This window comes from Nocardia higoensis (genome assembly GCF_015477835.1).
Classification (GTDB): domain Bacteria; phylum Actinomycetota; class Actinomycetes; order Mycobacteriales; family Mycobacteriaceae; genus Nocardia; species Nocardia higoensis_A.
This window is the reverse complement of sequence record NZ_JADLQN010000003.1, coordinates 230,158-344,524: the sequence shown is the minus strand read 5'-3', so window position 1 is coordinate 344,524 and position 114,367 is coordinate 230,158. Positions and strand designations below refer to the sequence as shown.

The 114,367-nt window shown below is 69.2% G+C and carries 97 protein-coding genes and 3 pseudogenes (2 of these 100 running past the window's edge); 38 read left to right on the top strand and 62 right to left on the bottom strand.

The window, feature by feature from the left end:
• Positions 1-546, top strand: partial view of a C40 family peptidase gene (locus IU449_RS19435; RefSeq protein WP_067863513.1) — the 3' portion only. The gene continues 33 nt to the left of window position 1, outside the view; the window shows 546 of its 579 coding nt (coding positions 34-579); its start codon lies off the left edge, out of view; the stop codon is at positions 544-546.
• 23 nt (positions 547-569) lie between these two features.
• Positions 570-965 (top strand): RNA-binding S4 domain-containing protein, encoded by a 396-nt coding sequence (locus IU449_RS19430; protein ID WP_195003526.1) that lies wholly within the window; start codon positions 570-572, stop codon positions 963-965.
• A 28-nt stretch (positions 966-993) separates the two neighbouring features.
• Here the strand turns inward: IU449_RS19430 and IU449_RS19425 are convergent, their stop codons facing one another.
• The 3 genes and pseudogenes from IU449_RS19425 to IU449_RS29875 all read right to left on the bottom strand — a co-directional run.
• Complete coding sequence (locus IU449_RS19425; RefSeq protein ID WP_324188330.1) at positions 994-4,755, bottom strand: KR domain-containing protein; 3,762 nt, start codon at positions 4,753-4,755, stop codon at positions 994-996.
• A 1,004-nt stretch (positions 4,756-5,759) separates the two neighbouring features.
• Positions 5,760-5,996, bottom strand: a complete 237-nt coding sequence (locus IU449_RS29880) for a pentapeptide repeat-containing protein (RefSeq protein ID WP_416382198.1) — start codon at positions 5,994-5,996, stop codon at positions 5,760-5,762.
• Between the two features lie 154 nt (positions 5,997-6,150).
• Positions 6,151-6,465 (bottom strand): annotated as a pseudogene (locus IU449_RS29875) (beta-ketoacyl synthase N-terminal-like domain-containing protein); the annotation flags it as partial.
• A 408-nt stretch (positions 6,466-6,873) separates the two neighbouring features.
• On the opposite strand from IU449_RS29875, the gene IU449_RS19420 reads away from it, so the two are divergent.
• Complete coding sequence (locus IU449_RS19420; RefSeq protein WP_195003524.1) at positions 6,874-7,839, top strand: MBL fold metallo-hydrolase; 966 nt, start codon at positions 6,874-6,876, stop codon at positions 7,837-7,839.
• A gap of 381 nt (positions 7,840-8,220) precedes the next feature.
• Here IU449_RS19420 and IU449_RS19415 read toward each other — a convergent pair whose 3' ends face one another.
• Positions 8,221-9,195, bottom strand: a complete 975-nt coding sequence (locus IU449_RS19415; protein ID WP_195003523.1) for an NAD(P)H-dependent flavin oxidoreductase — start codon at positions 9,193-9,195, stop codon at positions 8,221-8,223.
• A 341-nt stretch (positions 9,196-9,536) separates the two neighbouring features.
• Here IU449_RS19415 and fadD5 point away from each other — a divergent pair, with 341 nt between their 5' ends.
• Positions 9,537-11,108 (top strand): fatty-acid--CoA ligase FadD5, encoded by a 1,572-nt coding sequence (gene fadD5 / locus IU449_RS19410; RefSeq protein WP_195003522.1) that lies wholly within the window; start codon positions 9,537-9,539, stop codon positions 11,106-11,108.
• Between the two features lie 55 nt (positions 11,109-11,163).
• Here fadD5 and IU449_RS19405 read toward each other — a convergent pair whose 3' ends face one another.
• On the bottom strand, positions 11,164-11,910 hold the full coding sequence (locus IU449_RS19405) for a TetR/AcrR family transcriptional regulator (protein ID WP_195003521.1): 747 nt from the start codon (positions 11,908-11,910) through the stop codon (positions 11,164-11,166).
• 183 nt (positions 11,911-12,093) lie between these two features.
• Here IU449_RS19405 and IU449_RS19400 point away from each other — a divergent pair, with 183 nt between their 5' ends.
• Entirely contained in the window at positions 12,094-13,035 is a 942-nt protein-coding gene (locus tag IU449_RS19400) for a class I SAM-dependent methyltransferase (RefSeq protein WP_195003520.1), read from the top strand.
• Between the two features lie 147 nt (positions 13,036-13,182).
• On the opposite strand, the gene IU449_RS19395 is transcribed toward IU449_RS19400, so the two are convergent.
• On the bottom strand, positions 13,183-15,555 hold the full coding sequence (locus tag IU449_RS19395) for a lysylphosphatidylglycerol synthase transmembrane domain-containing protein (RefSeq protein ID WP_195003519.1): 2,373 nt from the start codon (positions 15,553-15,555) through the stop codon (positions 13,183-13,185).
• A 629-nt stretch (positions 15,556-16,184) separates the two neighbouring features.
• On the opposite strand from IU449_RS19395, the gene IU449_RS19390 reads away from it, so the two are divergent.
• On the top strand, positions 16,185-16,790 hold the full coding sequence (locus IU449_RS19390; RefSeq protein WP_195003518.1) for a GDSL-type esterase/lipase family protein: 606 nt from the start codon (positions 16,185-16,187) through the stop codon (positions 16,788-16,790).
• 127 nt (positions 16,791-16,917) lie between these two features.
• Positions 16,918-17,919: a DUF5996 family protein gene (locus IU449_RS19385; RefSeq protein ID WP_195003517.1), complete on the top strand. Its 1,002-nt coding sequence runs from the start codon at positions 16,918-16,920 to the stop codon at positions 17,917-17,919.
• Between the two features lie 6 nt (positions 17,920-17,925).
• Here the strand turns inward: IU449_RS19385 and IU449_RS19380 are convergent, their stop codons facing one another.
• The 3 genes from IU449_RS19380 to IU449_RS19370 all read right to left on the bottom strand — a co-directional run bounded on the left by IU449_RS19380 (position 17,926) and on the right by IU449_RS19370 (position 22,074).
• Positions 17,926-19,044 carry an NAD(P)H-dependent flavin oxidoreductase gene (locus IU449_RS19380; protein WP_195003516.1) on the bottom strand — a complete coding sequence of 373 codons (1,119 nt, stop codon included), beginning with the start codon at positions 19,042-19,044 and terminating at the stop codon, positions 17,926-17,928.
• A gap of 268 nt (positions 19,045-19,312) precedes the next feature.
• Positions 19,313-19,936 carry a class I SAM-dependent methyltransferase gene (locus IU449_RS19375; RefSeq protein ID WP_195003515.1) on the bottom strand — a complete coding sequence of 208 codons (624 nt, stop codon included), beginning with the start codon at positions 19,934-19,936 and terminating at the stop codon, positions 19,313-19,315.
• Positions 19,937-20,250: 314 nt separating this feature from the next.
• Positions 20,251-22,074 (bottom strand): cutinase family protein, encoded by a 1,824-nt coding sequence (locus tag IU449_RS19370; RefSeq protein WP_195003514.1) that lies wholly within the window; start codon positions 22,072-22,074, stop codon positions 20,251-20,253.
• Between the two features lie 418 nt (positions 22,075-22,492).
• Between IU449_RS19370 and IU449_RS19365 the strand changes: the two genes are divergently transcribed.
• A complete protein-coding gene (locus IU449_RS19365; protein WP_195003513.1) occupies positions 22,493-25,249 on the top strand; it encodes an HAD-IC family P-type ATPase in 2,757 nt (918 codons plus the stop codon).
• A gap of 3 nt (positions 25,250-25,252) precedes the next feature.
• Here the strand turns inward: IU449_RS19365 and puuE are convergent, their stop codons facing one another.
• The 3 genes from puuE to IU449_RS19350 form a co-directional block, all read right to left on the bottom strand.
• Positions 25,253-26,188: an allantoinase PuuE gene (gene puuE, locus IU449_RS19360; RefSeq protein WP_228805193.1), complete on the bottom strand. Its 936-nt coding sequence runs from the start codon at positions 26,186-26,188 to the stop codon at positions 25,253-25,255.
• Complete coding sequence (gene alc, locus IU449_RS19355; RefSeq protein WP_195003511.1) at positions 26,185-27,213, bottom strand: allantoicase; 1,029 nt, start codon at positions 27,211-27,213, stop codon at positions 26,185-26,187. The genes puuE and alc overlap by 4 nt, the downstream gene beginning before the upstream one ends.
• A gap of 83 nt (positions 27,214-27,296) precedes the next feature.
• The gene (locus IU449_RS19350; protein WP_195003510.1) at positions 27,297-28,229 is read right to left on the bottom strand and encodes a helix-turn-helix transcriptional regulator; all 933 of its coding nucleotides are present in this window, start codon (positions 28,227-28,229) and stop codon (positions 27,297-27,299) included.
• Between the two features lie 132 nt (positions 28,230-28,361).
• Between IU449_RS19350 and IU449_RS19345 the strand changes: the two genes are divergently transcribed.
• Positions 28,362-29,054, top strand: a complete 693-nt coding sequence (locus IU449_RS19345) for an NAD(P)H oxidoreductase (protein ID WP_324188329.1) — start codon at positions 28,362-28,364, stop codon at positions 29,052-29,054.
• 108 nt (positions 29,055-29,162) lie between these two features.
• Positions 29,163-30,152, top strand: coding sequence for an NYN domain-containing protein (locus IU449_RS19340; RefSeq protein WP_195003508.1), 990 nt, complete (start codon positions 29,163-29,165; stop codon positions 30,150-30,152).
• Positions 30,153-30,232: 80 nt separating this feature from the next.
• On the opposite strand, the gene IU449_RS19335 is transcribed toward IU449_RS19340, so the two are convergent.
• From IU449_RS19335 to IU449_RS19295, 9 genes are all read right to left on the bottom strand, one after another.
• The gene (locus tag IU449_RS19335; RefSeq protein ID WP_324188328.1) at positions 30,233-30,700 is read right to left on the bottom strand and encodes a DinB family protein; all 468 of its coding nucleotides are present in this window, start codon (positions 30,698-30,700) and stop codon (positions 30,233-30,235) included.
• 125 nt (positions 30,701-30,825) lie between these two features.
• Positions 30,826-31,239, bottom strand: a complete 414-nt coding sequence (locus IU449_RS19330) for an arsenate reductase ArsC (protein ID WP_195003506.1) — start codon at positions 31,237-31,239, stop codon at positions 30,826-30,828.
• A 14-nt stretch (positions 31,240-31,253) separates the two neighbouring features.
• Positions 31,254-31,925, bottom strand: a complete 672-nt coding sequence (locus tag IU449_RS19325) for an arsenate reductase ArsC (protein WP_195003505.1) — start codon at positions 31,923-31,925, stop codon at positions 31,254-31,256.
• 39 nt (positions 31,926-31,964) lie between these two features.
• Entirely contained in the window at positions 31,965-32,387 is a 423-nt protein-coding gene (locus IU449_RS19320; protein WP_195003504.1) for a low molecular weight phosphatase family protein, read from the bottom strand.
• Entirely contained in the window at positions 32,384-33,502 is a 1,119-nt protein-coding gene (arsB, locus tag IU449_RS19315) for an ACR3 family arsenite efflux transporter (RefSeq protein WP_324188327.1), read from the bottom strand. The genes IU449_RS19320 and arsB overlap by 4 nt, the downstream gene beginning before the upstream one ends.
• Complete coding sequence (locus IU449_RS19310) at positions 33,499-33,873, bottom strand: ArsR/SmtB family transcription factor (protein WP_195003503.1); 375 nt, start codon at positions 33,871-33,873, stop codon at positions 33,499-33,501. Before IU449_RS19310 ends, arsB begins: the two co-directional genes overlap by 4 nt.
• A gap of 198 nt (positions 33,874-34,071) precedes the next feature.
• On the bottom strand, positions 34,072-34,602 hold the full coding sequence (locus tag IU449_RS19305) for a hypothetical protein (protein ID WP_195003502.1): 531 nt from the start codon (positions 34,600-34,602) through the stop codon (positions 34,072-34,074).
• A 54-nt stretch (positions 34,603-34,656) separates the two neighbouring features.
• Complete coding sequence (locus IU449_RS19300; protein ID WP_228805191.1) at positions 34,657-35,130, bottom strand: hypothetical protein; 474 nt, start codon at positions 35,128-35,130, stop codon at positions 34,657-34,659.
• 23 nt (positions 35,131-35,153) lie between these two features.
• Positions 35,154-36,413 carry a hypothetical protein gene (locus tag IU449_RS19295; RefSeq protein ID WP_195003501.1) on the bottom strand — a complete coding sequence of 420 codons (1,260 nt, stop codon included), beginning with the start codon at positions 36,411-36,413 and terminating at the stop codon, positions 35,154-35,156.
• Positions 36,414-36,966: 553 nt separating this feature from the next.
• Between IU449_RS19295 and IU449_RS19290 the strand changes: the two genes are divergently transcribed.
• Positions 36,967-37,596 (top strand): DUF3558 domain-containing protein, encoded by a 630-nt coding sequence (locus IU449_RS19290; protein WP_195003500.1) that lies wholly within the window; start codon positions 36,967-36,969, stop codon positions 37,594-37,596.
• Between the two features lie 479 nt (positions 37,597-38,075).
• Here IU449_RS19290 and IU449_RS19285 read toward each other — a convergent pair.
• A pseudogene (locus tag IU449_RS19285) lies at positions 38,076-39,017 on the bottom strand (LAGLIDADG family homing endonuclease); the annotation flags it as partial.
• On the opposite strand from IU449_RS19285, the pseudogene IU449_RS19280 reads away from it, so the two are divergent.
• Positions 39,017-39,235 (top strand): annotated as a pseudogene (locus IU449_RS19280) (arsenical pump-driving ATPase); the annotation flags it as partial. The pseudogenes IU449_RS19285 and IU449_RS19280 sit on opposite strands and share 1 nt — an antisense overlap.
• A gap of 40 nt (positions 39,236-39,275) precedes the next feature.
• On the opposite strand, the gene IU449_RS19275 reads toward IU449_RS19280, so the two are convergent.
• On the bottom strand, positions 39,276-40,091 hold the full coding sequence (locus IU449_RS19275; RefSeq protein ID WP_195003499.1) for a helix-turn-helix domain-containing GNAT family N-acetyltransferase: 816 nt from the start codon (positions 40,089-40,091) through the stop codon (positions 39,276-39,278).
• Between the two features lie 117 nt (positions 40,092-40,208).
• Between IU449_RS19275 and IU449_RS19270 the strand changes: the two genes are divergently transcribed.
• From IU449_RS19270 to IU449_RS19260, 3 genes are read left to right on the top strand one after another with little or no spacing between them, the layout of a single operon-like run.
• Positions 40,209-41,618 carry an FAD-dependent oxidoreductase gene (locus tag IU449_RS19270; RefSeq protein ID WP_195003498.1) on the top strand — a complete coding sequence of 470 codons (1,410 nt, stop codon included), beginning with the start codon at positions 40,209-40,211 and terminating at the stop codon, positions 41,616-41,618.
• On the top strand, positions 41,615-42,865 hold the full coding sequence (locus IU449_RS19265; protein WP_324188326.1) for an MFS transporter: 1,251 nt from the start codon (positions 41,615-41,617) through the stop codon (positions 42,863-42,865). Before IU449_RS19270 ends, IU449_RS19265 begins: the two co-directional genes overlap by 4 nt.
• Positions 42,862-43,929 carry a flavin-containing monooxygenase gene (locus IU449_RS19260; RefSeq protein ID WP_195003497.1) on the top strand — a complete coding sequence of 356 codons (1,068 nt, stop codon included), beginning with the start codon at positions 42,862-42,864 and terminating at the stop codon, positions 43,927-43,929. Before IU449_RS19265 ends, IU449_RS19260 begins: the two co-directional genes overlap by 4 nt.
• A 27-nt stretch (positions 43,930-43,956) precedes the next feature.
• On the opposite strand, the gene IU449_RS19255 is transcribed toward IU449_RS19260, so the two are convergent.
• From IU449_RS19255 to rpsF, 7 genes are all read right to left on the bottom strand, one after another.
• The gene (locus IU449_RS19255) at positions 43,957-44,916 is read right to left on the bottom strand and encodes an RNA polymerase sigma-70 factor (RefSeq protein WP_195003496.1); all 960 of its coding nucleotides are present in this window, start codon (positions 44,914-44,916) and stop codon (positions 43,957-43,959) included.
• Positions 44,917-44,942: 26 nt separating this feature from the next.
• Positions 44,943-46,133, bottom strand: coding sequence for an NAD(P)/FAD-dependent oxidoreductase (locus tag IU449_RS19250; protein WP_195003495.1), 1,191 nt, complete (start codon positions 46,131-46,133; stop codon positions 44,943-44,945).
• A gap of 292 nt (positions 46,134-46,425) precedes the next feature.
• Positions 46,426-49,023: a replicative DNA helicase gene (gene dnaB, locus IU449_RS19245; protein ID WP_324188325.1), complete on the bottom strand. Its 2,598-nt coding sequence runs from the start codon at positions 49,021-49,023 to the stop codon at positions 46,426-46,428.
• A 623-nt stretch (positions 49,024-49,646) separates the two neighbouring features.
• On the bottom strand, positions 49,647-50,102 hold the full coding sequence (rplI, locus tag IU449_RS19240; RefSeq protein ID WP_195003494.1) for a 50S ribosomal protein L9: 456 nt from the start codon (positions 50,100-50,102) through the stop codon (positions 49,647-49,649).
• Between the two features lie 17 nt (positions 50,103-50,119).
• Positions 50,120-50,371, bottom strand: coding sequence for a 30S ribosomal protein S18 (gene rpsR, locus IU449_RS19235; RefSeq protein WP_067852649.1), 252 nt, complete (start codon positions 50,369-50,371; stop codon positions 50,120-50,122).
• Between the two features lie 67 nt (positions 50,372-50,438).
• On the bottom strand, positions 50,439-50,975 hold the full coding sequence (locus IU449_RS19230) for a single-stranded DNA-binding protein (RefSeq protein WP_195003493.1): 537 nt from the start codon (positions 50,973-50,975) through the stop codon (positions 50,439-50,441).
• Positions 50,976-51,078: 103 nt separating this feature from the next.
• Complete coding sequence (gene rpsF / locus IU449_RS19225; RefSeq protein ID WP_040799956.1) at positions 51,079-51,366, bottom strand: 30S ribosomal protein S6; 288 nt, start codon at positions 51,364-51,366, stop codon at positions 51,079-51,081.
• Between the two features lie 220 nt (positions 51,367-51,586).
• Here rpsF and IU449_RS19220 point away from each other — a divergent pair, with 220 nt between their 5' ends.
• Both IU449_RS19220 and IU449_RS29520 read left to right on the top strand, forming a co-directional pair.
• Positions 51,587-52,981, top strand: coding sequence for a glycosyltransferase 87 family protein (locus tag IU449_RS19220; RefSeq protein ID WP_195003492.1), 1,395 nt, complete (start codon positions 51,587-51,589; stop codon positions 52,979-52,981).
• 59 nt (positions 52,982-53,040) lie between these two features.
• Positions 53,041-54,003: a DUF389 domain-containing protein gene (locus tag IU449_RS29520; protein WP_195003491.1), complete on the top strand. Its 963-nt coding sequence runs from the start codon at positions 53,041-53,043 to the stop codon at positions 54,001-54,003.
• A gap of 90 nt (positions 54,004-54,093) precedes the next feature.
• Here IU449_RS29520 and IU449_RS19210 read toward each other — a convergent pair whose 3' ends face one another.
• Both IU449_RS19210 and IU449_RS19205 read right to left on the bottom strand, forming a co-directional pair.
• Complete coding sequence (locus IU449_RS19210; RefSeq protein WP_195003752.1) at positions 54,094-55,215, bottom strand: DUF475 domain-containing protein; 1,122 nt, start codon at positions 55,213-55,215, stop codon at positions 54,094-54,096.
• 181 nt (positions 55,216-55,396) lie between these two features.
• Entirely contained in the window at positions 55,397-55,972 is a 576-nt protein-coding gene (locus IU449_RS19205; protein ID WP_195003490.1) for a TerD family protein, read from the bottom strand.
• A 144-nt stretch (positions 55,973-56,116) separates the two neighbouring features.
• Between IU449_RS19205 and IU449_RS19200 the strand changes: the two genes are divergently transcribed.
• The 4 genes from IU449_RS19200 to IU449_RS19185 all read left to right on the top strand — a co-directional run bounded on the left by IU449_RS19200 (position 56,117) and on the right by IU449_RS19185 (position 62,219).
• On the top strand, positions 56,117-57,331 hold the full coding sequence (locus IU449_RS19200; RefSeq protein WP_324188324.1) for a hypothetical protein: 1,215 nt from the start codon (positions 56,117-56,119) through the stop codon (positions 57,329-57,331).
• 60 nt (positions 57,332-57,391) lie between these two features.
• Positions 57,392-58,603 (top strand): HpcH/HpaI aldolase/citrate lyase family protein, encoded by a 1,212-nt coding sequence (locus IU449_RS19195; protein WP_195003489.1) that lies wholly within the window; start codon positions 57,392-57,394, stop codon positions 58,601-58,603.
• The gene (locus IU449_RS19190) at positions 58,600-61,356 is read left to right on the top strand and encodes a phosphoribosyltransferase (RefSeq protein ID WP_195003488.1); all 2,757 of its coding nucleotides are present in this window, start codon (positions 58,600-58,602) and stop codon (positions 61,354-61,356) included. The genes IU449_RS19195 and IU449_RS19190 overlap by 4 nt, the downstream gene beginning before the upstream one ends.
• A gap of 65 nt (positions 61,357-61,421) precedes the next feature.
• On the top strand, positions 61,422-62,219 hold the full coding sequence (locus IU449_RS19185) for an HAD family hydrolase (RefSeq protein ID WP_195003750.1): 798 nt from the start codon (positions 61,422-61,424) through the stop codon (positions 62,217-62,219).
• Positions 62,220-62,275: 56 nt separating this feature from the next.
• Here IU449_RS19185 and IU449_RS19180 read toward each other — a convergent pair whose 3' ends face one another.
• The 3 genes from IU449_RS19180 to IU449_RS19170 are packed head-to-tail and all read right to left on the bottom strand — an operon-like array spanning position 62,276 to position 64,386.
• Positions 62,276-63,037: an AIM24 family protein gene (locus tag IU449_RS19180; protein ID WP_195003487.1), complete on the bottom strand. Its 762-nt coding sequence runs from the start codon at positions 63,035-63,037 to the stop codon at positions 62,276-62,278.
• Positions 63,038-63,056: 19 nt separating this feature from the next.
• Complete coding sequence (locus IU449_RS19175) at positions 63,057-63,752, bottom strand: AIM24 family protein (protein WP_195003486.1); 696 nt, start codon at positions 63,750-63,752, stop codon at positions 63,057-63,059.
• 10 nt (positions 63,753-63,762) lie between these two features.
• Positions 63,763-64,386: an AIM24 family protein gene (locus tag IU449_RS19170; RefSeq protein WP_195003749.1), complete on the bottom strand. Its 624-nt coding sequence runs from the start codon at positions 64,384-64,386 to the stop codon at positions 63,763-63,765.
• A gap of 207 nt (positions 64,387-64,593) precedes the next feature.
• On the opposite strand from IU449_RS19170, the gene IU449_RS19165 reads away from it, so the two are divergent.
• The gene (locus IU449_RS19165; RefSeq protein ID WP_195003485.1) at positions 64,594-65,883 is read left to right on the top strand and encodes a TerD family protein; all 1,290 of its coding nucleotides are present in this window, start codon (positions 64,594-64,596) and stop codon (positions 65,881-65,883) included.
• Positions 65,884-65,914: 31 nt separating this feature from the next.
• On the top strand, positions 65,915-67,447 hold the full coding sequence (locus IU449_RS19160) for a TerD family protein (protein WP_195003484.1): 1,533 nt from the start codon (positions 65,915-65,917) through the stop codon (positions 67,445-67,447).
• An 86-nt stretch (positions 67,448-67,533) separates the two neighbouring features.
• Here IU449_RS19160 and IU449_RS19155 read toward each other — a convergent pair whose 3' ends face one another.
• The 3 genes from IU449_RS19155 to IU449_RS19145 all read right to left on the bottom strand — a co-directional run bounded on the left by IU449_RS19155 (position 67,534) and on the right by IU449_RS19145 (position 72,790).
• Positions 67,534-69,171 carry a glycosyltransferase family 87 protein gene (locus IU449_RS19155; RefSeq protein WP_228805311.1) on the bottom strand — a complete coding sequence of 546 codons (1,638 nt, stop codon included), beginning with the start codon at positions 69,169-69,171 and terminating at the stop codon, positions 67,534-67,536.
• Between the two features lie 174 nt (positions 69,172-69,345).
• Positions 69,346-72,027 (bottom strand): transglycosylase domain-containing protein, encoded by a 2,682-nt coding sequence (locus tag IU449_RS19150; protein ID WP_228805187.1) that lies wholly within the window; start codon positions 72,025-72,027, stop codon positions 69,346-69,348.
• 343 nt (positions 72,028-72,370) lie between these two features.
• Complete coding sequence (locus IU449_RS19145) at positions 72,371-72,790, bottom strand: DUF5318 domain-containing protein (RefSeq protein WP_195003482.1); 420 nt, start codon at positions 72,788-72,790, stop codon at positions 72,371-72,373.
• Between the two features lie 181 nt (positions 72,791-72,971).
• Between IU449_RS19145 and IU449_RS19140 the strand changes: the two genes are divergently transcribed.
• Together IU449_RS19140 and IU449_RS19135 are read left to right on the top strand one after the other, a co-directional pair.
• The gene (locus tag IU449_RS19140) at positions 72,972-73,529 is read left to right on the top strand and encodes a PadR family transcriptional regulator (protein WP_195003481.1); all 558 of its coding nucleotides are present in this window, start codon (positions 72,972-72,974) and stop codon (positions 73,527-73,529) included.
• Positions 73,522-74,619, top strand: a complete 1,098-nt coding sequence (locus IU449_RS19135; protein ID WP_195003480.1) for an inositol-3-phosphate synthase — start codon at positions 73,522-73,524, stop codon at positions 74,617-74,619. Before IU449_RS19140 ends, IU449_RS19135 begins: the two co-directional genes overlap by 8 nt.
• Before the next feature lie 213 nt (positions 74,620-74,832).
• Here the strand turns inward: IU449_RS19135 and IU449_RS19130 are convergent, their stop codons facing one another.
• The 6 genes from IU449_RS19130 to IU449_RS19105 form a co-directional block, all read right to left on the bottom strand.
• On the bottom strand, positions 74,833-75,258 hold the full coding sequence (locus IU449_RS19130; RefSeq protein ID WP_195003479.1) for a GyrI-like domain-containing protein: 426 nt from the start codon (positions 75,256-75,258) through the stop codon (positions 74,833-74,835).
• Between the two features lie 9 nt (positions 75,259-75,267).
• The gene (locus tag IU449_RS19125) at positions 75,268-75,726 is read right to left on the bottom strand and encodes a GyrI-like domain-containing protein (protein WP_195003478.1); all 459 of its coding nucleotides are present in this window, start codon (positions 75,724-75,726) and stop codon (positions 75,268-75,270) included.
• A 205-nt stretch (positions 75,727-75,931) separates the two neighbouring features.
• The gene (locus IU449_RS19120) at positions 75,932-78,334 is read right to left on the bottom strand and encodes a transglycosylase domain-containing protein (protein WP_195003477.1); all 2,403 of its coding nucleotides are present in this window, start codon (positions 78,332-78,334) and stop codon (positions 75,932-75,934) included.
• Between the two features lie 82 nt (positions 78,335-78,416).
• A complete protein-coding gene (locus tag IU449_RS19115) occupies positions 78,417-79,322 on the bottom strand; it encodes a carbohydrate ABC transporter permease (RefSeq protein ID WP_416382191.1) in 906 nt (301 codons plus the stop codon).
• Complete coding sequence (locus IU449_RS19110; protein ID WP_228805298.1) at positions 79,322-80,269, bottom strand: carbohydrate ABC transporter permease; 948 nt, start codon at positions 80,267-80,269, stop codon at positions 79,322-79,324. Before IU449_RS19110 ends, IU449_RS19115 begins: the two co-directional genes overlap by 1 nt.
• A 125-nt stretch (positions 80,270-80,394) precedes the next feature.
• On the bottom strand, positions 80,395-81,696 hold the full coding sequence (locus IU449_RS19105; protein ID WP_195003475.1) for an ABC transporter substrate-binding protein: 1,302 nt from the start codon (positions 81,694-81,696) through the stop codon (positions 80,395-80,397).
• A 203-nt stretch (positions 81,697-81,899) separates the two neighbouring features.
• Between IU449_RS19105 and IU449_RS19100 the strand changes: the two genes are divergently transcribed.
• Positions 81,900-82,772, top strand: coding sequence for a DUF2786 domain-containing protein (locus tag IU449_RS19100; protein WP_228805185.1), 873 nt, complete (start codon positions 81,900-81,902; stop codon positions 82,770-82,772).
• A 66-nt stretch (positions 82,773-82,838) separates the two neighbouring features.
• Positions 82,839-83,369 (top strand): TIGR04338 family metallohydrolase, encoded by a 531-nt coding sequence (locus IU449_RS19095; protein WP_195003474.1) that lies wholly within the window; start codon positions 82,839-82,841, stop codon positions 83,367-83,369.
• Between the two features lie 27 nt (positions 83,370-83,396).
• Here the strand turns inward: IU449_RS19095 and IU449_RS19090 are convergent, their stop codons facing one another.
• Complete coding sequence (locus IU449_RS19090) at positions 83,397-84,425, bottom strand: hypothetical protein (RefSeq protein WP_195003473.1); 1,029 nt, start codon at positions 84,423-84,425, stop codon at positions 83,397-83,399.
• A 101-nt stretch (positions 84,426-84,526) separates the two neighbouring features.
• Between IU449_RS19090 and IU449_RS19085 the strand changes: the two genes are divergently transcribed.
• The gene (locus tag IU449_RS19085; RefSeq protein WP_195003472.1) at positions 84,527-85,165 is read left to right on the top strand and encodes a TetR/AcrR family transcriptional regulator; all 639 of its coding nucleotides are present in this window, start codon (positions 84,527-84,529) and stop codon (positions 85,163-85,165) included.
• A gap of 53 nt (positions 85,166-85,218) precedes the next feature.
• On the opposite strand, the gene IU449_RS19080 is transcribed toward IU449_RS19085, so the two are convergent.
• Positions 85,219-86,190 (bottom strand): o-succinylbenzoate synthase, encoded by a 972-nt coding sequence (locus IU449_RS19080; protein ID WP_195003471.1) that lies wholly within the window; start codon positions 86,188-86,190, stop codon positions 85,219-85,221.
• 92 nt (positions 86,191-86,282) lie between these two features.
• Between IU449_RS19080 and IU449_RS19075 the strand changes: the two genes are divergently transcribed.
• Positions 86,283-87,347: a magnesium and cobalt transport protein CorA gene (locus tag IU449_RS19075; RefSeq protein ID WP_195003470.1), complete on the top strand. Its 1,065-nt coding sequence runs from the start codon at positions 86,283-86,285 to the stop codon at positions 87,345-87,347.
• 208 nt (positions 87,348-87,555) lie between these two features.
• Here IU449_RS19075 and IU449_RS19070 read toward each other — a convergent pair whose 3' ends face one another.
• Entirely contained in the window at positions 87,556-88,725 is a 1,170-nt protein-coding gene (locus tag IU449_RS19070) for a thiolase family protein (RefSeq protein ID WP_195003469.1), read from the bottom strand.
• A 101-nt stretch (positions 88,726-88,826) separates the two neighbouring features.
• Here IU449_RS19070 and IU449_RS19065 point away from each other — a divergent pair, with 101 nt between their 5' ends.
• Positions 88,827-89,336 (top strand): winged helix-turn-helix transcriptional regulator, encoded by a 510-nt coding sequence (locus IU449_RS19065; protein WP_195003468.1) that lies wholly within the window; start codon positions 88,827-88,829, stop codon positions 89,334-89,336.
• 922 nt (positions 89,337-90,258) lie between these two features.
• On the opposite strand, the gene IU449_RS19060 is transcribed toward IU449_RS19065, so the two are convergent.
• The 3 genes from IU449_RS19060 to IU449_RS19050 form a co-directional block, all read right to left on the bottom strand.
• Complete coding sequence (locus IU449_RS19060) at positions 90,259-91,329, bottom strand: ABC transporter ATP-binding protein (protein ID WP_195003467.1); 1,071 nt, start codon at positions 91,327-91,329, stop codon at positions 90,259-90,261.
• A gap of 152 nt (positions 91,330-91,481) precedes the next feature.
• A complete protein-coding gene (locus tag IU449_RS19055) occupies positions 91,482-92,333 on the bottom strand; it encodes an alpha/beta fold hydrolase (protein WP_195003466.1) in 852 nt (283 codons plus the stop codon).
• A 48-nt stretch (positions 92,334-92,381) separates the two neighbouring features.
• Positions 92,382-92,834 (bottom strand): hypothetical protein, encoded by a 453-nt coding sequence (locus IU449_RS19050; protein WP_195003465.1) that lies wholly within the window; start codon positions 92,832-92,834, stop codon positions 92,382-92,384.
• 93 nt (positions 92,835-92,927) lie between these two features.
• On the opposite strand from IU449_RS19050, the gene IU449_RS19045 reads away from it, so the two are divergent.
• A complete protein-coding gene (locus IU449_RS19045) occupies positions 92,928-93,722 on the top strand; it encodes an LLM class F420-dependent oxidoreductase (RefSeq protein WP_195003464.1) in 795 nt (264 codons plus the stop codon).
• 99 nt (positions 93,723-93,821) lie between these two features.
• On the opposite strand, the gene IU449_RS19040 is transcribed toward IU449_RS19045, so the two are convergent.
• Entirely contained in the window at positions 93,822-94,214 is a 393-nt protein-coding gene (locus IU449_RS19040) for a MerR family transcriptional regulator (protein WP_324188323.1), read from the bottom strand.
• A gap of 25 nt (positions 94,215-94,239) precedes the next feature.
• On the opposite strand from IU449_RS19040, the gene IU449_RS19035 reads away from it, so the two are divergent.
• Positions 94,240-95,043, top strand: coding sequence for an aminotransferase class IV family protein (locus tag IU449_RS19035; RefSeq protein WP_195003463.1), 804 nt, complete (start codon positions 94,240-94,242; stop codon positions 95,041-95,043).
• 31 nt (positions 95,044-95,074) lie between these two features.
• On the opposite strand, the gene IU449_RS19030 is transcribed toward IU449_RS19035, so the two are convergent.
• The 4 genes from IU449_RS19030 to IU449_RS29135 all read right to left on the bottom strand — a co-directional run bounded on the left by IU449_RS19030 (position 95,075) and on the right by IU449_RS29135 (position 100,814).
• Positions 95,075-96,331 carry a CHAT domain-containing protein gene (locus IU449_RS19030; protein WP_195003462.1) on the bottom strand — a complete coding sequence of 419 codons (1,257 nt, stop codon included), beginning with the start codon at positions 96,329-96,331 and terminating at the stop codon, positions 95,075-95,077.
• Positions 96,328-97,851, bottom strand: coding sequence for a tetratricopeptide repeat protein (locus IU449_RS19025; RefSeq protein ID WP_195003461.1), 1,524 nt, complete (start codon positions 97,849-97,851; stop codon positions 96,328-96,330). The genes IU449_RS19030 and IU449_RS19025 overlap by 4 nt, the downstream gene beginning before the upstream one ends.
• Before the next feature lie 243 nt (positions 97,852-98,094).
• On the bottom strand, positions 98,095-99,192 hold the full coding sequence (locus IU449_RS19020) for a hypothetical protein (RefSeq protein ID WP_195003460.1): 1,098 nt from the start codon (positions 99,190-99,192) through the stop codon (positions 98,095-98,097).
• Positions 99,192-100,814 (bottom strand): hypothetical protein, encoded by a 1,623-nt coding sequence (locus IU449_RS29135; RefSeq protein WP_228805182.1) that lies wholly within the window; start codon positions 100,812-100,814, stop codon positions 99,192-99,194. Before IU449_RS29135 ends, IU449_RS19020 begins: the two co-directional genes overlap by 1 nt.
• A gap of 172 nt (positions 100,815-100,986) precedes the next feature.
• On the opposite strand from IU449_RS29135, the gene IU449_RS19010 reads away from it, so the two are divergent.
• From IU449_RS19010 to IU449_RS19000, 3 genes are all read left to right on the top strand, one after another.
• Positions 100,987-101,520, top strand: coding sequence for a lipoprotein LpqH (locus IU449_RS19010; RefSeq protein WP_195003459.1), 534 nt, complete (start codon positions 100,987-100,989; stop codon positions 101,518-101,520).
• Between the two features lie 107 nt (positions 101,521-101,627).
• Complete coding sequence (locus tag IU449_RS19005; RefSeq protein ID WP_195003458.1) at positions 101,628-102,449, top strand: hypothetical protein; 822 nt, start codon at positions 101,628-101,630, stop codon at positions 102,447-102,449.
• Positions 102,450-102,593: 144 nt separating this feature from the next.
• Positions 102,594-103,925, top strand: coding sequence for an MFS transporter (locus IU449_RS19000; RefSeq protein WP_195003457.1), 1,332 nt, complete (start codon positions 102,594-102,596; stop codon positions 103,923-103,925).
• 103 nt (positions 103,926-104,028) lie between these two features.
• Here the strand turns inward: IU449_RS19000 and IU449_RS18995 are convergent, their stop codons facing one another.
• Positions 104,029-105,294: an MFS transporter gene (locus tag IU449_RS18995; protein ID WP_195003456.1), complete on the bottom strand. Its 1,266-nt coding sequence runs from the start codon at positions 105,292-105,294 to the stop codon at positions 104,029-104,031.
• A 139-nt stretch (positions 105,295-105,433) separates the two neighbouring features.
• On the opposite strand from IU449_RS18995, the gene IU449_RS18990 reads away from it, so the two are divergent.
• Positions 105,434-106,102 carry an ArsR/SmtB family transcription factor gene (locus IU449_RS18990; RefSeq protein ID WP_195003744.1) on the top strand — a complete coding sequence of 223 codons (669 nt, stop codon included), beginning with the start codon at positions 105,434-105,436 and terminating at the stop codon, positions 106,100-106,102.
• An 89-nt stretch (positions 106,103-106,191) separates the two neighbouring features.
• Here IU449_RS18990 and IU449_RS18985 read toward each other — a convergent pair whose 3' ends face one another.
• Positions 106,192-107,445: an RNA polymerase sigma factor gene (locus IU449_RS18985; RefSeq protein WP_228805294.1), complete on the bottom strand. Its 1,254-nt coding sequence runs from the start codon at positions 107,443-107,445 to the stop codon at positions 106,192-106,194.
• Positions 107,418-107,837, bottom strand: a complete 420-nt coding sequence (locus IU449_RS18980) for a YciI family protein (RefSeq protein ID WP_195003454.1) — start codon at positions 107,835-107,837, stop codon at positions 107,418-107,420. Before IU449_RS18980 ends, IU449_RS18985 begins: the two co-directional genes overlap by 28 nt.
• Positions 107,838-108,087: 250 nt before the next feature.
• Between IU449_RS18980 and IU449_RS18975 the strand changes: the two genes are divergently transcribed.
• On the top strand, positions 108,088-110,142 hold the full coding sequence (locus IU449_RS18975; RefSeq protein ID WP_195003453.1) for a PhoX family protein: 2,055 nt from the start codon (positions 108,088-108,090) through the stop codon (positions 110,140-110,142).
• Positions 110,143-110,166: 24 nt separating this feature from the next.
• Here IU449_RS18975 and IU449_RS18970 read toward each other — a convergent pair whose 3' ends face one another.
• The 3 genes from IU449_RS18970 to ggh form a co-directional block, all read right to left on the bottom strand.
• Entirely contained in the window at positions 110,167-110,913 is a 747-nt protein-coding gene (locus IU449_RS18970) for a glycoside hydrolase family 25 protein (protein WP_195003452.1), read from the bottom strand.
• Between the two features lie 97 nt (positions 110,914-111,010).
• Positions 111,011-111,901: a hypothetical protein gene (locus IU449_RS18965; RefSeq protein WP_195003451.1), complete on the bottom strand. Its 891-nt coding sequence runs from the start codon at positions 111,899-111,901 to the stop codon at positions 111,011-111,013.
• Between the two features lie 7 nt (positions 111,902-111,908).
• Complete coding sequence (gene ggh, locus IU449_RS18960; RefSeq protein ID WP_195003450.1) at positions 111,909-113,246, bottom strand: glucosylglycerate hydrolase; 1,338 nt, start codon at positions 113,244-113,246, stop codon at positions 111,909-111,911.
• Positions 113,247-113,333: 87 nt separating this feature from the next.
• Between ggh and IU449_RS18955 the strand changes: the two genes are divergently transcribed.
• Positions 113,334-114,038: an SDR family oxidoreductase gene (locus IU449_RS18955; protein WP_195003449.1), complete on the top strand. Its 705-nt coding sequence runs from the start codon at positions 113,334-113,336 to the stop codon at positions 114,036-114,038.
• 166 nt (positions 114,039-114,204) lie between these two features.
• Here the strand turns inward: IU449_RS18955 and leuS are convergent, their stop codons facing one another.
• A protein-coding gene (leuS, locus tag IU449_RS18950; RefSeq protein ID WP_195003448.1) for a leucine--tRNA ligase crosses the window boundary here: on the bottom strand, positions 114,205-114,367 show its end. It continues 2,681 nt past the right edge of the window; the window shows 163 of its 2,844 coding nt (coding positions 2,682-2,844); the start codon falls outside the window, past its right edge; it ends in the stop codon at positions 114,205-114,207.

Here is a 114,367-nt window from a genome sequence, read left to right as displayed (position 1 = left end):
GCCATCCCTGCCATGGCCGCCACCATCAACATTCCTGGCCTCGGCGACTTCGACGTCCCGGTGCCGCAGGAGTTCGAGCAGCCCGTCGAGCAGCTCGAGCAGCAGCTTCAGCAGGCCCTGGCCGCGCCGGGTGCGCCGCTGGCCGCGCCGCAACTTCCCCAGTTCACGATGCCCTCGGCGCCGTTCGTCCAGCAGACGAGCATCGGTGACATCGCCCTCGACGCCGCCAAGACCAAGGTCGGCGCCATGTACTCCTGGGGCGCGGCGGGCCCGTCCAGCTTCGACTGCTCGGGTCTGGTCAAGTGGGCCTACCGGCAGGCCGGAATCGAGCTTCCCCGTACCAGCTTCGAGCAGTCGCACGTCGGCGCTCCGGTGTCGTTCGAGGAGCTGCGTCCCGGCGACATCGTCGTGACCAACGGCGGCGGCCACGTCGGCCTGTACGCGGGCGACGGCAAGCTGCTGAACGCGGTCCAGTCCGGCCAGCCGGTGTCCTACACCCCGCTGCGCCCCGACATGATCGTCACCGCCCGCCGCATCGCGGACTGATCACCGGCAGCCCACAGGTACGGATGCCGCAGCGAGAGCAGAGCGCACCGACACAGGCCAGGGTGGATTCCTGGACATGGTCGGTGCGGCTGTTCCCCACTCGCTCGGCGGCGGCCGAGGCCTGCCGTGGTGGCCACGTCCGAGTCAACGGAGCCACCGCGAAACCGGCTCAACCCGTCCGTCCCGGTGACGAGGTGCGTATCCGCGTCGGCGGCCTCGAGCGCATCGTCGTCGTGGAGCGGATCGTCACCAAACGGGTCGGCGCTCCGATCGCCGCTCAATGCCTGATCGACCGCAGTCCGCCACCGCCCTCGAAAGAACTGCTCGCCGCCATGCCGCGGCGCGATCGAGGGTCCGGTCGCCCGACCAAACGCGAACGCCGCGAGACGGATCGGTTGCTCGGTCGCGACGAGAACTGAGCCGCGTGATCAGCCGAGCCGTCCGTGCTCACGTACCCGAGCCGGTCTCGTCGCTCACCAGAAGATGCGGTGCTCCGCTGCGCAATGCCTGGGTCAGAACGTGCGCGCCATGAGCCACCTGCGCCGGGTCGCTGTCGGTGATCGCCGTTTCGCCGCCGGATCGGCGGATCTCCCAGCCCAAGGCGAGCACCCGTCTTCGACGTGCCCCGGCCGCCAGCGCGTCCACGGCCGCCGATGCCGCGGCGTAGGCAGCCTGGTTCTGCGCGCCGAGCGCACCGGCCGCCGAGGAGAACAGCAGCACGAAATCGATCGGGTCCGCCGCAGTGAGTTCGAGCAGCCAGCGCGCGGCCTGCGCCTTCGGCGCGAAGAGTCGTGCCAGGTGCTCAGGAGTCACCGTGGCGAATCCGGCCTGCTCGAAATCCTCCGCGGCGTGCACCACGCCCCGGATGGTCGAGCCGTATTCGCGGATGTCGTCCAGCGCGCTCGCCAGTTCGGCCCGGTCGGCCACGTCGCAGCGCACCACCACGAACCGGTCTTCCAGGCCGTCGAGCGGCCCGGGGACCGGGCGCGGATCGCGGGTCAGGACGACGACATCGTGGGCGCCCGCGTCGAGCAACCACCGCACCGCGACCGCGCCGCGTCGCCCCAGGCCGCCGGTCACGACGTAGGTGCCGCCCGGGTCGATCGGCGGGGCGGGCGAGGTGACGGCCGGAGCCTGCCGGAACCGGCGCACGGCCAGCCCGTCGGCGCCTACCCGCAGGTCGTCCGCCCACAACACATCGGTCCCCGACTGGTTCGGCACCGACTCGCTCTCGCTCGGCACCAGGTCGTGCGGCACTGCGGCGTTCGGCATCGTGTCGTGCGGCGTCGTCTCGTTCAGTGGCAAGTCTTGCGGCGACGTGTCGTCCGGCCGCGGCGCGATCGGTGGAGGTTCGCTCGGCGCCGATGTGCCGGACCGCGAATTCTGCGGGGAATCAGGCGTTTCGGCGTACTGTGTGTCGACCATCGGCGTCCCTGTGCGCCTGCCGGACGCGTCGATCGTCACCAGGTCGGCGAGCATTCCCAAGGCGCGCGGATCGGCATCGGCCCAGATCACCCGGACGCGCCGCCGCGACTCCAGGCGAAGCGTGCGGGTCAGTGCGGCCACGCCCCAGGCGGTCGCCGCACCACCGCTGCCGCGCAGGGCCCGACGGGGCAGCACGACGGTCAGGCCCGCCGTTCCGGCCGCGGTTGCGGCGCGGGTGAGGACCTCATGGGCGCGGGCGAGGGCGGCAGCGGGGTGGGGTTCATCGCTGTCCGGCCAGACCAGCACGATCCCGGTGGTCGGATCCCCGGCCTCGGCGGCTGCCCACACCGCCTCGTCCGCAGCGTCGGGCGCCGTCGCGACGTGTTCGGTGGGGACGGTCGAGTCCGTCGAAAGAGCCAGGCGTGTGGCAGTTTCCGAGGCGCCGACGACCAGCAGCCGCCGAAGCCGAGACGGCGGGGTACCGTGCGTGCCGGTCGTCGCGGGCAGCCAGACCTGGGTACGGAACGGCGCGATCTCGGCCTGTCCGTCCTCGGAGGCCGCATCGCGTTCGGCGAAGACGATCCGCACCCCCGACAGTGCCAGCACCGGCACCCCCTCGTCGTCGGTGCCGACGACATCGCCGGTCACGGTGTCGGGCCCGCGTTCGCGCACGGTGGCATACGCGCGCGCGATCAGCCGCTCGGCGCCCGTACCCACCCACACCGCGGAGATGGCGGGCACGCTCGGGTAGGTCCGATCCGACAGATACTCCGGGGCGGCTGCGACCAGAAGGTGCACGCATCCCTCGACGATCGAGACCACGCTCGCCGCAACGGTTTCCACAGTGCCGAAGGCGTGGCCCCCGCCGACCTCCAGTCGGCCGAGCACGCGCCGGCGCGGACCGTATTCCAGCCGGTGCCTGCGCAGCATCGTGTAGAAGTTCGCGCCGCCGAGTTCGCGCATGCGATGCCGGGCCGAGCGGCCGGTATCGACCACCCGCATCCAGTCCACGATGTCGGCGGGCGCGGGACCCGACATCGGACGCGCCGACACCACGGTCACGTCCTCGATATAGGCGCGTATGCCGGCCGGACCGTCGTCGCGGCAGTCGACGGCGCCGAGCCTGTCCGGGGCGAGCCGTTCGTGCACGACGAAATCGGTCATCATCTCGGCCGGTGCGGCCAAGCGCAACACGGCGCGCACCCAGTAGCCGGTGGGCACGAGCGCGATCGCGCCGAGCGCGTGCTCGCCGGACTCCCCGGCATCCGTGGCGGCGGCACAGTCGGTGAGGAGCGGCAGCGGTGACCGGACCGGCGTGCGCCGCCACCGCCGCCGCGGGGCGGCCCCGGTGAACGGCCCCTGAGCGGACCACTCCACGAACCGGCCGTCGGCATACAGTTCGGCGAGCGCGAGCAGCAGCGCGCTCACCTCGTCGTCGCGGTCGCCGACGGGGTGGGCCGAATCCCGGAACTCCGGATACTCCCGAAGGTCGCTGGTGAGAACCGGATGTGCCGCGAACTCGAGTACTGTCCCGGCGCCGTCCCTCGCCGCCCGTTCCAGTGCGGCCGCCAACTGTACGGCGCCGCCGACGTCCGTGGTCCAGTAGCGGGTGTCCGGCACCTCCGACGAAAACACTCGTCCTGCCTGGACGGTGGAGTAGAACGGCAGTCGAGGCGTGGCGATCCCCCATTGGGCCGGGTGGGTGAGCCCATCGTCGGTTCGGTCGGCACTGCGGGTCGCCTGTGCCCCGCCCGCGTTCGTCCGAATGCTGCCCGTGCTCGCCTGTGCGTGGCCTGCGTTCGCCTGTGGGTAGCCCGTGTTCGTCTGCGCGTCGCCCGTACATGTCCGAGGGCCACACGTACTCGGCTGTGCTGCAAGCCCATCCGGGTAGGGTGGCATCGGAATCACCGAGTCGAAGCCGGTGCGTCGGACAAGCGTGACCTGTAGGCCGCGCCGCTCCGCACGGCGCGCGATGGTCTCCATTTGGCGCAGCTCACCGCGAAGCAGGATCGAGCGCGGGCCGTGCATCGCGGCGACGGTGACCGCCGGTCGCAGCGGCTCGATCAGCCGCGCCAGCTCATCGGGACCAGCGCTCACCAGTGCGCTGACCCGCTCGTCCGGCGGCGCGGCGGCGGCAGCCCGGGCCCGCAGGACCGCAAGTCGCGCCGCATCCGCCTCGGTCAGCATTCCGGCGACCACCGCGGCGGCGACCTCCCCGAACCCGTACCCGCACACCGCGTCCGGTCGAACGCCCCAGGATTCGACAAGTCGTGCGAGCGCGACTTGATGGACGAAACCCGCCAGCAGCCCGAGTTCGCGCTCGGCGCATCCGGTCGCTGGGGGATGAAAACCGAAGCGCGGCGTCCAGATTCGCGGACCGCCCGCTGTGACCACCGCGTCGGCGATCTCGTTCAGTGCCGCCGCGAACACCGGATACCGGGCGGCGAGCGCCCGCCCCAACCTGGCCGGCCGCTCGGCGGTGCCGGTGAACAGGAACAGCACCCGGTCGCGCCGCCGCGGCGTGCGCGGACCGACGATGCCCGCACCGAGCTCGCCCTGTGCGAGCGCCCGCAACCGGTCCCGTGCGTGCGTCGCGTCCGCGGCCAGCACCGCGCCCCGCGTGGCCATCGGGATCGAGCGGGTGGTCGCGGCGGAGAGTGCGTGTAACGCCGCGGACTCGGCGGCGCGATCGCCCTCGGGCGCGGCATAGCGCAGGTAGTGGACCAGCCGCATCGCCGCGTTCCCGAACTCACCGGCGTCGCGGCCGGTCACAGTGATCAGCACAGGCAGTTCCATCGTTCGCACAGACCGCCCGACACACGCGGGCCCTACAACGAGCGGTCCGACCCGCATCGATGTGCCTGGTCGGGATGTGCCTGGTCCGGATGTGCCTGGTCCGGTTGCGTCTGGCCCCGATGCGGTTGGTCGGGATGTGCCTGGTCCGGATGTGCCTGGTCCGGTTGCGTCTGGCCCCGATGCGGTTGGTCGGGATGCGGTTGGTCCGGATGTGCCTGGTCCGGTTGCGGCTGGTCGGGATGTGCCCGGCACGGACGCGCCTGGCATGAACATGCCCGGCTCGGTCCCGGGCCGGTCCGACGTGTCATCGGTCGGCCACGTACGCGCCCCGTCGGCGAGTGCGCACACCCGCTCGATCACCGACATCACCGACCGGGTCGCGGGCATCGTCACATGTGCGGGGACCGACCCCCGCGTGGGCGGCGATACGCTGGCATGCCGGGCGTCTGTCGCGGGATGGGCGTCGCCTGGGTGCCGTTCGCCTGCCCGCAGGGGAACGCTGCCCGCGGACCGTGAGGTGCTGGCAGGCCCTGAGCAATTCGCGGTCACGGATGCGCTCGGGGGCCTCGATGCGGTTGCCGGCAGCGAGCCGCCCGCGAGTCGACCGTTCGCGCCGTATCCGGGCGCGCCGCGCTGCCGAGATGCGTCGACGGGCCCGCGTTCGTGGGCACCCGCGACATCGGACGGCCGTATGCCCTGCCCACGCGGATCCGCTGCCGCGAAGTCGATCTCGGCGTATACCCGGCTCCCGGTACGCACCGCGTCGGCGAGCCGTTGCAGGATCAGCACACCACAGCCCGCCCGCCAGCGGATGTCGCTCCTCGGCACGGCGTCGGGCCGATCGGGCAGCGGTGACGCACTTGCGGGGGACGCCGCAACGCCACCGCGCCTGGGGCGGTCTTTCGCGACCCGCCGTACCTCGGCCACCGCACCGGTGCGCGAGGAACCGCCGATTCCGCCACCGGCACCCGCTTCAGAGGCGACTTCTACTTCTACCCCGGCGATATCGGCCCCGGTGTTTCCGCCACCGGCAATGTCGCTCCCGCCAATGTCGCTCCCGCGAATGTCGCTCCCGCGAATGTCGCTCCCGCGAATGTCGCTCCCGCGAATGTCGCTCCCGCGAATGTCGCCACCTGAGATGTCGCCACCTGAGATGTCGCCTTCAGCAATGTCGCCGCCCGAGATGTCGCCCCCCGCGATGCCGAAATCGCCCCTGACGATTTCGACATCGATCCCGGCGACGATCACGAACGGTACGGACGCGTCCTCGAAGGCGCGCGAGACGGCTTCGGCCCAGTCGGGTGCGCCGTCGGAGTTCTCCGATGTCGCATCGGGGCCGTGCAGGCCGAGCACGTGCGAGATCCGCTGAGCGATATCGCCGCTCGGGCGCCCGCGTCGGTATCCCGGCGCCGCGCCGACCGCGACGACGACTGCGGCGCCCGAGCCGCGCATCCGGTATCCGATACCCGCGTCGTCGATGGCCTCGATCACCGCCTCGAGCGCCACGCGCTGTCGGGGATCGAGGACGGCGGCCTCGGCGTCGGGCAGGCCGAACCAGGCGCTGTCGAACAGCCCGATGTCGGATCCACCGGGTGAGCCGTCGATAGGGGGCGCGGCGGCCGGTGCGTACGAGGCGGCGCGGTGTGACCTCTGCCGGAACTCGTCGAGATCCGCCGCGGCGGGCAGGCGGCAGCTCATGCCGATGACGGCCACCGGGGAACGCCGGGGCGGAGTGGGGTGGATGTCGGTCATCGCATCGTGCGGACCATGGGTAGCGCGCGGACCACAGGTGGGCAACAATGACACGGCGAATGCGGTGACGCCGGGGCAGCGGTCGGCACACCAGTGCGACCGCGGCTGCAGGTATCGCCTGGCCCGCCTACCGGACTCGGCCGCATCGCGTCCTCCCTCCCCGTCGCGGGCCCGCGGGCCCGCGGACGGTTCCACCCGCGATTATGCCGTATCCGCGGACCTGTCGGCACACGTCTTTCATTGTGCCCGTTGCCATTTCGTGACACGCCGCCGCGGCGGGACCACTCAGCGTGTCGTGCCGGCGATCCCGTTCGGCGCTACCGCGAGACGCGCTCATCGCCTACCGTCGGGCGGATGCCCGATACCCAGCTCGCTCCGCGCGGCGAACGGACTCCGGTGCTGCCGACGCTGTTGCGCTGTTGCACCGCGCTGGCCGCGACACCACCCCGGCTGCTGCGACCCCGCCGCCCCGACACCGACCTGCTGGCCCGTCTCGAGGTGACCGATCCGCCGCCTGCCACCCGAGCCGTGCGGCTGACGGTGCTGGCCCAGGCGCGCACGTCGGCTCCGGAGATCCTCCTCGCCGAAGGCCATCGCAGCTTACGCAAGTATCCGATGAGCTACGCATCCTTCCTGGTCGAGCACCCCCGCGCGCGGTTCCTGATCGACCCGGCCATGTGCTCGACCCCGCACCGCCGGGTGCTGCCGGAGCTTCCGTTCCCGGTGCCGCTGCTGGTCGCGCCGGACAAGCCGGTGCGCGGCCTGGCCGACGCGCTCGAGGGACACGGCCTGACCGGCGCCGACATCGAATTCGTCGTACCGACCCACCTGCACTGGGATCATGTGGCGGGCCTGCTCGACCTGCCCGGCTCGGTGCCGGTACGCCTGCCCGCCGTCGAATACGACTGGGCGATGGCAGGTTCGCAGGCCCCGCTCGGTGTCGCGCGCGGCCCACTGCTCGGCCGGGAGTTCGACCTCTTCGAACTGGACGGCCCACCGGTGCTCGGCTTCGAACGAAGCACGGACTTGTTCGGTGACGGCTCGGTACTGTTGCTCGACCTCGCCGGGCACACACCAGGCAGCATCGGCGTGCTGCTCGCCGTCGACGACGGCACCCGGGTGCTGTTGGCGGGCGACGCGGTGTGGGGCAACCTGCAGATCCGGCTGCTCCGCGAGAAAGCGCCGATGCCCGGTGCGCTCTTCGACGCCGATCGCGACGCGGCCTTCGCCACCATCCACCGGCTGCACGCGCTGCCCGAGGGCATCGAGGTGATCGCGGCCCACGACCACGCCGCCATCGCCGCCCGCGCGCGGGTCTAGGCGCGCGCTCGGGTCTGGTTGCCGGGTCCAGTCGCTCGCGCCTGGACAGGTCGACCCGTGTCCGGTCGAGCCGTGTCCGGTCGAGCCGTGCCCGGACGAGCCGTGCCCGGACGAGCCGTGCCCGGACGAGCCGTGCCCGGACGAGCCGTGCCCGGACGGGTCGGGTCGCGACCGGACGGACGTCGGGGCTGGTGGTCGGGTCTGGCCTGGTCGGGGTGGCCGGGCTTGTTGGACGTCTTCGGGGCTGGTCGTCGTACCTGTGCTGGTCCCCCGCGCCGGGGACCGGTCCGCCCGCACTCGTCCGAGCGTGCACGCGCGGCCCGGCGAGACGACAACCGCCGCCCACGTCCAGGACGCGGGCGGCGGTGAGGCGAGTCTTCGTCAGGCGACGACGAAGTCGGCCAGACGCTGCTGGATGATGTCCTCGGCCTCGCCGACCATCCGGCTGATCAGCTCGGCGCAGGTCGGGATGTCGTGGATCAGGCCCTGGGCCAGGCCCGCCGTCCAGATGCCCGCGTCCAGATCGCCTTCCTCGAAGACCCGGCGGCCACGGGCGCCGGCGACGAGCTCGCGCACGTCCTCGAACTTGCCGCCCGCCTTCTCGATCTCGACCACCTTGCGGCTGATCTCGTTGTCGGCGACGCGCGCCGTGTTGCGCATGGTGCGGAAGATCAGCTGGGTGTCCAGCTCGCTGTTGGCGACGATCTGTTCCTTGACCTGCTGCGCGATGCCGGATTCCTGGGTGCACAGGAAGCGGGTGCCCATGTTCACGCCGTCGGCGCCGAGGGCCAGCGCGGCGACCAGACCGCGGGCGTCCGCGATGCCGCCGGAGGCGATGATCGGGATCTCCAGCGCCTGGGCAGCGGCCGGGATCAGGATCAGGCCGGGGATGTCGTCCTCGCCGGGGTGGCCCGCGCACTCGAAGCCGTCGATGCTGACGCCGTCGACGCCGATCTTCTGGGCCTTGAGGGCGTGCCGCACGCTGGTGCACTTGTGCAGCACCTTGACGCCGGCTTCCTTGTAGTACGGCAGGAAGGGCTCGGGGTTGCTGCCCGCGGTCTCGACGATCTTGATGCCGGACTCGATGATGGCCTGCACGTATTCGGCGTAGGGCGGGGGGTTGATCGAGGGCAGGATCGTGACGTTGACGCCGAACGGCTTGTCGGTCAGCTCCCTGGTGCGCTCGATCTCCTTGCGCAGCTCCTCGGGGCTGGGCTGGGTCAGAGCGGTGATGAAGCCGAGACCGCCGGCGTTCGCGACCGCGGCGACGAGTTCGGCTCGGCCGACCCACATCATGCCGCCCTGCACGATGGGGTGTTCGATGCCGAATTCCTCGGTGAACCTGGTACGCAGCATTGCGCTTCTCCTATGTCTCGCGCGGGCGTGCCAGTCCGCCCTGCCGCCACGATGGTGACACGACCGGCTATCGGCATTCAAGCGGTAAGTGAGCCGAGATTCGCATAGTCAGTCCACAAAGATGGCCTGATCGATGTCCGATTCGAGGAGAAATGGAGTTCATTTCTGCTGGTTGATGGCGTCGAATTAGTACGGTCGTGCTATCGAGACGATTAACCTCGATTCATCTCGAGACACCTTGCCGTCCCGATAAGTTAGTTGTTATTCTCGTCTCAGTTCAGCCCGTCGACGATGCCCGCCACCCGGCTGCGCAGCGGACGGTCCGAGAAGGAGTACGTGGTATGACCACTGGTGCACAGGCGCTCGAGGAGCCGATCCGCTCGCGGCGCAATCACTGGAACAACCAGCTCGCTACGCATGCGCTCATGCGGCCCGACAACGTGGCGCTGCGGTTCAAAGGTGTCGACACCACGTGGAAGCAGCTGCACGAGCGCTCGGAGAAGTTCGCCGACGCGCTGGCCCGCCGCGGCGTCGGCTTCGGTGACCGCGTGCTCATCCTGGCGCTGAACTACCCCGAGTACATCGAAGCGGTCTTCGGCATCACCGCCCTCGGCGCGATCGCGGTGCCGGTCAACTTCCGCCTCACCCCGCCCGAGGTCGCCTACATCGTCGGCGACAGCGGCGCCAAGGCGATCGTCTCCGACTCCGTGCTGCAGCCGCTGGCCGCCGCCGTGCGCGCGCAGGCCCCGGCCCTCGAGACCTTCGTTGTCATCAACGGCAAGAGCGCAGAGGGTGTGCTCGGCTACGACGACGCCATCGCCGAAGAAGGCGAGCCGCACACGCCGCTGGACATCCCCGAGGACACCCCCTCGCTGATCATGTACACCTCCGGCACCACCGGCAGCCCGAAGGGCGCGGTGCTCACCCACGAGAACATGAACGCCCAGGCGCTGACCTGCATCCGCGCCATGGAGATCGATCCCGACTCGATCGGGTTCTGCACCTCGCCGCTGTTCCACATCGCCGGCCTCGGCAGCCTCGCGCCGTACTTCATGCTCGGCGCCAAGACCGTGCTGCACCCGCTCGGCGCCTTCGACGCGACCGAGTTCCTCGACGCCGTGGAAGCCGAGCAGGCCACCACCGCGTTCTGTGTGCCGGCCCAGTGGCAGATCATCTGCGCCGATCCCACTCTGAAGGACCGCAAGCTGGCCCTGAAGATGCTGAGCTGGGGCGCCGCCCCGGCCTCGGACTCGGTGCTGCGCGCGATGGCCGAGGCCTTCCCGAACGCCCAGAACGTCGCGGTGTTCGGCCAGACCGAGATGTCGCCGATCACCTGCGTGCTCGAGGGCAAGGACGCGCTGCGCAAGCTCGGTTCGGTGGGCAAGCCGATCCCGACCATCCAGGTGCGCATCGTCGACGACGAGATGAACGACGTCGCCCCCGGCGAGGTCGGTGAGATCGTCTACCGCGGCCCGACCCTCATGCAGGGCTACTGGAACAAGCCGGAAGCCACCGCCGACGCCTTCCAGGGTGGCTGGTTCCACTCCGGCGACCTGGTCCGCACCGACGAAGAGGGCTTCATCTACGTCGTGGACCGCAAGAAGGACATGATCATCTCCGGCGGTGAGAACATCTACTGCGCCGAGGTGGAGAACGTGCTCTTCAGCCACCCGAAGGTCCGTGAGGCCGCCGTGATCGGGCGTTCGCACGACAAGTGGGGCGAGGTGCCGGTCGCGATCGTCGCGCTCAACGACCCCGAGGACGAGCTGACCCTCGAGGAACTCGAACCCTTCTTGAACGAGAACCTGGCCCGCTACAAGCACCCCAAGGATCTCGTGGTGCTCGCCGAGTTGCCCCGCAACGCCAGCGGCAAGGTCGTGAAGGTGCAGCTGCGCAAGGATTTCGCGTCCTGAGCAGTGCTCACCCGAGCGTCTGCCCTACCCGCTGATCGGTGAACTGGGACACCGATCAGCGCGCTCGGCGCGGACGAGTGGGGTCCCCTTGGTGGGCCTCACCCGTCCGCGCCGTCGCCGTTTCCGGGGGCATCGTTGTTGACAGGGTGTTGTCGTTCCCCGCGTTGCTGTCCTCCCCCGGTGAGTCGCCGTTCTCGACGGCGCTGTCGTCGGTGTGCGGCTCGTCCACCTCGGTAGCGTCCGACCCGTGCTCGCCAAGGAGACCGGTGACGGTGTCGTAGGCGGCGCGCGCCGTCAGCGTCCCGCCCGATTCGGCGATGGAGGCCAGCAATCCGGTCACACCCCAGGACAGAAATGTGATGGTGGTGTCGAATTCGTCTTCGCCGACGGCCAATCGGCCCGCCAACTGCTCGGTGAGCAACCTGCCGACCACCCCGCGCGTGGCCCGCAGCACCACCCCACCCGCCGAACGGCCCAGCAGCGCCCCATACACGTCGGGATGCTGTTCGGCCAGCACGAACAGGCGATGGATGGGCGCGAGCCGTTCGGTCTCCGGCGGTGCATCCGGATCGGGCGGCAGCGGGGCCGAAATCGCCGCGCGCACATACTCGATACTGCTGACCAGCAGCAGATCGTCCTTGTCGCGGAAGTGCGTGTAGAAGGTGGACCGGCCGATGTCGGCGCGATCGAGGATGTCGCGCACACTGATTCGCGCGTAGTCGCGCTCGAGCATCAGTTCGATCAGCGCCCGGTGCAACTGCGCTCTCGTCCGCCGGACCCGCCGGTCGACGTGTTCGGTCATTCTGGTGCTCTCCTCGGAGAAGGAACAACTGCCCGGATCCCGGTGGTGCGGTACCACTGTGCCGCTGTTCGCGGGCTCGCGCGCGCCGGACCGGCGGACAATCCACGCGCGGGTGTCCGGAAACGGACAAACCAGGGGAAACCGCGCCTGGTCTCGCCCGAGGTCGCCGCCGAACATGAACATATGTCCGGAAACAAACAACTGTCCGAAGAACTTCCCGACGACGAGATCGGCATCCTGATCACCCGTCCGCGCGCCTACCGCCGGTTGCGCGCCGTGCTGCTCCTGCGACGCACCCGCGCCCTGTACGCCGAACTCGCCGCCCGCACCGGGGCGTCGCCTGGCGCGGACGCTCTCGACATCGGTTGCGGGCCAGGTGATCTGGTCGCGGCACTGGCTGACCGGGTCGGCCCGCACGGCAGCGTCCTCGGCGTCGACGCCGCACCGCAGATGGTCGAGTACGCCGCTGCCCGCGCCCGTCCGCAGTGCCGCTTCGAGGTCGGCGCGGCCCAGGATCTGGCGGTGCCCGACGCCTCGATCGACGTCATCACCTCGACCTTCGTCATGCACCACATCCCCGCGGCCCGTCGCGCCGACGCGCTGGCGAACATGTACCGGATCCTGCGCCCCGGCGGCACCCTGCTGCTGGCCGACACCCACCCCAGCGGACCGGTCCTGCCGACCCTGATCCGCATCATGTCGCGCTCCGCGGCGCGCCGCACCGGAGAACGGGACGGTCGGCGCGAGGACGCCCGCACCACGGCGGGTATCGACGCCCGCACCGCCGCGCGCGATGACAGCCGCACTACTGCGCGCGGCGACGACCCCGCCGCGCGTGGCGACGACCCCGCCGTGCGTGGCGACGACCCCGCCGTGCGTGGCGACGACCCCGCCGTGCGTGGCGACGACCCCGCCGTGCGTGGCGACGACTCTGCCGTGCGTAGCGACGGCATTGCCATTGGTGCCGGCGACGCGGCGACAGCGCGGATCGATCCGCTTGCGGCTGTCGATATCAGGCGCTACCGGCCCGATCTGGCACGCTTGGGGTTCACCTCGATCGAGTTCGACTCGATCACCCCGTCCACCGGAATACTGACCGCCCGCAAGCCGAATCGTTCCGGGTAGCGACCGCATCGGCCACCCGTAGCGCGGCCCGGCTGAGTCATCTGCTCGCCTGCCCAGCCGACTCGCCTGCCCTGGCTGACCGACCTCACCGGGCCGGTTCCGACCTGCCCGTCCGACTCGACCGACAGGTCGGCCACCGGCGCTCGCTCAGATCATGTCGCGCTCGGTCATCCAGCGCATCAGGAACCAGCCGCAGAAGACCGGCAGCCAGCAGGTCAGCACGCGGTAGAGCAGCACGGAGGGCACCGCGATGCTCGCGGGCAGTCCGAAGGCGGCCAGACCGCCGATGAGCGCGGCCTCGACCGCGCCCACACCGCCCGGTGTCGGCGCGGCCGAGGCCAGCGTGCCGCCGATCATGGTCACGATGGTCACTGTGACGAAAGTCGTTCCCCCGCCGAAGGCTTGGACGCTGGCCCACAGCGAGCCCGCCATACCGAGGATGATCGCCGCGGAGCCCGCGAGGATGATCGCGAAGCGTTGCGGGTCGCGCGCGAGGTCGGCGAGTTCGCCGAGCACCTCCTGCAGCTGCGGACGCACCGAGGTGTTGAGCCAGCGGCGCAGTGTCGGCACGAACATGAAGGTGCCGATGATGCCCACGCCCACGCCCGCGGCCAGATAGATGATCGTCGGGTCGGGCACGAAGCGGGACAGGTCCGCCGAGGTGCCCGCCACGATACTGAACAGCACCAGCAGGCTCAGGTGCGTGATGATCTGCACCGCCTGCTGCAACGCGACCGCTGCGGTGGCGCGCACCGCGCCGAGCCCGCCCTTCTGCAGGAACCGCACGCTCAGCGCCAGACCGCCCACCCGCGCGGGTGTGGTGGTGGCGGCGAAGGTGTTGGCCACCTGCATGATGATCAGATCGCGCAGCCGGACCATCCGGGAAGCGCACGCCCACAGCGCCGATGCCGCGCCGATGTAGGTCAGCGACGACACCGTGAGCCCGAGCAGTGCCCACCACCAGTTGGCCGTGCGCAACTGGCTGAAGAAGGTCGGCACCTGGCTGATGAACGGGTAGGCCACGTAGACCAGGGCGATCAGCAGGACCAGCTGGATGACCTGGTTGCGGGAGAACCGGGTGATCTGGTCGGCCTCGATCTTGTCCTGGCCGGTCTGCTTGCGCACTTCCTCGTGCGCCTCGGCGACCCTGTCCCCCCATTTGGGGATGGCCGCGCGCAGTCCCGCGGGCATGGCGGACTTGGTGAGCCTGCGGGAGGAACTCAGGATCGCTTCCTCGCCCAGCGTCTCGATGGCGGCCCGCACCGCCGCCTCCTTGCCGTGCGTGGCCGTGGTGGTGACCAGCAGTTGGGCGATGTCGGTCTGCAATTGGGTGTCGCTGGCGCCGAATTCGGCGCTGCCGAAGCCGGTGAACAGCACGCGCCCGTCGTCGACGCGGACGTCCTGCGGGCGTAGATCGCCGTGCGCGATACGGCCTTCGTGCAGCGCGTCCACCGCCTGCCACACCTTCGCCAGCACCTCGTCGTCGGTGGTGTCGATCCCTTGCCCGGCCGCGACGGTGTGCGCGTAGAGCACCCAGCCGCGATCCAGCGCTGTCACCAGCACCACTCGGGTGCCCGCCAGTTCCAGCTGACCGGCCGCGATGGTCACCAGCGCGCGGTGTTCCACCGCGCGGTGCAGCGATCCGTGCAGCGGCGCGGTCTCGCTGCTGCGGAAGGTGAGCCACCGCCACACCATGCGTAGCGTGCCGTGACTGCGCTGGTGCTTGCCGTACATCTCGACGACGAGTTCGTGCTCGGGACCCTCGACGGTGGCGGCCAGCACCAGCGGACCGGAACCCGCCGGCCTGCGCACGATGAACCCGGTGACCCGGTAGCCCTCGCGGTCGAGCACCCGCACCGCCGCGTCCAGCGGCACCTCCAGCGCGGGCGTGCCCACCACCCAGACGATCAGCGCGCCGACCAGCCAGCCGACAGCGAGCCCGAACATCGCGCGCGCGGGCACAACGGTGCTGACCACCAGGTGCATCGGCGCGAACGCCAGCAGCAGGAACCACCACCACCGGCGCGGTCTGTTCGGCAGCCACGGGCTCGACACGGTCAGCACCGCCGCCAGCAGCGCGATCCAGCGCGGGTCGTCGAGGAATTGCGACAAGAAGGTGTCGAGCCGGTCGGGGACCTGCAGATGCCATTTCGGCGCGGAGAGCCCGTTGCCGGTGATCGACAGCAGCAGCACCGCCAGCAGGCCCGCCGCGCCGTAGCCCGCCAGCAGTTTCCATCGCCTGCCGATGATCAGTTCGATGAGGATCGCGAAGGGCAGGAAGAGGATGGCGATGCCGTAGATGAGGTAGACGAGATTGGATTGGTCGGGGGTGAGGAATCCGACGATGTCGGAGACCGAGCGTTCCAGTGCCAGCCACTCCGGCCGGGTGATGACCGATGCCGCGATCACGACCGCCAGACCCAGCGACGCGAGCATGACCCGGACGATGTCGGTCGTCCGCCGGGCCAGCGGCTGTAACAGGCTCCCGGTGACCGGGATCTCCCGCCCGTCGAGTCGCATGTCGTATCGGTACTTTCGGATCGGTTCGCGCTGGTTCTACCAGCCCCTATCGCACGCTCGGTGAGTATGCAGCAGGCGGCCGTGGCCGCCGGCACCAACACGCCGCAGCGGGCTGGTCGACACGTGGTGCCTCATCGGCCGGTCATCACACTGCCAGAACCACGTGCCGGCCGGTACGCCACCCCGTCGGCTCATCGGCCCGCCTGCCCGGCGTCCACCGGACACCCGGCCGGTCATCTCGCCCGAGTCGGGCTCGACGATCGCGCGCACCACCTGCTCGACCGGGACCCGCTCGGGGAAGCGGTCGGGGGCCACCGCGTCGGCCGCTCCCCGAAGTCGCTGTATTCGGCGGACAGGTGCCGGGTGAACCGATCCGGCGCCGCCCTCGCCGCACCGTAGCCGGGGGTGTCCCGCGATGACCGTGGAACCGGTGAGTGCGGAGACGTTCACGATATGGCGGTTGCGCGGACCAGCACGGCCTCGGCGCGCAGCCGGTCGTAGAAGGCCGTCGTGAAGCCCTCGCACGCGTAGATGTGCGGAAACGGTTCGCTGCGGCGAATCCGGCGGCGGTGTGCGAACAACGGGACGAACCATGCAGGCGCGGGACGCGCCGTGAAAGGATCGGACCCATGGTGGAGGATCTGCGTCTGTGTTTCGTCGGGGACTCCTTCGTTGCCGGGGTGGGTGACCCGCGTCGGCTGGGCTGGGCCGGACGGCTGGCCGCCGCCGCGAGCCCGCAGATCCCACTGACCGTCTACAACCTGGGCATCCGCGGCCAGACGGCCCCCGAGATCGAGGCTCGCCTGATCGCCGAATGCGCACCCCGCCTGCCCGAGTGGGTCACCGCCGGGGTGGTGCTCTCCTTCGGAGCCAACGACACCGCCTGGGCCGGCGGGGAACCTCGCGTCGCTCCCGCGGCGTCGGCGTCGGCGCTGACCAGGATGCTCGACGCGGTGGCCGCCAGGGGCTGGGCCGCGCTGATGGTCGGCCCGCCACCGGTGGCCGAGGACGCCCACAACGCACGCATCGGCGACCTCGACGCCGAGTACGCCCGGCGTTGCGCGGCGGCCGCGGTCCCGTACGTGCCGGTCCTGGCCGCGCTGTCGGCGGACGAGGTGTGGATGCGCGAAGTCCGCGAGGGTGACGGCGCGCATCCCGGTGCGGCCGGATACGAGGCGATGGCCGCGCTGGTCGCCCCGGCCTGGGAGACCTGGTTCGGCGGTCTCGCCCGCTAGCGCTGCTGCCGTGCGGCGAGCCGCACCACGCCGCGATCGGAGGACCCCCGGCCGCTCGGGTGGCGACTTCGCGATCCGAGCGGCGGGGGTGCTGGCATACCACCCGCGCCGGTCGTACCGTGGCCCTATGACCGAGTCGGCAGTACCCGAGTCACCCGCCGTCGACACCGCGGAGCTGCTGCCCGCGATCCCGCTGGAGTCCTGGCGGCCGACGAAAGAGACGCTGCACCGGTTCGCCCAGGTCGTCGGCAAGGTCGCGCTGGAAAAGGGCATTCGCCGCAATCACTGGTGGCATATGACCTTCCGCCTGACCGCCCGCGGCTGGACCACCGTCCCCCTCGGCGACCCGCGCGTCGGACCGGTGTTCACCTGCGCCTTCGATTTCTTCGACCACGTGCTGCGCATCGCCACCGACGAGGGCGTCCAAGTGGAGTTCGACCTGCCGGGCAAATCCGTCGCGGCCTTCTACACCGACGTGATGGGCGGCCTCGGCGACTTGGGCATCGACCTGGTGATGCACCAGCCGCATCCCTTCGACCTGCCCGACGCCGGGCGCTGGTTCGAGGAGGACACCGAGCACGCCGACTACGACCCGGACAAGGTGTGCCGGGCCTTCACGGTGCAGAGCCGGGTCGGCCGCATCCTCGAGGAGTTCAGCGCCGGCTTCTCGGGCAAGGTCAGCCCGGTCCACCTGTTCTGGCACACCTTCGACCTGGCCGTCCAGCGGTTCTCCGAGCGCCGCGTCGACATGCCGACCACCGTGGACCCGGTGACGCGGGAGGCATACTCCCGCGAGGTCATCAGCGCCGGATTCTGGTTCGGCGACGACAAAGTCCCCGAACCCACCTTCTACTCCTACGTCGCGCCCGAGCCCGCGGGCCTCACCGACCGTCCGCTGCGACCCGAGGGCGCCCGCTGGGTGCCCTCGGGGAGCGGACACTCGGCGTACTACGCCTACGACGCCGCCCGCGCGACCGGCGACCCGGTCGGCGCGGCCCTCGAGTTCTTCGAAACGGTCTACACCGAGGGCAGCGCACTGGCCGGGTGGGATGCCGACGCGCTGGCCTGTCCGGGCGGCATCACCGATCCGGTGCTCGAGCAGCGGATGCGCGAGCACCGGCGGTCGTGACCCGGCTCAGCTGTTCAGCTTGTTGAGCCGCTCGCACGCCTCGACGTACTGGTTGACCAGCCGTTCCATCACATCGGCGGAACGCTCGACCTTCTGCATCATCCCGACCACCTGACCGACCGGGTTGAAGTTCACGTCCTTGGCGGCCTCCGGGTACCGGTGCCCGCGCTTGACGCCGTCGAGCGCGACCATCATCTGCAGCGGCATCGGCAGCGGACTGGGGTTCTCGGGCTGCTCCCACGCCTCGGTCCACTCGTTGCGCAGCATGCGCGCCGGCTTGCCGGTCCACGCCCGCGAGCGCACGGTGTCGTGGCTGGAGGCGTCGATGAGCGTCTGCATCTGCGCGGGCGGCACATTGGCCTCCTCGACGGTCAGCCAGATCGAGCCTGTCCACGCGCCCGCCGCGCCCATCGCCATCGCCGCCGCGACCTGACGCCCGTCGCCGATGCCGCCTGCCGCCAGCACCGGCAGGTCGCCGACCGCGTCGATCACCTGCGGCCACAGCACCATCGACGACACCTCGCCGCAATGTCCGCCGCCCTCGGTGCCCTGGCAGACCACGAAGTCCAGCCCGGCTTCCTTGTGCTTGAGCGCGTGCTTGACCGAACCGCACAGCGCGCCGATCAGCCGTCCCGAGTCCTTGATCTGCTTCACGACATCTTCGGGCGGGGTCCCCAGGGCGTTGGCGACCAGCTTGGCCTTCGGATGCTTCAGGATCACCTCGACCTGCGGACCCGCGGTGGTCGCGGTCCAGCCGAGCAGCTGATTGTGGTGCTCACCCTCGGGCAGCTTCGGCACCCCGTGATCGGCGAGGATCTTCTCGGCGAAGTCGCGGTGGCCCTGCGGGACCATCTCGGCGAGCTTGGACTCGAGCTCTTCGGGGCTCAGCCCGTCGATGCCTTTGCCCTCGTACTTGGAGGGGATCACCAGGTCGACGCCGTAGACGCCGTTGACGTGCTCGTCGAGCCAGGCCAGTTCCACTTCCAGCTGTTCGGCGGTGAAGCCGACCGCGCCGAGCACGCCCAGGCCACCGGCATTGCTGACCGCGGCGGCCACATCGCGGCAATGAGTGAAGGCGAAGATGGGGAACTCGATCCCCAGCCGCTCGCAGATTTCGGTACGCATCGGGTGCTGGTCTCCCTTACCTGTCTCGCGGACCGCTCAAGCGGCCAGCGAATGCTCTAGAACGGGTTGCATAGTCGCCGTCTCGTGTTCCAGTGGAGAACGGCTCGATGACACCGGAAACGACCGATTCCCCCGCGTACCGCGAGCATCGCCTCGCCTGAGCGGCGCGGGGAGCGGCCGGTGAGTGCACCATGTAATGACAGTAACATGTTCTAGTTTTCTCGCGGGATACCCAATTTCTCTTCTCGCCGGTCCGGACGCGACGGCCTCACGCGCCGCGGACCCGCTTGCGCAGCAACAGGCTCGCCTGATCGAAACGTTCGCCCGGCCGAGGCGCCCGCACCATGTGCATCAGGACCTCGAACCCCGCCGCCCGGGCCGCTGCGCCCAACCGCTCCGGCCACCATCGGTACGCCTCGACGACCGCGTGGTCGAAGGCGACCGGATCGCCGTCGGCCTCGGTGGCCTGGAACCCCAGCAGAGCGTGCCCGCCGTCGCGGAGCACCCGGGCGAACTCCGCCAGCGCGCCCGGCACGCGCTGCGGCGGCAGATGGATCAGCGAATACCAGGCCACGAGCCCGGCGAGCGTTCCGGACGGCAGCCCGGTGCGCGTCAGCGAACCCACGTCGAAGCGCACGCCTGGATGCCCCGCGCGCGCCAGCTCGATCATGCGTGGCGAGAGGTCGATCCCGAATACGTCCAGTCCGGCCTTCGCCAGATATCCGGTGATCCGGCCTTCCCCGCAGCCCAGGTCCGCGACCGGCCCCGCGTCCAGGCACTCGGCGAACACGTCCAGCGGCGCGCGTTCGAACGGGTTGCCCTCCAACGCGCCGCGCGCGAATTCCGCGTATTCCCCGGCTATCTCGTCATAGGCGTCACGCACCGCATCCATGCCGACGATCCTGCCAGCGGGTGCGAGCCGTCGGGAGGGACAGCCGTCGGAGTACGGTCGAACACCTTCGCTCGGTCGTCTACCACCGGTTGGTCGCAGGGCACCGCGCACCGACCGGAACCGCGGCTTTCCGGGGGCGCGGAGACACGGGGCGGCGTCGGCACCGATTCGGCCGAGTGGTCCGCAACAGCTGGGATCTGTCCGGCCGCCGCGGTATCCGGATCGCGGATCAGCTGTTCCGCGCACGCCGAACGGCCCCCGCCCGCACTGCCTGAGCAGTGATGGCGGGGGCCGTCCGGTGTGCGAAGGGCTAGCTAGCGGTGCGCGCCCGGCTCCTCGGTGGGAGTGGGGACGGGCGTGGTGGTCGTGACCTGGGCGCTGTCGGCGACGGCGGGCGGCGCGACGACATCGTCGGTCGCCGGTGCCGGAGCCTGGGCGGGCTGCTCGGGCGCCGCCGGAGTCGTCTCGGCCGGCTCGGGAGCGGCCGACTCGGTGACAGCCGGTTCCTGAGGGGCCGAGTCGGGAGTGGTCGCCTCCGGCGTGGTGCTCGGTGTCTCGGGCGTGGTCCCCGGCGCCGTGGTGGTCGCGGCGATGTCCTCGGCCGTGCGGGCCGGGCTCGTCGTCGGCGCACCGCTGGTGCTGGTCGGCGCGGGCGACTTCGTGGTCGACGGCTGGGTCGTCGTGGCGGCGGCCGCCAGGTAGGCGTTGCGCTCGCGCTCGACCTCGGTGACGTTGACCTTCATCTCCTCATAGGCCACCGCCAGCTCGGCGGGCTCCGGAGCGACCTGGGTGTTCACCGGCTCACCGGCCTGCGCCTGCTTGGCCAGGTGGGTCAACCACGCCGCGGCATACTCCGCCGAGGTCAGCGGCTTGCCCGCGGAGGCGTCGGCGTCGTCCCAGTAGTCGAAGTGGTGACCGCTGTGGTTGGGGCCCAGAGTGAGGTTGTACGGGTCGCTCATGATCACCGGGATGGTGTTCTGGTTGGTCACCAGCAGACCGACGACCTCGTTGAGCAGCTTCTGCGGCAGGTAGGCCAGCGGGGACATCTCCTCGGTCTCGATCGAGTCGGCCACCGGCGCGGGCTGATGCTCGCCCGGCACGTACTCGGGGTCGGAGACCCGCAACAGCACCTCGAGGAAGGTCTCGTCACTGGCCATCCAGTTCGGCTGTGCGGCGATGTCGGAGAAAGCCGCCAGTGCGATCTGCCCGAGCACCATCGCGACGTCGCCGCCGGTGGCCGGGGTGAGTCCCTCGCGTTCGAGGGTGTCCACATTGAGCTGCCTGCCCACGTTCACGACCAGTTGCAGCAGCGAGATGTTCTCCGGCGCGGCGCAGGTCAGGTCGCCTTCGGAGCAGAAGGAGGCGATGCGGCCGTTCAGCGCGCCGAAGTCGCCGCCGGTGCCGGGCAGTGCGCCCTGGCCAGGGGTGCCCTGCGACACGTTCTGGTACTGCCTGTCGAAGCCGTCGGGATTGGCGAACGGATCCTCGGCGCCGATGAAGGGCCCCTCGCCGGCTCCGCGACCCGAATCGGCCAGGATCACCACACCAACGACGTTGTTCGGATCGACCACGTCGTAGCCGTCCGAGGATTCGTCGTTGCCGATCCCCATCGCGACCCGGCGCACCACATCGGCGCCCTCGCTGTAGCCGACGATGGCGAACCGGGTGTCCGGGCAGGCCTGCGAGATCTCCCGCATGACTTGCTGGGTATTTGCCACACCGGTGTTCACGGCCTGCTCGTAGGACTCCATATTCGCCGGGTAGGCGATGTACACCGCCCGGTACGAGTCCGGATCGACCGCCCCGTCGGGGGCGTTGACGACCGGATCGAGCCACTCGCTGTTGTGATCACCGGCCATCGCGGCGGGCAGCGGGTTGCCGTTGGCGTCGACGAGCATGAGGGTGGAGCCCTCGCGCGGGGTGTCGTTGCGCCCCGCCACCGAGATCGCCACCATGTCGTGACACTCCGTCACCGAGGCCTTGAGCTCGGTATCGACGCTGGTAGGCGGCGAGGTCAGCGCCCACGTCGCGCCGACCACGACCGCGGTGCCGACGATCAGCGGTGCGGCGGCCGTGGAGACGATCTTGTGGCGGGCGGCGAATGCCTTCTGTCGGACGAACAAGTCTCGAAGAGCCATGTCCCGTTCCCCAATCCATGTGCAAACGAGCAAGAAGGACTGGCCCCCCGACGGGCCGTCTGTCACCTAGCACGTCGGAACCGGCATCAAGATCGTTACCGCCGTGCAAACCGGATCACAGTCTCATTCGCTCGCCGTAACCGGACCGACACCGCCGCGACCCCCGAAAGCGGGTTGCCTGCCGGATCACCACGACCGATCCGGGGATCGACGACATGCCGGTCCCCCGCAGTTCTCGGAAGCGACTCCGCGCGGCGGCGGGCCGCGTGCTGCTGCGCCACGTCGTCGACGCCCCGGCCCCGGCCGACACTGATGACGACTGACGACGTGAGAGCGTTCCCCACAGGCGCTCGTGTCCCGCCGGGATGTCCTACGGTAGGGAGATCGAAGGCCCTGCCTCGCCGCCGAGAGGACAGCGATGACCGTGCAGGTCGGCTCCACGTCGCGCAACACCCACCACGACCTGACAGCACACGAGGTCGTGCTGCTGCACGAGACCGACGCGCACCGCGGCCTCACCGCCGCCGAAGCCGTGGCGCGGTCGAAGCGTTTCGGCCCCAATGTGCTGCCCACCTCGTCGGGGAGCGGTACGGCGCGGCGGATCCTGCGCCAGTTCAACAGCCCGCTCATCTACGTGCTGCTCGCGGCCGCCCTGATCACCCTGTGGCTGCGGGACTACGTCGACTCGATCGTCATCGCGGTGGTGGTTGTGGTCAACGCCGTCGTCGGGTACGTCCAGGAGTCCAGGGCGGAGGCGGCGCTGGACGCGCTGCGTTCGATGGTGCGCACGCAGGCCACGGTGATCCGCGACGGGCGCCGACGATCCCTGCCCTCCGACGACCTGGTGCCCGGCGACCTCGTCGTGCTGGAGGCGGGGGAGAAGGTTCCCGCCGACCTGCGGCTGGTACGAGTCACCGAACTGCAGGTCGACGAATCCGCGCTGACCGGCGAGTCCGTTCCCGTCGTCAAGGACGAGGTGGTGCTTCCCCAGCCGACAGTCGTGGCGGACCGCCGCAACATGGTGCACTCGGGCACCTTGGTCACCGCGGGAGCGGGGGCCGGGATCGCCGTCGCGACCGGCGACCGAACCGAACTCGGCGAAATCCACCGGCTGGTCGGTTCGGCCGATGTGCTGGCCACCCCGCTGACCGCCGAGCTGAACGCGTTCAGCCGGATACTGACGATCGCCATCCTCGTCCTCGCCGCGATCACCTTCGGCATCGGACTCGTCCGCGGACAGGACGCCGCCGAGACCTTCACCGCCGCGGTGGCACTGGCCGTCGGCGCTATTCCGGAGGGCCTGCCCGCGGTCGTCACCATCACCATGGCCATCGGCGTGACGCGGATGGCCAAGCGGCGCGCGGTGATCCGGCGACTGCCCGCCGTCGAAACACTGGGCAGCACCACCGTCATCTGCTCGGACAAGACCGGCACCCTCACCACCAACCAGATGACGGTTCGCGCATTGTGGACCCCGCAGGCGTGCTACACGGTGACCGGTGCGGGCTACGACCCCGAGGGCGCCATCCATGACGCGGAAGGCCGCATCGCCGACCTCGGCTCCGACCGCGCGCTGGAGTGGACGCTGCTGGCGGGCGTGGGCTGCAACGACGCACACCTGGACCGAGTCGACGGACGCTGGTCGATCGTCGGCGACCCCACCGAAGCCGCGATGCTGGTCGTGGCGCGCAAGGCGGGGCCGGATCTCGAGGACGTGTGCGCCACCCGTCCCCGCGTGGGCACGGTTCCGTTCAGCTCCGAGCGCCAATTCATGGCCACCCTGCACGTGGACGAGGCGACCGGCGAGCGGGTCGTGCTGGTCAAGGGCGCGGTCGAACGCGTCCTCGACCGGTGCGCGCACCTCATGGACGCCGACGGCTCACACCGTCCGCTGGATCGCGCGGCGGTCCTCCGCGCGACCGAGGAACTCGCCGCACAGGGGTTGCGAGTGCTGGCCACCGCGGTGCGCCCGATCGACGCCGAGACCGATTTCGATGTCACCGTCGTCGATGCCCTGGTGCTCACCGGCTTGCACGCCATGCTCGATCCGCCCCGTGCGGCGGCCGCCGACGCGGTGCGCGCCTGCCACGTCGCGGGCATCCAGGTGCGGATGATCACCGGCGACCACGCCGCCACCGCCGCCGCCATCGCCGAGCAGTTGGACCTGATCCGGGCACCCGACGGTGAGCTCGTCCTCACCGGCCGCGACCTGGACGCGATTCCCGAGCAGGACCTCGCGGACACGGTCGATCGGGCTCGGGTCTTCGCCCGGGTCTCGCCCGAGCAGAAACTCCGCCTCGTCGAGGCGCTGCAGACCCGCGGTCACGTCGTCGCGATGACCGGCGACGGCGTGAACGACGCACCCGCGCTGCGCAGGGCGGATATCGGCATCGCGATGGGCGAGGGCGGCACCGAGGTGGCCAAGGAAGCCTCCGACATGGTCCTCACCGACGACGACTTCGCCACCATCGAAGCCGCCGTGGAGGAAGGCCGCGGCGTCTTCGACAATCTGACCAAATACATCGTGTGGGTCCTGCCCACGAGCCTCGGCCAGGGCCTGATCATCCTGGCCGCCATCGTGTTCGGCGCGACGCTGCCGATCCTGCCCACCCAGATCCTGTGGATCAACATGACCACCGCGGTGGTCCTCGGTCTGACGCTGGCCTTCGAACCCAAGGAACCGGACACCATGACCCGCCCGCCGCGAGAGCCGGGACAGCCATTGCTCTCCAGTGCGCAGGTCCTGCGGGTCCTTCTCGTATCCGGTCTCATCCTGGCCGGCGCCTGGTGGCTGTTCGAGTGGGAGTTGGGCAATGGTGCCGGGGTGGCCGTGGCGCGGACGGCGGCAGTCAACTTCGTCGTCGCGGTGCAGGTGTTCTACCTGTTCAGCTGTCGCTCGCTGACCGTGTCACCATGGCGGATCGGCTTCTTCAGTAATAAGTGGATCATCGGTGGCGTCTCGGTCCAGGTTCTGGCCCAGCTGGCCATCACCTACATACCGGCGATGCAGACTCTGTTCCACACCGCCGCGATCGACGCCCAGACGTGGTTGCGCCTCGTCCTGCTCGCGGCGCTGGCCACGCTGATCGTCGCCGTCGACAAGTATTTGCGCACCCGATTCGGCACCACTCCGCCCGCTCGGCACAGCGGACCCGAACCCGTCGCATCGCCGTAGGTGTCAGTCGGGCTGCCCCACCACGGGATGTGTTCTGCGCCAATGGTTCGCGATGTCGATGCGCCGGGTGATCCACACCTTGTCGTGCCCTTGGACATGGTCGAGGAACCGTTCCAGCGAGGCCAGACGCGCGGGACGCCCCACGATCCGGCAGTGCAATCCGACGCTCAACATCTTCGGCGCGCCCTCGAGACCCTCGGCGTAGAGGACGTCGAAGGCGTCGCGCAGGTGCGCGAAGAACTGGTCGCCGGAGGGGAATCCGGCGGGGGAGGCGAAACGCATGTCGTTGGTGTCGAGCGTGTAGGGCACGACCAGGTGGTTGTCCGCCTCGCCGTTCGCGCCGTGCGGAACCCGCACCCAATACGGCAGGTCGTCGGCGTAGGAATCGGAGTCGTAGGCGAATCCGCCCGCCTCGACCACCAGGCGGCGGGTGTGCGGGGAATCCCGGCCGGTGTACCAGCCGAGCGGCCTGCTGCCGGTCAGCTCGGTGAGGATGTCGATCGCCTCGCGCAGGTGCGCGCGCTCGGTCTCCTCGTCGACGAGTTGGTAGGACTGCCATTTCAGTCCGTGGCAGGCGATCTCGTGACCGAGCTCCAGGAACGCGGCGGTCGCTTCCGGATGGCGTCGCAGGGCGCGCGCCACTCCGAAGACGGTGAGTGGCAGGCCACGACGCTCGAACGTCCGCAGCACCCGCCACACGCCCGCCCGCGAGCCGTACTCGTAGAGCGATTCCATCGACATGTGCCGGTTCGGGAACGCCTGCGCGGGGGTCATCTCGGACAGGAACGTCTCCGACGCCTCGTCGCCGTCGAGCACGCAGTTCTCCGCGCCCTCTTCGTAATTAAGCACGAACTGCACGGCGATGCGCGCGTCGTCGGGCCAGTGCGGATGCGGCGGACGCCTGCCGTAGCCGATCAGGTCGCGCGGGTACTCCGTCAAGCCGACTCCCATCGCCGTTCCAGTTCCGCCCACCCCGCCTCGGTCGGCGCGCCGAACAGCCGGAGGCGGGCCAGACCACCGTCCGGGTAGATGTTCAGCAGGATCTCGGTGACCGGTGCGCCCGGCGTGAGCGGGAATCGGTGCCGGGTGTCCGGCCGAAGTGCCGTGCGCGCCAGGATCGGGACGGTCGCGCCGTCCCCGCCGATCCCGACGATCTCGGCCTCGCCGGGCGCGTTGCCCAAGAAACAGGAGGTGTCGACTTCGGCGAGCGCGACGGTGCCCTCGGTCGCCAGCCGCACACGCACCCAGTCGTTGCCGCCGTCGCGGCGGCGGGCGGTCTCCCACCCTTCGCCCATGGTGCGGGCCGGGCCGGGCATGAGCAGATTCTGCGGCGCGGAATAGAAGCGGTTCGAGCAGCCGGTGACACAGGCGCCGTTCTCCAGCGCCGCCAGATCGACAGGTCCGAACCGCAACAGCGCCGGATCGGGCCGTGCCTGCCCGTGCACCCGCAGCCGGGCGACGCCGCCGTCGGGGAAGATGTCGAGCCGCACGTGGGTGAAGGTGCGCGCGTCGTCGACGCTGTAGAGATTGCGGGTGTCGCCCCGCGCGGCGGACCGCGCGACCACGGTGACCCAGTCCTCGCGGGCGGCGAGCTCCGCCGCATCCGGGTACCCGTGCACGCGCAGAGCGCTCACGGATATCTCCGGCGGGTAGTTGCCGCGGAACCACGCGGTGTCGACCACGATGCCGTGGATCACGCCGGGCGCGCCGAGCCGCACGATCGCGCTGTCGTGACCTGGGGTACGCCTGCGCCGGGTCTCCCAGCCGTCGTAGATCTGCCCCTTCCCGCCGAACGTGGCGGGTGAGTAGACCGGGTCGCCCGGCCGCACCAGGGCTTCGCGTTCGGCGAAGAACTCGTCGTTCGCCCACACCACCGCCCCGCCGAGGGTTCGGACCGCCAGGTCGGGCAAGGCGAGGAAGCCGGCGGTCTCGGGGGCGTCGGGTTCGGGAGAATTGCCGTTCAAGGGTCCTCCTGTACGGGCAGGTGGCGCAGCCGGGCGGTCCTCACATCATTCAGCGCACGCGCCGTCGGCGCGAGGCGAACTGTTCACGCGCTCAGATCGCGGGCGCGAAAATCGCTGGGGCGCATGCCCCGATGCCGTTTGAACGCCGCGCTGAAGCCGAAGGCGTCCGCGTAGCCCACGGCTTTGGCGACCTGCGCCACGGTGAGATTTCGATCGGTCAGCAGTTCCTCGGCTTCATCCATCCGGCATTCGGTGAGATAGGCCAGCGGCGTCTGCCCCATCACCTCGGTGAAGCGCCGCGCGAACAGCGCCCGCGACACCCCCGCCACGGCGGCCAGCGAGGCGACCGTCCACCCTGTGGCGAGGCGCGCGTGCATCGCGTCCAGTGCCGGACCGACCACCGGGTCGGCCGGCCCGCGATACCAGCCGGGTGCGTCGGTGTCCTGTCCTTCGAACCAGCCGCGCAGCGTGCAGACCAGCGCCCAGTCGAGCAGTCGGTCCATGAGTGCCTGCGCCCCGGCGGGCCGCGCGGCCGCGTCCGCGGCGACGGATTCCATCCAGGCGCACACCTCCACGTCGTCCGACACCACGAGGACAGGGGGCACCGCGCGCAGGAGTCGTTCGTGACGCCGGCCCGCGGCCCGGTAGGCGCCGACGAGCAGAGCGGTCTCACCGGCGAGGTCGTTTCCCCAGCGTCCCCCCTCCAGGCCGGACGCGCATTCGGCATCCGCGGTGAAGCAGGCGATCTCGTATCGCTCATGGGGCAGGTCGACCGAGCTCGGGTGATCGGCGAGCAGGAACGCATCCGGCCCGCGCACGATCGCGGTGTCGCCCATCTCGATCCGGCGCTCGACGCCACCGGGTAGCAGCAGCGTGCCCCCGCCGCGCAGCACGGTCACCATGGTCAGCGGCGCCTGGTCGGCGAATCGGATGGTCCACGGCGGCTCCAGCACCGCGTGGGTGAGTACGGCTCCTTCGGCCCGGATACCGCCCAGCAGTCTGCTCAAAGGGTCCACACCACCGAGCGTAGACGAACTCCTATCGAACGGAGACCTTCACCCATAGATCGTCCAGCGAATCGGCGGTGGAATGAGATGCGAACCGCACCATCGATCGTCCGGGACACACCGGACCACCATGGAGGAACCGTGCAGCTCAACCAGATCGAGGACACCGCGACCACCCGCACCGCGCTGGTCGTCCTCGCCCATCCCCGCCCCGACTCGCTCACCGCCCATATCGCCCGCCGAACCGCCGCCCGCCTCACCGCGGCCGGCTACCGGATCGACCTGCTCGATCTGCACGCCGAGGAATTCGACCCCCGGATGACAGTCGCCGACCTGCCGGAATGGGGTAACCGCGACAAGACCTACTCCGCGGAGGTCGAGAGCCATATGCGCCGCATCCTCGCCGCCGACATCATCGTCGCGGTGTTCCCGGTGTACTGGGTGCAGGTCCCGGCCATCCTCAAAGGCTGGATCGACCGCGTGTGGAACTACGGATTCGCCTACGGCCGCAGCAAGCCCCGGCTCGCGGGCAAGCGGGCACTGTGGCTCGGGCTGGCCGGTGCGGCGGACGATGACGGAATCGTCGAGCTCATGCGGCAATCGTTGAGCGCGCAACTCGACGACGGGCTCGCCTACTACTGCGGCCTGACCCAGTCGTCGGTGGGCCTGTTGCCCGGCGCCGAGGAGCAGCAACAGCGCCTCGACGCCGAAGGCAATCTCCTCTTCGACGACGCCCTCGGCGGAGCCGAACGCGAGGCCCACTACGCCGCGCTGGAGAACCGGGCGATGGGGTTCGTGAACGACCTCCTCGCGCCGGACCGGGTACCGGCCTGAACCGCCGGATCGATCCGCGCGGTCGGGAAACGGGGGATCGACGCCGATACCTGGACCTTCCGGTCCATCCGCCCCGTAACGGCTGACCGCCCGTGCCATAGTGGGCGCATGCGGTCGACGTGTTCGCTCTATGTAGATGCCGGGTATCTGCTCGCGTCCGCCGCCACGCGGGTCACCGGCACCTCGTTGCGCAGCGGGATCCACGTCGACTACGCCAAGCTGATCAGCGCACTGGTGGAATCCGCGCAGGCCCGGTCGGGGTTGCCGGTGTTGCGGTTGCACTGGTACGACTCGGCGCGCAACGGCGTTCCGGACGCGCAACAGGAGCGTATCGGCGAACTCTCCAAGGTCAAGCTCCGGCTCGGACGGTTCGGTGTCAACGGCGAGCAGAAGGGCGTCGACCTCCGTATCGGACTGGACCTGGTGGCCCACGCGCGCAACGGCGCCTCCGATGAGTTCTTCCTCGTCTCGGGCGACGACGACCTCACCGAAGCCGTCGAGGAGGCCCAGGTCCACGGCGTCCAGGTGGTGGTGCTCGCCGTGCCCACGGCCGCGGGCAAGTCACACGGCGTGAGCAGGCACCTGATCCGCGCTGCCGACGAACTCGACAATATCGACGGCGAGGCGGTGGACGCGGCGGTCCTGAAAGTCGATCGGCCGCCGGTGCCGGAGCCGGTGGCCGCGCCACCGCCGCCTACCCCGGCGCGCCCGCCGACCGCACCGGCTCGGCCCACCGTCCGTACTCCCCTCGATCTCGCGTCAGCCGCGCAGAGCCCGGCCCCACGTCCCCCGAAAAGCGTGCTCGCCTACAGCGTTTCGACCGGCTCGCCCGGCCGGGTGCTGACCGGGTACGACAGCGGTGGCGACGAGCAGGAGCAACTGATCGACGAGGTCGTGACGCGGGTACTGGCGTCCTTCCGCGAAAGCGCCACCGCCGCCGAGAAATTGGAGCTCCAGCGCGCGCGGCCGTCGATCCCGCGCGAGATCGACGGCGCGCTGCTGCTCGACGCCTCCGAGGCGTTGCAGAAATACGACCTGGACGAAGGCATCCGATACCGCCTGCGTGCGCGCTTCTGGGAGAAGTACGACGAGAGCTGACCGCGAATCCCTCGCTTTCGACACCGCCGGGACGAGCCTTCGACGCTCCTGTCGTGCCGGTTGCGCTGTGCGCCGGACTGTCAGCGCGGCTTGTCGGCGGCCAGGATCTGCTCGACCAGGATGTCGGCGTGGCCCGCGTGGCGGCCGAGTTCGGCGATCATGTGCAGGCAGATCCAGGCGTAGGTGACCGACCCGAGCAGACGGTGCTCGAAGACGTCGTCCATCGCCGTCGTCTTCGCGATCTCCCGCGACCGTGCGCACGCGGCCTCGAATTCGGCGATCACCTCGGCGAGGGTCTGGCTCTCGGGCACCATCCATCCACCGTCGTCGCCCCGGGCGTAGCCGTCGCAGCGGGATTCCTCGATGCCGCCGATCGTGCGCTGGAACCACACGCGTTCGGCGGCGGCGCAGTGCTTCAGCAGGGCGATCGGGGTGGTCAGGGAGGGCACGAGCCGTCGACGGCTCTGTTCGTCGGTGAGCGGTTCGACGGCCCGCACGAGCTCCGCACGGGCACGGTCGAGAGCGGCTTCCAATTCCGTACGTGTCACGTGACCCAGGGTATTCCGCTGTGCGCGAAGGGCACTCGTCTGTCGCGGGGCAAGCGACGTCGATGGGCGCCGAGCGTTCATCGACGGATCGCGAAAGTGTCGGCGGGGTCCCGGCTCGAGGAGTCTCAGGTACGGGTCGGCGCCAGCTCGGCGATCAACGCCTCCACCCGGGTCCGGATCTCGTCGCGGATCGGGCGCACCGCGTCGACGCCCTTGCCCGCGGGGTCATCGAGTTTCCAGTCGCGGTAGCTGGTGCCGGGCAGGACGGGGCAGGCGTCTCCGCAACCCATGGTGATCACCACGTCGGCGGCGTCGACCGCCTCGTAGGTCAGCTTGGTCGGCGTCCGGCCGGAGATGTCGACGCCGACCTCGGCCATCGCCTCGACCGCGGCGGGGTTGATCCGGTCGGCGGGAGCGCTGCCCGCGGAGCGAACCTCGATGGCATCGCCCGCGAGGTGGGTGAGGAAGCCGGCGGCCATCTGGGAGCGTCCGGCGTTGTGGACGCACACGAACAGCACGCTGGGTGTGGCGGTGGTCATCGTGGGGTGGCCTTTCAGACGGTGGGGATGTCGAGTTCGGCGAGCAGGGTGCGCACGCGGGTTTCGATCTCGTCGCGGATGGGACGCACGGCGTCGACGGTGAGGTCGGCGGGGTCGGGCAGGGCCCATTCCTCGTAGCGGCGGCCGGGGTAGAGGGGGCAGGCGTCGCCGCAGCCCATGGTGATGACGACGTCGGCGGCCTGCAGGATTTCCTCGGTCCACGGCTTGGGGAACTCGCCGGTGATGTCGATGCCGATCTCATCCATGGCCGCGACGACGGCGGGATTGATGTGCTCGCCGGGTTCGCTGCCGCCCGACCAGGCCACCGCGTGCTCTCCGGCGAGACGGGTGAACAGGCCCAAGGCCATCTGTGAGCGTCCGGCGTTGTGGGTGCACAGGAACAGCACCGTCGGTGTGCCGGTGCCCGCTTTACCTTCGACGCGGGCCAGGGCCTGCAGCCGCTGGCGGGCGAAGCGTTCGGCCAGCAGCGGCAGGTAGTTGACGACGGTGGCGCGGCCGGCGAACTGGTCGTAGGAGGAGTGCAGGAATCGTTCGATGGTCTCGACGCCGAAGATGCCGTCGAATTCGCGTTGCAGGCGGGTCGCGGCGGTTCTGAGGGCTACCTGCTGGTCGATGGTCAGGTCCGCACGGGGGTGGACGGCGTGCGCGACGGGACTGTCGGTCATGGAAGAACTCCATCGTGAGAAGGCGAGCGCAGGGGTGGATCAGTGCACGGGAGTGGACAATTCGGTGAGCAGAGCGGCCACGCGGGCGGCGATGTCGTCGCGGATGAGCCGCATGCGTTCGATGCCGTCGATCCCGCGGTCGGAGGGCTCGTCGGTGTCCCATACCCGCACCTGGACTCCCGGCGGCGGGTCGAGGCGAGCTTCGCGGCCCAGGACGACGATCACGTCGGCACGGGCGGCCACCGCGGGGTCGATCGGCTTCGGGTACTCGTCTGTGGTGTCGGCGCCGATTTCGCCGAGGACCTGGACCGACAGCGGGTTGAGCGCGGTGCCGGGGTCGGTGCCCGCCGAATGCACCCGCACCGAACCGGCGGCGGCTCGGCGCATCAGGGCGGCGGCCATCTGGGATTTGCCGCTGTTGCGCACGCAGACGAAAAGCACCGCAGGCGTCGTCGTGCTCACGATCGCTCGCTCCCGCCCGCATCTGCCGCCGAGGTGGCGCCCACCGGGCCGAAGCGTTTGCGCAGGGCGAGGGAGACGTAGACCAGGGCGACGAGGACAGGCACTTCGATGAGCGGTCCCACCACTCCGGCCAGCGCTTGGCCGGAGGTCGCGCCGTAGGTGGCGATGGCGACGGCGATGGCGAGTTCGAAGTTGTTGCCCGCGGCGGTGAAGGCGAGGGTGGTGGTGCGTTCGTAGCCGAGGCCGATCGCGGCGCCGAGGGCGTAGCCGCCGCCCCACATGATGGCGAAGTAGGCCAGCAGGGGCAGCGCGATGCGGACGACGTCCAGCGGGTGCGAGGTGATCTGTTCGCCTTGCAGGGCGAAGAGGATGACGATGGTGAACAGCAGCCCGTACAACGCCCACGGCCCGATCGCCGGCAGCAGGCGGGACTCGTACCAGTCGCGGCCCTTGGCCCGTTCGCCGAAGCGGCGGGTGAGGTAGCCGGCCAGCAGCGGGATTCCGAGGAAGATCAGCACCGACTTGGCGATCTGCCACGGCGAGGCTTCGATGGTCGCCTGTTCCAGGCCCAGCCAGCCGGGCAGCACCGACAGGTAGAACCAGCCGAGCACGGCGAACATCAGCACCTGGAACACCGAGTTCAGCGCCACCAGCACGGCGGCGGCCTCGCGATCGCCGCAGGCGAGGTCGTTCCAGATGATGACCATGGCGATGCAGCGGGCCAGGCCGACGATGATCAGGCCGGTGCGGTACTCGGGCAGGTCCGGCAACAACAGCCAGGCCAAGGTGAACATCAGCGCGGGGCCGACGAGCCAGTTCAGGGCCAGGGAACCGAGCAGGAGTTTGCGGTCGCCGGTGACGGTGTCGAGCCGGTCGTAGCGGACCTTCGCCAGTACCGGGTACATCATGATCAGCAGCCCGATGGCGATGGGCAGGGAGATGCCGTCGATCTCGATCGCGCTCAGGGCGTCGCCGAGGCCGGGGATGAGCCGCCCGAACAGCAGTCCGGCGAGCATGGCCGCGCCGATCCAGACCGGCAGGAACCGATCCAGGGTGGACAGTTTGCCCACCACCACCGCGGCGTCGCCGGTGGCCGTGTGGTCGGTGGTGGTCACGCGGGCACCGCCTGTTCCGCGCCGTCACCGAGCAGGATCTGCGAGATCCGGGCCATCGCCTCGGGAGCTACGCGGTAGTAGACCCAGGACGCGCGGCGTTCGCTGACCAGCAGCCCGGCCTCGCGCAGCACCTTGAGGTGGTGGGAGATGGTCGGCTGGCTGACCTCGACCCCGGCGGAGAGGTCGCACACGCACGCCTCCTGCCCGTCGCGGGAGGCGATCGAGCTCAGCAGTCGCAGTCGCACTGGATCCGACAGCGCCTTGAACACTCCGGCCAGTTCGGCGGCGGCCGCGGCCGAGAGCGGTTCACGGACCAGCGGCGCGGCCGAGCACGCCTGGATCGGGGTCACCGACAACTGTGGCTTAGGCATGCATCGATATTGACGCTCATCGAATCAGAGAGCAAGCGAACACCTGGTGAACACCGCCACTGACTGGTAGGTGAGCGGCGTGCCGATCGTGGCCGATCTCACGGCGACCATGCGTCTCGAGGCCGTCGAGCTCCGGGTCCCGCGACCGACGAGGGATGAGGGATATCGTCCTCGAACGACGTCAGGAAACGGGCGAGGTCACCAGATATCAACCCACATCGGTCTTTTGGGGATGTCGAGTAACGCCGAGTTCCGGTGAACCATCAACGGGACCGATGAGCCGACGTGCAGCCGCTCGGCCAGTGCTCGCGCTCTCTTCTCCCGAAATTGCGGAAACAAGTACCGCTTCTGCACCCGGCTTTCCTCGGCCGATTCCGGATGAGCGAACTGCACTTCGACACGTACCTGCCACAAATCGAAATCCAGTAGCCCCTGAGCGTGCTTGCACCGCAGGTCTGAGGCGATCACCGTCCCCTCCACTGCTGCTCCCACACGCCGAAGGCAATTCCGACGCAGCCGCCAGGCGCCTGCCAATACGAGCAACCACCCGGCCAGACCCAGCAAGACGCTCACGGGGATGAACAGCGCCATCGCAGCCGGCGATCCCGTCCGCCGAGCGATCGAGCTTCCCGCGTTCAGCGCACCGGCCATGAAGGCCACCGACCCGATTGCGACTCCCAGTGTCCATACCAGCGACATCGGGCCGATCATCTTTCTGGGCCGTCTCATACCGAACTCCTCGATCCGAAGAGCGCCGTGCGGAACCATGGCATAACGTGGCTCTCAGTACCAGCGCCGGTCGTCGGGATGTTCTTCGAACTCGTCCGGCCAGTCGCTCGGGCCGACCACGGTCTCGCTCGATCGAGAACGACGGGTCGGCGGCTCCGGGGGAAGCCACAAGCCCGCGGGCGGTGAAGTCGGCGTATGCGGAGATTCCGGGGTCCAGTTCCATATGAACAGTGGCGAGCTCTTCATCTCGGTGACTTCCGGTGGCACGGGATCGGCGGAGGATTCGATATCGCACCAGCGACATTCACCGTTGCCGACACGCTCGGCGTATACCTTGAGTGCCGGAGACGCAGAATCCATGCCAGCGACCATCGAGATGAATTCTTCGGTAACTTCGGTGGGCCCGTCGAAAAGTTCGTCGATATCGATACGGGCCAGTCGGGCGGTGGCGGTACGAAGATTGTCCACCGCATCCATTACCTTGCGAGCGACGATCTCTACCTCTGGATCCAGATCGGGCTCACGCATGCTTCCCCATTGCGGTCTCATCATTACGCGTTCTCCCATGGGGCGGTACCTGCGCCGACATCATACGATTGAGTGGGCCGGTTCATTGTGTCTCCATAATTGGAGATCTGTTCGAGATCTTTCGCGATGGTCGTCGCCCGGGTCGCATCATCGACCTTCTTGGTGACAGGCGCGATGGTCTCCTCGAGCTTCTGTTGCGCGGTTTCTCGCAACTGGCCGATCGGATCCTTGATGATGTCGAGCAGCGCCTGGAATGTCTCTGCCAGCTCTCTGATCTTACCGACCACATCGATGGCTGCGTTGATCAGCACACCGATGTCGTATGCCAGCTTCGCGATTCTGGCCGCTCCCAGACCGGGAAGGGCTGTAGACACAATGTTGGCAACCGACTGAAGTGCGCCTTTTATGTCATCAAAATCGACATATTTGTTAAGCATCCCCCATAGCTGTTCGAGGATGAATTTAATGCCATTTCTGATCTCGTCGGAAACCGCGCCCGCGCAATCGCTGACGATGCGTCCCACGGGACCCTCCCATTTCATTGCCGCGACCTGCTTTGTTGCCCAGTCGCTAAATGCTATGGAGGCTGCACCATCCCAATTCGGTCTTCCATCCGTGCTGCCGTCGATTCGAGTGACTCCGCTTTCGAGATTCTTTCCGCAAGCTTCCAGCCCGTTTCCGGCTGCCTTGTAGACTTCGCCAAGTCGTCGAATCTCGGACCAGTTTCCCGGGATTGGCTCCAAGCATTTCACCAACGGATCGTATTCGGATCCCGCCGCGCGAGTGATGCTCTTGATGGATTCGTTGACATTGCCGAGCACAGGAAATGTCTCGGCGATAAGACCTGCGAGCTCTTCCCTATTCGCTACCGGCGCTTCGAGTTTGAAAGACTCTGGCTTCGGATAGGTTGCCGCGCCGACGTAGGGACTAGTTGTTCCGGCTTCCTCGGTGTAGTCGTCCACTGGGAGGTTCGACTCGGTATGTGCGTTGAGAGTGGCGTAGTTCTGGTGATCCTGGTTGTGATACATCCAGGCGGCCTTGTTGAGTTCGATTCCGGTGCCACGTGTGGCATCGGCCAGGACTGCGTGCCTCTGCGACATTCGTTCGGCTGCATCATTTATGTGAATTACCAATGTGTCGATGATCGGCCCGTGAAGCCAGTCCGCCGCCTGTCCTTCTTTCGCCACGAACTGGGATACGGAAAGGGCGTCCTCCGCTATCGAGGTGACAAGGTTTCCAAGTCCGGATATCTCGCTGGGATTTGCCGCAAACGTCTCAGTCATTATTGTGATCCCCTGAAATCTGCTGTTCATCGACGTGAGAGTGAGCTCGTCGAACCCCTGCATTATCGGGAGCAGAATATACTTGTACGTATCATCCGTCAAATAGAGGAACGTGAAGATACTCGTGAGTGTTGGCGGCAGTCGCTGGTCGGCCGACCAGCGGTAAGAGTTGATCTACCAGGCAGTCTGCGTTGGCCGGAGGGGGTGATGCCGGTCGGCCCCTGGCACAGGTAACCGCTGGATCTGACGGGTGCGTCGGTCGAGCGCCCCAACGGCTCAGGCGAGCCAGCGGCTGTGATTTCAGCCGGTGAGGACTTCTGCAGGGCTCCATATCCGGGCGATGTCAGAGAACTGGCTGTGGCGGTAGGAACTTGTCCGCCGATACCCAGTTGTCGACTCCCGCTGAGTGATTGTCGTGTATTGTGCTGGTGCTGGGTTTGATATGAGAGCGGTACCGAGTCGGGGAATCGGTGTATTTTGGTGCAGGAACGAACGACTGGTGGCCGTCCGGTCCTGCCGATTGGTGCCGCAACCCCAACGATCAAGGTTTCAGATGAGAAGTAGCTTCGCCGCGGGTTTCATGCTGATGAGTGCGTCAACGCTGGTCGCATGTAGTAGTGCAACCGATCGGGACTCGGCCACGTCGGTATCGGCGATCGCATCCTCGACAGCCGTAGCAGCTACCGCCTCCGTGAAGGTGAGCGTCCAAGCCGCGCCGGCGCAGGCCGGCACCGAACAGGTCCAGTCAGATCCGTGCACGAGTGTGGGGGACGACTTGGTGACGCGCGCCGGATTTGACCCGGATACTCGCGAAAGATACTCAGCCGAAAGCGTTTCCATGCCGTTCACGAGGATTGGCTGTCAGTTCTGGCGTGCGGAACTCGTCGACGGAGAGGAGTATCCCACGGGCTTGGTGACGGTGACCTCCAGCGACTTGACACTTGACGACATCCGAAAAAACCCTGGCCACAGCATATTCAACTCGGACCCGATCGGCGGACGCGAGGCGGTGCTGTACCGAACGCCGCAGAACGACGGTACTTGCTCAGCATCAGTCGAATCGACCCTGGGGACCTTCACAGTGGGGCTGATCGTTCATCCTGGCCCGGTCGCTGTACCGCCGGCGTGTGAGGAGATTCAGCGGATTGCCGCAATCTTCACCGAGTCGCTGACTGCCGAATGATAATCGGGATCCTTGATGATGAGGGAGGGGACGAATCGTCGGCGGCTCTGTGTGTCGGTCGGTGGTTCGACTGCCTGGGCGAGGGCGGCGTAGCACCGTCGAGGGCTGCTTCCAAATCCCTGCGCGTCACGCGATTTAGCGTGGCCATCAGGGTCGGCGGAGAACGGGCGGGCGTAGGTCTTCAGGAACAGGATCACGCCACGCTGGTAGACGAACTTCGGGCGCGGAATATCACTTCTGCGACGTCAAGTCCCTCGTCCAATTCGATCAGAAAATTCGATGCCGCGCGAACCTGATGGTCGGAAACCTCGAACTCGGGTTCCTCTCCGACATTGTTGATCCGATCCGAATTCAAGTTCATCTTTCCCCTGCCAGGCGTCCACTTTTGTGACAATCCGAAGACGCATTGTCTGTTGTCGTGATCAACCAGACTCTTCGTGTACGTCACCAAATGTGCCAACTACATTAGCGCAATCCACTTATCCGCGGGCCATGTCGACAAATCGGCTCAGATGCAACTGATGGGCGACGGTGATCGTCGCGGTCGGACCGTTGCGGTGCTTGCCCAGGATCAGGTCGGCTTCACCGCCGCGCGGGTCGTCGCGTTCGAACGCGTCGGGTCGGTGCAGCAGGATGACCATGTCCGCGTCCTGCTCGAGGCTGTTGTGGACCGAAATACTCTGGGCGACAAAGTTGTGCGTACCAGGCACGGTGCCGTCGTAGACGTCCTGCTCACCGAGCGAGGTGATCTCGACGATCCTGTCCCAGAACACGTCGTTGGTCGCGAACATCTCGATGTCGGCGTCGTCGAGGATCGTGGCGACCCGGGCCAGCCGGGAGCGGCTCGGCGAACGTTTCCAGTTCGTGGAACCGCAGAACCGCGAGCCCATCGCCGCGGAGAACTCATGGTGGGTCATTCGCTTGGCGGCGAGCAGGGTACGAACCTGGTTCCCCACGTCTTTCGGCACGGTGTAGACATCGGTGTTGCGCACGAGCGGTTCGAGCTCGGCCAGGGCTGCTTCGGCGGCTACGCCGCACACTCCGCGGACCCCGATGTCCCGGAGGAAGACGGTCTGATTGTCCGCGCCGTCGACACCGAGGTGCCAGCAGTCCCGGTAGCCGGTCTTCTCCACCCGCTCGATGCGAGCGTGGATGTCCAAGCGCAGCAGTAATTGCGCCAGATCGTCGACGAGACGGCGGCTGGCGGAGGCGAAGTAGATCCGGGCCTGGCGTCCCTCGGCATCCCAGCTGACCGAGCCGTCAGCGGCCCACAGATGCCGGACGAACAGCGCGACTTGGTCGTTCGGCGGGCCGAAAACCCTGTCGGGCAAGAACTTTTCGTAAGAGCCGCCGCCGATCCTGTGGGCGAGCATCACGATCTCGGCCTCGGCCATGCGTTGGGTGTGCACGGGCTCGGGGACCGTGGGCGTGGGTGATCAACAATTCGCTCGCCGCCGCGAACCCCACCGCGCCGCTGCTCCGGCATCGGGCTGTCGCCGAAGTCGAGCAGATCGACAAAGTCCGCACCGAACTGGCCACTCGGTATGCCGTGATCCCGCTGTGCATCACCGAGCCTGTCGGCATCCAAGCTCTGGCCTCGCTGGCCGACACCCGCCTCGAGCCGTCGCCGGTGCGGTAACCGACCGGCGCATCGCCAGGCCTGGTCCACCCGACGGCGGTCAGTTGCAGGGACTGCGGCGTTCGAGGAAAACTACGTCGTGCCATGTGTCGTCGAGGTGGAGCATGCGTTCGCGTATACCGACGGTGCGGAATCCGGCGGAATGATGCAAGGCCAGCCCGGCGCGGTCGGTGGGCAGGACTCCGGTGGACACGGTGATGAATCCGGCTTCGTCGGCGGCGACGACCAGTGCCCGGATCAGGGATTTGCCGACACCGCGACCACGGCGGTCCTCGGCGACGAACACGCTGCTCTCGGCCAGCCTCTCGGCGGCCGGGCCGAAGGAGGCCGGGCTCAGGGCGGCGAATCCGGCGATACGGCCGTTTATCTCAGCGACCCATCGATGCTCCGGTAGCCGATCCTGAACCGAGACCGGCCCGCCGAGCGCGACGACGGCGGGCAGGTCGTCGTCGGTCATCGCGCGGACGGTGACGTCCTCGGGCAGGTCGCCAGGGCAGCAGGGGCGTTGCCCCAGTGCGCCCATGACGGCGTCGGCGGCGTGCGGCAGGCCGGTGCAGCAGGAGGGGTTGACGGCGACCACGGTGGAGGTGCCGTGTTTGGACACGCTCACGAATCCGACCTCGGCGAGCTTGCGCACGTGATGCGACACCGTGGGCTGCCCGACGCCGAGGGCTTCGGCGAGCTCGCCGACGGTGATGCCGCCGGGCCGGGCGGCGACCTGGTGCAGCAACCGCACCCGGGTGGGGTCGGCGAGGCACGCGAACCATCCCGCATAGGTGGTCGCCTCCTCCACCGGCAGTGCGTCCACCTGAAGGCCGGCGGTGTCGCGCACGGTGGGCATGTCCAAGGAGGTCATATCACCAGTCTAGGGACTGCCCCTCCAAATATCGATGTGCATCGATGGTTGATTTCATCGACTCGCGTCGATAGAGTCGACGGCATCAATCGATGACTGTCGATGAATGGAGTGGACATGAGCAACGACGAACTGCCCGTGGTCGTGATCGGCGCCGGGCCCGTGGGCCTGGCCGCGGCGGCCGAACTACGCGAACGTGACCGAGGGGTACTGGTTTTCGAGCGGGGCCGCACCGCGGGTGCGGCGGTGGCGCAGTGGAATCACGTGCGCCTGTTCTCCCGGTGGGGCGAGCTGATCGCCCCGTCGGCGCGGCGTCTGCTCGACGTCACGGGCTGGACCGCGCCGGACGAGGACACCTATCCGACCGGCCGGGACTGGCAGCGCATGTACCTCGCGCCGCTCGCCGCCGCGCTCGGGTCGCAGATCGTGCGCACCGGCGTCGACGTGACCGGCGTGTCGCGGCGTGGGCGCGACCGTATCGTGGACGCCGGTCGCGACAGCGCGCCGTTCACCGTGCGCCTGCGTGACGCGGACGGCCGGGAGGAGCGGGTGTTCGCCTCCGCGGTGATCGATGCCTCCGGCACCTGGGGTGCGCCCAATCCGCTCGGCGGGGACGGACTCGCCGCGCTCGGCGAAACCGCTGCGGCGGCCGCCGGTGTGGTCGGCTATCGGGTCCCCGACCTCGACGACCCGGCTGTGGCCGCCCGTCATGCCGGTCGGCACACGGTGATCGCCGGCAGCGGACATTCGGCGCTGACCGCGATCGTGGCGCTGGCCGGGCTCGCCGAGCAGGCGCCGGGCACCCGGCTGACGTGGGTACTGCGACGCGGCGAGATCGGCGCCACCTTCGGCGGCGGTGACGCCGACCAGCTGCCCGCCCGTGGTGCGCTGGGTGAGCGTGCGCGACGCGCGGTCGAAGCCGGACTTCTGGAGGTGGTGACCGGATTCCGCACCGCCGCAGTCGAACCCGCCGCCGACGGGCAGGTCGCGCTGGTCGCCGATTCGGGTGCCCGCGTCGAGGGCGTGGACGCGGTGGTGACGCTGACCGGGTTCGCCCCCGACCTGTCGTGGCTGTCCCAGATCCGCCTGGAACTGGACTCCACGTTGCAGGCGCCGGTACGGCTGGCACCGATGATCGACCCCAACGTGCACTCCTGCGGCACCGTCTACCCGCATGGCGTGGATGAACTTTCCCATCCCGAACCCGGTTTCTATTCCGCCGGAATGAAGAGCTACGGCCGAGCCCCGACCTTCCTGGCCATGACCGGCTACGAGCAGGTCCGCTCCATCGCCGCCGAAATCGCCGGTGATCATGATGCCGCTCGCCGCGTCGAACTCGCCCTGCCCGACACCGGCGTCTGCGGCGGCGCCGGAGTCTTCGACGACCCCGCCGCGGACACAGCCCCCGACACCGCTGAGGCCGCGGCGGGTGGCGGCTGCTGCGGGGCCCCCGCGGCAGCCGAGAACCCCGGACAGGCTGTGCCGGAACTGATCACGCTGACCGGGTCCGGAGCACGCCTGTCGTGACCACGACGGACAACACGCCGCCGACCGCTGCCGGGCTGGATGCGGCCGGTCGGCGGCGGGTGCTGACCGTCTTGTGCGCCACGCAGATCACCAGCTGGGGCGTCCTCTACTACGCCTTCCCCGTGCTGTCGACCTCCATCACCGCCGACACCGGATGGTCGGCGCAGGCGATTACCGCCGCGTTCTCCCTCGGACAACTCGCCGCTGCCCTCACCGGTATTCCGGTCGGGCGGATCCTGGATCGTGTCGGGCCACGGACGGTGATGACCGCGGGGTCGGCACTGGCGGCGCCGGCCGTCGCCGTGGTCGCGCTGGCGCCGAACCTGGCCGTGTTCTATCTCGGCTGGCTGCTCGCGGGCCTGGCGATGGGCGCGGTGCTCTACCCGCCCGCGTTCGCCGCATTGACCCGCTGGCACGGGGAACAACGCGTCCGCGCATTGATGATCCTCACTCTCGTCGCCGGCCTGGCCAGCACCGTCTTCGCTCCTCTGACCGCCGCGGTGGACACGCGCACCGACTGGCGCGTCACCTATCTCCTACTCGCCGCCGTGCTCGCCGCGATCACCATCCCGGCCCACTGGCTAGGACTGCGCGGGCACTGGCCCGACTCGCCACCGATGGCCGTGGGATCCGGATTCGACCGGCACGACCGAGTCGCTCGTTCTCGCTCGTTCCTGGCGCTGACCGTCGCGCTGGCGTTGGGCGCGTTCACCGCCTTCGCCGGAGTGTTCAACCTGGTACCGCTGATGCTCGAACACGACTTCACTCCCGGGCTGGCCGCACTGACCCTCGGCCTCGGCGGCGCAGGACAAGTCCTCGGCAGGCTCGGCTACCTACAGGTCACCGCCCGCACCGGCCCCGGCACCCGCCTGATCGCCGTGCTCGCCGGGACCTCGGCCGCCACCGCCCTGCTCGGGCTCGCCGACACCGTGATCGCCTTGATCGTGATCTCCATCGGTGCGGGACTCGTGCGCGGTGTCACCACTCTGGTGCAGGCCACCGCCATCACCGACCGCTGGGGCCCCGCCCACTACGGAAGCCTCAACGGTCTCCTCAACGCCCCCATCGTCATCGTCATGGCCCTGGCCCCCTGGGCCGGAACCGCCCTCACCGCTGCCACCGGCAGCTACGCGAACACCTACCTCGTCCTCGCCGCCGTCGCCGCACTCGCCGCCCTCATCGGCGCCGCTGCCACTCCCACTCTCCGCACCACACCCGAATCTGTTGCCACCGAGGGACATCGATGAGCTCGAACGTCGACGCGATCGTCGTCGGCGCCGGCCAATCCGGCCTGGCCGCCGCCCACCACCTCACCCACGCCGGCCTACGGACCACGGTGCTCGAAGCCGGACCCGAACCCGTCGGCTCCTGGCCCCACTACTACGACAGCCTCACCCTGTTCTCCCCAGCCCGATACAGTTCCCTCCCCGGACATCCGTTCCCGGGCGATCCCGACCACTATCCGCACCGTGACGAAGTCGCCGATTACCTGCGCGACTACGCCGCCCACCTGATCGCCGACATCCGTACCGAAACCCGTGTCACCACCGTGACTCACGGCAGCGCGGGATTCGCAGTGCACAGCGACACCGGCGAGATATTCGCCGCCCCACTGCTGGTCGCCGCCACCGGCGGCTTCGGCAACCCGAATCGGCCCACCCTTCCAGGACAAGACCGGTTCGACGGCACGATGATGCACGCCGCGGACTACCGCGACCCAGCCCCGTTCACAGGACACCACGTGGTCGTGGTCGGCGCGGGCAACTCCGCGGTACAGATCGCCGCCGAACTCGCCGATACCGCCGCCACCGTCACTCTCGCCGCCCGCCGACCACCGAAGCTCGTGCCCCAGAAGCCCTTCGGACGCGATATCCACTACTGGTTCACCCGCACCGGCCTCGACACCGCACCGATCGGCCGGTTCGTCGAACACCCGCCCACCACACCGGTGTTCGACACCGGCCACTACAAGGCCGCTCTCGCCGCCGGACGACCGGCCGTGCGCCCGATGTTCACCACTCTCGACGCGGAGTCCGCGCGCTGGCGCGACGGCACGGCAACCCCGGTCGACACCGTTGTCACCGCCACCGGTTATCGCCCCGACCTCGGCTGGCTCGCCGACCTCGGCGCCCTCACCACCGACGGCGCACCTCGCCACCGTGAAGGGCTGTCCACCACCCACCCTGGGCTCGGTTACCTCGGTCTGGAATGGCAACGCAGCCTGTCCTCGGCCTCGCTGCGTGGTGCAGGCCGCGACGCCGCCCGCCTCACGAGGTCACTGGCTCGCGCTGTACGCGTCTTCTCCGATTGAGTTCGAACCGGTCCAGCGTCAGCGGTGTCATCGCAGGGTGAGTGGGGTCGCGTCATCGACGTGGGTCAGTTTCTGCGGGTTGCGGACGTAGTACAGGCCGGTGATGCGCGAGTCCTCGACGTGCATCGCGATGACGCCGTCGAGCTCCCCGTTCATATGCAACGCCAGCGCCGGTCCGGCGTTGATCACGGTCGGCTCGGCGACGAGCGTGATCGCGTGCCTGGTAAGGCCGCCGACCATGAATCGGGCCACCTTGTCGGCGCCGACGATCGGCCGTGGTGTGGACTGCCTGATGCCACCGCCGTCGCTGATCGCCACGACGTCGGGGGCGAGCACGTCGAGCAGCCCTTGCAGATCCAGGGTCTCGAGCGCACGCCGGAAGGCTTCGACAGTTGCCTCGGCTTGTCGAGCGGTGACCGGATGGCGAGGGCGCCGGGCTTCGACGTGGCGGCGCGCGCGGTGGGCGATCTGGTGCACCGCGGCGGGGTTTTTGCCGACCGCGGCCGCGATCTCGCCGTAGTCGAACCCGAATGCTTCGCGCAGCACGAACACCGCCCGCTCGGTCGGGGTCAATGTCTCGAGCACCAGCATCAGCGCCATCGACACGCTTTCGGCCAGTTCGATATCAGCGGTCACATCCGGGGTGGTGTGCAGCGGCTCCGGCAGCCAGGAGCCCACGTATGTCTCTTTGCGCCGTTGCATCGAGCGCAGCCGGTTGAGCGCCTGGCGGGTGGTGATCCGGACCAGGTAGGCGCGTTGATCGCGCACCCGGCTCGCGTCGACCCGCACCCAGCGCAGCCAGGATTCCTGCAAGACGTCCTCGGCGTCGGCCGCCGATCCGAGCATTTCGTAGGCGACCGTGAACAGCAGATTGCGATGCGCGACAAAGGTATCCGTCGCCAGGTCGGTGGCTTCGTCGCCGTTGTCCGATCCGGCTGCCTCGTTGTCGGCTCGCCGTCGGCCGAGTGGTTCACCCGAGGTGTTCATGTGGTCTCCGCTGTCGGTGGCGAGTCCTACGCGACCGGCGCCGCCGTGTCGTCGTGCCGGGCGCGCAATACCCGCGGCCTGTGCTTGCCGTCCTTGGGCCAGTGGTGCGAGCCGGGCTCGCGTGCTTCGTTCACCAGGTGCGCGACGCTGGCTCGGCAGGAGAATTCCTTGAGTTTCCTGCCCGCGAACCCGCTGAAATAGAGCGGCAACGCGGTGTCGTCCTTGCGGCCGAGCTGGAAGATCCCGGCGCCCCGGCCGAAGCTGATGCACATGGCGGGGAAGGCCAGGTCGATGGGCTCGGGCTGCTCACCGGCGATCCGTTCCAGCACGGTATCGGCGGCGTGGGCGCCCAGGCATCCCGCGGCGTACGCGCTCATCCGGAACGGCAGATCCGACGGTGCCGACGCGTCGCCCGCGGCGATGATGTGCTCATCGTCGATGCTGGTCAGTGTCTCGTCGGTGAGCAGCCGCCCGGCCGCGTCGGTGCGCAACCCGCTGCGCGCGGCTAGATCCGGTACCCCGAAACCCGCGGTCCAGAGGGTGACCGCACTCGCCAGTGTCCGGCCGTCCGCGAGTTCCACGGCTTCCCCTGTCACCGCAGTGACCGACGCACCAGAGCCCTCCAGCACGCGGACCCCGAGCTCGGCGAGGTATTTGCGGGCGGTACGTCGAGCCCGCGGGTGCAGGTACGGACCGAGGACACCGCCGCAGACCAACGTGATGGCGCGACCCCGCTCCGCCAGTTCCGCCGCGGTCTCGATACCGGTCGGGCCGCCCCCCACGACGGTCACCGCGGCCGTGCCGGGCATGTCCCACAGCACCGACCGCACCCGCTGGGCGGCCTCCAGGGTGGCGATCGGATAGGCGAATTCGGCTACGCCCGGCACCTGCGGTCCCGCGCTGCCGCTCCCTACGGCGTAGATCAGATAGTCGTAGCCGAGCGGGGCGCCTTCGGCCAGAGCCACGGTGCGCCCGGCCGCGTCGATCCGCGTCGCGCTGTCGACGACGAGCCGCACGCCCTCGGCCAGGACATCGCTGTAGTCGACAACCGCGTCGTGCGTCCCGCCCACCAGCTGGTGCAAGCGCAGCCGTGGGACGAAAGCAGAGCGCGGATTGATCACGGTGACGCTTACGTCGTCGCGCTGCGTCAGACGATTGGCCGCCATCACCCCGGCATACCCGCCGCCGATCACAACGACATCGATGGTGTTGCTCATGGTGTGTGTTCCTTTCGCTCCGAGAGGCTCGAACACAAGACACCGCGACGACGAGAACCCTGACAGTATGTGACTCGGATCACTCAATGATCGGGCTGTCGGTATGCCAGCGTCTCAGCGCCGGTCCCAGCGGCGCGAACTCGGCCACTGCCGATCGCCCTGCCGGCGGCGAGATCGATCCCGAACGAGTCGACAGCGTGTCCGGTGATGTCCCCGATCATGCGTTCTCGAAACTTATCCTCGGAACTTGGCCTCGAAAGCTCCGGACGGATAGCTCGACAGCGCTCGCAAATCAACCGCGAGCCATGTCCACGAATCTGCTCAGGTGCAATTGATGGGCGACAGTAATAGTTGCTGTAGGACCGTTTCGGTGCTTTCCGAGAATTAGGTCCGCTTCACCACCGCGGGGGTCGTCACGCTCGAATGCATCGGGTCGATGTAAAAGGATGACCATATCCGCATCCTGTTCCAAACTGCCCGATTCGCGAAGGTCGGAGACCATCGGTCGTTTATCTGTCCGCTGTTCCGGACCGCGATTCAGCTGGCTGATCGCGACGACCGGAACTTCCAATTCCTTGGCGAGCAGTTTCAGATTTCGGGAGAAATCCGATACTTCCTGCTGACGTGATTCCACTTTCTTGCCGGAGGTCATCAGCTGCAAGTAGTCGACCACGACGAGCTTGAGGTCGTGACGCTGCTTGAGTCGCCGTGCTTTGGCCCGGATTTCCATCATGGTCAGGTTCGGGGAGTCGTCGACGAAAAGCGGTGCCTCGCTGATCTCGCTCATCCGGCGGGCCAATTTGGTCCAGTCGTCGTCGCTCATGCGGCCCGAGCGCATATCGCCGAGCTTGATCGCCGCTTCGGCCGAGAGCAGGCGCATGACAATTTCCGTACGGCTCATTTCCAGAGAAAATATGACGCTGGCCAAACCGTGTTTGATCGAGCAACTGCGCATGAAATCCATGCCGAGCGTCGAGTTGTGGGTAGGCACCATCGCGTGTCCAGCCAGGTACAGATGGGCGGGATTGTCGACTTCGACGCAGCGCACAGGTACGGACGCGATACGGCGGACATCGACAATATAACGCGCTCGAGAGCGCGAGGTGTTCGTGGCTGCGCGACGTTCCTTGTGGAGTGTGGCTTTTCGAAACAGTCCGAAGACCTCGTCGTCGGTCGCAAAAGTGAGGGTGTAGGCCACTGACCTTTCCGGCGATCGGCCGCGCACCCTCTTGGTGGAGATGCCGCAGCGGTAGCCGAGGCCGACCACAAGGTCGTGGACGTCATCGAACAGGTGCTTGTCGGTCACTGAGAACTGAACAGAGCCTCCGTGGGTGACTGTTCCATCGGTGTCGAGCAGACCCGCGAGCATTGCCCGCCGCTGGGCTTCGGACGCTCGCAGATACTGCATCGGAATGTGTTTGTTGTTAAGCACTCCCAGCGTACGAAGCCGCGCTTGGAGAGTGCCGACAGCATTTCGGCATACCTGGCACATCCGGAGGCCGATCGATGGGCCATCGCACAATGCACATGTCGGCGCCGCGACGGGAGTTGAGACGAAGCGAGCACGCCCACCGCAGGACCGGCCGCACGTACGCACCTCGCTGGTGAACGGGACGAACTCTCGCCCACACACCACGCAGTTGCGCGGTGCCACGGGATCCCCTGCAGGGAGCTGTAACGAGTAGCGCAGATGCGCCGAGCGGGATCGGGACGCGACGATGCCTTCGCCCTCGATTCGCGCGATGATCTCCGGATCCGCCGAGGTTATGTGGGCGGTATTCGCGGTGCCGTCGCCCAGCCACGCACCGAGCGTGTACGGCGGTATCAAGAGTTCCTGCTCTGGCAATTGCAGTGCCCGGGTATTGGTCACTGAGTGCTCGAGTCGGCGATCTGTCGTATTGCACCGAAGGGTCGCGGCGATTTCGCCCGTTGTCCTGACTTCTGCAGAGATCCGAGGAGACCTGCGCGATGCGCGTGTGTCGGTCAACCACTGGTGTTGCTCGTCCGCGACGATGACAGTGCCGTCGGAGAATTCGACTTCATAACAGGGTCGGCCGACGAGGACCTCCGTGGCTGCGACGACGCGAGTAGGTCGGCCGTCGGCATCCATGAGTTCGTCACCGATGGCGACCTCCCCCATCGTCGTCCAGCCGCTGGGAGTCGGTAGCGGCGTGTCCAGGGCCAGCGCCTTACCCACGCCGGGCCGGGCGGCAACAATGATCATCTGACCGGGGTGCAGACCATTGGTGATCTCGTCGAGGTCGGAGAAACCGGTGGGGACGCCGAGGGAGATGCCGCCGCGGGAGGCGATGGAGTCGATCTCGTCCATCGTGGGTTGGAGAAGTTCCTCGAGGGGGAGGAAGTCCTCGGTGGTGCGGCGTTCGGTGACCTCGTAGACCTCGGCTTGGGCGCGGTCGACGACCTCGGCGATGTCTTGGCCGTCGGCGCCCGCGTAGCCGTATTGCACGATGCGGGTGCCCGCTTCGACGAGGCGGCGCAGGATGGCCTTCTCCGCGACGATCTCGGCGTAGAAGCCGGCGTTGGCGGCGGTGGGGACGGTCTGGGTCAGGGTGACCAGATAGGGGGCGCCGCCGATGCGCTTGAGCTCGCCACGGCGTTCGAGGCCGGCGGCGACGGTGACGGGGTCGGCGGGCTCGCCGCGGCCGTAGAGATCGAGGATGGTGTCGTAGACGGCCTGGTGCGCGGGGCGGTAGAAGTCGCCGGGGCGCAGCACTTCCACCACGTCGGCGATGGCGTCCTTGCTGAGCAGCATGCCGCCCAGGACCGACTGTTCGGCGGCCATGTCGTGGGGTGGCTGACGGCCGAAGTCCTCGCCGGGGGGCTCGGGCGGGAAGTCGCCCCGGTGCGTGCGGTCATCGGTGGTCGTCACCTGCTCGACGTCCTCTCTCCTCGACGATCAGGCCGGTCCACGATGTCTACTCCCTGGCACCGACAGATTCGCCGTTCACACCGGTCGGCCCAGCAACCCCGGCGCACGGCGGCCGAAGACGACCACTGCACGGGTTGCATTGTGGACAATGCGTGGACACTAGCGACCGGACACGCCGTCGCCAAACACACCTGTGCATGAAGCTGTGGATAACTTGTGGACTGTTTACCCGGCAGTTGTGCACCCCCTGTGGACAACTTGGGGAAAACCCTGCGCAGGCACGCCGAAGCCGCTGATAGATGCTTGTTTCTGCATCTATACAGGTGTGGATAGATAATTTCGCGGCGTGTCGCCTCAGGTGAACAATCGGGCGTGTCAGGTAAACAGCGCGGGTGTTCGATATGAACTAGGTCACAGTGAGGGCGGTTGGTTTTCGTCGTCATCCACCGGTGATCCACAGGACATCGCGAGCGCGCGGGTATCGGAGCACTGCTTATGCGCACCGGGTATCGACCCGACCCGAAGGAATCTCGGCAAACGTCGTGCAACCGGTCCGCGGAGCAGCCGTCGTCACCCCCGCGTGTACAGCGGGGGTGACGACGGGCGAGCAGAACCGATGCCGCTCAGGAAGCGGCGTCGACCTGCAGGTTGAACTTCGCGGTCACATCGGGGTGCAGGTGCACCGCGATGGTGTGCTTGCCGGTCGCCTTGATGTGCGACTTCGGCAGCTCGATGCTGCGCTTGTCCAGCACGGGGCCGCCCGCGGTCTTGATCGCGGCGGCGACGTCGGCCTGGGTGACCGAGCCGAACAGCTTGCCGGTGCCCGCGGTCTTCACGCTCAGCGAGACCGACTCCAGGCCCTCGATGGCCTGCTTCAGCTCGTTGGCGTGATCGAGGTCGCGCACCCGGCGGGCCTCCTGCGAGCGGCGGATGCCCTCGACCTGCTTCTGAGCGCCACGGCTGGCGACGATGGCCAGACCGCGGGGCAGCAGGTAGTTGCGTCCGTAACCGTCCTTGACCTCGACGGTGTCGCCGGGGGCACCGAGGTTGTCCACGTCAGCGGTCAGAATCAACTTCATTTGCGTGCCTCCCTTGCTCAGCGAGCCGTCGACACGTAAGGCAGCAGCGCCACCTCACGCGAGTTCTTCACGGCGACGGCGACGTCGCGCTGATGCTGCACGCAGTTGCCGGTCACCCGGCGAGCGCGGATCTTGCCGCGATCACTGACGTACTTGCGCAGCAGCGCGGTGTCCTTGTAGTCGATCGAAACGGTTCCGGACTTGCTTTCCTTGCAGAAAGTGCAAGCCTTCTTCTTCAGCACCTTTTCGCGCGCGGGCGCCTTAGGCATGGTCTTCTACCTTCGTTTTCTGTCTGGCCCGCGTCGAGGCGGGCCGGTGAAGCCGTTCGAGACCAGCTCAGAACGGCGGTTCGTCATCCATGCGGCCGCCCCCGAAGGAGCCTGCCGCGGGCGCGCTGCCCCACGGGTCGTCTTCTGCCGCACCACGATTGCCACCGCCGGCGTTGGCCGGAGCCGAGGAACCGGCATAGTTGCCGCCTCCGCCGCCGAACCCACCGCCGCCGCCACCGCGGCCGGCCTTGTTGACCTTCGCGGTGGCATAGCGCAGGGAGGGACCGACTTCGTCGACCTCGAGTTCGACGACCGTGCGCTTCTCACCCTCGCGGGTTTCGTAGGAGCGCTGCTTGAGTCGTCCGCTCACGATGACGCGAGCGCCTCGGGTCAGGCTCTCGGCGACGTTCTCCGCTGCTTCACGCCAGATGTTGCAGCGCAGGAAGAGCGCTTCGCCGTCTTTCCACTCGTTGGTGTTCCGGTCGAATACGCGCGGGGTGGACGCGACGGTGAAGTTCGCAACCGCCGCTCCCGCGGGCGTGAAACGCAATTCGGGGTCGGCCGTCAGGTTACCGATGACCGTGATGACCGTGTCGCCTGCCATGTGGGTTCCTCCTGGTGAGTCGCGGACACACTCGCTGTCGCGCTAGAGCCTAGAGTCAGGCACCGACGCTCACGAGGACATGCGCGGACCCGGGGTAGCGGCCTTACTTGCCGTGGCGCAGAACCTTGGTGCGCAGCACGGTCTCGTTGAGGCCCAGCTGGCGGTCGAGCTCGCTCACGGTCGCGGGGGTCGCGGTGAGATCGATGACGGCGTAGATGCCTTCGGCCTGCTTGCGGATCTCGTAGGCGAGACGGCGGCGGCCCCAGATGTCGACCTTGTCGATCTTGCCGCCCTCGGTCTTGACGACGGAGAGCAGGTTATCCAGGGACGGACCAACGGTGCGCTCGTCCAGGCTCGGATCGAGGATGACCATCACTTCGTAATGACGCACGGACCAATCACCTCCTGTGGACTAGGAAACGGCCACGGACGGTCCGTGGCAGGAGGGTTCGTTGCGTCAGCAACCCGACAAGGCTACATGAGGGCCTGCTGAGCAGCGAAATCGGGCGGTGAGGCCGCCGCGACGGCCCCGACCGGCCGTACTCGGCGGCCCCGTCGAGCCGGACAGCCGCCGCCTACCGACCGGCCGACCGGCGCCTAGGGTGGTGATCATGGCGACCGGAACCGCCCCCAGCGCGTTGCCCGCAGGCCCTGTGCCCCGCCGGAGCGCCGTGACGGCGGTGGTGCTGCTGCTGTGCGGCGCCACCTTGACGCTGGCATATCTGAACAAGGCCCGCTGTGCCGGACCGCCGTTCTACGAGGACGGCCGCAGCGTGGCCTTCGACATCGCCAAGGACGCGCGGGTCTGCTACTCCGACATCCAGTACCTGTGGCTGGGCCGGGATATCGACAACCACGTCTTCCCCTACATCCACGGCGCCATCACCGCCGACGGCTGGCTGACCGGCGGAACTGTCGAATACCCGGTGCTCAGCGGACTCCTGATGTGGCTCGGCGCGATCGGCGCGCACGACGACGCGGCGTTCCTGCTGCACTCGGCGCTGCTGCTGGCTCCGTTCGCACTGCTGACCGCGTGGCTGCTGGCCCGGCTGGCGGGCCGGTGGGCGCTGTTGTGGGCGGCCGGGCCGCCGCTGGTGCTCTACGCCTTCCACAACTGGGAGCTGCCGGTGGTGTGCACCGCGGTGGCAGCGGTGTACGTGGTGACCGCGCTGACCCGGTACTCCCTGCGCACCAGGGGGATCATCGCGGCGGTGCTGCTCGGGCTGGGATTCTGCCTGAAGATCTATCCCGGCATCTTCGTCCTGCCGCTGGTGCTGCTGGTGCTCACCAGAGGAATCGGACGCGGCCATCGCGCGCCGGACGGCACACGACCGGACATGCGCGGTTACGACGTGCGAGGCGCGCTGCTCACCGCCGGCGCGGCGATCGCGACGGTGGTGCTGGTGAACCTGCCGTTCGCCATCGCGGGGTACGAGGGCTGGCGGGCGTCGTTCACCTTCCAGCAGCAGCGTCAGACGGATATCACCACGAATTCCATCTGGTACTGGAGTCATCACCTGGTGGTCGGGCGCTTCGCCGAGATGGAGCCGAGCTGGCACGACGGGGTCGGGCTGGCCTCACCGGTGCTGATCGCGGCCGCGTTCCTGGCCGCCGCCTATATCGGCTGGCAGCGGTACGCGGCGGGCGAGGTCTATCCGTGGGTGGCGGTGAGCGCGGCGATGCTGTGCGGATTCCTGGTCTTCCACAAGGTGCACTCGCCGCAGTACACGCTCTGGTTGATCCCGTTCTTCGTGCTGCTCGCGGTGCCGTGGCAGGTGGTGGTCGCCTACCTGTTCGCCGACATGGCGATCGGTGTCGGGGTGTTCCGGTACTTCTACCTGCTGGGCTCGGGCGAGCCGAGCGAATCGGCGGAGATGGTGGTCGAGTTCGGGGTGTGGGGCCGGGCGTCGCTGCTGGTGTGGCTGTTCTTCCTGTTCGCCTACACCTGCCCGCGCGTGGTGGGTCGACGGGCGCGATCGCGGACCGACCAGATCCACACCGCGTGATCGTGGCGGCGCGCGGGTTTCGCGCGGCGAACGCCACGATGACCGGCGACACTGGGTGAATGCTGCAGTTGAGGGTGCTTTCCCCCACCGCGTTGACCGAGGGCGTACTGGCGACGATGACCGAAGATCCGGCGGTGAGCGGATTGGCGCTGGTCCGGGGCGCTTCTCTGAAACCGCCGGGTGACCTCATCTTCGCCGAGGTGGCGCGGGAGGCGGGCAACGACATCATCGACCGGTTGCGCGGGCTGGGGGTACACCAGGAAGGCAGTATCGAGATCGATCAGGTGCGAACCTGGTTGTCGCGCAGCGGTTTCGAGGCCGAGGTGCGCACCCCGGGCAGCAGCGCCGACACGGTGGTGTGGGCGGAGGTCGCGCAGCGCTCCTATGAGGAGTCCGAGCTGAACTGGGCCTACCTGAGTTTCATGACGCTGGCGACGATCATCGCGGCGATCGCGATCGTGCTCGATTCGCAGATCTTGGTGATCGGGGCGATGGTGCTCGGCCCGGAGTTCGGTGCGATCGCCGCGCTCGGCGTCGCGCTGGTGCGCAAGCGGTACGTCCTGTTCCGGCTGGCCTTGCGCACGCTGGTGTACGGCTTCGTGGCCGCGATCGCCACGACCCTCCTGCTGGTGCTGCTGGCCAGGGCGGTCGGCTGGATCACGGTCGCCGATGTGACGGGCCCGCACCCGAACACCGAGTTCGTCTACAGCCCCGATCGGTGGTCGCTGGTGGTCGCGGTGATCGCGGCGGCGGCCGGGGCGCTGGCGCTGACCTCGGCGCGATCCGGCGCCATGGTGGGGGTCTTCATCTCGGTGACCACGGTGCCCGCCGCGGGCAATATCGCCCTCGGTGCGGCATTCGGGGCCGGCTCGGCGGTGTGGGGAAGCATGGTGCAGCTGGCGGTGAATCTGACCGGGATGGCGCTGGCGGGTTGGGCGACGTTGGCGTTGCAGCGGGCGGTGTGGTCGCGGGTGTCGGTGCGACGGGCGAAGGCGCTGCACCTGCCTTACCGGATGGTCTGAGGACCGGGTCCGCTGGAGTCGGCGACCGGAAAGACAGCGGCAGCGACCCCTCCGATCCGGAGTGATCGCTGCCGCGTGTCGGTGGGAAGGTCAGGAGACCGGCGCCACGGACTTCTCTTCCTCGGGTTCGCCCGCTCCGTCGCCGTCAGCGGCCTCACGCCGGTTGCGCAGAACGCTGCTGGTGAACGCCGCGCCGATGAAGGCGACACCGACCAGACCGGTGATGATCTCGTTGATGTGCACGCCGATCGAAACGATCAGGATGGTCGCCAGCGCGCCGATGGCCCAGTGGGCGCCGTGCTCGAGGTAGACGTACTCCGAGAGCGTGCCCTTGCGCACCAGGTACACCGTGATGGACCGGACGAACATCGCGCCGATCAGGCCCAGGCCGAGCGCGATGATGATCGGGTCGGAGGTGATGGCGAACGCGCCGATGACGCCGTCGAAGGAGAACGAGGCGTCGAGCACTTCCAGGTACAGGAACAGGAAGAAGCCGGCCTTACCGGTGGCCTTGGCCAGATCCGACGGGCCGCTGTGCTCCTCGTCGAACTCCTCGGTGTGGAACATCGAGCCCAGGCCGTCGACGGCGATGTAGACGATCATGCCGAGCAGACCGGACAGCAGCACCGTGGCGCGGACGTCCTCTTCGGCGAGGAACTCCGCGGCCAGCACCAGGCTGACACCGGCCACCACGACCGAGAGCATGTCCAGCTTGCCCGCGCGGGCCAGCGGGCGCTCCAGCCAGCTCAGCCAGGTGATCTCGCGCTCTTCGAAGATGAAGTTCAGGAACAGCAGCGCCAGGAACATGCCGCCGAAGGCCGCGATCGAGGGATGCGCCTCGGTCAGCAGGGTTTCGTAGCTGGGGCTGCCGTCCGCGAACGTGGGCGCGTCGTTCGGCGGCGGGTTCAGCGCCAGGTCGAACGCTTCGACCGGGTTCAGGCCCGCCGTCACCCACACGATCGCGAGGGGGAACACCAGGCGCATGCCGAACACGGCGATCAGCACGCCGACGGTGAGGAAGATCTTCTGCCAGAACTCGCTCATCCGCTGCAGGACGGTGGCGTTGATGACAGCGTTGTCGAAGGAGAGGGAGACTTCGAGGATGCCCAGGATCGCGCACAAGAACAGCGCGGTGGGGCCGCCATAGAGGAACGCCACGACCAGCGACGCCACTGTGACGAGGCCGGACAGGCCGAAAATGCGCAGGACCACGCGGGGACCTTTCATGGATGGACGGTGAATCGGCTACATCGAGTTCCAGCGTGGCCGGTCATCGCGGGGATGTCCAACGTTTGTGACCGCCTCTGCCGACGAAGAGGCGGTCACAGGGCAGGCGGTGACGACAGACGAAGGGGGCTCGGTGCGCGAGCCCCCTTCCACGGACGACGATCCGTCAGACGTTCACGCCGTAGTCGCGGGCGATGCCCTCCAGGCCGGAGGCGTAGCCCTGACCGATGGCGCGGAACTTCCACTCGGCGCCGTTGCGGTAGAGCTCGCCGAAGACCATGGCGGTCTCGGTGGAGGCGTCCTCGGTGAGGTCGTAGCGGGCCAGCTCCTCGCCGTTGCTGCGGTCGACGACGCGGATGTAGGCGTTGCGCACCTGGCCGAAGGACTGCTGGCGGGTGGCGGCGTCGTAGATCGAGACCGGGAAGAAGATGCTCTCGATGGTCGGCGGGGTGCCCGCCAGGTCGACGTTGATGACCTCGTCGTCGCCTTCGCCCTCACCGGTGCGGTTGTCGCCCGCGTGCTCGATGCTGCCTTCGGGCGACTTCAGGTTGTTGAAGAACACGAAGTGCTGATCGGAGACGACCTTCTTGTCCGCGCCGGTGGCGATCGCGCTGGCGTCGAGATCGAAGTCGGTGCCGGTAGTGGTCCGAACGTCCCACCCGAGGCCGACGGCAACGGCGGTCAGGTTCGGCGCCGCCTTGGTCAGCGAAACGTTGCCGCCCTTGGACAAACTGACACCCATGCGGGAATCCCTTTCCTTAGTTCGTCTGTGGTCCCAGCCTGTCCGGATCGCCGGGTACGACATACGACAGTAGTAGGTTTCGCCGGACTTGCGTAGGAACTGAGGTCGACCCCGGTGAACAGCCCGATCTCCTACCATCGGGGCGTGGCTGGGCGCATGCGGGGATGGTTTCGCTCCTCCGGAGACAACGAGTGGATGCAGCAGGCCCGCGCCAGGCTGGCCCAGGCGTTCCTGGACATGGACCGCAGGCAGAGCGCGGCCGAGGCCGCGGTGCATGCCGCGCAGCAGATCTTCCCCCGCCAGGATCACGCTCGGGCCTGGGAACCCGTGCGGGCCCGTTGCTACGCCGCCGCCGACACCTATCTGAGCTGGTCGCAGGAGCTGGAGGCGGCCGAGCGGGACAACACCTGGCTACCGATGGGGCAGGCCCGAACCGATTCGGTGCTCGCCCAGCTCGCCGACGCGTCCGCCGGGATCGACGCCTTCTACCGGCCGCGGCAGGCCGCGCTGGAGGAGGCGGTGGATCTCGTGCGGATGGTGCCCCGGCTGGCCGAGCAGGTGAAGGCCGATGCCGCCCGGGTCCGCGCGCAGGCCGCGGCCTCGGAGTTCGCCGGATACCCCTCGGTGCGGCAGCGATCCGGCGCACTCGATGAGGCGATGCTCACACTGGAAGCCCTGGATTCCGGTGCCGAGGCAGGCCGGGTCAGGGAGGCCGCGAACAGGGTGCAGGCGCAGGTCAAGGAGCTGTCAGAAGCTTTGGCACAGGCTCCCTTTCGGCAGACGGCCGCGACCAACGCGGTGGCATCGGTGACCACCAGACTCGACGCCGTTCGTACGCGCGCGCGAGGGCTCGCGCCCGCGTACTCGGCGCTGCTGCGGGAGTTCCATGCTGCGAGTTCGGCGGATTTGGCCAACAATGAGCGGGAGAGCCAGCGAGCGATCGATGCCGCCGCCGACGCCCTTGCCCGGGCCCGTGCGGCATTGCGCGAGAACGACCCGGAGACCGCCCTTGAACTGACCTCCACCGCGCGGGGTGGCCTCGGTGAGGCCGAACAGCTGATCGACAGCGTGACAGCCCGGCTGGCCATGCTGCGATCCGTGCGGGACGACCCCGCAGAAAAGGTTAAGGACGTACGATTCCGGCTGCGAGACGCACAGATGCTCGCGGTCAGCCGGGACCTCGTGAGCGAATGGGGCTCTGTGCTGGACGCGCAGGCCGAACGCATCGATCGGATCAGCGCGACACTGTCGGGACGCCACCCCGACTACTGGGCGTATGTGACGGAACTGGATGCCGTCACCGAATTCATCGCCGGTGTGGTCGAGCGAATGAGAAGACAAGCAGGACGACCCCGATAACTCACGAGCCCACGATTCTTTCATCCCCTAGATCTTTGAGCCCATCAGAATGGAGCTTCGATGACCGCTTCCGTCGCCCTCCGGCAGGAAGTCTCCCTGCGGAAGCGACTGCCGCTGCGCCACTTCCGGCAGCTGCAAGGCCCCGTCGCCAGAACACTGTTCCATCGCCAGCCCGAACCCTTCGGTGACCTGCTCGATCGCGAACTGCTGGCTGTCGCCCTCGGGGCCACCTTGTACGTACCGGCGACCAGAGCCGATCTGGCCGACACCATCCGCAGACGCGGCGAACGCGGCGTGTGTTCGATGGTGATCGACCTGGAGGACGCGGTCGCCGACCACGAGGTCGAGTTCGCCAAGAGACAAGCCGTCGCGGCGCTGGACGAGCTGGCGGGCGACCGGGATTGCGCCCCGCTGTTGTTCGTGCGGGTGCGCGATGCCGACACCATCGGCGAACTGGCCGACCAGCTCGGCCCCGGCGTGGCGGCGCTGGCCGGCTTCGTGTTCCCCAAGTTCGACAGCGTCTCCGGGCAGAAGTACCTCGACGCGCTAGCCTTCGCCGGTGACCGGCTCGGCCGCACAGTCTTCGGTATGCCGGTTCTCGAGTCGCCCGCTCTGGTGCATCGCCAGACCAGGGACACCGAGCTGACCCATATCGCGGCGATGCTCGCCGAGCACCGGGAACGGATACTGGCGGTGCGCATCGGCGCGACCGACATGTGCTCGACCTTCGGCATCCGCCGCGACCGCGACCTGACCATCTACGACGTGCGGGTGGTCGCCGACGTGATCGCCGACATCGTGAACTACCTGGGACGCGCCGACGGCACCGGGTTCGTCATCACCGGCCCGGTGTGGGAGTACTTCGCCGACCATGAGCGGATGTTCCGGCCGCTGCTGCGGACGGCGCCGTTCGAGGAGTCCGACGCGGTGCCGTTCCGGCAGTACCTGGTGAGCCGGGACCTGGACGGGCTGTTGCGGGAGATCACCCTGGACCGGGCCAACGGTATCCAGGGCAAGACGGTCATCCATCCCTCGCACGTGGCGGCGGTGCACGCGCTGTCGGTGGTGTCCCACGAGGAGTACTCCGACGCGCTCGACATCCTGCACGCCGACGTCGGCGGGGTGGCGGCCTCGGGCTACCGGAACAAGATGAACGAGATGCGCCCGCATCGCAGCTGGGCGCACCAGACCATGCTGCGCGCGCGGGTGTTCGGGGTGGCGAACAAGGGAGTGTCCTTCGTGGATCTGCTGACGGCCGCGGTGGCGGGATGAGCGCGCCCTGGGCCACGCGAACGCTGGGACTGGAGCTGCGAGAAGCAGCGTGCGGCGGTGCGGCGGGAGTCGGCACCGACGAGGTGGCGACCGGGACGACGGCAGCCGCAGGCCCAACGGAGGGCGGCGGCACGGCGAGCGGGTGGCTCCGGCCGCCGATCGGCGCGCTGGTCACGCCGGGTCTGCGGCGCAATCCGCGCCGCGCGCACCTGCTGGTCTCCACCGTGCTCGGCAAGCATCTGCCGACCGATCCCCGGGTGGTGCTCGCCGCGGGCGACCGGCTCGGCGACCGGGTGCGCGAGGTGCTGGTGCGCGCCGCGAGCAGTGGATACACCTCGTCACCGACGTCGGGTTCGGCCGCGGTGGTGCTCGGTTTCGCCGAGACCGCCACGGGCCTGGGCCACATCGTGGCCGCCCGGATCGGCGCGCGCTGCTACCTGCACTCGACCCGCCGCGACGTGCCGACCGCGCGCACCCTCACCGGCTTCGAGGAAGGCCATTCGCACGCCACCTCGCATCTGCTGCAACCCGAGCCGGCCGAAGTCTTCGCCGGGGACCTGCCGTTGGTGCTGGTCGACGACGAGATCTCCACCGGCGCGACCGCCCTGGACGCGGTGCGCGCCCTGCACGAGTTCGCGCCCCGCGCGCACTACATCCTGGCCTCGCTGGTGGACATGCGCACCGAGGCCGACCGCGAGCGGTTCGAGAAGGTGGCCGCCGATCTCGGGGCGCGCATCGACACCGTCTGTCTGGCCCAGGGCGCGACGGTGCTGCCCGAGAACCTGATCGAGGCCGTCCGGGCGCTCCCGGAGCCGGAACTCAATCCGGTCGCCCCCCGGCCGGGTGCCTCGCATCGGGTGGAATTGCCCTGGCCCGCCGACGTTCCCGAGGGCGGACGGCACGGCATTCTCGACACCGACACCCAGGCGTTCGAAGCGGCGCTCGCAGCGGCGGACACGGTGCTGCGGGCTCGCCTGGCCGAGGTCGCACCAGGGCGGCCGGTGATCGTGCTCGGCCACGAGGAACTGATGTATCTGCCGCTGCGCCTGGCGGATTCGCTGGCGGCGGCCGGGATCGCCAGTCGATTCCAGACGACCACCCGCTCCCCCGCCTACGTGCTCGACGAACCCGGCTACCCGCTGCGTCGCGGTTTCCGCTTCCACGCGCCGGAGCCGGTCGACGAGGTGCCGCGCTACCTCTACAACGCGCAATGGCTCACCGATTACGACGCCGAGTTGTCCGCCTTGTTCGGTGCGGAACCGGAGCTCGGTGCCGCGCCGGTGCTGGTGCTGGTCGTCGACGGCCCGGCCGATACGCCGGAGCTGATCGCCGCGGGCGGCGTGGTCGATGTGCTCACCGCGTCGGGTGCCGATGTTCTGGTTGCGGTCGTGCCGGGTGCGGACCCGGTGGCGCTGCGTGCGTCGCGTGCGGCCGGGGCTGCGACCGACGAGGCAGAGATATCGGTGGCGCCGCGTGCGTCGCATGCGGTGGCGGAGACGATCGCCGAGGCTACGGGGCAGGCGGCACCGGTGGCAGCATCGACAGAGGTACGGGCAGACCCGTCGGCGGCGGCAGTGCAGGTGAAGGCAGTGCGGATGAAGGCAGTGCAGGTGAAGGCCCGCCGCGACCTTCCCCGGCCCCTGTACGGACCGGAGTTCGGATCGTACGCGGCGCATGAGGTCTCGTGGCTGTTGAAGGATCTCTCCGACGTGGATCTCGAGGCCGATGTCGCCGAACGGGAGCAGCGCATCCAGGCGGGCGAGGCGCATTACGCGGAGTCGCTGCCGATCGAGTACCAGCCCGACGCGCAGTATCGCGAGTTGTTCGAGACGGTGCTGGCCGACAGTGCCGAACGGCTGGCGCTGGCGGTGGCGACGGTGGCCGAACTGGTGGTCGCCGAGCGCGGTCCGGACGTGACGCTGGTGTCGCTGGCCAGGGCGGGCACGCCGGTCGGTGTGTTGATGAAGCGGTGGCTGGCCTATCGGGGGCACTCGGGTGCGCCCGCGCTCGACGTGCCGCACTACGCGGTGTCCATCGTCCGCGATCGCGGGATCGACGCGGTGGCCCTGGACTACCTCGCCGCTCACCACGATCCGGCGTCGGTGGTCTTCGTCGACGGCTGGACCGGTAAGGGCGCGATCGCCAAGGAACTCGGCGAGGCGCTCGACGCCCACCACGTGGCGGGCGGGGCGCGTTTCGACGCCGACCTGGCGGTCTTGGCCGATCCGGGCAGTTGCGTGCGCACCTACGGCACCCGCGACGATTTCCTGATCGCCTCGGCCTGCCTCAATTCGACGGTGTCCGGACTGGTCTCGCGCACGGTCCTCAACGACACCCTGATCGGGCCGGGCGATTTCCACGGTGCGAAGTTCTATCGGCACCTGGCCGATCAGGACGTGTCGGTGCGGCTGCTCGACAGCGTCGAGGCGGCGTTCGAGACCGTGGCGGCCCGGGTGCCGGAGGCGCTGGCCGCGGTGCGGGACAGTGACCGGACTCCGACCTGGTCCGGCTGGGCCTCGGTGGAGGCGGTGCGCGCCGAATACGGCATCAGCAGCGTCAACTTCGTCAAGCCGGGCGTGGGGGAGACCACCCGGGTGCTGTTGCGGCGGGTGCCGTGGCGGGTGCTGGTCCGCGACCTCGACGCGCCCGAGCACGCCCATATCCGATTACTGGCCGCGGCCCGTCAGGTCCCGGTCGTGGAAGTTCCCGAGCTGGCCTATTCCTGCATGGGATTGATCAAGGAAGTGCGGTAACCGCTGTGATATCGGATCGAAGACCCCGGTCGGAGGCGCTGGTCGCCACCGACCTCGATCGCACGATGATCTACTCGCGCAATGCTTTCAGCACCACCGCCGAGGTGCCGACGGTGTGTGTCGAGCATTTCGAAGGCGCGCCGCTGTCGTTCATGACCACGGCCGCGGCGCAGGGAATACGCGATCTCACCGAACCGGCGGCGGTCGTGCCGACCACCACCCGCACCATCGAGCAGTTCACCCGGATCCAGCTGCCGGGCGCGCCCTGGCGCTATGCCGTGACCAGCAACGGCGGCAATATCCTCGTCGACGGTGTCCCGGACACCCGGTGGCGCACCGGCGTCGACGCGAAGGTCCGCGCGGGCGGGACCACGCTGGCGGAGGTGAGCACCGAACTCCGTGGGCGCATCGACGACAGCTGGGTGAGCAAGTTCCGCGTCGCCGACGACCTGTTCTGCTATCTGGTGGTCCGGCTCGAGGCCGTGCCGGAAGGATTTCTGGCGCAATGGGATCAGTGGTGCCAGGAGCGCGGCTGGTCCGCCTCCCAGCAGGGGCGCAAGATCTACACGATGCCGAACGCGGTGTGCAAGAGCGTCGCGGTCGCCGAGGTGCGCCGCCGCCTGATCGAATCGAAGGAGCTCACCGAGGATTCGAGCACGCTCGCCGCCGGTGACGGCGCGCTGGACGCGGAGATGCTGCGGGCCGCCGACAAGGCCATCCGGCCCAGGCACGGGGAACTGGAACAGCTGAACTGGACCAGCCCGAACCTGACCGTCACCCGCGCCAGTGGCATCCTCGCGGGCGAGGAGATCGTCGACTGGCTGATCGCCGAGTCGCGGACGGCCGATCGAGCGGTGGCCTAGCGCGGCCGACCGGCACACCGGGCCCGTCTCGCCCCGGCGGGACGGGCGCCGCCGCGTCAGTAGCCCTGCTGCTGACCCAGCTGTGCGGCGATGGTCGCTTGCAGGCGTTGCAGGCCGCCGACGGTGACACCGCTCTGCAACTGTCCCTCGATGGAGCGCACCAGCATCGAATCGCTCATGACCTTCTCGCTGGACTGGATGAGCACTGTGCCCGCGCCGGTGAAGTCGAACTGACGCTCCTCACCGGAGTTCACGCCGAAGCGCGCCGCCCCCGCCGCGAGGAAACTGTTGATCCAACCCTCGTCGTAATGGTGGCTCGGCGAGGGGCAGTCGGCCCAGCCGACAAGCGATTCCGGATCGACCCGCAGCGGCGGCTCGGCGAACATGACCGGCCCGTTGGAGGAGGCCAGGAACTTGCCGGTGCCGATCAGGGTGAGGAATCCGGGCACGATGGACTGGTTCAGCGACAGACCGGGATCGAAGGCGAGTAGGTTCGCCGCGCGGATGGTGAGGTTGCCGTCCTCGAGGTCGTAGGAGTTGATGTCGTAGCCGCGGTCGCCGATGACGAGCTTGCCGTGGCCCTCGGCGACGACGTAGTCGTTGGTGAACAGCGGCGCGGAGAACTTGCGCGACACCAAGTGCATGAGGTGGCCCTCGAGACCGTGGCTGAGCGCCTTGAACGACATCTGCCCGTAATAGGCGATCATGGCGCCCTTGCGCATGAACCACGGCTTGTTCAGGTCGATGCAGTAGGCGTAGCTGTTTCCCGGGATGTTGTCGCTCTCACCGAGATTCATCGGGTTCAGGATCTGGGCCATGGGCTCACTACTTCTCTGCTCACAATTTCTCCTCGGAGGCCTGCACGTAGACCACGCCTTGTCCGGTGCACTGCAGCTGCATCGCCTCGCCGGACCCGCGACCCACGGCGTCGCGCCAGCTCAGGGCGGCTTTGAGTTCGGTGTTCACATTGCCGTAGGCGGCCACGAAGGCCTGCGGGTCCACCACCACCGGATTCGGGCCGCCCACCTGCAGTTCCAGGAAACCGCCGTGCGCGAGCAGTACCGCCGAGCCGTGCCCGGACAACTGGGTGGTGAACATGCCCTGCCCGGTGAGCGCGCCGCCCGCCGCGCCGCGCAGCGCGCCCATGAGACCCCCGCCCCCGCCGCCGCCACCGGAGCTGGCGACCGACACGATGGAGGACTGCAGCCCCGCGGTATTGGCCAGCAGGCGGGAGGCTTCCACGCGCAGCGCCGCGCCGGGCTGCATGTGCACCACGTGCACCTCGAGTCCGGCGAAGCCGTAGTGCACCTGGCCGTTGCCCTGGGCGAGCATGGTGCGTTGGTGCTCGCCCGCCATCATCCGGCCCGCCATGCCCATCAGGCCGCCGCCGCCCATCCCCTGGGCGCCCGGGATCTGGTGTGGGGCGAACGCGACGTCGCCGGTGTAGAACAGCATCGCGCCCGCGCGGGCGACCACACCGCCCGCCACGCCCACATCGACCTTCACGACTTTGCTGTTGACCTGTTCGAACATCGGCGCTTCCCTACCGTTCCGCCGGCTGGATCAAAACGACGCCTTGACCATCCCAGCGCAGTGAGAACGCTTCGCCGCCGTCGGAGCCGGCGAAGGTGCGCCAGGACATGTCGGTGACAAAGGAACTGCTGAGGTTGCCCTGCGCGGCGACGAACGCGTCCTTGTCGACCACCAGCGGGTACTGCGGGGAGACCTCGAGGTGGATCAGCGGCCCGCCCGCCGAGAGCAGCGCGACCTGGCCCTGTCCGGTGACGGTGGTGGTGAACAGGCCCGCGCCGGAACTGGCTCCGCTCACCCCGGCGAATCGCACGTCGGTACGCAGGTTTCCGGCGAAGGCGAGCAACTGCTGCGACTCCACCTGCAGTGTCTCGCCGTTGAGGTTCACCACGGTGACGTTCTGACCGTTGACGGCGAAGAACACCCGGCCGTTGCCGGTGCACTCCATCAACGACAGCTTCTCGCCGGTGGCGCGCTGCTTGAGGCCCGCGAGCACGCCGTCACCGCCGCCGAAACCCGCCGATTTGAATGCGACATTGCCTTCGTAGGCGATCATCGACCCCGAGATCGCGCGGACGCTCGTCCCCGCGAGGTGGGCCTCGATCACCTTCTTCGAGTGCTCGAAAAGTTGCGCCATGAGGGTGGTTGCCTGCTGTCCGGTCTGTCGAATACGGGGCGCGACCACCCGCGCCCCGTCCATGTGCGGCAACACTAACCGATCGATGCCGCGTGTGGTCGGCGTGCGCGCGACAACGGGTTGCCGACGAGGCGTCGCGCCCGGTCCGCGTCGCGCCGCTTTCTCGTAGAGTGGCAGTCGAACGCACCGACGAGCGAAGGGTCCGCCTTGTCCGCAACACTCGCCAAGGGGCAGAACGGTCCACTGGGCACCGACGGCCTGGTGATCTCCGTGCAGTTGACCGCACCGGCGGATCTGTCCGCCTTGCTGGTGACCGATCGGGGCAAGGTTCGCACCGACGCGGACTTCGTCTTCTACAACCAGCCCATCGGGCCGGGCGTGAACCTGGTGGCGGGGCCCGCCGGGCAGGCCGCCTCGCTGTCGATCTCGCTGAGCGCGATTCCCGCCGATATCGACCAGATCCGCGCGGTGATCACCCTCGACGACGCGAACGCCAGTTTCGGCGCCTTCGCCCCGCCGACCGCGATCGTCTCCGACGCGAACGGCAACCGGCTCTACGAGTACCGCATCGAGGGGCTCGACCGGGAGTCGATCGTCATCGCGCTGGAGGTGTACCGCAGGCAGGGCGCGTGGAAGGTGCGCGCGGTGGGGCAGGGCTACGCGGGCGGATTCGCCGCGCTGGTCACCGATCACGGGGTGAACGTGGACGCGCCGTCGTCCGGGCAGGCCGAGCCGACCCAGCAGGTGCCGCCGCCCCCGCCGCCGACCCAGCAGGTGCCGCCCGCGCAGTACGGGCAGCAGGCCGGTTATCCGCCGCCCACCCAGCAGTACCCGCCGCAGGCGCAGCAGTATCCGCCAGCGCAACAGTATCCGCCTCCGCAACAGTCCGCCACGCCCACCGGCGAGGTCAGCTTGAGCAAGGACCGGCCGGTCAGCCTGCAGAAGGGGCAGCGGGTCACCCTGCGCAAGGAGGGCGGCACCGCGCTGACCTTCGTGAAGATGGGCCTGGGCTGGGATCCGGTGACCACCAGGGGCATGTTCGGAAACCGCACCGTGGACATCGATCTGGACGCGTCGGTGATCCTGTTCGCCGACGCGAGTCCGGCCGACTTCGCCTACTACGGGCAGCTGTCGTCCAAGGACGGCTCCGTGCGCCACCAGGGCGACAACCTGACCGGCGAGGGCGAGGGCGACGACGAGGTGATCCTGGTCGACCTCACCCGCGTGCCCGCGCACGTCACCACGCTGCTGTTCATCGTGACCTCCTACAAGGGGCACACTTTCGAACAGGTCAAGAACGCCTTCTGCCGGCTGGTCGACGGCTCCAACAACGCCGAGCTGGCCCGCTACACCCTCGCGGGTGGCATGCCGTTCACCGCGATGGCGATGGCGAAAGTCTATCGGGCGGGCGCGGAGTGGAAGCTGCAGGCGCTCGGCGAGGGGTTCCAGGCCAAGCACCCCGGCGAGGCCATCCCGCAGCTGGGCCGCTTCCTCTGATCTGCCGCACAGAGACATCGGAGGGGGAGCGGTGATTCGACTCCAGGCGGGCCAGAACGTGGCGCTGACCGCGCGGACGGTGACGTTCCAGGCACAGGCGGACACCGCGCTGGATGTGTGCGCGCTGGTCGTCGGAGAAGATCTGCGCTGCGCGAGCCACGCGGATTTCGTGTTCTACAACCAGACCGAGACCGCCGGGGTGCGGTTGGCGGGCGCGCGCCTCGAGGTCACTCTCGCCGACTTGCGCGCGGCCGCGGCCGCGGTGCTGCTGGTGGTCAGCGCCGAGGATCCGCGGCGCGCGCTGGGGCGGGTGCGCACGGTGCTGACCGACGGCGGCGACGCGCTCGCGCGGTTCGAGATCGAACCGGCCGCGGGGGAGAGCGCGCTGATCTGCCTCGAGCTCTATCAGCGCGGTTCGGAGTGGAAGGTGCGCGCGGTCGGTCAGGGGTACGCCGGGGGTCTCCCGGTGCTGCTGCCCGCGCACGGTGTCGAGGTCGACGAACCCGAGTCCGGCCAGGACGCGAGCCCGCGACGCACCCACACCCCCGAGGGCGGCGGTCCCGCGGTGGAAGTCGGTTACGGGCTGGAACGGCTGTGGATGATCTTCGAGGACGCGGCCCGTTCGGCGGCCGCGCTCGTCGCCGCCAGGGATTACGCCGCCAAACGCCTCGACGACGAACTGTCGGCGGCGGTCTCGGACCCGGCCACCCGCAACACCCTCGCCGCCGAAGAGGCCAGGCAGGCGGCGCAACGGCGGGCCGAGGAACTGGCGGTCACCGCCGAGGGCAACCACCGCAGGGACAGCGAGCAGCTCATGCGCGAACTCGCCGAGGCCGAGCAGCGGTTGCCGCCCGCGCTGGCCGCCTGGCACTCACCGGCCTGGCAGGATCCGCCCGCGCCCGCCGACGGTATCCGGATCGGCGAGCTCCACGCGCCGGATCGGGGCGTCCTGCGCATCCCGTACTGCGTGCCCGTACCGCTGACCCGGCCGCTGTGGATCGACACCGACGTCCCGGCCGCCGCCGCACCGGTGGTCGGCGCGCTGCTGGCCCGGTTGCTGGCGGTCGATCCGGGCACGCGCACCCGCATCGATGTCATCGACCTCACCGGCGCCTACACCGCTCTGCTGCCCGCGCTCGCACCCGTGCTCGCCGGTCCGCCGATCACCGACCACACCCTGATCTCGGAGCGGGTGCGCGCTCTCGCCGAGGCCGCCGAGCTGGCCGAAATGGCTTATCAGGGCGGCGCTTTCACCCCGCCCGCCGAGCATCGGGTGCTGGTGGTCTCGGATTTCCCGCACGGCTACCAGGCGATCGACGCCGCGCGGCTGCTCACGCTCACCAGGTGCGGCGACCTCATCGGGTTGTCGATCCTCATCGTCGGCACCGACGAGATCGCGGTCCCCGACGACGCGGTGTCGGCGCTGTCCCAGCACGCCAGGCACCTGCCGACCGTCGCCGACACCCCGATGTTCGACCCGTGGACCGGCAGCGCCTGGCAGCTGCAACTGGATGTGCTGCCGCGCGATCCCCAGCGCGCGTCGCGTCTGCTGCGTTCGGAGTGACCCGCGCCGGGGCCGACCCGGTGCTGCCGGTGACCCTCTTGCGTAGTGCCCGGCGACGGGTGGGGCGCGGCGTGTGGGGTCGCGGATCAGGTGACCCGAAGGGGCGCCACCCGCGGCCGCAGCCACTGCGGTAGCCACGGCAGCAGTGGATCGGGCGCTCGGTCGAGGATTCCGCCGACCGGGTCGTCCTGCCAGTCCCGGCGCACCAGATCCTCCTCGGGCCGGTAGATCTGCCGGATGATCACCGCGCACAGGCCGACCACCGCGAGGTCGCGCACGATCACCGTGCCGGTGAACCACTGCTCGGGCAGGCCCTTGGCGCCGGTGCCGAGGTAGTAGAACATGCGCGGCGCCCACACCAGCGCGTCGATCGTCATCCACGCCAGCAGGATTCGCCGATGCGGCAACGCCAGCACCGCCAGCGGTACCAGCCACAGCGAGTATTGCGGGCTCCACACCTTGTTGGTCAGCAGGAACGCGGCCACCACCAGGAAGCACAGCTGGGCCAGCCGGGGACGGCGCGGCGCGGTCAGCGCGACATAGGCGATCAGCGCGCAGGCCGCGACGAACAACAGCAGCGAGACCGCGTTGAGTACCGAAGGCGTCTCGCCGTGGGAGAGCTGCCCGTCGAATCCGGCCCAGCCGGTGAAGGAGCTGATCACGTTGTAGACGGAGTCCGGGTCGGCGTGCCGGGAGGTGTTGAGGCGGAAGAACTCTCGCCAGCCCTGCGGGAACAGGACGGCGATGGGCAGGTTCACCACCAGCCAGGTGAGCATGGCGCCCGCCACCGTCACCGCCGCCGCGCCGAGCGGGCGCAGGCTCCAGAACCGGACGCGGTAGGGGAACTCGCGCAGCCAGTCCAGCGCCGCGCCGGGACCGTCGATATCGCGCAGGCCGGTGGTCCGGCGCAGGCGCGGCAGTCGCTGCATCTGCTCGGCGCGCACGCACAGGATCACGATGGGGCCCAGCAACAACAGCGGATACAGTTTCGCGGCTCCGCCGAGGCCGAGCAGCACGCCGGCCAGCACCGGTCGCCTGCGCGCCCAGGCCAGTAGACCGGTCGCGGCGAAAGCCGTCGCGAGGGCGTCGAAGTTGGTGAACGCGTGCACGATCACCAGCGGCGAGCAGGCCAGCAGCGCGACATCCCAGATCCGGCGCCGCGCGAGCATCGCCGAGGCCCACACCGTGACCAGCCACGCCATCGCCAGACCGACGGCCACCACATTGAAGTAGATGACCACCTGGAGCGCGCCGGGCAGCGGCAGCTGGTCCCAGGTCTTGGCGATCTGCATCGAGACGTACTGGTAGAGGCCGGACAGGACCGGATACTCCATGTACCTGGTCTCGGTGCCGCCGTCGGGGGTCTGCTCCTGCCAGGACTTCTTGTACGGGAACGCCCCCTCGTCCAGGCGTTCGGCGCCGTACAGCGGGACGGTGTCCGAATAGCACATGGCCACGTACTGGCGGCCGTCATACCAGTCCAGCGCCGGCGTGCCGTCGGCGGTCACGGTCTGTTGCAGGCAGGGCGCCTTGCTCGCCCAGCCCAGCGCCAGGAAGACCACCGTGAAGAGGAACAGCACCCGCAGCGGCGTCCAGAACCTGACCCGGCCGATCAGCGCGTGGTCGCCCACCGGGCCGCCGATGAGCGTGCTCGCCTGCGCGGTCAGCGAATCCGTGCGGCTGGGCCGGTCCCGTTCGTCATCCGAACGCTGGTCCGCGGCCAGGGGCGCGGGCGAGGCGGGCCGCGGCCGGTCCGGCGGTGTCCCGACCTGCCCGGCGCCACCCCCGCGCTCGTTCACCACGTGCTGATCGGTCACGACCACCGAGGCTACCGGCCCACCGGCTGCCGTTGTGGATCGACCGCCGGTGCGACCGGCGACCACCTCCCCGGCCCCGGGTCAGCGGCCGGACGGGGAGGAGTCGTCGCTTTCCTCGGCATCGGGCCGGGAGCCGCCGGTCGGCGCGACCGGCTGTCCGGGCAGCGGACCGGGATCGTCGGTCTGCGGAGTCTGTTGCTGGGTCTGCTGCGGCCGTTGCGGCGCGGGCGCGACGCCGGGCACCGGAATGGTGATGCCGGGCAGGATCTCCACCTGCGAGGGGGTGATGACCACCGGCGGCAGCAGCGGCGGCGCCTCGGTGGTGGACGGCGGCGTGTACGGCGCGGTGTAGTCCGGGACGCCCGCCTGCCCCTTGATGGGCGCGGGCTTGGGGAAGGTCTCCTTCGGGGTGCCCTCCAGCGCGCCGTCCATCGTCTCCTTCCAGATGTCGGAGGCGAGGCCGGAGCCGTAGATCATCCCGCCGGAGAAGTTGCGCAGCGGCGTGTTGTCCACCGAGCCGACCCAGACCGCGGTCGACAGCGACGGGGTGTAGCCGACCATCCAGGTGTCCTTGTTCTCTCCGGTGTCGCCGAGCTGGGCGGTGCCGGTCTTGGCCGCCGACTCACGTCCACCCGCCAGCCCGTGGTTGCGGGACCAGGCGGCGATGGGGCGCATGGCGGCGGTGACGTTGTCGGCGACCGCGGCGGAGACCACCTGCTCGCCGGGCACATCGCCGCGATCGAGCAGCACCTGACCGTCGGCGGTCACGACCCGCGAGACGAAGTGCGGGGCGTGGTAGACGCCGGAGGCGGCCAGTGTGGCGTAGGCCGAGGCCATGTCGAGCGGGCGGGCTTGGTACTGGCCGAGCACGATGCCGTTGTTCGGGCCGGAGCCGTCCGGCTCGGTCAGGGTCGCGCCGACGCCGGGCAGCTCCTTCGGGATGCCGAGGCGGTGCCCCATGTCGGCGATCTTCTCCGGGCCGTTCTGCATGTCCAGCTGCATCCGGTAGAAGCTGGTGTTCAGCGACCGCTTGAGCGCTTCGGCGATGGTGCAGGTGCCGCAGTCCTCGCCTTCCACGTTGGTGATCTTGATGCCGTGCACGGTCAGCGGCTTGCTGTCGTACATCTGCGACAGCGGGATGCCGAGTTCCAGGTTCGCGGCCAGGCCGATCGACTTGAAGGACGAACCGGTCTGCAGGGCCGCGTTGGCGAAGTCGTATCCGTTGCCGTCGTTGCCGCCGTAGTAGGCGCGCACCGCGCCGGTACGCGGATCGATGGAGACCACCGCCGTGCGCAGCTGTTCGGGCTCGCCCTCCAGATTGGAGGTCGCGGCCTCGACCGCGGCCGCCTGGGCCTCGGCGTCGATGGTGGTGGTGATCTGCAGGCCCGCGGTGTTGAGCTGCTGCTCGCTGATGCCCGCCTCGGAGAGCTCGCCGAGCACCTTGTTCTTGATCAGGCCCTCGGGACCGGAGTTCAGGCCGGCCTCCTCCTGGGTCGCCGCCAGCGAAACCACCTTCGGGTACTGCTGGTTCGCGCGTTCGGTGGCGTCGAGATTGCCGCTGGAGACCATGCCGTCGAGCACGTAGTTCCAGCGGGAGCGGGCGCCGTCCGGGTTCTGCTCCGGATCCAGCAGCGAGGGCAGCTGGATGGTCGCCGCGAGCACCGCGCCTTCGGCGACCGTGAGGTCCTGCACGGGCTTGCCGAAGTAGGCCTTCGAGGCGGCGTCGATGCCGTACGCGCCACGGCCGAAGTAGATGGTGTTGAGGTAGGCCGCGAGGATCTCGTCCTTGCTCCACTGCCGCGCCATCTTCGCCGAGATGACCAGCTCGTGCAGCTTTCGGGTGAGTGAGCGTTCGTCACCGACGAGCGCGTTCTTCACGTACTGCTGGGTGATGGTCGAGCCACCGCCCGCGCTCTCCTTGCCCAGGACGTTGTCGCGTGCCGCGCGCGCGAAGCCGGAGATGGAGAAGCCGGGGTTGGTGTAGAAGTCCCTGTCCTCGGCCGCGATGACCGCGTTGCGCACGTGCGGCGGGATCTGCTCGATCGTCACGTCGGTGCGATTGCCCTGGGGCGGAACGACTTTGCTGATGACGGTGCTGCCGTCCTGGGCGAAGATCGTCGCGACCTGGTTGGTCTTGAGATCGCCCGGCTCGGGAACCGAGACGGTCGAGTAGGCGACCAGGAAGACCGCGCTGGGCACCACGATCGCGAGTGCGACCAGCACGTAACAGACGCGCCGGACGGCTTTCCACGGGAACTTTCTGCCCGACCCGCTCGGACCGGAGCCTCCCGCGCCGCCGCGGCCACCGCCGCGGGTGGGCGGCGGTCCCGAGGGCGGACCGGACTGCGCGCGGCGCTCACCGGTGGTGGCGGCGCCGGTGCGGCGCGGACCGTCGGGTCCGGGGCGCGCGCCGTCGGCCCCGGGGCGGTCGACCGCGGGACGGGGGCCGGTGGCGGTCCGCGCGGTGGCGGGGCGCGGGCCGGTGCCGGGGCCGGAGCGATGGCGTTCGGCGACCGCGTCGCTCAGCGAACCCGGCCGTGCTCCCGGGGTGGGCCGTGCGATGCGCTGGGTGGCTCCGGCCGGGCTCGCCGCGGCAGGAGCCGGGCGTCCGGCGGGCGGCTGACCTTGGGGCGGCCTGCCCGCGGGCGGGCGGCCACCCGGTGCCGGGCGGCCGGCGGGCTGGTGTCCACCCTCGGCCGGGCGACCCTGTCCCGGCCTGCCCTGCGGGGGCCTGCCGTTCTGCGGTGGCGGCCCGGATCGCATCGGAGGCCGGCCACCCTGCGGCGCGGCCGCGTTCGGACCGGCGCCGTTCGGGCCGGGACGCTGCCCGCCCTGCATCGGCCCGCCCTGGCCGGTACCGGGGCGCGGTGGCTGAGGGCGCGGGCCGGGCGGGGGCTGACGCCGGGGATACGCGTTCGGATCCGGTTGTGAACTTCGCTGAGCACGGCCACCGTGCGGATCATCGCCGTAGGGGGAAGTCTCGTAAGGCGAATTCACTGACAAGATCTCCATAACTCGTAGCGGTCAAGCGTGGTCGGTGCCGGGCGTGGTCGACGGGCACTCGTGGGCGCCGAGGATCACCCGCTCGGCTGACGAGGCGAACGCATCACTCGGCGGCGGTCCGTCGGCCCGCCCGGCTGCCGGAGCGGCGGCGGGTGGGCGCGGGGGTGGCGCCGAGGACATACGACTGCACCAGGTGGTTCCAGCTGCAGCTGCGGCAGACCTCGACGACGTGCACCGAGAACTCCTCGCGGGTCTCGGCCAGCCGGACGAGCTCCTCCGGTGTGCGGGCCGAGCCCGCCACCGGCCCCAAGCCGTCTCCGTAGACCCAGGACACCAGCGTCAGCTGCTCCTTGCGGCAGATCGGACACGTGACCTCGCTCCCCCGGCCGTGGAACTTCGCCGCCCGCAGCAGGTATGGGTTGGCGTCGCACACTTCGGCGACGTCGACACGGCCCGCATAGACGTCGGCCAGCAGCGATCGGCGCCGGAGCGCGTAGTCGACCACCTGCCGCTGGATTCGCACGCCCACCAGAGTAGCGGGGTGCGGCGGCGCCCGCGTCGGGCTGTCGCGATTGCCACGGCGGGCGCTTCGGCGGCGCGGACAGCGAACTGTGCATTGATGTATCGCTCCGATATAGTGGGTGATCGTATCCATCGGTTAGGTCTTATCGGTCAGGTCCGAGACACATCAGGGGGTGAAGCCCGTGCTCGAATTGGCGATTCTCGGGCTGCTCCTCGAGTCGCCCATGCACGGCTACGAGCTGCGCAAGCGGCTCACCGGCCTGCTCGGTGCGTTCCGAGCCTTCTCCTACGGGTCGCTCTATCCCACCCTGCGTCGCATGCAGGTGGACGGACTGATCGCGGAGGAGATCCCCGACGGCGCCACCACGCGCCGGGCTCGCCGGGTCTACCAACTGACCGAGGCCGGACGGGAGCGGTTCAACGAACTGCTCGCCGACACCGGCCCGCAGAACTACACCGACGACGGCTTCGGCGTTCATCTGGCCTTCTTCACCCGCACCCCCGCCGAGGCGAGGATGCGCATTCTGGAGGGCAGGCGGCGTCAGGTCGAAGAGCGCCGAGAGGGGCTCCGGGAGGCGATCAAGAAGGCCAGTGGCTCACTGGATCGCTACACCCGGCAACTCCATCAACTCGGACTCGAATCCAGCGAGCGCGAAGTGCGCTGGCTCAACGAGTTGATTGCGGCGGAGCAATCGACGAACGCGGCACCACAGAAAGAGGGAAACATCGGCCATGACTGACATCACAACGGCTGAGAACGCCACCGAAGTTCGCGTGGCCATCGTGGGCGTGGGCAACTGCGCTTCCTCCTTGGTCCAGGGCGTGCAGTACTACAAGGACGCGGACGAGACCGCGACCGTGCCCGGTCTGATGCACGTCAAGTTCGGCCCCTACCACGTACGCGACGTCAAGTTCGTCGCCGCTTTCGACGTCGACGCCAAGAAGGTCGGCTTCGACCTGGCCGAGGCGATCTTCGCCAGCGAGAACAACACCATCAAGATCTCCGACGTGCCGCCGAGCGACGTCGTGGTGCAGCGCGGCCCGACCCTCGACGGCATCGGCAAGTACTACGCCGAGACCATCGAGCTCTCCGAGGCGCCCGCCGTCGACGTCGTGCAGGCGCTGAAGGACGCGAAGGTCGACGTCCTGGTGTCCTACCTGCCGGTGGGCTCGGAAGAGGCCGACAAGTTCTACGCCCAGTGCGCCATCGACGCGGGTGTGGCGTTCGTCAACGCGCTGCCGGTGTTCATCGCCTCCGACCCGGTGTGGGCGCAGAAGTTCACCGACGCGGGCGTCCCGATCGTCGGCGACGACATCAAGAGCCAGGTCGGCGCCACCATCACCCACCGCGTGATGGCCAAGCTGTTCGAGGATCGCGGCGTGCAGCTCGACCGCACCATGCAGCTCAACGTCGGCGGCAACATGGACTTCAAGAACATGCTCGAGCGGGAGCGCCTGGAGTCGAAGAAGATCTCCAAGACCCAGGCCGTCACCAGCAACCTGAAGAAGGAACTGGGCGCCAACGACGTGCACATCGGCCCGTCCGACCACGTGGGCTGGCTCGACGACCGCAAGTGGGCCTACGTCCGCCTCGAGGGCCGCGCCTTCGGCGACGTGCCGCTGAACCTGGAGTACAAGCTCGAGGTGTGGGATTCGCCGAACTCCGCGGGCATCATCATCGACGCGGTGCGCGCGGCCAAGATCGCCAAGGACCGCGGCATCGGCGGACCGGTCATCCCGGCCTCGGCCTACCTGATGAAGTCCCCGCCGAAGCAGCTGGCCGACGACATCGCCCGCGAACAGCTCGAGGCGTTCATCATCGAGGCGTGAGCCGGGGGCTTGGCTTCTGAGGCGTGAGCCGGGGCTACTGAGGCGTGAGCCAGGACTCTGTGGCGTGCGCCGAAGTTCTCTGCGGCGTGAGCCGGGGGGCTCTGCGCCGCGCCCCGGAAATTCGGCGTGAGGCCGGACAGCGAGGAGCCGGAACCCTGTCGGGTTCCGGCTCCTCGCGATTGTTCTCCCGGCCCGCCGGTCCCGGCCCGGCGCTCAGTCCAGCGAGACGTACACCTCGACCGAGGTCGGTCCGGTGTAGCGCTCGACCTCCGCGCGGTGCGAACGGGTGATCACACCGGTCGCCTCGGCCTTGGCGACCTGGGCCCACGCGGTGCGCAGCAGGTCGTAGGGCTTGTCGGAGACGACGAACCTGGCGTAGCGGCCCCGGGGAATGCGGGTGAGCACATCGCCCGCGTCCAGCTCGTCGAGTCCGGCGACCTCGTAGCCGAGCACGGCGACGGCGTGGTCGTCCTGGCCGACGTAGGCGGCCACCCGCGGCACCGCCTTCTCCCGCGCCAGGTAGCGGTCCCAGGTGAAGTTCACCAGATCCAGGTCCCGGGCGGTCACCTCGCGACCGGCCAGCGGGATGGTGAGTCCGGCGACCAGGCTCTCGTCCAGGGTGACGATCTCGAAATCCACAGTGCCTTCCTACCCGTCGTTCGGTTCGTCGGCCAGCGACACGAAGACTTCCACGGTGCGGGCATCGGGATAGTGCTCCACGTCGCCGGTGTAGGCGCGCACGAACCGGCCCGCCGCTTCGGCGTCCCAGACCGCCCGCCAGACGGACACGATCGTGTCGCCGAGGTCGTCGCCGCTGGCGATGAACCGGGCGTAGCGTCCGCCGGGCACGCGGGCCAGCACGTCACCGGGCATCAGGTCGTCGAGACTGTGGCACCGGTAGCCCACGATGTGGGTCAGGTACGAATTGATCTCCGGGGCGTGGTCGACATAGGCGGTGGTCGGGGGGCCGGGTAGTCGCTTGGACAGCTTGCTCTTCCATGCCTGCTCCACCTTCACCCGTCGCGGTCCTTCCACGGCGAGTGCCGGGCTGCGTAGAACTGTGCCCGCCACCAGCGTCTCGGGTCGGTCAACGACATTGAAATCCACCGGCGTAGCCCCTAAATCTCGTGTGTTCTCATCGGCGGCGCTGTTGCGGCGACCGCGCACGGCGGTCGTGGTCGCTCGTCGCGCCCATCCTTGCGCATTCCCGCGCGCGACGGGTGCCGACCCCTGCCACCGCACCCGATGCTGCCACGTCCGGCGGCTCCGGGTGGGCAGGCGGTGGGCGCGGGCCTGTCACGCGTCGTCGCGCTCAGCCGGGGATCGGGACCGTGATCCCGGGGAAGATCTCGATCTGGCGCGGCGGCGGGGGCACGGGAGCGGGTGCGGGTGCGGGTGCCGGTGCGGGCGCTGGGGCTTGCGGTGCGGGCGCGGGCTCGGGTTCGGGGGCGGTCGGGAAGACGATGATCGGGCCCTGCGGTTGCGGCGACTGCGGCGGATTCAGGATGTCGTAGGGATTGCCGTTGTTCGCTCCCCCGCCGGCATCGCTCCCGCCCTGCGGCGAGATGATCTGCGGATCCCAGGACGAATCCGGTGCGGGGAACGGCTCGATGGGCTCGCCCGCGTGCCCGCCGTCCATGGTCGCCTTCCAGATCGACGAGGGCAGCCCGGAGCCGTAGATGGGCGCCCCACCGGAGGTGCGAATCGGCAGCGACTGCTCGGTGCCCACCCACACCGCGGTCGACATCTGCGGCGTGAAGCCGATCATCCACGCGTCCTTGTTCTCCCCGGTGTCGCCGAGCTGGGTGGTGCCGGTCTTGGCTCCCGACGGGCGGCCTCCGGCCAGGGCGTTGCCGTTGGAGTACGACGCGATCGGCAGCATCGCCTGGATCGTCTTGTTCGCGATGTCGGGCGAGATGCGCTGTTCGGGCTCGGGCAGCTCCTCGCCGATCGGGCCGTCGGGGCCCGCGCGGTCGAGCAGCACCCGCCCGTCGCCGGTGACCACCCGCTGCACGAAGTAGGGCTGGTGGTACATCCCGGACGCCGCGATGGTCGCGTACGCCGAGGCCATGTCGATCGGGCGCACCTGGTACTGGCCGAGCACGATGCCGTTGTAGGGCGGTTCGCCGAACTCGGTCAGCGTCTCGTGGTCGAGGCCGGGAATCGTCTTCGGGATGCCCGCCTGGTGTGCGGCGTCGGCGATGGACTGCGCGCCGTTCATCATCGACATGGTCAGCCGGTAGAAGCTGGTGTTGAGCGAGCGTTTCAACGCCTCGGCGATCGTGCACCGGCCGCAGCTCTCGTTCTCGACATTGGTGATGGTGGTGCCGTGGTCGGTGATCGGTGAGGAGTCCATCACCCTGGTCAGCGGGATGCTCTGCTGCTGAGCGGCGATGGCGGCGAACACCTTGAACGCCGATCCGGTCTGCAGCGGGGCCTGCGCGAAGTCGTAGCCGGTGCCGTCCTCGCCGCCGTAGTAGGCGCGGACCGAGCCCCAGCGCGGATCGATCGAGACGACCGCCGCGCGCAGTTCCGGCGGCTGTCCGCTCAGCCGGGAGCGCACCGCACCCATGGCCGCCTGCTGCGCGCGCACGTCGATGGTGGTGGTGATCCGCAGTGCGCCGGTGTCGATCTCGAGATCGCTGATGCCGTACTCGCGCAGTTCCCGCAGTACCTGGGTGCGGATCAGGCCCTCGGGTCCGCGGGCGGCGCTGTCCTGGGGCAGGTCGGCCAGTGGCGCGATCCGCGGGAAGACGACCGCGTCCCGGTCGCCGGGCGACAGCACCCCCATGGTCACCATGCCGTCGACCACGTACTGCCAGCGTTCCTTCAGATCGGCGAGATGGGTCTCCGGGTCGAGGATCGAGGGCGTGCGGATGACCGAGGCCAGTACCGCGCCTTCGGCGAGGGTCAGTTCGGCGGGCGGCTTGGCGAAATAGGCCTGGGCGGCGGCGGCGATACCGTAGGCGCCGCGGCCGTAGTAGATGGTGTTGAGGTAGGCGGCGAGAATCTCGTCCTTGGTCCACTGCCTGGCCATCTTGGTGGCGATCACCAGTTCGCGCATCTTGCGGCTGATGGTGCGTTCGGAGCCGACGAACGCGTTCTTGACGTATTGCTGGGTGATGGTGGATCCGCCGCCCGCGTCCTCTTTGCCGAGCAGGTTGTCGCGGGCCGCGCGCAGGAATCCGGAGGTCGAGAAGCCGGGGTTGGAGTAGAAGCCGCGATCCTCGGCCGAGAGCACGGCGTCGCGCACATGTTGGGGCACCTCCCGGAGCGGGACCGGTGTCCGGTTGCCTTCCGGCGGCACGATCGTGGCGATCACCGTGGCGCCGTCCGAGGCGGTGATGGTGGCGATCTGGTTGGTCCGCACCGCGGCGGGATCGGGGATCTCCGAACGCCAGTACACCAGCGCGAACAGCAGGGCGGGCACGCCGACGAAGATCACGAACAGCGCCAGCGCCAGTCGCCGCCACCGGCGCGCCCGCTCGACGCGGGGTCTGTCGCGTGGTTCTTCCGATGATTCGCCGGCCGACTCCGCTGATCCGCCGGTGGACTCCGCCGATGCACCGGTGCGCTCCGCCTGGTCCCGCTCCGGCTCCCGCCACCCCGCGAGCGTCGCGTAGGGTGCCCGGCGCGCCTCGTTTCCGGCATCGCGCCGCCCCCATCGCTTGCCGAACGCGCCCACGAGCGTCTCCCTTCGGAGCGTCGGTCCCATACGAAACGATCGAGCCACCCTGCACTTTACAGGGTGGCTCGTCGAGTTCCGAGCTGCGGCAACGTTCTGGCTACCGCCTGGATCAGCTCTTCACACCACCGGCGGTCAGGCCGGAAATGATCCGGCGCTGGAAGAGCAGCACCATGATCACCAGCGGAATCGTCACCAGGGTGCCCGCCGCCATGATCGCCGCGTAGGGCTGCACCAGCGGATTGTTGCCGGAGAACCGGGCGATCGCGACGGTCACCGGCTCGGTCTTGCCACCGGAGAGCAACCGCGCGAGCAGGTATTCGTTGACCGCGGCGATGAAGGCCAGGATCGCCGTGGTGAACACCGCGGGCGCGGCCAGCGGCAGCATGACCAGCCGGAACGCCTGCGCCTTGGTCGCGCCGTCGATGCGGGCGGCTTCCTCGAGTTCCCACGGCAGCTCGGTGAAGAACGAGGCCAGGATGTAGACGGTCATCGGCAGCACGAAGGAGATGTTGGGGATGATCATCGCCTGGTACTGGCCGATCCAGCCGAGGCTGGTGAACAGCTGGAACAGCGGGGTCACCAGCACCACGACCGGGAACATCGAAGCGCTCAGGATCAGCCCGGCCACCACGTACTTGCCCTTGAACACCAGCCTGGCCAGCGCGTACGCCGCGAACACGCCGATCACCAGCGCGATGATCGTGGTGATGGAGCCGATGATGACGCTGTTGACCATCGCCCGGCCGAAATCGTTGCCCCGGCTGGTGTCGAAGACGTCGCGGAAGTTCTCCAACGTGACATGGGTGGGCCACGGGGTGTTGTCGAAGGTGTACTCCGGGTCGCGGAAGGCGGTGACCGCCATCCAGTAGAACGGGCCGAGGCCCCACAACAGCACGATCAGCGCGCCGACGTAGATCCGCAGGCCCGCGATCCTCTTGGTCCACGGCACCGGGTTCACGTTCGGCTTCTTCTTCGATGCGGGCTCTTTGCGCAGGGTAGGGGTTGTCGTGGCCATCAGTGCGCCTCTCGCTGAGCTTCCTGGGTGCGTACCGCGTTGGCGCCCAGGAACTTCACCATCACGAACGCCACGGCGAAGATCAGCAGGAAGGTGATCGTCGACAGCGCCGCCGCGCTGTTGGGGCCCTGCCTGACCTGATCGACCACCAGGATCGAGATCGTCCGGGTGTCGGGGTTGTTCAGCGTCAGGATCGCGGGCAGATCGTACATGCGCAGCGCGTCCATCGTGCGGAACAGGATCGCCACCATCAGCGCGGGCTTGAGCAGCGGCATGGTGATCTGGGTGAACCGCTGCCAGGCCGAGGCGCCGTCGACCCTGGCGGCCTCGTACACGTCGTTCGGGATGACCTGCAGCCCGGCCAGGATCAGCAGCGCCATGAACGGCGTCGTCTTCCACACGTCGGCGACGATCACCGCGAACCGGGCCGCCCACGGGTCCGAGGTCCACAGGATGTGGGTGCCGAGCACCCGGTTGACCACGCCGTCGTACTGGAACATGAATTCCCACAGCCGCGCGGTGACCGCGGTGGGGATGGCCCAGGGGATCAGCACCGCCGCGCGCAGCAGCGCCCGGCCGGTGAAGCTCTTGGCCATCACCATCGCCATGACCAGACCGAGGGTGGCCTCCAGCGTGACGGTGACGACCGCGAAGAACAGCGTGATCCCGATGGCGGTCCAGAACTGCGAGCCGAGGTTGCCGGTCGGGCAGGCGATGGTCTCGCCGGTCGGCAGCGTGCACTGCTGCAACAGCCAGTGCAGATAGTTGTCGAAACCGGCGCTGCCACCCTCGACGAACATCCCGGTGCTCGGGTCGAGCCCGGCGTCCTTCTGGAAGGACATGTACAGCGCGCGTACCACCGGATAGCCGATGACCACGGTCAGTGCCAGCAGAACGGGCGTGACCAGCAGCCACGCCCGCCGCGAGGCGCGAAGTTCGGCCCCCAGCCCGCCGAAGAACCCGCGCTTCGGCGCGAGGAATTCGTCCTTCGGCAGGGGTGGGGCCGCGTTCGGGGGAACCGACACCGTTATCTCTCTCCTACGGGTTGGTCGGGTCCGGTGCGCGTTACCGCCTACGAACCGGCGGTCTCGATGCCCTTCTGCATGCCGACGATGGCGTCGTCGACGGACTTGGCTCCGGTCAGGGCAGCATAGGCGTTGTCTTGGATGGCCTTGGACACCGCCGGATAGAACGGGGTCACCGGGCGCGGCACGGCGCCGGCGATGGATTCCTTGAGCGCGGGCAGGTACGGCATCTTGGCGATCAGGGCGGGCTCGTCGTAGAGCGAGGCGCGCACCGAGGGCAGCGCGCCCGAGGCGATGATGTGCTGCGCGTCCTCGCTGATCAGGAACCGCAGGAAGTCCAGCGCGGTGGCCTTGTTCTTGGAGAACGAGCTGATCGCGGCGTTGTAGCCGCCCAGGGTGGAGGCGCCGACGCCGTTCTCGCCGGGCAGCGGCGCGACCCCGAACTTGTCCTTCACCAGCGAGGACTCCGCGCCCGCGTCACCGAACGTGGACGGCCAGCCGCGCAGGAACATCAGGTTGCCCTGGGTGAAGGCGTTGGCCGACTCGGGCTCCTTGAAGGTGATGGCTTCCTTCGGGATGTCGCCGTTGTTGTAGGCGTCGACCAGGGTGGTCAGGCCGGCGCGGGCCTGCGGGCTGTCCACGGTGGCGGTCTTGCCGTCGGAGCCGACGAAGGTGCCGCCGAAGGCGTTGATGACCTCGGAGGTGTTCACCGTCAGGCCCTCGTAGGGCGCGAATTGACCGGCGTAGCAGCCGATGCCGTTGTCACGGGCGATCTGGCACTGACCGAGCATCTCGCCCCAGGTCTTGGGCGGCGCCGGGACCAGGTCGGTGCGGTAGAACAACAGGCCGCCGTTGGTGTTGCGCGGCGCGGCGTAGAGGGTGTTGTTGTAGGTGGCGCTGGCGACCGTCGGCGACAGCAGCGTCGAGGTGTCGAGCGAGAAGGAGTCCTTCAGCGGCTGGATCCAGCCCTTGGCGGCGAACTCCGCGGTCCACGGCACGTCCAGGGCGATCACGTCGTAGTCGGACTGCTGGGAGCGCATGTGCTCGACCAGGTCGTCGTACTGCTGGGAGGCGTCGTTGGACTGCTCCTTGAACGTCACCTGCTCGTCCGGGTGCGAGGCGTTCCAGCGCTCGATGAGCTGCTTAACCACGCCGGTCTCGGTGGTGTCCTTGCCCTCGACGTAGGTGATCGGGCCGCGGCCCTCGAGGTTCTCGGTGGTGGGGTTGCCGCCGCCGTCGGTCGAGCAGGCGGTGGCGAAGGTGGCCGTCAGCAGCGCGGCCGAGGCGGCCACCATCGCGGCGCGCGGTACGACCGATGAACGTAGGGACGACACCTTTTTCCAAGCCATCGCGGACACACTCCAAAGATTTACGACGTCTGCGGGTTGCCACGTGAGCGGCAGCACACCGAGGCCGGTGCATCACGCAAGATACATGGTGTCGACCGGCCGCGTCCGATCATGCTCGGGAATCGTTCGCCCCCGGCCGGGTGGCCCGCCGTGGTCGGGCTGCCGGATCGACGGGCGAGCCGCCGTGGCTAGGCTGACTCGCGATGAGTGCGCCGAACCAGGTTCCCGAGCGGATGCTGACCCGCATCGGCGGGTTGCTGCGCAAGGCCGAGGCCACCGACAACGAGCACGAGGCCGAGGCATTCCTGGCCGCCGCGCAGCGGCTGGCGACCCGCTCGTCCATCGACCTCGCGGTGGCTCGCGCGCACGTCGCCGGACGAGAACGCAGGGTGACCCCGGTACAGCGGATCATCCCCATCGGTGAGCCCGGCCGCAAAGGGCTGCGTACCTACGTCCAGTTGTTCGTCGCGATCGCACACGCCAACGATGTGCGCTGCGATGTCGCCCGCACCTCCACCCAGGTGTACGCCTACGGGTTCGCCGCCGACATCGACTTGTGCGAGGCGCTCTACACGAGCCTGCTGGTGCAGATGGTGCGCGCGGGCGACCACTACATCAAGTCCGGCGCCTACCGGGAGGCGACGGTGGACAAGATCGTCACCGAGCGACGGCACGGCGCCGTCGTTCGTCGCCGGGTCCGCGCCCCCGCCGCCGCGGTGACCGCCCGGCTGAACTTCCAGATGGCCTTCGCCGCGCGGATCGGGCGCAGGCTGGCCGAGGTCAAGTCGTCCGTCGAAGCCGAAGCTCTCGAAGCCGATACCGTCGCGGGAGCAGACGTGTCGACGTCCGTCGGCACGGCGGTCGCGTTGCGGAACAAAGAGGTCGAACTCGTCGACTTCTACAGCCGCACATCCGAAGCGCGCGGCACCTGGCGCGGCCCCGCGGCCTCCACCGGGCACTCGGCCGCCGCCAGGCAGGCCGGTGACCGGGCGGGCCGGGTGGCGCGCCTGGGTCTGTCCCCGGAACTGGGCGCCGCCCGGGGCGAATTGGCGCCGGGCGGTGGGGCGGGCGAATGAGGCTCGCGTCCGCGGCGGTGTCCGTGCCGGGAGCGCATTCCCGTCCGAGCGTGGAATCCGGCGGCGATGAGGGGGCCCGGCATCGTGCCCGCACGTGACGCTCAGCGCGCCAGGGTCTACGACGCCGAACAGTTGGTGCGTGGCATGTTCGACCGGGCGGACGAAGTCGGCCACCGCACCGTCGAATTCCACGGTTCCCTGCTGACCCTGCCCGTCGAGCGCCGCTTCGCCTCGGTCGAATCCGTGCAGACCTACGTCGATCGCGTGCTGGCGCTGAACTGGGTTCGCGCACAATGGGATCGCGCGTGCGCGCCCATCCGGGTGCGTTCCCGGGCGGGGAGCGCCGCCGCCCACTACGACCCGGCAGGCGCGGTGCTCGCGGTCCCCCTGCACACCGGCGGCACGGCCTGGGCGCTGCGCGAACTCGTCGTCCTGCACGAACTGGCCCACCACCTCGCCCCCGAAGCGGATGCCGCGCCCCCGCACGGTCCCGAATTCTGTTCCCGCTACCTGGAAGTGGTCGACGGCGTCATCGGCCCCGAAGCCGCTCTCCTGTTGCGCGCGACCATGCTGGGTTGCGGGGTGCGGATCGGTTAGCGGCGGCAGATGGCGGCCGGCCTCGAGTCATGAGGCAGGCCGGTAGCTCTCGGCGACCGCCGCGAACGCCGCTTTGGGTTCCCACGGCATGTCCGGGTAGGTGCTGCCCCGTCGTCCCTCCAGCGGTGCGACGATGCCGAAGCTGGCGATGTCGAGGTCCTCGCGCGGGTCCCCGTCCGGGCGATGCGGGTGGCTGTGCAGCGCGAAGAGGAAGACGAAGGTGCTGTCGACGCCTTCGTCGTCGAAGATCTCCAGCACCTCGCGCAGATATTTCGCCTGGCCCTCCTCGTCGCGTTCGTAGACGCTGTCGAGCCGTAGCGGTTCTCCGCGCTCGCCGTACTCCACGATCTCCATGCTGCGCGGCGCCACGTCGCCCGCGCCGCGCCAGGTGGCCGCGCCGAATCCGGTGATCGCGACCGGCTTGCCCTGCGCCACCAGCGCGCGGACCCCGTCGCGGAACCGATCGGCGACCTCGGCGGAGCGGATGAGTTCGACCGTGACGATGTCGAGCAGGGCCGGATCGATGTGCTCGAACGGGATGGCGGCGTAGGTGACCGGTCCCGCGAACCGCGCTCTGATCTCCGGTATCGCTGTCCGTAGGAAGGCGTTCACCCGGTCGGAGGCCTCCGCGATGCGACGGTGCCGCGCGACCGGGTCGCCCAGCAGTCGGTCGACTCGCTCCGTGATGCTGCCGCCGTCGACGAAACCCTGGTTCATCACCGAGTGCTCGCTCCCGGCGACGAACACCACGTTCGCTCCCCCCACGCGCAGCCGTTCGGCGCGCTCGGCGCAGTCGAGGAAGAGTTCGCGCATCTGCTCGACGGTCAGTTCCAGCGGATACGGCGTGAACCACACCTCGAGCCCGAGTTCGGCGGCGTGACGAGCGGCCTGCTCGAGCCGGTCCGCGTCGCCGCCGATGATCTGCACGGCCGTGCAGTGCAGATCGTCACGGATGATCCGCAGCTCGCGCCGCACCGTCACGGGATCGAAGGCGGGATGTGAGGTGTGGCCGTTGCGCAGCAGGCCGGTGTCGTAGGTCATGCCCCTGGCTCGCATGGCGAACTCCGTTCGGTGGTGGTGTGGGATGCGGTCACCGTACGAGAAAAATTGCGTGCACGCAATATTGCGTAAACGCACTTTTATGGCATGCTGGCCTCATGACGGGGTTGCGTGATCGCAAGAAGCAGGCCACCAGGGAGGCGCTGCGCACGGCGGCGCTCCGCCTCGCGCTGGAGCACGGACCGGAGAACGTCCGGGTCGAGGACATCGCGGCGGCGGCGGGAGTCTCGCCGCGCACCTACAACAACTACTTCTCCAGTCGTGAGCAGGCGATCGTCGCCGCCGTCACCGGTGAGCGGGAGAGCCGTGTCGCGGAACAGGTGGCGGCCCGGCCGCCGGAGGTCCGGCTCGCCGATGCCGTCACCGACGCGGTCGTCGCGCAGTACACCGATCCCGGCGAGCGGCATCGCGACGCATTGCTGCTGCTCACCACGCGGCCGGTCCTGCGCGCCGCTTTCCTTCGGGCCGCCGGGGATCTCGAGAGGCCGCTCGCCGCGGCGATCTCCGGCCGTCTGGGGGCCGACGAGCAGATCGGCCGGGTACTCGCGGCGGCCGTGGCGGCCGCGGTTCGGGTGGCGCTGGAGACGTGGCTGCGTCCCGCATCCGGCGCCCTCGGTGCGGCGGGTGTCGTCGTGGTGACCCGATCACTGCCCGATCTGCTCCGCGAGGCGCTTGCCACGCTCGCACCCGCACTGGACGCCGCAGAACGTGATTCGCGCGGAGACGCGCGGGGCTGACTCGGTCGACGTGAGTGCCGGCCGTCGCCGCCGCCTGCTGCGGTCGGGGTCGGTCAGTCCGCCTCGACCAGTGCCCGGACCCGGCGATACCTGTCCTGCCACCACGCGACCCGCTCGGGATCGCGCTGGCGGTACCGCTCCAGCAGCGCCGGATCGGGATCGCGCGGGCGCAGCGGCACCGGCAGGTATCCGTCGGCCGGGAACAGCGGCTCGGTCACCAGATCGCCCTCGAACAGCGAGGCCGTCCCGAGCCCGCACGCGAAGTCCAGCTCCGGCAGCGCACCGGCGAGCGCGAGCTGCGCCCCGAGTCCGATGCTCGTCTCCAGCGCCGAGGACACCACCACCGGCAGCCCGGCCGCCTCGGCCACCCGCAGCGCCCGCCGCACCCCGCCCAGCGGGGTGCACTTGATCACCGCGATGTCAGCCGCCTCGGCGACCGCCACCCGCATCGGATCCTCCGCCCGCCGGATCGACTCGTCGGCGGCGATCGGCACGTCGACCTTCCTGCGCACCGCCGCCAGTTCCTCCACCGTCCGGCACGGCTGCTCGACATACTGCAAGCCACCGGCGGCCCGGTCGATCTCGACGATGTGCGTGACGGCGGTGTCCACGTCCCACACCGCGTTGGCGTCCACCCGCACCGCGCCGTCGGCCCCGAGCGCGTCCCGCACCGCCGCCACCCGCGCCAGATCCTCCGGCAACGACTCCGGGTGGTCGGCCACCTTCACCTTCGCCGTCCGGCATCCGGAGTCGAGCACCATCCGATGCGCCCGCTCCGCATCGACGGCGGGCACGATGCAGTTCACCGGGATCCATGCCCGCACCGGTTCCGGCCAGCCCTGCTCGGCCTGCTCCAGCGCCGTGGCCAGCCACCCGGCGGCCTCTCTGTCGTCGTACTCGGGGAACGCGCAGAAGTCGCCCCATCCCCGCGCACCGGGAATCACCATCCCTTCTCGCACGGTGATGCCGCGAAATCGGGTGCGCATCGGGATCGCGTAGACGACAGGCTCGGCGGGCAGGGTCATCCCGCCACGATAGGTCGCACGGGGACCCACCGGCCACAACCGTCCCGATCCGTCCTCGGCGGGGCGCGGGCCGGTGCGGCTAGGCTGCGGCCGTGGCGAATCAGGACGGTCGGGACGCGGCGGCACCGCAGCGCGGGAGGCCGCCGCGGATCCCGGTTCCCACCGCGCGGGCGATCGTGGACTGCGCGGTCTATCGGCACGGCAGGCGGGTGCCGGGGCGGTTCAGCCACAGCGAGGCGTTGACAGCGGTGCGCGGGCCCGAGGGCGGGTTCGTCTGGATCGGGATGCACGAACCCGACGAGCGTCAGCTCGGCGAGATCGCCGAGGAGTTCGGCCTGCACCCGTTGGCGGTGGAGGACGCCTTGGTCGCGCGCCAGCGCCCGAAGCTGGAGCGCTACGACGACGTGATGGTCGTGGTGCTGCGCACGGTCGCCTATGTGGAGCACGACATGAACAGTGTCAGCGAGATCGTGAAGACCGGCGAGATCCTGACGTTCGTCGGACCGGATTTCGTGGTCGCGGTCCGCCACGGGTCGCACTCCCAGCTCAAGACGGTGCGCGCGAACCTGGAGGCCGACCCCGAACGACTGGCGCTCGGCCCGGGCGCGGTGCTGCACGCCATCGCCGATCACATCGTGGACACCTATCTCGAGGTCACCGCGGCGGTGGAGGACGACGTCGAGGAGATGGAGGAAGAGGTCTTCACCCCGGGCGCCCGGATGCACGTCGAGCCCATCTACCAGCTCAAACGCGAGATCGTCGAACTACGCCGCGCGGTACTGCCGCTGGCGGCCCCGCTGCAGGCGCTGACCAGGCCGGATTCCGGTCTGCCGAAGGAGATCCGGCACTATCTGCGCGACGTCGCCGACCACCACACCGTCGCCGCCGAGCACATCACCGATGTCGACGACGCGCTGTCCGCGCTGGTCAACGCCTCGCTGACCAAGATCACCGTGCAGCAGAACACCGATATGCGCAAGATCAGCGCGCTGGTCGCGATCGCCGCGGTGCCCACCATGATCGCCGGCGTCTACGGCATGAACTTCCAGCACATGCCGGAGCTGACCCATGAGTGGGGTTACCCGATGGTGTTGCTGGCGATGTTCGCGATCTGCGCGAGCCTGTTCGCCGCCTTCCGCCGCAACGGCTGGCTCTGACTCCTGCGCCTTCAGCCCGTGGACTCCGCAACCGCGCAACAGCGGCGCGGCCGAGCCTCCGCACGTGGCCGAGGGGATCAGGTACAGCCTGCCGACCCCCGTAAAGCCGGGGCTGTCGCGGACAGGCATCGACGCGGGCCGTACCTTTCGCGAAAGGTACGGCCCGCGTCGTCGTCCCGGAGGCAATCGGTTCGGGCGAGGAAGCTCGTCAGATCCGTTCGAACACGGTCGCGTTCGCCAACCCGCCCGCCTCGCACATCGTCTGCAACCCGTACCGCGCACCGCGCTCGCGCATCGCGTGCACCAGCGTCGTCGCCAACCGCGCACCCGAGGCACCCAGCGGGTGACCGAGCGCGATGGCTCCGCCGTGGACGTTGACCTTGCCGAGATCCGCCCCGGTATCGGCGGCCCAGGCCAGCACCACCGGGGAGAACGCCTCGTTGATCTCGATCAGATCGATGTCGGAGAGCTGGAGTCCAGCGCGCTGCAACACCTTTCGGGTGGCGGGGATGACGGCGGTCAGCATGAGCAGCGGGTCGTCCCCCGCGACGGCGAAGCTGTGCACCCGGGCCAACGGCGTCAGGCCCAGTTGCGCGGCGCGCTCACTCGTCATGATCAGCACCGCGGCGCTGCCGTCGCTGACCTGACTGGCCGACGCGGCGGTGATGCGCCAGTCGATCTCGGGGAAACGCGCCGCCATCGTGGGGTCGTAGTAGGCGGGCCGCAACGTGCCCAGCGTTTCCAGCGTGCTGCCGAGGCGGATGCCCTCGTCGGTGGTCAGGCCGGCGATCGGGGCCAGCTCCGCCGTGAACAGGCCGTTCTTCGTCGCCTGAGCGGCCTTGTCGTGGCTGGTGAGGGCGAATTCGTCGAGCCGGGTGCGGCTGAGCCCCCAGCGGGCTGCGATGAGTTCGGCGCTGATGCCCTGCGGGACCAGGCCGTCGGGGTAGCGCTCGGCGAACCCGACGCCGGAGATGTCGCCCGCTCCGGCGACGTTCGCGCCCATGGGGATTCGACCCATCGACTCCACCCCCGCCGCGACCGCGATCTCGTAGGCTCCGGCGATCACGCCCTGCGCGGCGAAGTGGATCGCCTGCTGGCTGCTGCCGCACTGCCTGTCGACGGTGGTGGCGGGCACCGATTCGGGATATCCGGCCGCGAGCGCGGCCCGCCGGGTCACATTCGCGCCCTGCTCGCCGACCTGCCCGACCACGCCGCCGATCACGTCGTCGATCAGCACGGGGTCGATGCCGCTGCGTGCCACGATCTCGCGCAGGCTGTGCGCCAGCAGGTCGACGGCGTGCACATCGTGCAGCGCCCCGTTCGGCTTGCCCTTGCCGATCGGCGTGCGGACGGCTTCGACGATGACGGCGTCTCTCATGGGGTTCTCCTTCGAACCGCGAGTCGGACCACGCAGCCTGACTCGACTTTCCTATAGCCAGACTATCGTCTGGATATAGTCGGCTCAAGTCAGATATTTGTATGATGTGCCTCATGGCAGCGGTGATGGAAGGCCCACTGGCGGATCTGAGCGCGTGGAAGACCGACGAATGCTCGATCGCCAAGGCGATGGACCTGGTCGGCAGCCGCTCGGCCATCCTCATCCTGCGCGAGGCCTACTACGGCACCCGCCGGTTCGACGGCTTCGCCGCCCGCGTCGGCATCACCCCCGCCGCGGCCGCCGCGCAACTACGCAAGCTGACCGAGGCGGGCCTGCTGGAGAAGCGCCCGTATCGCGAGGAAGGCAAACGGACCAGGCACGAATACATCCTCACCCCGATGGGCCGCGACCTGCTCCCCGCCGTACTCGCCCTCATGCAGTGGGGCGACACCTACCTGCAGCCCGGCCCGCCGCCGCTGCAACTCGTCGAAGCGGCGACCGGCGCGCCTGTCCGCGTGGAGGTGCGCAGCGCGACCGGCAAGCAGATCGAGTTGGAAGAACTCGGCGTCCGAGTGAACGAGGACTACCTGCGCACGCGCCGCAGCCACTGAACAACGACAGCGGCCGCACCCGGAGTGGGATGCGGCCCGCGTGGTGTGGGGTGCCGGTGTTGTCGGCTATGACTTCCGCACCCGCCTGGCCGCCGCTCCGGTCGAGTCGGGCTCTCGAGACGGCGAGGTGGCATCGGCGATGAATCGTCTAAAGGGCGTGGACCTCGCGTCGGAGATCCGGAGTTCGGACACGCGCGGAGTCTCTTCGTCGCGTGTATCCGAGGCTCGACGCCCCGGTCGCCGATCCCATCTGGTGGCGAACGCCTCGATCGCGCGGGCGTCCCAGACTGGACCGGTCCGCAACCGATACAGCGGCTCGGGAAAGCCTGCGGTGCTCTGTAGCTGATGCACGCGCTGCCGGGAAATCCCCAGTTGATCGGCGACCTCCGCCGCGGAGACCAGTCGAGGGAGATTCGGCTGGTCCGCCTGGTCGAGATGTGTCTGCTCATCGACGGCCTCCACCGCCATCGGACTCCGGCGGGTGACAGGCCCCGCGATCGAGGCGGCCACCCGACCGCCTCGACGGCGCCTTCCGCCTCGACGTAGACCGTCAAGGTCGCGGCGATATCCGGAATCCGCCCGGTCGACGCGTCGACCTCGGCGAGAGCATCCTCCCAGGCGCCGAGTGTGGTCAGGTCGATATCCGTCAGGTCATAGCGCAAGGTCACAACCCAGATCAATGAACTCACGCTCCTTCCATGGATGTGCGGCGCAGTGCGCGCTGCTCCTTCTTGCTGGGTGGTGGAATCCGTAGTCCAGCGTTCTTCAGTGCCACTTTCAGATCTGCCATCCGCCGCCTGGGATTGCTCGGCGTGGCCGGATAGCGTGTCGGTGCGAGAAGAGGACGAGAGCTGAAGAGCGGAGCGGGCCGTACCTCCGGGTGATCCGGTGGTACGGCCCGCAGTGTGCCGTCGGAGTGCCGTCAGTGCAGGCGGCGGCCGTCCTCCGGCGAGAAGAAGTAGGTGCGCTCGGGAGCGGTCGACAGGAACAGGCGATCACCCTTGGCGGGCGGGTTGCGCCAGTCCGCGCGAGCGACGATCGTCACCCCCGGCCCGTCGCCGAGCGTACGGCCGTAGACGTAGGCGTCGGAGCCGAGTTCCTCGACCACGTCGATCTCCATCTCGATACCGGACCCGCCGAGCTCGAAATGCTCGGGGCGGATGCCCACGATCAGGTTCGGCCCCGCCGCGTCGGTCACCGAACGCGGCACAGGCAGCCGGAAACCGCCCAGCGCCACCGCGCCGTACTCGACCGGCAGCGTGAACATGTTCATCGCGGGCGAGCCCATGAACCCGGCCACGAAGGCGTTGGCGGGATCGCGGTAGAGGTCGCGCGGACTGGCGCACTGCTGCAACAGCCCGTCCTTGAGCACTGCGACCCGATCGCCCATCGTCATCGCCTCGACCTGATCGTGGGTGACGTAGACGGTGGTGGTCGACAGCCGACGCTGCAGCTGCGCGATCTGCGTGCGGGTCTGCACGCGCAGCTTCGCGTCCAGGTTCGACAGCGGCTCGTCCATCAGGAAGACCTGCGGCTGACGCACGATCGCCCGCCCCATCGCCACGCGCTGGCGCTGACCGCCCGAGAGCGCCTTGGGCTTGCGATCCAGATACGGCTCCAGATCCAGCAGCTTGGCCGCCTCGCGCACCCGCTGCTCCCGCTCGGCCTTGGCGACCTTGGCCAGCTTCAACGCGAAGCCCATGTTCTCGGCCACCGTCATGTGCGGGTAGAGCGCGTAGTTCTGGAACACCATCGCGATATCGCGCTCCTTCGGCTCGACGTGCGTCACGTCCTTGTCGCCGATCAGGATGCGCCCCCCGTTCACCTCCTCCAGCCCGGCCAGCATCCGCAACGAGGTGGATTTTCCGCATCCGGACGGACCGACCAGCACCAGAAACTCGCCGTCGGCGATCTCCAGTTCCAGTTCGTCGACAGCGGGCTTGCTCGCCCCCGGATAGAGCCGGGTAGCGCGCTCGAAGGTAACCGTAGCCACGGCAGATCATTCCCTTCACCGGCAGGAACGTGCCGGACGATCCGAGTTACAGGGGTCGGGGGGACTCTAGACGACGCCACCGGGTTCGCGTCGGGCGAGCGGACCAGCCCGGGACACGAACACGTCGGGACATTCCGCCGGTGATCCTCGTGTCACCGGAGCAGGAACTCGAGGGCCACTCGCTCGAATGCCTGCTTGGCTTCGATCATCACCCAGTGGCCGCACTTGGGGAAGATGTGCAGTTCGGCGTCGGGGATCATCCGCATCGGGAGCATCGCCATGTCGGGCGGGCACTGCCGGTCGTCGCGCCCCCATGTCAGCAAGGTCGGGCACGTCACCTTGCCCATCATCGACCAGTACGGCGGCGCACCGGAATCGGCCATCGCCTGCTGTTGCGCCTCGAACGCCTTCGAGCCGTACATCGCGGCCAGCGTCCGGTGGGACTCCGGATCTTCGGCGCCTGCCCAACGTTCCTCGATCCGCTCCTCGGTGATCATCGCGCGGTCATAGACCATGGCCTCGAGCCAGCGCACCAGCTTGTCGCGGCTGGGCCCGTCGGCGAAGTCCTGCAACAGGCGTGTGCCCTCACTCGGGTGCTGGCTGAAGATGTTCGGACCCACTCCGCCGATGGTGACGAGCTTGCTCACTCGCTCGGGATGCTTCATGGCCACATTGGTTCCCACGACCCCGCCCATCGAGTTGCCGATCATCGCGGCCGATTCGATACCCAGTGCGTCCATGAAGCGGATCACCGACGATCCCGCCGTCAGCACAGGATGCCCGCCGACGGGTTCGCTCACGCCGAACCCGGGGAACTCGAGGATGTAGCAGTGGAAGTGTTCGGCGAAGACTGCCAGGTTCCCTCGATAGTTCCGCCACCCGCTGACTCCGATCCCGGAACCGTGCAACAGCAGCAGCGGAGGACCCTCGCCTGCTTCGTGATAGCGGAGCACCCCTTTGTTGGTGGTGATTTCCCTCTGGGTTCCCTCGTAGGTCACGTCCATTGCGCCACACTAGAACACGTTGCAGTTCGGCTTCTCGGAACCGCTGGATCATCCTGCCCATTGCCGCAGGATGGTCCAGCGTGCCACGGCGAAGCCGAGCACGCCGCAATAGACGGCTTTGACAACGAGCATCTGCGTCAGCGTCACGCAGGTGAGTCCGAGCAGATCGAGCAGCCCTGCCACGACGACGATCCCCGCGCCCGCCCCGGCCCCGAGCAGCAATCCGAGACGCCAGGAGCAACCGGGCAACCGGGTGAACCAGCCCGTGCGCACCCGCTGGGCGGCGGGCCTGCGCCACGCGCTGTATCCGGTGATGACCGCCACCAGCACCGACAGCACGAGCGATGTCACGACGAGGTTCACCACCGCACCCTCGCTGCCCCACAGTGGCTGACAGCCCTCCCCGCGACGCGACCACCATTCGATCAGCGGGTTGACGATCGCGTTGATCAGCCCGGTGACAACGGCCTGGTTGCGCAGGTACCTCGCCTCTGTGGTCATCGCGTGATTCTCCTCGCGTAGTCCGACGGTGCCGGGCCCATCCTGCCGGTAGTCTCGGCCCGGATCAGCTGCATCGACCAGGAAGGGCTTGTGATGAGTCGACCGGTTCGGATCGGACTTCAGCTCCAGCCGCAGCATGCCCCCGACTACGGCCTCATCCGCGACGCGGTGCTGCGAGCCGAGGACGCGGGCGTGGACATCGTCTTCAACTGGGATCATTTCTATCCGCTCGCCGGCGACCCGAACGGCGCGCACTTCGAGTGCTGGACCATGCTCGGCGCTTTCGCCGAGCAGACCGAGCGCGTCGAGATCGGCGCACTGGTGACCGGCGGCGGCTACCGCAATCCCGAACTGCTCGCCGACATGGCGCGCACCGTCGACCACATCAGCGGCGGCAGGCTCATCCTGGGCATCGGCGCGGGCTGGTTCAAGAAGGACTACGACGAGTACGGCTACGAATTCGGCACCGCCGGAAGCCGTTTGGCTTTGCTGAAGGAATCTCTGCCGCGCCTCACCTCGCGCCTGGGCAAGCTGAATCCCCAACCCCTCCGCGACATTCCGATCCTCATCGGTGGCGGCGGTGAACGCAAGACGTTGCGCTTGGTCGCCGAATACGCCGATATCTGGCACAGTTTCGCCGACCTGGACGCGCTGGCGCGCAAGAACCGGATCCTGGCCGAGCACGCCGCCGAGGTCGGCACCGACGACAAGCGCATCGAGCGCTCGCTCCCGTGGCCCGGCCTCGACGACGCTCAGGCATACCTCGACGCGGGCGTCACCCTCTTCACCGTCGGTTCGTCCGGCCCCCGCTACGACCTCGAGGAACTGAAGACGGCGATCCGCTGGCGTGACGAGGTCAACCCGGTGGACGTGCGCGGAGGATCTTAGGAGTACCGACCGGGGCACGTGCCGATTCGGTCGCGGGTTTCGTCAGGTGTGGAAGGGTTCCGTAGTCGACTGGTCGGGGGCTCGGGAACTCACGCAGCGTCACAGCGGTGGATTCCCGCTCGGTGCGGGCACTGACGCGTCGATGAGCCCCTGCAGCGAATCGCGCGTAGTGACGAGCGCGGCGATCCGTGCGTCGTAGTCCCTGAGGTGTTCGACAAGGACGGGGACGGCGCAAGGTTCGATGCGGCCGGGCTCGTGGATGCAGTCGATCAGTTCACGGATCACACGGATGGACAGGCCCGCGGCGAGGAGTTCGCGGATGTAGTGCACCTGTTCGACGGCGGTGCTCTCGAACAATCGCTGCCCGGTCGAGGATCGTTGCGCGGGAAGGAGTCCCTGGCTCTCGTAGTGGCGCAGCATCCGGGCGCTGGCACCGGTGCGAGCGGAGAGTTCCCCGATCCGGAGCAGACCGTCCGCGCTTGCCCTTGTCACTGGTGTCAACTCCTACGGTGCGAGCATGTCGATCTCCCATACGTACTTCAACGGTCAGCTTGCCACGGCAGACGACCTTGCTCCGCTGGCATTCGCGGGATACGCGCACTTCACTGCCATGCAGGTGCGGGATCGGGCGGTGCGCGGGCTCGATCTGCACCTCGACCGGCTGCGGGAGGCGAGCGACGAGCTCTTCGGCCGCCACCTGCCCGACGAACGGATCCGTGGGCTTCTTTCGTCCGCCGTCAGGTCCGCGCCGCCCGAGGTCTCCCTCACCTGCTTTCTCGGTTCGCGGCCCGGTGAGTTCATGCGGACCGATGGACCGGTGGAGATCGACGTCCTGATCAGAGTCACGGACCCGGCCGCGCCGCCGACCGGGCCGCTGACGCTCGATGTCGTCCCGCACGAGCGACACCTCCCGCATATCAAGCACGTGGGCGAGGTGGCGAAGACCCAGCTCCTGCGCCGCGCGAACGCACGGGGCTTCGACGACGCTGCGTTCACCGACGCCTCCGGGCATCTGAGCGAGGCGACGATCTGGAACATCGCGTTCTGGGACGGTAGATCGGTGATCTGGCCCGAAGCTGCCGTTCTCCCCGGTATCACCATGCGGGTCCTGAAACGGCGACTCGCCGCTCGCGGCGTCGACCAGCTCACGCGAGCGATCCGGGTACCGGACCTGAGTGAGGGACTCGCGGGCGTGGTGATGAACTCGTGGAGCCCGGGCATCCCGGTGGCGCGTATCGGCGAGCAGGCTCTCGGGGCGGCCGATGAGCTGGTGAGTCTCCTGCATCAGGCATACGCCTCGGAGCCACCTGTCGCCTTGTGAGCACGGGCGCCGCATGGTGGTGCGCGATCGTTCAGGTGGCGAAGGTGGCCAGGGCGGACCAGAGCAGGGGAGAGTGCTCGACAGCTCCGGTGGCGCGCCAGGCGTCGAGGTGGGCGCGCTGCCGGCTGTGCAGATCGGCGAGCGGGTCGTCCTGATCGTGGGCGGCGTCGACGGCGCAGACGGTGTCCTGGAGGGGGAGGGCGTGGGTGGCGCCGCCGAGGCGCTGGACGGCCAGATCGGTAGGCAGGGGCCAGCGGGTGGCGGTGACGAGTTCGGCGCCGCCGTGGATCATGGCGGCGACGAGGCCGAGGGATTCGGTGAAGCGCAGGTCGCCGCCACTTTCGCAGGCGATCAGGGCTACTCGGCTGGGGATCGGCCACAGGTCGGGGCCTGCGACGGGGTCGGGGCGCAGGGTGTGGGTGCCGAGCAGGAGGTCCTTGGCCGAGAGCGGGCGGTGGGTGCGTTGGGGGGCGGCGAAGCCGGTGGTGTCGGCGGTGCAGGCGAGGTGGAGTTCGGCGTTCTCGCTCTGGCCGGATTCGGGGACGGCGGCGGTGACGTGGCCGACGTAGAGCAGGCGGGACGCGCCCGCGCGCAGGGTGTCCGAGAGCCAGGCGCGGTCGAGGTCGGTGCGGCGGAAGACCTGGTAGGGGTTGTCGGCCTCGGGGCGAAGACGGTTCAGGGCAAGGTGTTCGGCGACCCGTTCGGTGAGGGGGGTGGGGGTGGTCAGGCGGCCCAGCACCGAGCCGAGGGCGGAGTCGGCGCGGAAACCCGGGACGCGGGGGTCGAGGACGGCGACGACGGGCAGGTCGCGATCGGCGGCCCAGCTCCGGGGCGCGCGGGTGGGGGCGTGGACGATGCCGGAGGGGGCGAGCAGGCTGAGATCGGCGATGTCGAGCAGCCGCAGGGCGGGGTCGGGCGCGAGGATCTCCCACGGCACCTGGGCGACGCGCGGCGAGGGTTGCAGACGCAGGTGCGGACGGATGCCGCGGGTGTGCAGGTCGTGCAGTTCCACGGCGAGCCCCTGTGGGATCAGCGCGCGGGAAAGCTGCTGGGCCAGAATGTGTTCGCGATCGGCGACCGCGAGAGCGCCGGTGGTCAGGGATCGTTCGAGCGCTCCGGGGACCGCGGGATCGGGAAGTGCTTCGGCGAGTGCGCGTACGGCCGCGCCGACCGCCTCCCCGGGCAGGGCGGTCGCGCCGCGGCGAGCGGGATCGTCCGACCTTCGCCAGGACATGTAGAGGTCGCCCGCGTCGGCCATGCGCACGATGATGGTGGGACGCGCGGTCATGCCGGGAGCACCTGATCGGCGCGTACGGGACGGCCGTACTTCCGCTCTGCCGCCGCGATGTAGTCGGCCAGGGCGATGTGCCCGTCCGGGGCGAGAGCCAGGCGCGGTGGGGGACCGACGGGGAGTCCGGCGGCTGCGGCCACGTGTGCCAGCGCCGCGCCCAGATGCAGGGCGGGAGCGTCGTCGGTGGGAGGGGTGACCTCCGGCTCGAGCGGTGTCAGCGGAAGCTCTGGGCGGCGTTGCGGTTCAGCGCGGGACATATCCAAGGTCGTTCCCGCGCATTGTGTTTCGATGAGATCGGCGACGAGCGGACCGTCGCCGCAGAGGGTGGCGAAGCGGAACGCCAGCCGCACCGCGGGGTCGGCGACCTCCCGGTTCCACTGTTCGCGCTGGTTGCCGTTGGGCAGGCTGTAGCGGACGGCGTCGATGGCGATGGCGGCGGGGACGGCGAGGGCGCGGCCCAGGGCGAGCAGTTCGGGCGGCGGTTCGGCCATGTCGTCGACGACGACTTCCAGCAGGGCGGCGTGCCAGTAGTCCAGTTGGGCGCAGTGCAGGCCGAGGCCGTGGTCGGCGTAGGTCCGGTAAGCGGCGGTGAGCAGGTCCTGGCCCGCGCCGATGTCGCCGTTCAGGTAGGCGAGGGTGGCCTGGCGGGTGCGCACGGCGGCGGCATCGAGGACGGCGCCGGAGGATTCGAAGCATTCCAGCGCGCGGCGGTAGAACTCGCCGGCGCGATCGAGGTCGTGGCGGCGTTCGTGGAGGAACCCGAGGTTTTTCAGGCCGACCCCGGCGCGGTAGGCGAAGCCGGCGCGTTCGAAGTGCTCCTGGCTGATTGTCAGCAGGTCTTCGGCCTCGTCGGGGCAGTTCAGCCGCAGCAGCAGGACTGCCAGGTTCTGCTGGGTTTCGGCGATGGCGTTGAGGTCTCCGGCCGCCTCGAAGGCCACCAGCGCCTGCCTGGCGAAGTCGATGCCGAGTTCGTGGCGACCGGTCTCGAAATACGCGCCCGCCAGATTCATCAGGGGATGACCGCTCGATTCGGGGGCGAAGCGGACGGCGGCGTCCAGCGACTCCGTGGCCAGCTCGATCACTCGCGTCCATTGTGAGCGGTGGAAGGCGACGGCGGTGAGCGAGAGCAGGCAGGCGACCCGCAGCGAGCCGAAGGTGTCCTCGCCCGCGAGGAGTTCACGGGCTTGCTCGAGCGCGGCCTGGGCCTCGTCGAGCGCGCCGACGTGCTGCCAGGCCTGCGAACAGTTGATCAGCGCCGATGCGCGTTTCTGTGTGGCGTCGGCGGGGATCTCGGTCAGCGCCTCCCGGTAGCGGGTGATCGAGCCGTGGTGGTCGCCGAGTTCGTCGGCCATGGCGGCGGCGTTGATCAGCGCGCTGACCCGCACGCCGTCGGTGGTGGTGCGCGCCGCGTCCTCGAAGATGCGCAGCGCTTCGGCGACCTCGCCACGCTGGTAGGCGGCGGCGCCGGCATGCAGCAGCTCGAGGCCAGGGGGATCGACGGGGGCATCCTGCGTCATGCCGGTAGTCCGCATCTTCTTCGGCTGTGGAGACCCCGGCGATGCCGCAGCGTCGGCAGCTCCGGGTCGCTTTCGTGCGACAGTTCGCGGCTCGGCGACCCGGCGAGCACAGCTCGAGCTGTCGCGCGAGTCCGAATCTTCGGTGGTGGAGTGGAATTCAGGGATTCGGTCGCTCCGAGCGGCCTGGTGTCGGCGCGCAGCGGGTTCGGGACAGAGGGATGTGCGGGCGTGTCGAGGGGCATGTCAGAAATCCGAGTCTTCCGCGGCCGCGGCGATCTCGGCGAGCAAGGGGGCGTCCTCTGCGTCGTCGGAGTCAGCGGCGCCGCTGGTGTCGGCGCTGCCGCTGGTGACGGCAGTGTCGCGGCTGTCGGCCGAGTCGCCCGTGGTGGGTTCGGCGGCGCGGCGCAGACGCTCGGCGACCAGCGCGCGGATACGCCCCCGGGTTGCCGGTTCGACCGGATCGGCAGTGGCCGGTCCGACGCCGGGTACGTACACCTCCACACGCGCAACGGCTTGCGCGCCGATCTCGGCCAGTCCCTGCCAGGTGTCGCCGAACAGCTCGAGTGCGGTGTCGACGGTGCCTTCGCCGGTGTCGATCGCGGCGTGCGGTCGCAGGTAACCCGGAATTGCCGGAGTGATGCCGGGCGCCGCCACCGCACGCACCCGCACCGCCGTGAGACCGCCGGTGCGTGTCAATTCCCAGGAGACGGCCTGTTCGGAGGCGTCGACCAGGCCGGGCGGGCAGCGCCGCCAATCCCAGCCGCCGCTGCCGCGTGTGAAGGTCAACGCGCCGCGCTGGTCGCCGGCCGCCTCGCCCGCCGCGAGGGCGTACTCCTCGGCGCGGGCCGAGGCCGGGACGGCGGCGAGTTCGCGGACCGGCGGCCTGGCGTCGTCGCCGTCGACGAGCAGGTCGCATTCCTCGATGAGGCGGGCGATCTCGTCGTCGAGCAGGCGTCGGTCGAGGGCGGGGATGCCGTCGAGCGTGGAGGCGGGCCACCAGCGAGCGGCCCAGTGCGCGTAGGCGAGTCGTCGTGCGGCCGTGGCCGTTCGGTGCAGGTGTGGTTCGGCGGGCAGCTCCACCGGCTCGGTGTGGTCGTGCAGCGCGACGGCCACGGATTCGCCGTAGATCGCCCACAGCCAGTCCTGGGCGGAGGCGGGATCGTGCAGGATCGCGGCGGGGAGTCGTTGCCCGGACAGCAGACTCCAGCTCAGGTGGCCGCCGAGCACCTCGAGAACCGTGGTGTCGAGGGCGGGCGCGGGGTCGAGAACCGTCGGCGCGCCGGGTGGGGCGACGCTCCACAGATCCGGTTCGACGCGGCGGATGAGGACGGTGCCCGGCATCAGCTCGCCCTCGATTCACTCGTGTCGGCGATCGGTGCGAGAGCGGTGGCGCTGAGCGCGTTCTTCACCCTGGTGCGGTGGTCGAGGATGACCGACCGGGCTACGCCGTCGAGTAGATCCCACAGCTCGTCCGGGGTGTCCATCGGCAGTCCGCGCACGTCTCTGCCGTGCAGTCGCACCCAGAGTCTGCGCAGGTAGGGGCGCCACGGGGCGCGGAGTTCGGCGGCGATGAGGGTCAGCGGGTCGCGGCCGGGCGGTGCGTCCGCGATGGTGTGCACGGCCAGCCTGCGCGCTTGCAGCACATAGGCTTCGCGCCGCCAGCGCGCGTTGACGACACGGTGGGCGGCGGATTCGCCGTGGTTGTCGCTGTCGTTGTCGCCGTGGCTGTCGTCGCGGTGGCTGTCACGGTGCCGGTGGCTGCCGCTGTAGCGGTGGCCGTCGCGGTGATCGTGGCTGTCGCGGCGGCGGTCGGCGTCGGTGTGGCCGATGCTGTCGCCGTTGCGCGCCCTGGCCGAGGCGATCGACGTGATCGTGGTGGGTCGCGGGCGGTCGAGCGGGGACAGACCGGTTGCCAGGGTGGCGCCCACCGCCGCTGTCGTGCGCAGCGACTCGTCGAGCAGCGCCCACGGCGCGCAACTGCGCGCGATCTCGTCGGTGACCAGGTCCGGGATGGTGGGCAGCTCGGCCCGCTCGGTCGATGCCTGCAGGACGGTGAAGACGCGCTCGTGGATGCTGCGGTCCAGCGGCAGCGCCAAGGTGGCTGTGGCGGCTGAGGATCCGACCTCCGGGCGCGGCGGCAACACCTGTGCGGTGAGCCCCAGCTCCCGGCCGGAGCCGCGCGCGAACCGGCCGGGGTCTTCGGCGCTCCGATGCGGAATCACCGTGTCGTCGCCGTCGAAAACCGTGTACCACAGGGCGATTCCGGTGTGCGTGCCCACATTTCCCGCGACGGCCGCATCGAACAGGTCCGTGGCCGAAGCCGTTCGATCACGGTGGTCGTCTCCGTCGCCGCGAGGGTGGCGCCCGTTCCCGCCGGTTGCGGTGCGACCCTCCACGGCCGCGTCGAGCAGCTCGCGCAACAGCGGCTCGTGGTCGGGCACGGTGACCGGGCCGGGCCGGCGGGCCCACGCGGTCTCGATCAGCGCGCCGAGCCGGGCGGCGGTGGCGGGATCGGTGACATGCTCCTTGAGCGCCTGCGTGGTGCGACCGGCGGCGAATTCGTGGATCTCGCGCAGCGTCGCCTCGGCGCGCAGCCGGTCCCTGTCCGGATCGGGATGCCCTCGGGTGACGGCCAACTCGAAGCAGCGCTGGAAGTACAGGTCCTGGGCATTGCCCTCGGTGATGCGCAGTGCCCGGCGCACCTGTTTGAGCAGGGTGAACCAGGCCGCGGTGGCACGCAGCCGGTCCGCGGCGGCGTGGACGCGGCCGGCGAGCAGGGTGGCGCCGTCGTCGGTGAGGATCGCGCCCGCGCACGCGGGATATTGCATCGGCCGGATGACCAGCGGATCGAGGATCAGTTTGACGGTGCGGCGCAACGGGCCGCCGTGCGGGCCGCTCAACGCCTCCACGCCGTCGAGTCCGCGCCACACCTCGTCGAGCACCAGGGCGCGGGGTCGTCGCATCCGCTCAGGCTAACGGGTCCGCTTCCCTCGGGGGAGTGGTCGTCGTCGCACCACGGTGACCAGGGGGGATGTCGAGAAGTTGGGATCGGTAGGCGCGGCGGCGTTCCTACCTTTCTCTCAACGGCCCGAACACCAGCGGCCGCACCGCTCCGGACAGACAGGAACGAACACCATGAGCACCAACCGCACGACCTTCCGCACCGCCGCCCTCGCCGCTTCCGCCGCCGCCCTCGCGCTGCTGGTCACCGCCTGCGGCGACGATGCCGAGACCACGGCCACCCCGCAGAACGGCCCCTCGGCCGGGCCGACGGCTCCGGCGAACGGGTCCGCCGCCAGCGTCGACGGCAAGGTCCTCGAGGCCACCTTCGACACCACCTGCGCCAAGCAGGGCGACACCCTGGCCCTGGCGCTGACCGACAACGCCAACGGCGCCTACGGCCAGCTCTCGGTGAGCGCCACCATCACCGGCGACACCGTCCAGGCGGTCGGCATCGCGGGCACCAAGGGCGGGGCCTCGGGTGCCCCGTACGCGGTCGGCTACGGCAACGGTCAGCCCGGCGGCTCGGCGAAGCTGACCAAGGACGGCAACACCTTCAAGGTGACCGGTGAAGGCGTGGGCGCGCTGGACCTCACCAACCCGATGGCCGGTCCCAGCACCGCCACGTTCGACATCACCTTCGCCTGCTCGGACATCGTCGGCGCCTGAGTCGCGCTGGGGTCCGAGCACCCGGCTCCTCGTCGTCGCGTATCCGCGACGACGAGGTGGCCAGGAACCCGGAACCACCGGTCCCCACCATCTTCGAGGAGTACCCCATGATCCGCGCCCTGCGCTTCGCCGTCGTCATCGCCGCCGCCCTCGCGATCGGCGTCTATCTCTGGCACGGTCTCACCTACCAGCCCAGCTCACCCTGGGAGCCCGACGCGCTGGCCTGGGCCAATGGGTATCTGGCCTTGCCCATCATCGCGGTGGTCGCCGTGAGCCTGGTCTTCGCCCTCACTTCCATGGCGGGGGTGTTCGGCGGCGACCTGCTGTCGGCGCTCACCGGCGGCAACACCGGCGAATTCCGCGACGCGCACCTGGGTATCGGCACCGTGCAGTCGGTCGGCCAGACCGGCGTGCAGGTCAACGACCAGCCGATGGTGCGGATCGATTTCAGCGTCGAGGGCGCGGACGGGAAGGTGTTCCCCGCGTCGGCGCGGATGGTCGTACCGCTGACCGAGCTCGCGCTGCTGCGGCCGGGCGTGGTGCTGCCGGTCCGGTACCTGCCGCACCGGCCGGGCAAGGTGCAGGTCGACCTGTCCGGAAACAGCGTCGCGGCGCAGCAGGTGATGAACCAGTCCATGCTCCGCAAGGGCTTCACCACCCAGGCCAAGCTCGACATCGCCGCGCGCGGTATCGCCGCCCAGGCTGTCGTGCAGTCGTTGTCGGTGCCGGGCGAGATCCGCGACGGCCACTCCAAGGTCGAGATAGGGCTGGTCGTCACTCGCCCGGACGGCAGCACCTTCACCACCCGGACGGAGAAGTTCCTGCCGCCGGCCGCCGTCGCCAACGTCCAGGTCGGCCGGATCGTGCAGGTGCACTACCTGCCGGGTAACGAGCGGGAGGTGGTGCTGGCGGTCCCCGTCAACGCCTGAGACCGGCCCGTGAGCGAGGACTCCGAACGCTGTACCCGATGCCCGGCGCCACCACGCCGGGCATTCGGGCGTGCGGGGCCCTCGGGATCGAATGCGCGTAGCCGAGGTCACTCCCGTATGTATTCCAAAGTTCTATGGAATATTATGGCGCGATTCGTGAGGCGCGGCGACGCGCGCTTGTTCCTGTCGGATGGAGAGCTCGACGTGCCACCCAATGCCGCTGCCACCAGCTTCGACTCCGCGCTGCCCGATGTCGCCGGGATACAGCGGCGCACCCTGCGGGTGCTGGTGGCTGCCCAGATTCTCAGCGGCGCGGGTCTGGCCGCGGGAGTCACGGTGGGCGCACTGCTCGCTCAGGACATGCTCGGCTCGACCGGGCTGGCCGGTCTGCCGAGTGCGTTGTTCACCGCCGGGTCCGCGGCCGCGGCGATCGCGGTGGGCCGGGTGTCGCAGGCGCGTGGGCGCAGGCCGGGGCTTGCCGCCGGGTATCTCACCGGCGCGATCGGCAGTGTCGCTGTGATCGTCGCCGCGGTGCTGGACAATCCGGCGCTGTTGTTCGCGGCGTTGTTCGTCTACGGCGCGGGCACGGCGACCAACCTGCAAGCCCGTTACGCCGGAGCCGATCTGGCCGTCGCGTCGCATCGTGGTCGGGCGGTGTCGACGGTGCTGGTGGCGACGACCCTCGGCGGCGTGGTCGGCCCCAACCTCGCCGCACCGGCCGGTGAGCTGGCCCGGGTACTGGGAGTCCCCTATCTGGCCGGGCCGTTCATCCTCGCCGCCGTCGCCTATGCCCTGGCGGCAGTCGTGCTCGCGGTGTGGTTGCGGCCGGACCCGCTCGAGCTGGCACGAACCCTCGGCGGCGAGGACGCGCGATCGGTGGATCCGCGGACCGAACTCGACACCGAGCCTGCGGGCGAAGATCACCGCGGCGGGGTCGCCGCGGGTGGCTTCGTGATGGCGGTGGCCCAGTTGGTGATGGTCGCGATCATGACCATGACACCCGTCCACATGCTCGCCCACGGACACGGCACGGCGGCGGCCGGTGTTGTGATCGCGATTCATGTCGGGGCCATGTATCTGCCTTCCCCGGTGACGGGTTGGCTGGTCGATCGCCTCGGCCCGTTGCCGGTCGCGGGCGCCTCGGGGGTCACGCTGCTGGCAGCCGGTCTGCTGGCTGCCTCGGCGCCCGCCGATTCGGTGCCGCTGCTCGCGGTGGCGCTGGCGTTGCTCGGGCTGGGATGGAACCTGGGTCTGGTGGCGGGCACGGCGGTGATCACCGATACGGTGCCTTTGGCCACCCGCGCCAGAACCCAAGGCGCGGTGGATGTTTCCATCGCGATCGCCGGTGCGACCGGCGGAATGGGGTCGGGCTTGATGGTCGCCGCGACGAGCTATCCGATGCTGGCGCTGGCCGGCGGTGTGCTCGCGCTGGTCGTCGTCCCCGCCGCGGCGCTGTCCGGCCGCCGAAAGCCCTGACCGGGCAGGGCAGGACATTCGGCGGTGCCGTCAGGGTCTTGCCGATGTGACAGGCGCTGGGCCACCTTGCCGTGCGGGCCGGTGTCCGGGCTGGTCGGGGTGGCTATCGGTGTGCGGGCGGATGTGTTTCGTACATGCGGATGCCGACAGCGAGCGCGGAGACCGCGCTGACCACCGCGGCGGCCCACACCGCGGCGTGCAAACCGAGCAGGTCGGCGACGATGCCGCCGAGAATCGCGCCGACGGCGTAGCCGAGGTCGCGCCAGACGCGGTAGACCCCGACCGCGCGGCCGCGCCAGAGCGGGTGGGCGACATCACCGATCACCGCGAGCAGGGTCGGATAGACCATCGCCGTTCCGGCACCCAGTGCGATCGCGCCGATCGCCCATCCGGTGAACCCGTTCGAGGCGGCGATCACGGCCAGGGCGGTGGCCTGGATGGTCATGCCCGCGACGATGAGGTATTTGCGTCCCCACCGGTCCGAGAGCGCCCCCGTGATCAGCTGCCCGGCGCCCCAGACGCCGGGGTACAGGGCGAACAGCAGTCCGATCTGGCCGACGCCGAGGTCGGCGGTGGCGAACAGCAGCGGGAACAGACCCCAGGACAGGCCGAAGTTGAGGTTGTTGACCAGTCCGGCATGGCTGGCCGAGGACAGGGCCGGTTCGGTCAGGCTGGTCGCCACGGCGATCTGGCGGTCGCTGAGATCCGCGTGCAGATGGTCGTGCAGACCGTCGGCGCGACGGGTGTGCCCGGTGGCTTCCAGGTGGGCGTGGGCGCGGGTTTCGCGGATGAAGACTCCCGAGATCGCCAGGGCCAGCGCGGTGTAGGCGAGGCCGAGCAGAAACGGCGCGGGGCGCAGGCCGAAGTGCTCGGCGAGGTAGCCCGCCAGCAGCGAGCTGATCGCCACCGCGCCGTAGCCCGCGGCCTCGTTGAGGCCCATGGCCAGCCCGCGCCGGGTGGGGCCGACGAGGTCGATCTTCATCACGACAGTGGTCGACCAGGTCAGGCCCTGGTTGATGCCGAGCAGCACGTTGGCCGCCACGACCCAGCCCCAGTTCGGCGCGACGATGAGCATCAGTGGCACCGGAACCGCGAACAGCCAGCCCACCAGCAGGACCGGTTTGCGGCCGTAGCGGTCGGAGAAGGTCCCGGCGAAGTAGTTGGCGATCGCCTTGGTGATCCCGAAGGCGGCGACGTAGGTGAAGATGAAGGTGTAGCCGGTGAGCCCGAACTCGGACTCCGCCAGCAATGGCAGCACGGTCTGCTGCTGACCGACCATCCCACCGACCAGGGCGTTGACGGCGACCAGAAGAGCGAACTGCGCGGCGTTCTCCCGCAGTCCCAGGACCGGGGTGACGTCGGTCGGCATCGCGGTACTCCTGAGTCGTGGGGGTGACAGAAGTGGCTTATTCCAATCAACCATGGAATATAGTAGAAGAGTATTCCATGGTCTCATGGAAGAAGACCGCCAGCAGCCCGTAGCAGTGTGTTCGATGATCGGAGTGACCATGGGTGACCGGCACGCCGCGAAGGCGGCCCTGTACGAGGCGTTCGCCGCCAGCGGCAAGGCGCTGGCCAGCGCCAAGCGGCTCGAGCTGCTGGACTTGCTGGCCCAAGGTGAGCGGACTGTCGAATCACTGGCCGCCGCCGCGGGACTGAATCTCACCACGGCCTCGGCGCACCTGCAGACACTCAAGCAGGCCGGGTTCGTCGCCACCCGCCGCGACGGTGTCCGCATCCACTACCGCCTCGCCGGGCAGGACGTGGCCCAGTTGTTCGCGTTGCTGCGCAAGGTCGCCGAAGCCCACCAGCCCGCCGTCGCGCCCGCCCGCGAGCACTACCTCGGCCCGCAGGCCGGGCAGGAGATGACGCGGGAGGAACTGCTCGCCCGCGCGACATCCGGATCGGTCGTCGTGCTCGACGTGCGGCCCGCACCCGAATACGCCGCGGGTCACATCCCGGCCGCGATCAATATTCCCGTCGACCAGCTCGCCGACCGCATCACCGAACTACCCGACGACCAGGAGATCGTCGTCTACTGTCGCGGCGAGTACTGCGTGCTGGCCCACGACGCCGTGCGGATGCTCACCGACCACGGTCGACACGCGATCCGCCTGCACGACGGCCTGCTCGAGTGGCGTCTCGCCGACTTGCCGCTCGCCACCGTCCCGGTCTGACACCGCTACTGCGCGCGAGCGGGGTGGTCGGCCTCGACCGGCCGTGCTCAGCCGCACGGACAAGGCGCGGTCCCCGGCCGACAACGCGCTCACCCCTGCAGCGCGGCCGCCTTTTCCTCCAGCACCGTGCGTTGCGCCGCATTGCCGCACAGTCGCGCCGCCTCGAGATACTCCACCCGCGCTTGCTCCCCGCGTCCGGAGCGGGCGAGCAGTTCGCCGCGCACCGCGGGCACCAGGTGGGAACCGGGCAGCTCGATACCGTCGATCAGTGCCAGCGCCGCCTCCGGCCCCGACAGCATCGCGACCGCGACCGCCCGGTTGAGCTCGAGGACCGGCGAGGGCGTGGCCCGCACGAGTGCGTCGTAGACGGCGACGATCCGCGCCCAATCGGTCTCCTCGACCGAGGCCGCCCGCGCGTGACAGGCCGCGATGTCGGCCTGCGCGGCGTACGGCCCGAGCCCGCGCTCGCTGCTCGCCCGCTGCAGCGCGGCAAGGCCACGGCGGATCGCGGCCCGATCCCAGCGCGTGCGATCCTGGTCCTCCAGCAGCACCGGCCTGCCCTCGCCATCCAGCCGGGCCGGGAAGCGCGCCGCTGTCAGTTCCATCAGCGCGAGCAGACCGAACACCTCGGGTTCGGGCGCGAGCCGGGACAGCACCCGGCCCAGACGCAGTGCCTCTCCGGCCAATTCGGTGCGCAGCCAAGCCTCGCCGCCCGACGCCGACGAGCCCTCGGTGAAGATCAGGTAGATCACCTGCAGCACCGACCCCAGCCGCTCCCGCCGCTGCCGGGCATCGGGCACCTCGAACCGCACCCCGGCCGCCGTCAGCGCCTTCTTGGCCCGGGTGATGCGCGCCTGCACAGTGGACACCGGGACGAAGAACGATCGCGCGATCTCCTGGCTGGTGAGGCCGCCGACCACCCGCAGCGTCACTGCGATCCGGGCCTCTTTGCCCAGTACGGGATGGCAGGCGACGAACATCAGCGCCAGCACGTCGTCGTCGATGCGCTCGGGATCGAAGAGTTCGTTCTCGACGGATTCGTCCAGATTCCTGGCCAGTTCGGCGTACTTCACGTCGAGCGAGGCGCGCCGTCGGAAGCCGTCGACGGCCCGGCGGCGGCCCACCGTCAGCAGCCACGAAATGGGTTCGCGGGGCACCCCGTCCACCGACCAGGAGACCAGCGCTTCGGCCAGCGCCTCCTGGGCCAGGTCCTCGGCGAGCTCGAAGTCGCCGGTGTAGCGGGCGAGCCCTCCGACGATCCGGGCGGACTCGCCGCGCCACACCGCCTCGACCGTGCGGCGGACGGTTCCCGTGCTCACAGCTGGCCGGTCTCCTCGCGCCAGGCGCGCTCCTTGGCGATCCATTCGTTGTCCTGCGGGAACTCGTCGATCGTCGGGATGCGCCGGATCTCGACCTTGCTGCCCGCCTGGTTCGGCGCTCGCTTGGCCCACTCGATCGCCTCCTCCTTGGACGCCACGTCGAGGATGTAGTAGCCGGTGAACAGCTCCTTGGTCTCGCCGTAGGGGCCGTCGCTGATCACCGGGGTGTCGCCGGTGAAGTCGAGGACCACGCTCTCGGCGGGATCGTCGAGTCCCTCGGCGGCGAGCAGGACACCCGCCCGGATCAGTTCGTCGTTGTACCGGCCGACCTTGTCCAGCATCTCCTCGAACGGGGTCTCGGCCATGGTGGCGAGCGCGTCGTCGGTCGGTCGCCAGATCAGCATGTACTTGCTCATGGTGTGCTCCTCGTTTCCCGGGCCCCTGCGGCCCTCACACCACAAGGTCGAACGGGGAGGCCGCCGGATCGACACGTCGCCGGAGATTTCTCCGGAAATCTTCTCGGACGCTGTCCGGTCCACCCTAGCCAGGTGCCGGGGGCGGAAGGGGGTGTGTCGGCCGGGCGTGGGGCGTTGTCCGGTTGTTCACCGCGGTGTCGCCTGCGACTCTTCTACGGCGTTTAGCGTGCGCGAACAGCCCTAGTCAGGAGTGATCGTGAAGCCTCTTGCCCTGTTCGTCAGCCACGACGGACGTTCGTCCCGGTCTCGGGTGACATGCGAATACAAGTGCGCCAACGCCTGTTTCCACGACGTCCCCAACACCTCCGCCAACGCCTACTTCGGCGACATCGTCGCGTCGCTGAACCGGCGCGGACTGCTCAAGGGCAGCGCCGCCGCCGTGCTCGCCGTGGGTGCTGCCAGTGCGCTGGCGGCGTGCGGCGACGAGGAACCCGTCGGCGACGGCGCGGGCGGCGAGACCATTCCGGGCACCGGCTTCACCGCGGTCGCGCCGAACACCGAGGACGCCGTCGTCGTCCCCGAGGGCTACGAGCAGGGTGTCGTCATCCGCTGGGGTGATCCGGTGCTGCCCGACGCCCCGGCCTTCGATTTCGACAGGCAGACCGCCGACGCGCAGAGCAAGCAGTTCGGCTACAACAACGACTTCGCCGCGCTGCTGCCGATCGAGGGCGAGGCGAACCGGTACCTGCTGGTGGTCAATCACGAGTACACCACCGGCCCGAATATGTTCCGCGGCTACAACCCCGACGCGCCCACCGACGAACAGATCGCCGTCGCACTGATGGCGCACGGCTTGAGCATCGTCGAGGTCGAGGGCGAATCCGGCTCCGGGGCGCTGAAGCCGGCCTTCGGCAAGTACAACCGCCGCATCACCGTGAAGAACGAATTCACCCTGGTGGGCCCGGCCGCGGGCAGCGATCTGGTGAAGACCTCCGCCGACCCGACCGGCACCAAGGTGCTCGGCACGGTCAACAACTGCGCGGGCGGCGTGACTCCTTGGGGCACCGTGCTTTCCGGCGAAGAGAACTTCAACGGCTATTTCGCCAACGCCGACAAGGTGACCGGCGAGCGCCCCGCCGCGGCGCTGAAGCGCTACGGCTTCACCGAGGGCGCCACCCTCAACAAGTGGGAGCGCGCCGACAAGCGTTTCGACCTGGCACAGGAACCCAACGAGGCCAATCGGTTCGGTTACGTGGTCGAGGTCGATCCGTGGGATCCGAACTCGGTGCCGGTCAAGCACACCGCGATGGGCAGGCTCAAGCACGAGGGCGCCACCATCCACGTCACCGCCGACGGCACCGTGGTCTCCTACACCGGCGACGACGAACGCTTCGACTACATGTACAAGTTCGTGTCCTCCCGCAAGATCCAGCCGGGCACCGGCGCCGCCAGCCGCCGCGCCAATATGACCATCCTGGACGCGGGCACCCTCTATGTCGCCCAGCTGACCGGCGACCACGCCGGGGCCATCGACGGCTCCGGCGCGGTGCCCTCCGCCGAGGGCTTCACCGGCAAGGGCCGGTGGATTCCGTTGCTCGAGACCGGCGCGGACGGCAAGGGCAAGTCCCTGGTCGAGGGCTTCACCGCCGAAGAGGTGGCGGTCTACACCAGGCTCGCGGCGGACAAGGTCGGCGCGACCAAGATGGACCGGCCGGAGGACTTCGAGGCCAACCCGGTGACCGGCAAGGTCTACGTCGCGCTGACCAACAACAGCAAGCGCGGCGAGGAGGGCAAGGCGGCCGCCGACGAGGCGAATCCGCGCAAGCTGAACAAGAACGGTCAGGTTCTCGAGATCGACGACGACCACACCGGCACCGAGTTCACCTGGTCGCTGCTGCTGGTCTGCGGTGACCCCGCCGCCGCCGACACCTACTTCGGCGGGTTCGACAAGAGCAAGGTCAGCCCGATCTCCTGCCCGGACAACCTGGCCTTCGACCCGTACGGCAATCTGTGGATCTCCACCGACGGCAACGCGCTGAAGTCCAACGACGGACTGTTCTCGGTCGTGCTGGACGGCCCGAACCGCGGTGAGACCAAGCAGTTCCTCACCGTGCCGAAGGCCGCGGAGACCTGTGGCCCGATCGTCGGCGAGTCGCGGGTGATCGTCTGCGTGCAGCATCCGGGCGAGGACGACAACGCGAGCGCGGACAACCCGATCTCGCACTGGCCCGACGGCGGCAGCGCGCAGCCGCGGCCCGCGGTCGTGGCGGTGTGGCGCTCCGGCGGCGGCCGGATCGGCGTCTGATCGAGGGTCGGCTGTCGCGGGCGTTCAGCTGCTGCCGAACATCCCGCTCATGTTCGCGAATCGCGCGAAGTCGCCCTGCGCGCCGCTGTAGATGTTGAGGTCGGTCGGGCCCGCGATGCCGGGCACCGAGCCGCGGTCGGTGGTCTGCCAGAACGTCCAGGCAGGCCACCCGCCGGGCACTTCCGGCGCCGGGTTGTCCCGGTAGTCGGCGATCCACAGCGGATATCCGGTGAACTGGTTCGTGTCGGCCATCGCGGTGCGCCAGAACACCGGATAGGTGTAGATGATCGGCGTCCGGCCGGTCAGCGTGCGCACCGTATTCAGATAGCGGTGCGTCCAGTCGATCAGCGCGCCGGGGGACAGGCCGCCGGAATGCTCCAGATCGAGCACCGGCGGCAGGTCCAGCGGACCGTTCTGACCGAGCACTGTCGCCGCGTACAGCACTGCCTGCGGTTCCGGCGGTAGCTCCGGGCGGGCGTAGTGGTAAGTGCCGCGCGCCACGCCCGCGGCCCGCATGAGCAGGGAGTCCGCCACGAAGTAGGGGTTGATGTAGTCCAGGCCCTCGGTCGCCTTGACCATGGCGAACCGGTGGCCCGCGCGGCGGACGGCGAACCAGTCGATGAGCCTGCCGTCGATATGCTGCCAGGAGGAGACGTCGGGGCCGGTGGGGGCCGCCGTCGCGGGGGCGGGAACGGTTGCCGTGAGGATGCCCCCCAGGGCGAGCGCGGACAGGACCAGTGCGCGGGCCGATCTCCGGGAAGTGGAGTCCATGCCCGGGAATGATAGCTGTATATTAGCTATGTTTCCAGTGTTGTCAGTGTTGTCAGTGTTGTCAGTGTTTCCAGTGTTGTCAGTGCTGCCGGCGTCATCAGTGTTGCCCACGTTGCTGATCCTGCTGATGTTGCTGGTATGCCGTCAGCTGGGAACCGCGATAATCCATCAGCGCGGCCGTCCACCCGCTCGGACCGCCGGGCACCGGCCAGGCCATCGTCCGTTCGTGACCGTAGGCGAATCGGGCCATCCCCGCGTCCATCCGTTCGGTGGCCGCGCGTATCTCCTCTTCGTCGCGCAAGCCGGCCAGCAGTTTGCGCTGGTGGTCGACCGCGCCCAGGATCGCGTCGGTCTGTCTGGTCACGCTCCACCCGCGCGCCAGCACGATCGAGGCGGGTTCGCGCCCCTCGGCCAGCGCCGCGACCGCCCGGTCGTGACCGTCGAGGATCACCCACCCGTCGAAACCCGACACCTCCCACAGCAGTACCGGGGCGAGATCCCCGGCGCGGGCCCGTTCCCGCATCGCGGGCATCCAGGCGGCGTCCGGATCGGTGAGCGGGCGCAGCGGTATGACGGCGGTGCAACCGCGCCGCCAGTCGAGGTATCCGCCCGGCCAGTCGCGCAGCAGTTCGTCTTTCCAGGTGCCCGGTGCCAGTCGCTCCCGGTACTCCAGCAGCCAGCGGCCCGGATGCAGCGGAGAGTTGTCCGCGCGGGCGAGCAGGTCGGCGATCTCCGACAGCCACTGTCCGTGCGGCGCCGGGCCTGCCTGCGGCCTGGGCGCCAGCGAGGGAAGCGGCGATCGGAAACCGGTGCGGCGGAAGAGTTCCACGCCGGTGCGGGTCGCGTCGATGCGCCCGAGCAGGATCGCCAGACCCTGCTGGCGCAGCAGCATGCGATCGGTCCCGGCCACCTCCATGTGCAGCGGCGGGGGGCGTAGCGGACCGGTGGCGGAGAGCACGACAGCGTCGTCGAGATCTTGTCGCTTCATCGCCGAGTCAGCCGAGCCAGTCCAGCACGGAGGCAGCGGTCCAGGATTGCTGCATGCTGCCCAGCGGCTCGCCGGTGAACGGCTCGTAGTACTCGGCGAAGCTGCCGTCGGCGGCCTGGCGCAGTCCTTCGGCGCGCAGGGCGTGTGCCCGCTCGGCCCAGCCGCGGCGGGCGAACGCCCAGGAGAACAGCCAGCTCATCACCGGCCAGACCGGTCCGCGCCAGTACTCGCGGGACCGGAAGTCGCGCGAGACCGGCGAGGTGGACGGCGGCAGCGCGTAGCGCAGATCCGGGTGCCCGCAGAACCGCGGACCCTCGAACAGCCGCAGCAGCGCCCGCTCGGTCGCGCGCGGCAGTCCGCCGCACAGCAGCGGCGCGAACCCGGCCAGTGTCTCGGTGCTGATCGGGCGTTGCAGACGTACGTCGAAATCGTGGGCGACACCGGTGCGTGGGTCGGTGGTCGCGATGACGCCCGCCCGGAACCGCTCGGTCCAGGCGCGCAGGTCCCGCACGTCGGCATGCGGCTGCCGGTAGTCCTCGCCGATCTCGGCCAGCACCTCGCAGGCCAGCGCGAAGATCGCGGTCACGAACACGTCCTGCACCGCGAAGCTCATGGTGACGGCGAGCTGGTCGTCGTCGTAGCCGACCAAGCGCATCTGCTCGACCAGCCACAGGTAACGGTCGTATTCGCGGTCGGTGGGCCGTTGGGTGGGGTCGGCGACGACGAGCACATCGGCGCGCTCGTAGGGCGGCAGGTCCCCGGGGATCACATTCTCGTAGGCGCGGTCCCAGCGCGGGGAGTTGTCCATGCCCGATTCCCAGCCGTGATACAGCGTGATCCGGCCGACGCCCTCGCAGTCGCGTGCCTCGGCCAGCCAGCGGTGCCAGCGCACCAGATCCGGCCAGCGCCGGTTCAGGAACTCCTCGGCCACCGACCTGGTACTGCGCCCGTGCCGGCGGGAATGGTCCAGGACGCGCTGCACGGCGATGGCGTGCACCGGCGGCTGGGTGATGCCGGAGGTGTCCGGGCTCTCCGGGGCGTGCGCGGCCAGTTGCCTGCACTCCCAGCGCGCGGGGCCGGGGAAGTAGCCGTCCCTGCCGTCGGCGAAGACGATGTGCGGGATCATGCCGTTCTTCCACTGCGCCGAGAGCAGGGTGTCCAGCTCGACGACCGCGCGCTCGACGCTCAACGGGGCCAGACCGACCGTCACGAAGGCGGCGTCCCAGCTCCACATGTGTGGATACAGGCGCGGCGCGGCGGTGGTCATCGTGCCCAGGTCGTTGCCACGCAGCAGATAGGCGGCCCGTGCCGCGAGTTGCGTGGGGGTGAACCCTGGATGTGCCATTTCCCTATTCTGCGTTGCCGGGTGCTTACTCGCCCGCTCTGCGGGGTGTGTACGCCGTGCGGCGTGGGTTGTGCCTACCCTGGCCCCATGACCACCGCAGTCACGAGTTTGCCCAAGCCCACCGCGTTGATCACCGGGGCCGGCCGCGGTCTCGGCGCCGCCATCGCCCGCGAACTCGCGCCCACCCACGAGTTGCTGCTCGGCGCGCGCACCGCCGCATCGCTGGAGCCGATCCTCGCGGAACTGCCGGAAGCGAGCGCCTGGCCGGTGGAACTCACCGACTACGACGCCGTCGCGGCCGCGGTCGAGAGGATCGACCGGCTCGACGTGCTCGTGCACAACGCGGGGGTCGCCGACATCGGCACCATCGCGGAATCGTCGGTGGCGCAATGGCGCAGGACGCTGGAGGCCAATCTGATCGCGGTCGCCGAGCTGACCAGGCTGTTGCTGCCCGCGCTGCGCGCCGCGGAAGGCCATGTGGTGCTGATCAATTCAGGGGCGGGCCTGCGCGCGAGCGGCGGCTGGGGCTCCTACGCGGCGAGCAAGTTCGGGCTGCGCGCCTTCGGCGACGCCCTGCGTCTCGAGGAACCGACACTGCGGGTGACCTCGGTGCATCCGGGGCGCATCGACACCGACATGCAGCGCGAGATCGTCGCGCACGAGGGGCGCGAGTATCACCCCGAAGAGTTCCTGCGGCCGGAGACCGTCGCACGGGCGGTACGCCAAGCCGTGGAGACGCCGCGCGACGGTCATCCCACCGAAATCGTGTTGCGGCCCATCCCCGTTCGCTGAATCCCGACGGCGGCCCGCTTCCCGGCCGCCGCGTCCGACAGCGGGCGGCCGATGTCGCGGTCGGGTCGACCCGCTCCCTCGGCCCGGCGGCGGCCGGGCTCCCGGCTCCACCGGCGGGTGCCCGGCCGGTCACCTCGGATGGCGCGATCGGAGGTGCCTTCGATCGTCAGGCGACGATGTTGACCAGCCGCCCCGGCACCACGATCAGCTTGCGCGGGGTCTTGCCCGCCAGCAGCGCGGCCACCTTCTCGTCGGCCAGCGCCGCCGCCTCGATGGCGGCGTCGTCGGCGTCGGCGGGTACCTGGATACGGCTGCGGACCTTGCCGTTG

Excerpts from the sequence above, each read along its gene's own strand:
- IU449_RS19065 (WP_195003468.1), top strand. The coding sequence starts at position 88,827 with ATGATGTGCCTCATGGCAGCGGTGATGGAAGGCCCACTGGCGGATCTG.
- IU449_RS19175 (WP_195003486.1), bottom strand. The coding sequence starts at position 63,752 with ATGTTCGAACAGGTCAACAGCAAAGTCGTGAAGGTCGATGTGGGCGTG.
- IU449_RS19135 (WP_195003480.1), top strand. The coding sequence starts at position 73,522 with ATGACTGACATCACAACGGCTGAGAACGCCACCGAAGTTCGCGTGGCC.
- IU449_RS29520 (WP_195003491.1), top strand. The coding sequence starts at position 53,041 with ATGCTGCAGTTGAGGGTGCTTTCCCCCACCGCGTTGACCGAGGGCGTA.
- IU449_RS19255 (WP_195003496.1), bottom strand. The coding sequence starts at position 44,916 with ATGAACACCTCGGGTGAACCACTCGGCCGACGGCGAGCCGACAACGAG.
- IU449_RS29135 (WP_228805182.1), bottom strand. The coding sequence starts at position 100,814 with ATGCGACGACCCCGCGCCCTGGTGCTCGACGAGGTGTGGCGCGGACTC.
- IU449_RS19070 (WP_195003469.1), bottom strand. The coding sequence starts at position 88,725 with ATGAGAGACGCCGTCATCGTCGAAGCCGTCCGCACGCCGATCGGCAAG.
- IU449_RS19050 (WP_195003465.1), bottom strand. The coding sequence starts at position 92,834 with ATGACCACAGAGGCGAGGTACCTGCGCAACCAGGCCGTTGTCACCGGG.
- IU449_RS19090 (WP_195003473.1), bottom strand. The coding sequence starts at position 84,425 with ATGCGAGCCAGGGGCATGACCTACGACACCGGCCTGCTGCGCAACGGC.
- IU449_RS19115 (WP_416382191.1), bottom strand. The coding sequence starts at position 79,322 with ATGGCCACGACAACCCCTACCCTGCGCAAAGAGCCCGCATCGAAGAAG.
- IU449_RS19105 (WP_195003475.1), bottom strand. The coding sequence starts at position 81,696 with ATGGCTTGGAAAAAGGTGTCGTCCCTACGTTCATCGGTCGTACCGCGC.
- IU449_RS19395 (WP_195003519.1), bottom strand. The coding sequence starts at position 15,555 with ATGCGACTCGACGGGCGGGAGATCCCGGTCACCGGGAGCCTGTTACAG.
- IU449_RS19180 (WP_195003487.1), bottom strand. The coding sequence starts at position 63,037 with ATGGCCCAGATCCTGAACCCGATGAATCTCGGTGAGAGCGACAACATC.
- ggh (WP_195003450.1), bottom strand. The coding sequence starts at position 113,246 with ATGGCACATCCAGGGTTCACCCCCACGCAACTCGCGGCACGGGCCGCC.
- IU449_RS19260 (WP_195003497.1), top strand. The coding sequence starts at position 42,862 with ATGAGCTCGAACGTCGACGCGATCGTCGTCGGCGCCGGCCAATCCGGC.
- IU449_RS19290 (WP_195003500.1), top strand. The coding sequence starts at position 36,967 with ATGAGAAGTAGCTTCGCCGCGGGTTTCATGCTGATGAGTGCGTCAACG.
- IU449_RS19005 (WP_195003458.1), top strand. The coding sequence starts at position 101,628 with ATGATCCGCGCCCTGCGCTTCGCCGTCGTCATCGCCGCCGCCCTCGCG.
- fadD5 (WP_195003522.1), top strand. The coding sequence starts at position 9,537 with ATGACCACTGGTGCACAGGCGCTCGAGGAGCCGATCCGCTCGCGGCGC.
- IU449_RS19325 (WP_195003505.1), bottom strand. The coding sequence starts at position 31,925 with ATGACCGACAGTCCCGTCGCGCACGCCGTCCACCCCCGTGCGGACCTG.
- IU449_RS19080 (WP_195003471.1), bottom strand. The coding sequence starts at position 86,190 with ATGACCCTGCCCGCCGAGCCTGTCGTCTACGCGATCCCGATGCGCACC.
- IU449_RS19185 (WP_195003750.1), top strand. The coding sequence starts at position 61,422 with ATGATCTACTCGCGCAATGCTTTCAGCACCACCGCCGAGGTGCCGACG.
- IU449_RS19100 (WP_228805185.1), top strand. The coding sequence starts at position 81,900 with ATGAGTGCGCCGAACCAGGTTCCCGAGCGGATGCTGACCCGCATCGGC.
- IU449_RS19010 (WP_195003459.1), top strand. The coding sequence starts at position 100,987 with ATGAGCACCAACCGCACGACCTTCCGCACCGCCGCCCTCGCCGCTTCC.
- IU449_RS19150 (WP_228805187.1), bottom strand. The coding sequence starts at position 72,027 with ATGCGATCCGGGCCGCCACCGCAGAACGGCAGGCCCCCGCAGGGCAGG.
- IU449_RS19275 (WP_195003499.1), bottom strand. The coding sequence starts at position 40,091 with ATGACCTCCTTGGACATGCCCACCGTGCGCGACACCGCCGGCCTTCAG.
- IU449_RS29880 (WP_416382198.1), bottom strand. The coding sequence starts at position 5,996 with ATGTCGAAATCGTCAGGGGCGATTTCGGCATCGCGGGGGGCGACATCT.
- rplI (WP_195003494.1), bottom strand. The coding sequence starts at position 50,102 with ATGAAGTTGATTCTGACCGCTGACGTGGACAACCTCGGTGCCCCCGGC.
- IU449_RS19035 (WP_195003463.1), top strand. The coding sequence starts at position 94,240 with ATGTCGATCTCCCATACGTACTTCAACGGTCAGCTTGCCACGGCAGAC.
- IU449_RS19205 (WP_195003490.1), bottom strand. The coding sequence starts at position 55,972 with ATGGGTGTCAGTTTGTCCAAGGGCGGCAACGTTTCGCTGACCAAGGCG.
- IU449_RS19365 (WP_195003513.1), top strand. The coding sequence starts at position 22,493 with ATGACCGTGCAGGTCGGCTCCACGTCGCGCAACACCCACCACGACCTG.
- IU449_RS19390 (WP_195003518.1), top strand. The coding sequence starts at position 16,185 with ATGGTGGAGGATCTGCGTCTGTGTTTCGTCGGGGACTCCTTCGTTGCC.
- IU449_RS19270 (WP_195003498.1), top strand. The coding sequence starts at position 40,209 with ATGAGCAACGACGAACTGCCCGTGGTCGTGATCGGCGCCGGGCCCGTG.
- IU449_RS19025 (WP_195003461.1), bottom strand. The coding sequence starts at position 97,851 with ATGACGCAGGATGCCCCCGTCGATCCCCCTGGCCTCGAGCTGCTGCAT.
- IU449_RS19095 (WP_195003474.1), top strand. The coding sequence starts at position 82,839 with ATGAGGGGGCCCGGCATCGTGCCCGCACGTGACGCTCAGCGCGCCAGG.
- rpsR (WP_067852649.1), bottom strand. The coding sequence starts at position 50,371 with ATGCCTAAGGCGCCCGCGCGCGAAAAGGTGCTGAAGAAGAAGGCTTGC.
- IU449_RS19380 (WP_195003516.1), bottom strand. The coding sequence starts at position 19,044 with ATGCGTACCGAAATCTGCGAGCGGCTGGGGATCGAGTTCCCCATCTTC.
- IU449_RS19250 (WP_195003495.1), bottom strand. The coding sequence starts at position 46,133 with ATGAGCAACACCATCGATGTCGTTGTGATCGGCGGCGGGTATGCCGGG.
- IU449_RS19190 (WP_195003488.1), top strand. The coding sequence starts at position 58,600 with ATGAGCGCGCCCTGGGCCACGCGAACGCTGGGACTGGAGCTGCGAGAA.
- IU449_RS18965 (WP_195003451.1), bottom strand. The coding sequence starts at position 111,901 with ATGAAGCGACAAGATCTCGACGACGCTGTCGTGCTCTCCGCCACCGGT.
- IU449_RS19045 (WP_195003464.1), top strand. The coding sequence starts at position 92,928 with ATGAGTCGACCGGTTCGGATCGGACTTCAGCTCCAGCCGCAGCATGCC.
- IU449_RS19340 (WP_195003508.1), top strand. The coding sequence starts at position 29,163 with ATGCGGTCGACGTGTTCGCTCTATGTAGATGCCGGGTATCTGCTCGCG.
- IU449_RS19020 (WP_195003460.1), bottom strand. The coding sequence starts at position 99,192 with ATGCCGGGCACCGTCCTCATCCGCCGCGTCGAACCGGATCTGTGGAGC.
- IU449_RS19030 (WP_195003462.1), bottom strand. The coding sequence starts at position 96,331 with ATGACCGCGCGTCCCACCATCATCGTGCGCATGGCCGACGCGGGCGAC.
- IU449_RS19170 (WP_195003749.1), bottom strand. The coding sequence starts at position 64,386 with ATGGCGCAACTTTTCGAGCACTCGAAGAAGGTGATCGAGGCCCACCTC.
- IU449_RS19295 (WP_195003501.1), bottom strand. The coding sequence starts at position 36,413 with ATGACTGAGACGTTTGCGGCAAATCCCAGCGAGATATCCGGACTTGGA.
- IU449_RS19000 (WP_195003457.1), top strand. The coding sequence starts at position 102,594 with ATGGCGCGATTCGTGAGGCGCGGCGACGCGCGCTTGTTCCTGTCGGAT.
- IU449_RS19195 (WP_195003489.1), top strand. The coding sequence starts at position 57,392 with ATGACCGCTTCCGTCGCCCTCCGGCAGGAAGTCTCCCTGCGGAAGCGA.
- IU449_RS19300 (WP_228805191.1), bottom strand. The coding sequence starts at position 35,130 with ATGCGTGAGCCCGATCTGGATCCAGAGGTAGAGATCGTCGCTCGCAAG.
- IU449_RS19370 (WP_195003514.1), bottom strand. The coding sequence starts at position 22,074 with ATGGCTCTTCGAGACTTGTTCGTCCGACAGAAGGCATTCGCCGCCCGC.
- IU449_RS19230 (WP_195003493.1), bottom strand. The coding sequence starts at position 50,975 with ATGGCAGGCGACACGGTCATCACGGTCATCGGTAACCTGACGGCCGAC.
- IU449_RS19415 (WP_195003523.1), bottom strand. The coding sequence starts at position 9,195 with ATGCTGCGTACCAGGTTCACCGAGGAATTCGGCATCGAACACCCCATC.
- IU449_RS18980 (WP_195003454.1), bottom strand. The coding sequence starts at position 107,837 with ATGAGCAAGTACATGCTGATCTGGCGACCGACCGACGACGCGCTCGCC.
- IU449_RS19385 (WP_195003517.1), top strand. The coding sequence starts at position 16,918 with ATGACCGAGTCGGCAGTACCCGAGTCACCCGCCGTCGACACCGCGGAG.
- IU449_RS19310 (WP_195003503.1), bottom strand. The coding sequence starts at position 33,873 with ATGCCTAAGCCACAGTTGTCGGTGACCCCGATCCAGGCGTGCTCGGCC.
- IU449_RS19400 (WP_195003520.1), top strand. The coding sequence starts at position 12,094 with ATGTCCGGAAACAAACAACTGTCCGAAGAACTTCCCGACGACGAGATC.
- IU449_RS18990 (WP_195003744.1), top strand. The coding sequence starts at position 105,434 with ATGGGTGACCGGCACGCCGCGAAGGCGGCCCTGTACGAGGCGTTCGCC.
- IU449_RS18955 (WP_195003449.1), top strand. The coding sequence starts at position 113,334 with ATGACCACCGCAGTCACGAGTTTGCCCAAGCCCACCGCGTTGATCACC.
- IU449_RS18970 (WP_195003452.1), bottom strand. The coding sequence starts at position 110,913 with ATGGACTCCACTTCCCGGAGATCGGCCCGCGCACTGGTCCTGTCCGCG.
- IU449_RS19305 (WP_195003502.1), bottom strand. The coding sequence starts at position 34,602 with ATGAGACGGCCCAGAAAGATGATCGGCCCGATGTCGCTGGTATGGACA.
- IU449_RS19430 (WP_195003526.1), top strand. The coding sequence starts at position 570 with ATGCCGCAGCGAGAGCAGAGCGCACCGACACAGGCCAGGGTGGATTCC.
- IU449_RS19085 (WP_195003472.1), top strand. The coding sequence starts at position 84,527 with ATGACGGGGTTGCGTGATCGCAAGAAGCAGGCCACCAGGGAGGCGCTG.
- IU449_RS19120 (WP_195003477.1), bottom strand. The coding sequence starts at position 78,334 with ATGGGACCGACGCTCCGAAGGGAGACGCTCGTGGGCGCGTTCGGCAAG.
- IU449_RS19055 (WP_195003466.1), bottom strand. The coding sequence starts at position 92,333 with ATGGACGTGACCTACGAGGGAACCCAGAGGGAAATCACCACCAACAAA.
- IU449_RS18995 (WP_195003456.1), bottom strand. The coding sequence starts at position 105,294 with ATGCCGACCGACGTCACCCCGGTCCTGGGACTGCGGGAGAACGCCGCG.
- IU449_RS19420 (WP_195003524.1), top strand. The coding sequence starts at position 6,874 with ATGCCCGATACCCAGCTCGCTCCGCGCGGCGAACGGACTCCGGTGCTG.
- IU449_RS19375 (WP_195003515.1), bottom strand. The coding sequence starts at position 19,936 with ATGGATGCGGTGCGTGACGCCTATGACGAGATAGCCGGGGAATACGCG.
- IU449_RS19330 (WP_195003506.1), bottom strand. The coding sequence starts at position 31,239 with ATGACCACCGCCACACCCAGCGTGCTGTTCGTGTGCGTCCACAACGCC.
- IU449_RS19220 (WP_195003492.1), top strand. The coding sequence starts at position 51,587 with ATGGCGACCGGAACCGCCCCCAGCGCGTTGCCCGCAGGCCCTGTGCCC.
- IU449_RS19405 (WP_195003521.1), bottom strand. The coding sequence starts at position 11,910 with ATGACCGAACACGTCGACCGGCGGGTCCGGCGGACGAGAGCGCAGTTG.